The sequence below is a fragment of the Acidovorax sp. GW823-FHT01C06 genome (assembly GCF_058798375.1).
The window spans coordinates 448,665-560,397 of sequence record NZ_JBXAKN010000001.1 but is presented as its reverse complement, the minus strand read 5'-3'; the positions used below and the strand labels follow the sequence as shown (position 1 = coordinate 560,397).

The 111,733-nt window shown below is 68.4% G+C and carries 105 protein-coding genes (1 of these 105 running past the window's edge); 41 read left to right on the top strand and 64 right to left on the bottom strand.

What is annotated here, in order from left to right:
• Positions 1-471: 471 nt before the first annotated feature.
• Positions 472-1,338, bottom strand: a complete 867-nt coding sequence (locus AC1RCS_RS02575; protein ID WP_492246295.1) for a general secretion pathway protein GspB — start codon at positions 1,336-1,338, stop codon at positions 472-474.
• 2 nt (positions 1,339-1,340) lie between these two features.
• Positions 1,341-3,101: an ExeA family protein gene (locus tag AC1RCS_RS02570; RefSeq protein ID WP_492246294.1), complete on the bottom strand. Its 1,761-nt coding sequence runs from the start codon at positions 3,099-3,101 to the stop codon at positions 1,341-1,343.
• A 237-nt stretch (positions 3,102-3,338) separates the two neighbouring features.
• Between AC1RCS_RS02570 and AC1RCS_RS02565 the strand changes: the two genes are divergently transcribed.
• The 9 genes from AC1RCS_RS02565 (at position 3,339) to AC1RCS_RS02525 (ending at position 14,924) form a co-directional block, all read left to right on the top strand.
• Positions 3,339-5,285: an AMP-dependent synthetase/ligase gene (locus AC1RCS_RS02565; protein WP_218341427.1), complete on the top strand. Its 1,947-nt coding sequence runs from the start codon at positions 3,339-3,341 to the stop codon at positions 5,283-5,285.
• A 37-nt stretch (positions 5,286-5,322) separates the two neighbouring features.
• Positions 5,323-6,108 carry an ABC transporter ATP-binding protein gene (locus AC1RCS_RS02560; protein WP_055400027.1) on the top strand — a complete coding sequence of 262 codons (786 nt, stop codon included), beginning with the start codon at positions 5,323-5,325 and terminating at the stop codon, positions 6,106-6,108.
• An 18-nt stretch (positions 6,109-6,126) separates the two neighbouring features.
• Complete coding sequence (locus AC1RCS_RS02555) at positions 6,127-7,056, top strand: branched-chain amino acid ABC transporter permease (protein ID WP_218297233.1); 930 nt, start codon at positions 6,127-6,129, stop codon at positions 7,054-7,056.
• 28 nt (positions 7,057-7,084) lie between these two features.
• Positions 7,085-8,161 (top strand): branched-chain amino acid ABC transporter permease, encoded by a 1,077-nt coding sequence (locus tag AC1RCS_RS02550; protein ID WP_218297234.1) that lies wholly within the window; start codon positions 7,085-7,087, stop codon positions 8,159-8,161.
• Between the two features lie 187 nt (positions 8,162-8,348).
• Positions 8,349-9,677 (top strand): ABC transporter substrate-binding protein, encoded by a 1,329-nt coding sequence (locus AC1RCS_RS02545; protein ID WP_218297235.1) that lies wholly within the window; start codon positions 8,349-8,351, stop codon positions 9,675-9,677.
• A gap of 226 nt (positions 9,678-9,903) precedes the next feature.
• Positions 9,904-10,716 (top strand): ABC transporter ATP-binding protein, encoded by an 813-nt coding sequence (locus tag AC1RCS_RS02540; RefSeq protein WP_218297236.1) that lies wholly within the window; start codon positions 9,904-9,906, stop codon positions 10,714-10,716.
• Positions 10,717-10,923: 207 nt separating this feature from the next.
• Complete coding sequence (locus tag AC1RCS_RS02535) at positions 10,924-12,171, top strand: phenylacetate--CoA ligase family protein (protein WP_492246293.1); 1,248 nt, start codon at positions 10,924-10,926, stop codon at positions 12,169-12,171.
• A gap of 389 nt (positions 12,172-12,560) precedes the next feature.
• Complete coding sequence (locus AC1RCS_RS02530) at positions 12,561-13,550, top strand: tripartite tricarboxylate transporter substrate-binding protein (RefSeq protein WP_218297238.1); 990 nt, start codon at positions 12,561-12,563, stop codon at positions 13,548-13,550.
• 381 nt (positions 13,551-13,931) lie between these two features.
• Positions 13,932-14,924 carry a Bug family tripartite tricarboxylate transporter substrate binding protein gene (locus AC1RCS_RS02525; protein WP_218297390.1) on the top strand — a complete coding sequence of 331 codons (993 nt, stop codon included), beginning with the start codon at positions 13,932-13,934 and terminating at the stop codon, positions 14,922-14,924.
• 48 nt (positions 14,925-14,972) lie between these two features.
• Here AC1RCS_RS02525 and AC1RCS_RS02520 read toward each other — a convergent pair whose 3' ends face one another.
• From AC1RCS_RS02520 to AC1RCS_RS02510, 3 genes are all read right to left on the bottom strand, one after another.
• On the bottom strand, positions 14,973-15,362 hold the full coding sequence (locus tag AC1RCS_RS02520; RefSeq protein ID WP_492246292.1) for a nuclear transport factor 2 family protein: 390 nt from the start codon (positions 15,360-15,362) through the stop codon (positions 14,973-14,975).
• A gap of 133 nt (positions 15,363-15,495) precedes the next feature.
• Positions 15,496-15,813 (bottom strand): DUF1840 domain-containing protein, encoded by a 318-nt coding sequence (locus AC1RCS_RS02515; protein ID WP_218297239.1) that lies wholly within the window; start codon positions 15,811-15,813, stop codon positions 15,496-15,498.
• A gap of 86 nt (positions 15,814-15,899) precedes the next feature.
• On the bottom strand, positions 15,900-17,168 hold the full coding sequence (locus AC1RCS_RS02510; protein ID WP_492246291.1) for a class I SAM-dependent methyltransferase: 1,269 nt from the start codon (positions 17,166-17,168) through the stop codon (positions 15,900-15,902).
• A gap of 107 nt (positions 17,169-17,275) precedes the next feature.
• Between AC1RCS_RS02510 and AC1RCS_RS02505 the strand changes: the two genes are divergently transcribed.
• Genes AC1RCS_RS02505 through AC1RCS_RS02480 form a run of 6 tightly spaced genes read left to right on the top strand, consistent with a single transcriptional unit; the run spans position 17,276 to position 24,261 of the window.
• Positions 17,276-19,636 carry a bifunctional salicylyl-CoA 5-hydroxylase/oxidoreductase gene (locus AC1RCS_RS02505; protein WP_492246290.1) on the top strand — a complete coding sequence of 787 codons (2,361 nt, stop codon included), beginning with the start codon at positions 17,276-17,278 and terminating at the stop codon, positions 19,634-19,636.
• A 2-nt stretch (positions 19,637-19,638) separates the two neighbouring features.
• Positions 19,639-20,130, top strand: coding sequence for a MarR family winged helix-turn-helix transcriptional regulator (locus tag AC1RCS_RS02500; protein WP_218297242.1), 492 nt, complete (start codon positions 19,639-19,641; stop codon positions 20,128-20,130).
• Complete coding sequence (locus AC1RCS_RS02495) at positions 20,127-20,981, top strand: enoyl-CoA hydratase family protein (protein WP_492246289.1); 855 nt, start codon at positions 20,127-20,129, stop codon at positions 20,979-20,981. Before AC1RCS_RS02500 ends, AC1RCS_RS02495 begins: the two co-directional genes overlap by 4 nt.
• Positions 20,982-20,985: 4 nt before the next feature.
• Positions 20,986-22,191, top strand: a complete 1,206-nt coding sequence (locus AC1RCS_RS02490; protein WP_492246288.1) for an acyl-CoA dehydrogenase family protein — start codon at positions 20,986-20,988, stop codon at positions 22,189-22,191.
• A gap of 4 nt (positions 22,192-22,195) precedes the next feature.
• The gene (locus tag AC1RCS_RS02485) at positions 22,196-23,860 is read left to right on the top strand and encodes an AMP-binding protein (RefSeq protein WP_218297245.1); all 1,665 of its coding nucleotides are present in this window, start codon (positions 22,196-22,198) and stop codon (positions 23,858-23,860) included.
• Positions 23,857-24,261, top strand: coding sequence for a RidA family protein (locus AC1RCS_RS02480; protein ID WP_492246287.1), 405 nt, complete (start codon positions 23,857-23,859; stop codon positions 24,259-24,261). Before AC1RCS_RS02485 ends, AC1RCS_RS02480 begins: the two co-directional genes overlap by 4 nt.
• Positions 24,262-25,112: 851 nt before the next feature.
• Here AC1RCS_RS02480 and AC1RCS_RS02475 read toward each other — a convergent pair.
• Positions 25,113-26,060: an EamA family transporter gene (locus AC1RCS_RS02475; protein ID WP_492245645.1), complete on the bottom strand. Its 948-nt coding sequence runs from the start codon at positions 26,058-26,060 to the stop codon at positions 25,113-25,115.
• A gap of 97 nt (positions 26,061-26,157) precedes the next feature.
• Here AC1RCS_RS02475 and AC1RCS_RS02470 point away from each other — a divergent pair, with 97 nt between their 5' ends.
• A complete protein-coding gene (locus tag AC1RCS_RS02470; protein ID WP_218297248.1) occupies positions 26,158-26,622 on the top strand; it encodes an Lrp/AsnC family transcriptional regulator in 465 nt (154 codons plus the stop codon).
• Between the two features lie 30 nt (positions 26,623-26,652).
• Here the strand turns inward: AC1RCS_RS02470 and AC1RCS_RS02465 are convergent, their stop codons facing one another.
• From AC1RCS_RS02465 to phnG, 12 genes are all read right to left on the bottom strand, one after another.
• Positions 26,653-27,249 carry a phosphonate degradation HD-domain oxygenase gene (locus AC1RCS_RS02465; protein WP_492245646.1) on the bottom strand — a complete coding sequence of 199 codons (597 nt, stop codon included), beginning with the start codon at positions 27,247-27,249 and terminating at the stop codon, positions 26,653-26,655.
• Between the two features lie 14 nt (positions 27,250-27,263).
• The gene (gene phnE, locus AC1RCS_RS02460; RefSeq protein ID WP_218341417.1) at positions 27,264-28,070 is read right to left on the bottom strand and encodes a phosphonate ABC transporter, permease protein PhnE; all 807 of its coding nucleotides are present in this window, start codon (positions 28,068-28,070) and stop codon (positions 27,264-27,266) included.
• A gap of 37 nt (positions 28,071-28,107) precedes the next feature.
• Positions 28,108-29,058, bottom strand: a complete 951-nt coding sequence (gene phnD, locus AC1RCS_RS02455) for a phosphonate ABC transporter substrate-binding protein (RefSeq protein WP_492245647.1) — start codon at positions 29,056-29,058, stop codon at positions 28,108-28,110.
• Between the two features lie 80 nt (positions 29,059-29,138).
• Positions 29,139-30,002: a phosphonate ABC transporter ATP-binding protein gene (phnC, locus tag AC1RCS_RS02450; RefSeq protein WP_218341415.1), complete on the bottom strand. Its 864-nt coding sequence runs from the start codon at positions 30,000-30,002 to the stop codon at positions 29,139-29,141.
• A 92-nt stretch (positions 30,003-30,094) separates the two neighbouring features.
• Positions 30,095-31,252, bottom strand: coding sequence for an alpha-D-ribose 1-methylphosphonate 5-triphosphate diphosphatase (locus AC1RCS_RS02445; protein WP_369641266.1), 1,158 nt, complete (start codon positions 31,250-31,252; stop codon positions 30,095-30,097).
• Positions 31,249-31,980, bottom strand: coding sequence for a phosphonate C-P lyase system protein PhnL (gene phnL / locus AC1RCS_RS02440; RefSeq protein WP_492245648.1), 732 nt, complete (start codon positions 31,978-31,980; stop codon positions 31,249-31,251). Before phnL ends, AC1RCS_RS02445 begins: the two co-directional genes overlap by 4 nt.
• Positions 31,977-32,768, bottom strand: coding sequence for a phosphonate C-P lyase system protein PhnK (gene phnK / locus AC1RCS_RS02435; RefSeq protein ID WP_369641264.1), 792 nt, complete (start codon positions 32,766-32,768; stop codon positions 31,977-31,979). The genes phnL and phnK overlap by 4 nt, the downstream gene beginning before the upstream one ends.
• Before the next feature lie 5 nt (positions 32,769-32,773).
• Complete coding sequence (locus AC1RCS_RS02430) at positions 32,774-33,232, bottom strand: GNAT family N-acetyltransferase (RefSeq protein WP_492245649.1); 459 nt, start codon at positions 33,230-33,232, stop codon at positions 32,774-32,776.
• Entirely contained in the window at positions 33,229-34,143 is a 915-nt protein-coding gene (locus AC1RCS_RS02425) for an alpha-D-ribose 1-methylphosphonate 5-phosphate C-P-lyase PhnJ (protein WP_492245650.1), read from the bottom strand. Before AC1RCS_RS02425 ends, AC1RCS_RS02430 begins: the two co-directional genes overlap by 4 nt.
• On the bottom strand, positions 34,140-35,255 hold the full coding sequence (locus AC1RCS_RS02420; RefSeq protein WP_492245651.1) for a carbon-phosphorus lyase complex subunit: 1,116 nt from the start codon (positions 35,253-35,255) through the stop codon (positions 34,140-34,142). Before AC1RCS_RS02420 ends, AC1RCS_RS02425 begins: the two co-directional genes overlap by 4 nt.
• Positions 35,256-35,260: 5 nt before the next feature.
• A complete protein-coding gene (gene phnH / locus AC1RCS_RS02415; RefSeq protein ID WP_492245652.1) occupies positions 35,261-35,902 on the bottom strand; it encodes a phosphonate C-P lyase system protein PhnH in 642 nt (213 codons plus the stop codon).
• On the bottom strand, positions 35,899-36,420 hold the full coding sequence (gene phnG, locus AC1RCS_RS02410; RefSeq protein ID WP_492245653.1) for a phosphonate C-P lyase system protein PhnG: 522 nt from the start codon (positions 36,418-36,420) through the stop codon (positions 35,899-35,901). The genes phnH and phnG overlap by 4 nt, the downstream gene beginning before the upstream one ends.
• 75 nt (positions 36,421-36,495) lie before the next feature.
• Between phnG and phnF the strand changes: the two genes are divergently transcribed.
• From phnF to AC1RCS_RS02385, 5 genes are read left to right on the top strand one after another with little or no spacing between them, the layout of a single operon-like run.
• Positions 36,496-37,263: a phosphonate metabolism transcriptional regulator PhnF gene (phnF, locus tag AC1RCS_RS02405; RefSeq protein WP_492245654.1), complete on the top strand. Its 768-nt coding sequence runs from the start codon at positions 36,496-36,498 to the stop codon at positions 37,261-37,263.
• A complete protein-coding gene (locus AC1RCS_RS02400; RefSeq protein ID WP_492245655.1) occupies positions 37,253-37,987 on the top strand; it encodes a DUF1045 domain-containing protein in 735 nt (244 codons plus the stop codon). Before phnF ends, AC1RCS_RS02400 begins: the two co-directional genes overlap by 11 nt.
• The gene (gene phnN / locus AC1RCS_RS02395; protein ID WP_492245656.1) at positions 37,984-38,610 is read left to right on the top strand and encodes a phosphonate metabolism protein/1,5-bisphosphokinase (PRPP-forming) PhnN; all 627 of its coding nucleotides are present in this window, start codon (positions 37,984-37,986) and stop codon (positions 38,608-38,610) included. Before AC1RCS_RS02400 ends, phnN begins: the two co-directional genes overlap by 4 nt.
• Positions 38,607-39,029 (top strand): arsenate reductase (glutaredoxin), encoded by a 423-nt coding sequence (gene arsC / locus AC1RCS_RS02390; RefSeq protein WP_218297262.1) that lies wholly within the window; start codon positions 38,607-38,609, stop codon positions 39,027-39,029. The genes phnN and arsC overlap by 4 nt, the downstream gene beginning before the upstream one ends.
• 21 nt (positions 39,030-39,050) lie before the next feature.
• Positions 39,051-40,244 (top strand): MFS transporter, encoded by a 1,194-nt coding sequence (locus AC1RCS_RS02385; RefSeq protein ID WP_369641256.1) that lies wholly within the window; start codon positions 39,051-39,053, stop codon positions 40,242-40,244.
• Here AC1RCS_RS02385 and AC1RCS_RS02380 read toward each other — a convergent pair whose 3' ends face one another.
• Entirely contained in the window at positions 40,245-40,901 is a 657-nt protein-coding gene (locus AC1RCS_RS02380) for a DNA-3-methyladenine glycosylase I (protein ID WP_218341405.1), read from the bottom strand. It lies immediately after the preceding gene.
• A gap of 85 nt (positions 40,902-40,986) precedes the next feature.
• Between AC1RCS_RS02380 and AC1RCS_RS02375 the strand changes: the two genes are divergently transcribed.
• From AC1RCS_RS02375 to AC1RCS_RS02365, 3 genes are read left to right on the top strand one after another with little or no spacing between them, the layout of a single operon-like run.
• Positions 40,987-42,141, top strand: coding sequence for an aminopeptidase (locus AC1RCS_RS02375; RefSeq protein ID WP_218297265.1), 1,155 nt, complete (start codon positions 40,987-40,989; stop codon positions 42,139-42,141).
• Between the two features lie 11 nt (positions 42,142-42,152).
• On the top strand, positions 42,153-42,560 hold the full coding sequence (locus AC1RCS_RS02370; protein ID WP_492245657.1) for a polyhydroxyalkanoic acid system family protein: 408 nt from the start codon (positions 42,153-42,155) through the stop codon (positions 42,558-42,560).
• A gap of 16 nt (positions 42,561-42,576) precedes the next feature.
• Entirely contained in the window at positions 42,577-43,281 is a 705-nt protein-coding gene (locus tag AC1RCS_RS02365; protein WP_218297267.1) for a nitroreductase, read from the top strand.
• Positions 43,282-43,297: 16 nt separating this feature from the next.
• On the opposite strand, the gene ocd is transcribed toward AC1RCS_RS02365, so the two are convergent.
• Together ocd and AC1RCS_RS02355 are read right to left on the bottom strand one after the other, a co-directional pair.
• Entirely contained in the window at positions 43,298-44,359 is a 1,062-nt protein-coding gene (gene ocd / locus AC1RCS_RS02360) for an ornithine cyclodeaminase (RefSeq protein WP_218297268.1), read from the bottom strand.
• 159 nt (positions 44,360-44,518) lie between these two features.
• Positions 44,519-45,247, bottom strand: a complete 729-nt coding sequence (locus tag AC1RCS_RS02355) for an IclR family transcriptional regulator (RefSeq protein ID WP_218297269.1) — start codon at positions 45,245-45,247, stop codon at positions 44,519-44,521.
• A 159-nt stretch (positions 45,248-45,406) separates the two neighbouring features.
• On the opposite strand from AC1RCS_RS02355, the gene AC1RCS_RS02350 reads away from it, so the two are divergent.
• Together AC1RCS_RS02350 and AC1RCS_RS02345 are read left to right on the top strand one after the other, a co-directional pair.
• Positions 45,407-46,339, top strand: a complete 933-nt coding sequence (locus tag AC1RCS_RS02350; protein WP_492245658.1) for a hydroxymethylglutaryl-CoA lyase — start codon at positions 45,407-45,409, stop codon at positions 46,337-46,339.
• Positions 46,332-47,558, top strand: a complete 1,227-nt coding sequence (locus tag AC1RCS_RS02345; protein WP_492245659.1) for a CaiB/BaiF CoA transferase family protein — start codon at positions 46,332-46,334, stop codon at positions 47,556-47,558. Before AC1RCS_RS02350 ends, AC1RCS_RS02345 begins: the two co-directional genes overlap by 8 nt.
• Positions 47,559-47,734: 176 nt before the next feature.
• Here AC1RCS_RS02345 and AC1RCS_RS02340 read toward each other — a convergent pair whose 3' ends face one another.
• Positions 47,735-47,989, bottom strand: a complete 255-nt coding sequence (locus AC1RCS_RS02340; RefSeq protein WP_492245660.1) for an acyl-CoA-binding protein — start codon at positions 47,987-47,989, stop codon at positions 47,735-47,737.
• Positions 47,990-48,152: 163 nt separating this feature from the next.
• Between AC1RCS_RS02340 and AC1RCS_RS02335 the strand changes: the two genes are divergently transcribed.
• Both AC1RCS_RS02335 and AC1RCS_RS02330 read left to right on the top strand, forming a co-directional pair.
• A complete protein-coding gene (locus AC1RCS_RS02335) occupies positions 48,153-49,787 on the top strand; it encodes a wax ester/triacylglycerol synthase family O-acyltransferase (protein ID WP_492245661.1) in 1,635 nt (544 codons plus the stop codon).
• The gene (locus AC1RCS_RS02330; RefSeq protein ID WP_492245662.1) at positions 49,784-50,404 is read left to right on the top strand and encodes a DUF922 domain-containing Zn-dependent protease; all 621 of its coding nucleotides are present in this window, start codon (positions 49,784-49,786) and stop codon (positions 50,402-50,404) included. The genes AC1RCS_RS02335 and AC1RCS_RS02330 overlap by 4 nt, the downstream gene beginning before the upstream one ends.
• 27 nt (positions 50,405-50,431) lie before the next feature.
• Here the strand turns inward: AC1RCS_RS02330 and AC1RCS_RS02325 are convergent, their stop codons facing one another.
• On the bottom strand, positions 50,432-51,289 hold the full coding sequence (locus AC1RCS_RS02325) for a LysR family transcriptional regulator (RefSeq protein ID WP_218341398.1): 858 nt from the start codon (positions 51,287-51,289) through the stop codon (positions 50,432-50,434).
• 95 nt (positions 51,290-51,384) lie between these two features.
• Between AC1RCS_RS02325 and AC1RCS_RS02320 the strand changes: the two genes are divergently transcribed.
• A complete protein-coding gene (locus tag AC1RCS_RS02320) occupies positions 51,385-51,765 on the top strand; it encodes a tautomerase family protein (RefSeq protein ID WP_218341397.1) in 381 nt (126 codons plus the stop codon).
• A 113-nt stretch (positions 51,766-51,878) separates the two neighbouring features.
• Here AC1RCS_RS02320 and AC1RCS_RS02315 read toward each other — a convergent pair whose 3' ends face one another.
• The 4 genes from AC1RCS_RS02315 to AC1RCS_RS02300 all read right to left on the bottom strand — a co-directional run bounded on the left by AC1RCS_RS02315 (position 51,879) and on the right by AC1RCS_RS02300 (position 57,341).
• On the bottom strand, positions 51,879-53,516 hold the full coding sequence (locus tag AC1RCS_RS02315) for a tannase/feruloyl esterase family alpha/beta hydrolase (RefSeq protein WP_492245663.1): 1,638 nt from the start codon (positions 53,514-53,516) through the stop codon (positions 51,879-51,881).
• A gap of 170 nt (positions 53,517-53,686) precedes the next feature.
• Positions 53,687-54,688 (bottom strand): LuxR C-terminal-related transcriptional regulator, encoded by a 1,002-nt coding sequence (locus AC1RCS_RS02310; protein WP_492245664.1) that lies wholly within the window; start codon positions 54,686-54,688, stop codon positions 53,687-53,689.
• A 252-nt stretch (positions 54,689-54,940) separates the two neighbouring features.
• Positions 54,941-56,038: a M14 family metallopeptidase gene (locus AC1RCS_RS02305; protein ID WP_492245665.1), complete on the bottom strand. Its 1,098-nt coding sequence runs from the start codon at positions 56,036-56,038 to the stop codon at positions 54,941-54,943.
• Positions 56,039-56,132: 94 nt separating this feature from the next.
• Positions 56,133-57,341, bottom strand: a complete 1,209-nt coding sequence (locus tag AC1RCS_RS02300; protein ID WP_218297278.1) for a M20 aminoacylase family protein — start codon at positions 57,339-57,341, stop codon at positions 56,133-56,135.
• Positions 57,342-57,417: 76 nt separating this feature from the next.
• Here AC1RCS_RS02300 and argE point away from each other — a divergent pair, with 76 nt between their 5' ends.
• Positions 57,418-58,590, top strand: a complete 1,173-nt coding sequence (argE, locus tag AC1RCS_RS02295) for an acetylornithine deacetylase (protein WP_218297279.1) — start codon at positions 57,418-57,420, stop codon at positions 58,588-58,590.
• Between the two features lie 146 nt (positions 58,591-58,736).
• On the opposite strand, the gene AC1RCS_RS02290 is transcribed toward argE, so the two are convergent.
• Complete coding sequence (locus AC1RCS_RS02290; protein WP_492245666.1) at positions 58,737-59,885, bottom strand: ABC transporter substrate-binding protein; 1,149 nt, start codon at positions 59,883-59,885, stop codon at positions 58,737-58,739.
• 152 nt (positions 59,886-60,037) lie between these two features.
• Between AC1RCS_RS02290 and AC1RCS_RS02285 the strand changes: the two genes are divergently transcribed.
• Positions 60,038-62,146: a molybdopterin-containing oxidoreductase family protein gene (locus AC1RCS_RS02285; protein ID WP_492245667.1), complete on the top strand. Its 2,109-nt coding sequence runs from the start codon at positions 60,038-60,040 to the stop codon at positions 62,144-62,146.
• 40 nt (positions 62,147-62,186) lie between these two features.
• Here the strand turns inward: AC1RCS_RS02285 and AC1RCS_RS02280 are convergent, their stop codons facing one another.
• From AC1RCS_RS02280 to AC1RCS_RS02250, 7 genes are all read right to left on the bottom strand, one after another.
• Positions 62,187-63,410, bottom strand: coding sequence for a PDDEXK nuclease domain-containing protein (locus AC1RCS_RS02280; protein WP_492245668.1), 1,224 nt, complete (start codon positions 63,408-63,410; stop codon positions 62,187-62,189).
• 470 nt (positions 63,411-63,880) lie between these two features.
• Positions 63,881-65,533, bottom strand: a complete 1,653-nt coding sequence (locus AC1RCS_RS02275) for an MFS transporter (protein ID WP_492245669.1) — start codon at positions 65,531-65,533, stop codon at positions 63,881-63,883.
• Positions 65,526-65,930, bottom strand: coding sequence for a DoxX family protein (locus AC1RCS_RS02270; RefSeq protein WP_492245750.1), 405 nt, complete (start codon positions 65,928-65,930; stop codon positions 65,526-65,528). The genes AC1RCS_RS02275 and AC1RCS_RS02270 overlap by 8 nt, the downstream gene beginning before the upstream one ends.
• Positions 65,931-65,935: 5 nt before the next feature.
• Positions 65,936-67,846 carry an amidohydrolase gene (locus AC1RCS_RS02265; protein WP_492245670.1) on the bottom strand — a complete coding sequence of 637 codons (1,911 nt, stop codon included), beginning with the start codon at positions 67,844-67,846 and terminating at the stop codon, positions 65,936-65,938.
• A gap of 161 nt (positions 67,847-68,007) precedes the next feature.
• Complete coding sequence (locus AC1RCS_RS02260; protein ID WP_492245671.1) at positions 68,008-68,709, bottom strand: hydrolase; 702 nt, start codon at positions 68,707-68,709, stop codon at positions 68,008-68,010.
• Between the two features lie 135 nt (positions 68,710-68,844).
• Positions 68,845-69,573: a pirin family protein gene (locus tag AC1RCS_RS02255; RefSeq protein ID WP_492245672.1), complete on the bottom strand. Its 729-nt coding sequence runs from the start codon at positions 69,571-69,573 to the stop codon at positions 68,845-68,847.
• A 12-nt stretch (positions 69,574-69,585) separates the two neighbouring features.
• On the bottom strand, positions 69,586-69,714 hold the full coding sequence (locus AC1RCS_RS02250) for a hypothetical protein (protein WP_492245673.1): 129 nt from the start codon (positions 69,712-69,714) through the stop codon (positions 69,586-69,588).
• Positions 69,715-69,758: 44 nt separating this feature from the next.
• On the opposite strand from AC1RCS_RS02250, the gene AC1RCS_RS02245 reads away from it, so the two are divergent.
• Positions 69,759-70,661: a LysR family transcriptional regulator gene (locus AC1RCS_RS02245; RefSeq protein WP_056422664.1), complete on the top strand. Its 903-nt coding sequence runs from the start codon at positions 69,759-69,761 to the stop codon at positions 70,659-70,661.
• Positions 70,662-70,753: 92 nt separating this feature from the next.
• On the opposite strand, the gene AC1RCS_RS02240 is transcribed toward AC1RCS_RS02245, so the two are convergent.
• From AC1RCS_RS02240 to AC1RCS_RS02215, 6 genes are all read right to left on the bottom strand, one after another.
• Positions 70,754-71,818, bottom strand: a complete 1,065-nt coding sequence (locus AC1RCS_RS02240) for an alpha/beta hydrolase family protein (protein ID WP_492245674.1) — start codon at positions 71,816-71,818, stop codon at positions 70,754-70,756.
• Between the two features lie 185 nt (positions 71,819-72,003).
• A complete protein-coding gene (locus AC1RCS_RS02235; protein ID WP_492245675.1) occupies positions 72,004-72,684 on the bottom strand; it encodes a type 1 glutamine amidotransferase domain-containing protein in 681 nt (226 codons plus the stop codon).
• A gap of 101 nt (positions 72,685-72,785) precedes the next feature.
• Complete coding sequence (locus AC1RCS_RS02230) at positions 72,786-73,949, bottom strand: iron-containing alcohol dehydrogenase (RefSeq protein ID WP_492245676.1); 1,164 nt, start codon at positions 73,947-73,949, stop codon at positions 72,786-72,788.
• Positions 73,950-74,070: 121 nt separating this feature from the next.
• Complete coding sequence (locus AC1RCS_RS02225; protein WP_492245677.1) at positions 74,071-74,418, bottom strand: hypothetical protein; 348 nt, start codon at positions 74,416-74,418, stop codon at positions 74,071-74,073.
• A gap of 3 nt (positions 74,419-74,421) precedes the next feature.
• The gene (locus tag AC1RCS_RS02220; protein WP_218297289.1) at positions 74,422-74,763 is read right to left on the bottom strand and encodes a hypothetical protein; all 342 of its coding nucleotides are present in this window, start codon (positions 74,761-74,763) and stop codon (positions 74,422-74,424) included.
• Positions 74,764-74,899: 136 nt separating this feature from the next.
• A complete protein-coding gene (locus AC1RCS_RS02215) occupies positions 74,900-75,859 on the bottom strand; it encodes a LysR family transcriptional regulator (RefSeq protein ID WP_255591693.1) in 960 nt (319 codons plus the stop codon).
• A gap of 137 nt (positions 75,860-75,996) precedes the next feature.
• Between AC1RCS_RS02215 and AC1RCS_RS02210 the strand changes: the two genes are divergently transcribed.
• The 3 genes from AC1RCS_RS02210 (at position 75,997) to AC1RCS_RS02200 (ending at position 78,739) form a co-directional block, all read left to right on the top strand.
• Entirely contained in the window at positions 75,997-77,112 is a 1,116-nt protein-coding gene (locus AC1RCS_RS02210; RefSeq protein ID WP_492245678.1) for an alkene reductase, read from the top strand.
• A 64-nt stretch (positions 77,113-77,176) separates the two neighbouring features.
• Positions 77,177-78,196 (top strand): zinc-binding alcohol dehydrogenase family protein, encoded by a 1,020-nt coding sequence (locus tag AC1RCS_RS02205; protein WP_492245679.1) that lies wholly within the window; start codon positions 77,177-77,179, stop codon positions 78,194-78,196.
• Between the two features lie 129 nt (positions 78,197-78,325).
• On the top strand, positions 78,326-78,739 hold the full coding sequence (locus tag AC1RCS_RS02200; RefSeq protein WP_492245680.1) for a VOC family protein: 414 nt from the start codon (positions 78,326-78,328) through the stop codon (positions 78,737-78,739).
• Positions 78,740-78,859: 120 nt separating this feature from the next.
• Here the strand turns inward: AC1RCS_RS02200 and AC1RCS_RS02195 are convergent, their stop codons facing one another.
• Both AC1RCS_RS02195 and AC1RCS_RS02190 read right to left on the bottom strand, forming a co-directional pair.
• Positions 78,860-79,837, bottom strand: coding sequence for a Bug family tripartite tricarboxylate transporter substrate binding protein (locus AC1RCS_RS02195; RefSeq protein ID WP_492245681.1), 978 nt, complete (start codon positions 79,835-79,837; stop codon positions 78,860-78,862).
• Between the two features lie 206 nt (positions 79,838-80,043).
• Positions 80,044-81,051, bottom strand: a complete 1,008-nt coding sequence (locus tag AC1RCS_RS02190) for a fumarylacetoacetate hydrolase family protein (RefSeq protein ID WP_218297294.1) — start codon at positions 81,049-81,051, stop codon at positions 80,044-80,046.
• A 103-nt stretch (positions 81,052-81,154) separates the two neighbouring features.
• Here AC1RCS_RS02190 and AC1RCS_RS02185 point away from each other — a divergent pair, with 103 nt between their 5' ends.
• Together AC1RCS_RS02185 and AC1RCS_RS02180 are read left to right on the top strand one after the other, a co-directional pair.
• Positions 81,155-81,937 carry an IclR family transcriptional regulator gene (locus AC1RCS_RS02185; protein ID WP_492245682.1) on the top strand — a complete coding sequence of 261 codons (783 nt, stop codon included), beginning with the start codon at positions 81,155-81,157 and terminating at the stop codon, positions 81,935-81,937.
• A 27-nt stretch (positions 81,938-81,964) separates the two neighbouring features.
• A complete protein-coding gene (locus AC1RCS_RS02180) occupies positions 81,965-83,122 on the top strand; it encodes a DUF3108 domain-containing protein (RefSeq protein ID WP_492245683.1) in 1,158 nt (385 codons plus the stop codon).
• 18 nt (positions 83,123-83,140) lie between these two features.
• Here AC1RCS_RS02180 and AC1RCS_RS02175 read toward each other — a convergent pair whose 3' ends face one another.
• On the bottom strand, positions 83,141-83,338 hold the full coding sequence (locus AC1RCS_RS02175; RefSeq protein WP_492245684.1) for a hypothetical protein: 198 nt from the start codon (positions 83,336-83,338) through the stop codon (positions 83,141-83,143).
• On the opposite strand from AC1RCS_RS02175, the gene AC1RCS_RS02170 reads away from it, so the two are divergent.
• Positions 83,337-84,038, top strand: coding sequence for an SGNH/GDSL hydrolase family protein (locus AC1RCS_RS02170; RefSeq protein WP_492245685.1), 702 nt, complete (start codon positions 83,337-83,339; stop codon positions 84,036-84,038). The two genes, AC1RCS_RS02175 and AC1RCS_RS02170, sit on opposite strands and share 2 nt — an antisense overlap.
• A 61-nt stretch (positions 84,039-84,099) precedes the next feature.
• Entirely contained in the window at positions 84,100-84,399 is a 300-nt protein-coding gene (locus AC1RCS_RS02165; protein ID WP_492245686.1) for a BTH_I0359 family protein, read from the top strand.
• 27 nt (positions 84,400-84,426) lie between these two features.
• Here the strand turns inward: AC1RCS_RS02165 and AC1RCS_RS02160 are convergent, their stop codons facing one another.
• From AC1RCS_RS02160 to AC1RCS_RS02085, 16 genes are all read right to left on the bottom strand, one after another.
• Complete coding sequence (locus AC1RCS_RS02160; protein WP_492245687.1) at positions 84,427-85,515, bottom strand: AbrB family transcriptional regulator; 1,089 nt, start codon at positions 85,513-85,515, stop codon at positions 84,427-84,429.
• A gap of 199 nt (positions 85,516-85,714) precedes the next feature.
• Positions 85,715-86,272 carry a hemerythrin domain-containing protein gene (locus tag AC1RCS_RS02155; RefSeq protein WP_492245688.1) on the bottom strand — a complete coding sequence of 186 codons (558 nt, stop codon included), beginning with the start codon at positions 86,270-86,272 and terminating at the stop codon, positions 85,715-85,717.
• Between the two features lie 7 nt (positions 86,273-86,279).
• Positions 86,280-86,693, bottom strand: a complete 414-nt coding sequence (locus AC1RCS_RS02150) for a ribonucleotide reductase subunit alpha (RefSeq protein WP_369641224.1) — start codon at positions 86,691-86,693, stop codon at positions 86,280-86,282.
• Positions 86,694-86,747: 54 nt separating this feature from the next.
• A complete protein-coding gene (locus AC1RCS_RS02145) occupies positions 86,748-87,443 on the bottom strand; it encodes a nitroreductase family protein (protein WP_492245689.1) in 696 nt (231 codons plus the stop codon).
• A gap of 22 nt (positions 87,444-87,465) precedes the next feature.
• Positions 87,466-88,797, bottom strand: coding sequence for an NnrS family protein (locus AC1RCS_RS02140; RefSeq protein WP_492245690.1), 1,332 nt, complete (start codon positions 88,795-88,797; stop codon positions 87,466-87,468).
• Positions 88,794-91,238 carry an adenosylcobalamin-dependent ribonucleoside-diphosphate reductase gene (locus tag AC1RCS_RS02135; protein ID WP_492245691.1) on the bottom strand — a complete coding sequence of 815 codons (2,445 nt, stop codon included), beginning with the start codon at positions 91,236-91,238 and terminating at the stop codon, positions 88,794-88,796. The genes AC1RCS_RS02140 and AC1RCS_RS02135 overlap by 4 nt, the downstream gene beginning before the upstream one ends.
• 96 nt (positions 91,239-91,334) lie before the next feature.
• Complete coding sequence (locus AC1RCS_RS02130; protein ID WP_492245692.1) at positions 91,335-92,015, bottom strand: carbonic anhydrase; 681 nt, start codon at positions 92,013-92,015, stop codon at positions 91,335-91,337.
• Positions 92,016-92,045: 30 nt separating this feature from the next.
• The gene (locus AC1RCS_RS02125) at positions 92,046-92,852 is read right to left on the bottom strand and encodes a peptidylprolyl isomerase (protein WP_255594881.1); all 807 of its coding nucleotides are present in this window, start codon (positions 92,850-92,852) and stop codon (positions 92,046-92,048) included.
• Between the two features lie 157 nt (positions 92,853-93,009).
• Complete coding sequence (narI, locus tag AC1RCS_RS02120; protein WP_218297307.1) at positions 93,010-93,744, bottom strand: respiratory nitrate reductase subunit gamma; 735 nt, start codon at positions 93,742-93,744, stop codon at positions 93,010-93,012.
• Complete coding sequence (gene narJ / locus AC1RCS_RS02115; RefSeq protein WP_492245693.1) at positions 93,741-94,442, bottom strand: nitrate reductase molybdenum cofactor assembly chaperone; 702 nt, start codon at positions 94,440-94,442, stop codon at positions 93,741-93,743. The genes narI and narJ overlap by 4 nt, the downstream gene beginning before the upstream one ends.
• 21 nt (positions 94,443-94,463) lie before the next feature.
• Positions 94,464-95,987 carry a nitrate reductase subunit beta gene (gene narH / locus AC1RCS_RS02110; protein WP_492245694.1) on the bottom strand — a complete coding sequence of 508 codons (1,524 nt, stop codon included), beginning with the start codon at positions 95,985-95,987 and terminating at the stop codon, positions 94,464-94,466.
• 23 nt (positions 95,988-96,010) lie between these two features.
• Positions 96,011-99,814, bottom strand: coding sequence for a nitrate reductase subunit alpha (locus tag AC1RCS_RS02105; RefSeq protein ID WP_492245695.1), 3,804 nt, complete (start codon positions 99,812-99,814; stop codon positions 96,011-96,013).
• A gap of 34 nt (positions 99,815-99,848) precedes the next feature.
• Positions 99,849-101,267, bottom strand: coding sequence for an MFS transporter (locus AC1RCS_RS02100; protein ID WP_218297311.1), 1,419 nt, complete (start codon positions 101,265-101,267; stop codon positions 99,849-99,851).
• 19 nt (positions 101,268-101,286) lie between these two features.
• Positions 101,287-102,579 carry an MFS transporter gene (locus AC1RCS_RS02095; RefSeq protein WP_369641217.1) on the bottom strand — a complete coding sequence of 431 codons (1,293 nt, stop codon included), beginning with the start codon at positions 102,577-102,579 and terminating at the stop codon, positions 101,287-101,289.
• A 341-nt stretch (positions 102,580-102,920) separates the two neighbouring features.
• Positions 102,921-103,685: a response regulator gene (locus tag AC1RCS_RS02090; RefSeq protein WP_492245696.1), complete on the bottom strand. Its 765-nt coding sequence runs from the start codon at positions 103,683-103,685 to the stop codon at positions 102,921-102,923.
• Positions 103,682-105,682 carry a type IV pili methyl-accepting chemotaxis transducer N-terminal domain-containing protein gene (locus AC1RCS_RS02085; RefSeq protein WP_492245697.1) on the bottom strand — a complete coding sequence of 667 codons (2,001 nt, stop codon included), beginning with the start codon at positions 105,680-105,682 and terminating at the stop codon, positions 103,682-103,684. Before AC1RCS_RS02085 ends, AC1RCS_RS02090 begins: the two co-directional genes overlap by 4 nt.
• A gap of 72 nt (positions 105,683-105,754) precedes the next feature.
• On the opposite strand from AC1RCS_RS02085, the gene AC1RCS_RS02080 reads away from it, so the two are divergent.
• Positions 105,755-106,651, top strand: a complete 897-nt coding sequence (locus AC1RCS_RS02080) for a ChaN family lipoprotein (RefSeq protein WP_492245698.1) — start codon at positions 105,755-105,757, stop codon at positions 106,649-106,651.
• Between the two features lie 18 nt (positions 106,652-106,669).
• Here AC1RCS_RS02080 and AC1RCS_RS02075 read toward each other — a convergent pair whose 3' ends face one another.
• On the bottom strand, positions 106,670-108,976 hold the full coding sequence (locus AC1RCS_RS02075) for a putative bifunctional diguanylate cyclase/phosphodiesterase (protein ID WP_218297314.1): 2,307 nt from the start codon (positions 108,974-108,976) through the stop codon (positions 106,670-106,672).
• A gap of 53 nt (positions 108,977-109,029) precedes the next feature.
• Here AC1RCS_RS02075 and purU point away from each other — a divergent pair, with 53 nt between their 5' ends.
• The gene (gene purU, locus AC1RCS_RS02070) at positions 109,030-109,881 is read left to right on the top strand and encodes a formyltetrahydrofolate deformylase (protein WP_492245699.1); all 852 of its coding nucleotides are present in this window, start codon (positions 109,030-109,032) and stop codon (positions 109,879-109,881) included.
• Positions 109,882-109,993: 112 nt separating this feature from the next.
• Here purU and AC1RCS_RS02065 read toward each other — a convergent pair whose 3' ends face one another.
• The 3 genes in view from AC1RCS_RS02065 to AC1RCS_RS02055 are tightly spaced (at most 18 nt apart) and all read right to left on the bottom strand, a layout consistent with a single transcriptional unit that may run on beyond the window.
• Positions 109,994-110,398, bottom strand: coding sequence for a GtrA family protein (locus tag AC1RCS_RS02065; RefSeq protein ID WP_492245700.1), 405 nt, complete (start codon positions 110,396-110,398; stop codon positions 109,994-109,996).
• Positions 110,395-111,366 carry a glycosyltransferase family 2 protein gene (locus tag AC1RCS_RS02060; protein WP_492245701.1) on the bottom strand — a complete coding sequence of 324 codons (972 nt, stop codon included), beginning with the start codon at positions 111,364-111,366 and terminating at the stop codon, positions 110,395-110,397. Before AC1RCS_RS02060 ends, AC1RCS_RS02065 begins: the two co-directional genes overlap by 4 nt.
• An 18-nt stretch (positions 111,367-111,384) precedes the next feature.
• Positions 111,385-111,733, bottom strand: partial view of a hypothetical protein gene (locus tag AC1RCS_RS02055; protein WP_492245702.1) — the 3' end only. It continues 1,364 nt past the right edge of the window; the window shows 349 of its 1,713 coding nt (coding positions 1,365-1,713); the start codon falls outside the window, past its right edge; its stop codon occupies positions 111,385-111,387.

The window sequence follows — 111,733 nt, the reverse complement described above, 5'->3', positions numbered from 1 at the left end:
GCTTGTCCCATATTGATTCTTTGCTATTGGATTCATACCGGCAGCAGGCACGGCGCTTTGGCGGCGGCAGGCAGGAACGCAGGCCTTGCAGGCAGCGCTCCGCCACCGGACCCATTGTCCGAAGGGGTGGGCGGCAAATCCATCCGACTGATGTCCTACGACCTTGTGCGCCGGGTCGTAAGACCCGCTCCACCCACCCACCCCGAACACGGCGCGCGGCAGAAAGGCGTGGCCGCCCCGTGCACCGGCGCGGCCCCCCCGGTGGCGCACCGCGGTCCACCGGCCCGCACGGAACCCAGGCGTTCGCCGCCCTGCGGCGGCGGCCAGCCCCGCAAAAGCGCGCTCAGCGCGGCCCGCGCCAGGAGAGCAAAAGAGTCCACGGCCGCGCCACGGGCGGCCCTGGTGGAGCGGCAGGCGTCATGCAGACGCACCGGCCGGCATCCCAGGGGGTGCCGGCGCCCCGGGGACGCCCTATTGCGCGGCCACCGCGTACCGGTAGCCGCGGAAGGTCCAGACCGTGCGCCCCGGCTCGATCTTCTCCAGCACCAGGCCCGGCGCGGCCTGGTCGCCCTCGTGCAGCACCTGCCCGTTGACGATGGCCATGCGGTACACCGGGTTGCTGGAATGCGTGGCCCCCGTGACCTTGAGCGCGGGCAACTGCGCGCGCAGGGTGTCCGGCAGGTCGGTCTGGGCGAACACCGGGCTCGCGGGCGGCGGCGCGGCGCCGGGGTCCTGCGTGGAGCGCGGGGCAGACCCGTTGGCTGGGAGCGGCGCGCCAAGCGACTCACGCGGGCGCGCCGGATCGGCCACCGGCGCCCGTGCGGCGGGTGGTGCCACCACCACCGCGGCCACAGGCCGCTCGCGCTCACGCGCGGTGCCGCCGCGCTTGTCCGCCGCGCGCTTGCTGTCCGCCGGGCGCGGCTCGGGTGCGGGTGCGGGCGCCGGCGGGGCCGTCCGGGCGAGCGCGGGCTCTGGCGGCGGCGCCGGCGCGGGCACGGAAGAAGCCAAGGGGGGCGGCGGCGCCACTGGAGCTGCCGTTGTGACAGGTGCTGTGGGTGTGGCGGGCGCGGCAGGGGCAGGCGCCACCACGGCGGGCGCGGCCGGGGCCATCGCCGTCGCCACCGGGGCCTGCGGCCGCAGGGCCCACCAGGTACCTCCGGCCGCCAGCACGGCCACGCCCACCACCACCGCCGCCACGGCCCAGAGCGGGGCCGGCGCCGCCCGGTGGACGGCGGGCAATTCCCCGGCCGCGGGCGCGGCCTGGGAGTGCAGGCCCGGCACGGCCCCCCGGCCACGTTCGGCGTCGGCACGCCGCAGCGCATCAAGGATGTAGGACATGGTCAGTCTCCGTTGCGCAGGCGCGGCTCGTTCACGCCCGTGGCGCGGTTGAGCAGCATGAGTGTCAGGGGGCCGGCACGGCCATCGGGCGTCACGCCCTGGGCCAGCTGGAAGCGGTGGATGCGCGACTGGCGCAGCGCGGGCGTCACCGGCCGGCTGCCGGAGCCCGTGCCGCCGGCCGCCTTGCTGGCCAGTTGCTGGTCCAGCCAGGCCGCGCCGGCCGGGGTGTCGCTGATCTCGCCGCGATCGGGCATGCCGGCCGGGGTGCGCCACAGCGTGGCGATGTCGCCGCGCCACGCCTGCGCCAGTTCGGCCACCGGCACCCGCAGCGTGCGGCCGCCGCCTTCCAGCGCGGCGGTCTCGCCGTCCAGGCCGCGCAGTAGCACGGAGACCGGGGCCTCGGCTTCATCCGACGGATACAGCGCGAGCAGCACGGGCCGGTCGATCTGCCGCACCAGGTTCAGGCCCGCGCGGCGGTTGCGGTAGCAGCGCAGCCCCTCGCGCGGCAAGGTGGCGCAAGCGTCCGCCCCCGCGGGCAGCTTCACGCCCCAGGCCGAGGCCAGCGCCTGCCAGGCCGGCGCATCGCTGGCGGGCTGCGCCAGCACGAATTGCTCCAGCGCGGAAGGTTGCGCCCCCGGCGGGATGGCGGCCGCGGCCGCCCCCTGCGCGGCGGACTCGGTGGACGCCGCCGCCAGCACCGCGGGCGCCACCAGGGGCGCGGCTATGGGCGGCGGGGGCGTGGCGGCGGGACGGGAGGCCGCGCGCGATGGAGCGGCGGCTCCGGCGCCCGTGGCCGCCTGCGGCCCCGGCTGCGGCGCGGGCCACAGGCCCAGCGCCCAGCCCGCCGCCGCCACGGCCACGGCACCCGCCACGGCGCCCAGGCCCGTGGACGCCCAGCGCGGCAGCGGTGGCCGCGCGCTGCGCGCCGCGGCGGCCGATGCCGGTGCGTCGAACACTTCGCGCGCGGCGCGGTTGACGATGGCCCTGGTGACCTGGCGCGCCCCCGCCGCGTAGGCGCCGAGCAGCGCCCGGTCGCACAGCAGGTTGATGCGCCGGGGCACGCCGTGGGAGAGCGCATGCACGCGCTGGATGGCGCGCCGCTCGAATGGGATCGGCCCGTTGAGCCCGGCCACGGCGAGGCGGTGCGCGATGTACTGCTGCGTCTCCTGCGGGGTCAGGGCGTCCAGGTGAAAGCGCGCGATCACGCGCTGGGCCAGCTGCTCCATCGAAGGCCGCGCCACCATGGCGCGCAGCTCGGGCTGGCCGATGAGAATGATCTGCAGCAGCTTGCGCTCGCTGGTCTCCAGGTTGGTGAGCAGGCGCAACTGCTCCAGCACGTCGGCCGCGAGGTTCTGTGCCTCGTCGATGATGAGCACGTTGTTGCGCCCCGAGGCGTGCGCGGCCAGCAGCGACGCGTTGAGCGGGTCGATGCAGTCCTTGACCGTCTCCACCCCCGGCACGGCCGGCTTGTGCGGCACGCCGAACTCGTCGCAGATGGAACGCAGCAGCTCGCCCACGGTGAGCTTGGGATTGAAGATGTAGGCCACGTTGCAGTTCGCCGGAATCTGCTCCAGGAAACAGCGGCACACCGTGGTCTTGCCCGTGCCCACCTCGCCGGTGAGCAGCACGAAGCCGCCGCCCGCGTCCAGCCCATACAGGAGGTGCGCCAGCGCCTCGCGGTGCCGCTCGCTCATGAACAGGTAGCGCGGGTCCGGTGCTATGGAAAACGGGGGATGCTGAAGACCGAAAAACGGGGCGTACATGCCGTGAGGATACCGCCCTGCCATGAAACGCCCCCCGGCCGTACCCGGGCACAGCGCGGGGCCTGCCCGGACAGGGAGGCAGGGTTTCACCCACCGAGTAGTTTCCCGTAAATTGTCGTCGGCAAGACAAGATGGCGTCAAAGTGGGTCCTAGCATTGGACCCAACGCGCTGCCACAAGGCACCCAGCCGCGCCCCGGCAGCCCCCGGGCCGACACCTCTTACTTTTAGGAACCGGAATGAAGACCACGTTCCCGCAATTGCTGCTCAAGCATGCCGCCGAGCGCCCCGACGCGCCGGCGCTGCGCGAAAAAGAATACGGCATCTGGCAGACCCACAGCTGGGCCGACCTGGTGCGCCTGGTGGAACAGGTGGCGGCCGGCCTGCACCTGGCGGGCCTGCAGCGCCACGAGCACATGGTGGTGATCGGCGCCAACCGCCCCCGCCTGTATGCCACCATGCTCGCGGCGCAATCGCTGGGCGCCATTCCGGTGCCCCTGTACCAGGACGCCGTGGGCGCCGAATGCATCTTCCCCCTGAACAACGCCGAGGTGCGCTTTTGCCTGGTGGAAGACCAGGAACAGGTCGACAAGCTGCTCGAGATCCGCGCGCAGTGCCCGCAGATCTCGAACATCTTCTTTGACGATCCGCGCGGCCTGCGCAACTACGAGGAAGAAGGCCTCGCGTCGCTGGACTCGCTGATCGAGGCGGGCAAGGCGCATGCCGCCAGGAACCCCCAGTGGTTCCGCGCCGAGGTGGCCAAGGCCCAGCCCGACGATGTGGCGGCGATGTTCTTCACCTCGGGCACCACGGGCAACCCCAAGGGCGTGGTGCACACCCACAGCACGCTGCTGGACCGCGCATCCGCGGGCGCCGAGTTCGACAAGCTCACCAGCAGCGAAGAGGTGCTGGCCTACCTGCCTCCGGCCTGGATCGGCCAGAACATCTTCAGCTACGCGCAGTGGCTGGCCTGCGGCTACGTGGTGAACTGCCCCGAGTCGGCCAGCACCGTGACCATCGACCTGAAGGAAGTGGGCCCCACCTACTACTTCGCGCCACCACGCATCTTCGAAGGCCTGCTCACCAGCGTGATGATCCGCATGGAAGACGCGGGCACCCTCAAGCGCAAGATGTTCCAGGCCTGCATGGCCGTGGCCCAGCGCGTGGGCCCCGCGCTCATGGACGGCCTGCCGGTGGGCACGCTCGACCGCATCAAGTACGCCCTGGGCAACCTGCTGGTGTACGGCCCGCTGCGCAACAACCTGGGTTTCAGCCGCGTGCGCGTGGCCTACACGGCGGGCGAGGCCATCGGGCCCGACCTGTTCACCTTCTACCGCTCCATCGGCATCAACCTCAAGCAGCTGTACGGCTCCACCGAGACCGCCGTGTTCGTGTGCCTGCAGCCCGACAACCAGGCGCGCGCCGACACCGTGGGCGTGCCCATCCGGGGCGTGGAGATCAAGGTCGCCGACAATGGCGAGATCCTGGTCAAGTCCGCCGGCCTGCTCAAGGAGTACTACAAGAACCCCAAGGCCACGGCCGAGGTGCTCACGGCCGACGGCTGGTACCACACGAGCGACGCGGGCTTCCTCGACGCGCACGGCCACCTCAAGATCATCGACCGCGTCAAGGACGTGGGACGCATCAAGGGCGGCGCCAACGACGGCGCCATGTTCGCGCCCAAGTACGTGGAGAACAAGCTCAAGTTCTTCCCGCACATCAAGGAAGTCGTCGCCCTGGGCGACGGCCGCGAGAAGGTGTGCGTGATGGTCAACATCGACTTCGACGCCGTGGGCAACTGGGCCGAGCGCCGCAACCTGCCCTACGCGGGCTACACCGACCTGGCGCAAAAGCCCGACGTGTACGAGCTGATCCGCGAGTGCATCGAGAAGGTCAACGCCGACCTCGCCACCGATTCCATGCTGGCGGGCAGCCAGGTCAGCCGCTTCCTGGTGCTGCACAAGGAGCTCGATGCCGACGACGGCGAGCTCACGCGCACCAACAAGGTCCGCCGCGGCTTCATCGCCGAGAAATACGGCGTGCTCGTGGACGCTCTCTACGCGGGCCGCACCGAGCAGTACATCGAGACCCAGGTCAAGTTCGAGGACGGCCGCACCGGCAGCGTGAGCGCCACCCTGAAGCTGTCGGACACCAAGACCTTCGCGCCGGTGAAAAAGGCCGCATGACCCCGCACCCCACCCATTGAGTCCAGGCATTCAATCCATGACCAAAAAGAAGATCGGTGACGTCATCCTCGACGTCAAGAACATCAGCCTGCGGTTTGGCGGTGTGAAGGCGCTGACGGACATCTCGTTCAACGTCAAGGAGCACGAGATCCGCGCCATCATCGGCCCCAACGGCGCGGGCAAGAGCTCCATGCTCAACTGCATCAACGGCGTGTACACGCCGCAGGACGGCTCCATCACCTTCCGTGGCAAGACCTTCTCGCACATGAACTCGCGCCAGGTGGCCGAGATGGGCGTGGCGCGCACGTTCCAGAACCTGGCGCTGTTCAAGGGCATGAGCGTGATCGACAACATCATGACCGGGCGCAACCTCAAGATCAAGAGCAACCTGCTGATGCAGGCGCTGCGCATCGGCCCCGCCGAGCGCGAGGAGATCCGCCACCGCGAATACGTCGAGCACATCATCGACTTCCTGGAAATCCAGGCCTTCCGCAAGACCCCCGTGGGCCAGCTGCCCTACGGCCTGCAAAAGCGCGTGGACCTGGGCCGGGCCCTGGCCATGGAGCCCCAAGTGCTGCTGCTCGACGAGCCCATGGCCGGCATGAACGTGGAAGAGAAGCAGGACATGTGCCGCTTCATCCTCGACGTGAACGACGAGTTCGGCACCACCATCGTGCTCATCGAGCACGACATGGGCGTGGTGATGGACATCAGCGACCGGGTGGTGGTGCTCGACTACGGCAAGAAGATCGGCGACGGCAGCCCCGACGAAGTGCGCAACAACGAAGACGTGATCAGTGCCTATCTGGGCACGAGCCACTAAGGGCGGGAGAAAAAAACAATGGCATTCTTTCTCGAAACACTGATCGGCGGCCTCATGGCCGGCATGCTGTATTCGCTGGTGGCGCTGGGCTTCGTGCTGATCTACAAGGCATCGGGCGTCTTCAACTTCGCGCAGGGCGCGATGGTGCTGTTCGCCGCGCTGGCCATGGCCCGCTTTGCCGAGTGGATTCCCAAGTGGACGGGCATCAGCAGCCCCATCGTGGCCAACCTCGCGGCCTTCGTGATCGCGGGCGCCATCATGTTCGTGGTGGCCTGGCTGATCGAGAAGCTGGTGCTGCGCCACCTGGTGAACCAGGAAGGCGCCACGCTGCTCATGGCCACGCTGGGCATCACCTACTTCATGGAAGGCCTGGGCCAGACGCTGTTTGGCAGCGACATCTACAAGATCGACGTGGGCATGCCCAAGGACCCGATCTTCATGCTGGACAGCCTCTTCCAGGGCGGCATCCTGGTGAACAAGGAAGACGTGATCGCCGCCGCCATCGCCGCCGCACTGGTGGCGCTGCTGTCGGTGTTCTTCCAGAAGACGTCCACCGGCCGCGCCCTGCGCGCCGTGGCGGACGACCACCAGGCCGCGCAATCCATCGGCATTCCGCTCAACCGCATCTGGGTGATCGTATGGTGCGTGGCCGGCGTCGTGGCCCTGGTGGCCGGGATGATCTGGGGCAGCAAGCTCGGGGTGCAGTTCTCGCTGACCACGGTGGCGCTGCGCGCGCTGCCGGTGGTGATCCTGGGGGGCCTCACGTCCGTGCCCGGCGCCATCATCGGCGGGCTGATCATCGGCGTGGGCGAGAAGCTGTCCGAGGTGTACCTGGGCCCGTTCGTGGGCGGGGGCATCGAGATCTGGTTTGCGTATGTGCTGGCGCTGGTGTTCCTTCTGTTCAGACCGCAAGGTTTGTTCGGGGAGAAGATCATCGACCGCGTGTAACCCATAACAACAAGAACAGGAGACTTCCATGCTCTACCGCGAAAACGGCCAGTTCAAGACCAGCTACCGCGCCGACCAGCAGATCTTCCCCATCGCGCAGGACCGCATCGCCATCGCGCTGCTGCTGGCCGTCGCCTTCCTGGTCGTGCCCATGCTGGCCAGCGACTACATCTTCCGCGCCATCCTGATTCCCTTCGTCATCATGGCGCTGGCGGCCCTGGGGGTGAACATCCTCGTGGGCTACTGCGGCCAGATCTCGCTGGGCTCGGGCGCGTTCATGGCGGTGGGGGCCTATGGCGCCTACAACTTCTTCGTGCGCTTTCCGGGCATGCCGCTGATTCCGGCGCTGATCCTGGGCGGCCTCTGCGCCACGTTCTTCGGCATCCTGTTCGGGCTGCCCAGCCTGCGCGTCAAGGGCCTGTACCTGGCGGTGGCCACCCTGGCCGCGCAGTTCTTCTCCGACTGGATGTTCCTGCGCATCAAGTGGTTCACCAACAACTCGGACTCGGGCTCGGTGTCGGTGAACAACCTGCAGGTCTTCGGCCTGCCCATCGAGAGCGCCACCAGCAAGTACCTGTTCTGCCTGGCCCTGCTGGTCGTCGTGGCCCTGCTGGCCAAGAACCTGGTGCGTGGCGCCATCGGCCGCGAATGGATGGCCATCCGCGACATGGACGTGGCGGCGGCCGTGATCGGCATCCGCCCCATGTACGCCAAGCTCAGCGCCTTCGCCGTGAGTTCCTTCATCGTGGGCATGGCCGGCGCGCTGTGGGCCTTCGTGCACCTGGGCGCGTGGGAGCCCGCGGCCTTCTCGGTGGAAATCTCGTTCCGCCTCCTGTTCATGGTGATCATCGGCGGCCTGGGCTCCATCTCCGGGGGGTTCTTTGGCGCCGCCTTCATCGTGGTGCTGCCCATCGTGCTCAACCAGTTCCTGCCAGCCTTCATGGGCCTGTTCGGCATCGAGGTGTCCACCGCCGGTGTCTCGCACGCCGAGCTGATGATCTTCGGCGCGCTGATCGTGTGGTTCCTGATCGTGGAGCCGCATGGCCTGGCCAAGCTGTGGTCCACCGCCAAGCAGAAGCTGCGCCTGTGGCCCTTCCCGCATTGATTGATATGCACCCCCTGAGTCGCTTCGCGCCTTCCCCCTCTCCTTCGGGAGGGGGACGCCACCGGTGGCCTGGCAAAGCCAGTTCCACAGTGGCGCTGGCCTCGTGCATGCCAGTGCAAAGCTCGCAGCCCTTGAATCCGTCGGTTTCTTCCCCGTGCTTCAACACATTCATCCAAAGGAGACATCCATGAAGCTTTCGAAACTCGTGATCGCCGCTGCCGTGGTCGCCGCCGGTGCGTCGACCATCACCACCAGTGCCTTCGCACAAGCCAAGGAGCAGTTCTTCCCGCTGCTGTCGTACCGCACCGGCCCCTACGCGCCCAACGGCGTGCCATGGGCCAACGGCAAGCAGGACTACATCAAGATGATCAACGCCCGCGACGGCGGCATCAACGGCGTGAAGCTCACCTTTGAAGAATGCGAAACCGGCTACGCCACCGACCGTGGCGTGGAGTGCTACGAGCGCCTGAAGGGGCGTCCCGGCGTGTCGCTGTTCGACCCGCAGGCCACCGGCATCACTTTCGCGCTGACCGAGAAGGCCCCCGTGGACAAGATCCCGCTGATGACGCTGGGCTACGGCCTGTCGGTGGCGCAGGACGGCCAGGCGTTCAAGTGGAACTTCCCCTTCATGGGCAGCTACTGGACCGGCGCCGACATCCTGATCCAGCACATCGGCAAGGCCGCGGGCGGCATGGACAAGCTCAAGGGCAAGAAGATCGCCCTGGTGTACCACGACAGCCCGTTCGGCAAGGAGCCGATCCCGCTGCTGCAGGAACGCTCCAAGATGCATGGCTTCGAGCTGCAGATGCTGCCCGTGACCGCGCCCGGCGTGGAGCAGAAAGCCACCTGGCTGCAGGTGCGCCAGAGCCGCCCCGACTACGTGCTGCTGTGGGGCTGGGGCGTGATGAACTCCACCGCCCTCAAGGAAGCCCAGGCCACCGGCTATCCGCGCGACAAGATGTATGGCGTGTGGTGGGCTGGCGCCGAGCCGGACGTGCGTGACGTGGGCGAAGGCGCCAAGGGCTACAACGCGCTGGCCTTGAACACCTCGGGCCAGCAGCCCAAGGTGATCCAGGACATCCTGAAGAACGTGCACGACAAGGGCCAGGGCACGGGACCCAAGGACGAAGTGGGCTCGGTGCTGTACACCCGCGGCGTGATCATCCAGATGCTGGCCGTGGAATCGGTGCGCCGCGCGCAGGAGCGTTTCGGCAAGGGCAAGGTCATGACCGGCGAGCAGGTGCGCTGGGGCATGGAGAACCTGGCCCTGGACCAGAAGAAGCTCGACGCCATGGGCTTTGGCGGCGTGATGCGCCCCCTGTCCACGAGCTGCGCCGACCACATGGGCTCCACCTGGGCCCGCGTGCACACCTGGGATGGCGCCAAGTGGAACTTCTCGTCCGACTGGTACCAGGCCGATGAGCAGATCCTCAAGCCCATGATCAAGGCGGGCGCCGACAAGTACCTGGCCGACAAGAAGATGACGCGCCGGGATGCGGCGGACTGCCAGTCTTGATTCGGACCATCCCCCTGAGGCGCTGACGCGCCTTCCCCCTTCTCTCTTAGCGCTTCGCGCTGCGGGAAGGGGGACGCCACCAGCGCGGCGGGGCGGCCCTTGCGCGGTGGCCCTGGCCTGGGCAGCGACCGTTTCAAGGGCCAGTGAACAGCGGTTGCCTCTTTGGCAGCCGCCAATCCAAAGGGTTGTGCAGCAGCTTTTTGGATTGGCACAGGAAGGCAAGACCATGGACTCCAACAGCAACATCGTTCTCAACGTCAACGGCATCGAGGTCATCTACAACCACGTGATCCTCGTGCTCAAGGGCGTCTCGCTGCAGGTGCGCGAAGGCAGCATCGTGGCCATCCTGGGGGGCAACGGGGCGGGCAAGACAACCACGCTGCGCGCCATCTCCAATTTGCTCAAGGGCGAACGCGGCGAGGTCACCAAGGGCAGCATCGAGCTGCGTGGCGAGCGCATCGAGAACCTCTCGCCCGCCGACCTGGTGCAGCGCGGCGTGGTGCAGGTGATGGAGGGGCGGCACTGCTTCGCCCACCTGACGATCGAAGAGAACCTGATGACGGGCAGCTACACCCGTACCAGCAAGGCCGAGATCGCGGCCAACCTGGAGAAGGTCTACAACTACTTTCCGCGCCTGAAGACGCGCCGCACCTCGCAGGCGGCGTACACGTCGGGCGGCGAGCAGCAGATGTGCGCCATCGGCCGCGCGCTCATGGCCAACCCCAGCATGGTGCTGCTCGACGAGCCCTCCATGGGCCTGGCACCGCAGATCGTGGAAGAGGTGTTCAACATCGTCAAGGACCTGAACACCAAGGAAAAGGTCACCTTCCTGCTGGCCGAGCAGAACACCAACATGGCGCTCAAGTACTCGGACTACGGCTACATCATGGAAAGCGGCCGCGTGGTGATGGACGGCGCCGCCAGCGACCTGGCCAGCAACGAGGACGTCAAGGAGTTCTACCTGGGCGTGGGCGGTGGCGAGCGCAAGAGCTTCAAGGATGTGAAGAGCTACAAGCGGCGCAAGCGCTGGCTGGCTTGACGTGCCCCCTGAGGCGCTGCGCGCCTTCCCCCTCAGGGGGACGCACCCGGTGGCCTGGCGAAGCCAGTTCCACGGGTGCGCTGACGGGAGCAGCGCACTTTCTGAGACCACGGACGAATCCACTCCCAAATTCATAGCTGATTGCGATTGATGGACAAGCGCTAGAGGCCAATTTCACTTCAAACCACTTCACAAGGAACACCAGGCATGAGCACGTTCTATGACGCCCTGGAAACCCGCAGCCCCGCAGAGCGCGAAGCGGCCCTGATGGCCGCGCTGCCGCGGCAGATCGCCCATGCCCAGAAGGCATCGCCCGCGTTTGCCGGCATCCTGGCGGGCGTGGATGCCGCCGCCGTCACCAGCCGCGCTGCGCTGGCGCAGCTGCCCGTCACGCGCAAGTACGAGCTGCTGGAGCGCCAGCAGGCGGGCCGCGCCGCCAACGTGTTCGGCGGGTTCAGCGCGCTGGGCTTTGGCCCCGGCATGACCCGCGTATTCGCCAGCCCCGGCACCATCTACGAGCCCGAGGGCACGCGCCGCGACTACTGGCGCATGGCGCGGGCCATCCATGCCGTGGGTTTTCGCAGCGGCGAGCTGATCCACAACAGCTTCAGCTACCACTTCGTGCCCGCGGGCTCGATGATGGAAACCGGCGCCCATGCGCTGGGCTGCACCGTGTTTCCGGGCGGCACGGGGCAGACCGAGCAGCAGGTGCAGGCCATGGCCGAACTGCGGCCAGCGGGCTACATCGGCACCCCCAGCTTCCTCAAGATCATTGTCGAGAAGGCCGCGGAAATGGGCATCGCGCTGCCCAGCGTGACCAAGGCGCTGGTCTCGGGCGAGGCGTTCCCCCCCTCGCTGCGCGACTGGTTCGCCGAGCGCGGCATCAGCGGCTACCAGTGCTACGCCACGGCCGACCTGGGGCTGATCGCCTACGAGACCAGCGCGCGCGAGGGCCTGGTGCTCGATGAAGGCGTGATCGTGGAGATCGTGCGCCCCGGCACCGGCGACCCCGTGCCCGAGGGCGAGGTGGGCGAGCTGGTCGTCACCACGCTCAACCCCGACTACCCGCTGATCCGCTTTGGCACCGGCGACCTGTCGGCCGTGCTGCCCGGCGACTGCCCCACGGGCCGGACCAACACCCGCATCAAGGGCTGGATGGGCCGCGCCGACCAGACCACCAAGGTGCGCGGCATGTTCGTGCACCCCGGCCAGGTGGCCACCATCGCGCGGCGCTTTCCGCAGGTGCTGCGCGCGCGGCTGGTGGTCAGCGGCGAGATGGCCAACGACCAGATGGTGCTGCAGGTGGAGACCAGCGAAACCGCCGAGGGCCTGGCGCGCCAGCTGGGCGACGCCATCCGCGAGGTGACCAAGCTGCGCGGCGATGTGCAGATGGTGGCCCCGGGCACCCTGCCCAACGACGGCAAGGTGATCGAGGACGCGCGGAGTTACAAGTAGCCGCCTGCGTCGCCTTCGGCGCCTTCCCCCGAGGGGACGGCCCCCTCGCTGCGGGGCGGCCCTTGCTCGGCGCCTCCCGCCTGGCCTGCGCCGGTATCGAGCGCAGAGGACTGAAGCGGTGCGGTGCAAGCGTGCAGGCAGACAGACAGGCACCCGGTCACTGGACCACCTGCAGTTTGCGGCAACGCAAGAAATGCCCACTTGGCACGGCGGGTCACCGCAGTGTTTACCCTAATCAATACTCCTTTTTTTATAGCATTTAGCGCTTTATTAACGGGCGCTGCAGGCCTTTTTCACTTAAAGCCCCTGCCCCGGGCGGGCTACGTAATATCCGCAATGTTCCCGTAAACCCCCCTCGCTATCATGGCCCGTCATTCACAGGAGAGACCATGAAAAAGATGCTGAAACTCGCACTGATCGCTGCCGCCGCAGCCACCGCTTTCGGCGCCAGCGCCCAGGAGTTCCCCGCCAAGGACAAGACGATCACGATCGTGGTCCCCTACGCCGCGGGCGGCCCCACCGACCGCGTGGCGCGCGACCTGGCCGAAGCCATCCGCAAGCCCCTGGGCGGCATCAGCGTGGTGGTGGACAACTCCGCCGGCGCGGGCAGCACCATCGGCTCCGCCAAGGTGGCGCGGGCCGCACCCGATGGCTACACCCTGCTGCTGAACCACGTGAGCATGGCCACCATGCCCACCATGTACCGCAAGCTGGCCTTCAACGTGGCCAATGACTTCGAGTACCTGGGCATCATCAACGACGTGCCCATGACGCTCATCGCGCGTCCCTCGATGCCCGCGAACAACTACAAGGAACTGGCTGGCTGGCTGCAGCAGAACAAGGGCAAGATCAACCTGGGCAATGCAGGCCAGGGCTCGGCCTCGCACCTGTGCGGCCTGATCTTCCAGAGCGCCGTGCAGGTCGACATGACGGCTGTGCCCTACAAGGGCACCGCGCCCGCCATCACCGACCTGATCGGCGGCCAGATCGACCTGCTGTGCGACCAGACGACCAACACCACCTCGCAGATCGAGGCCAAGAAGGTCAAGGCCTACGCCGTGACCACCTCCAAGCGCCTGACGACGCCCGCCCTCAAGGACCTGCCCACGCTGGCCGAATCCGGCGTGAAGGACTTCAACGTGACCATCTGGCACGGCCTGTACGCGCCCAAGGGCACGCCCGCACCGGTGCTGACCAAGATCAACGAAGCCCTCAAGGTGGCCCTGAAGGACCCTGAGTTCATCAAGAAGCAGGAAGGCCTGGGCGCCGTGGTGGCCACCGACAAGCGCGTCGAACCCGCCGAGCACAAGAAGTTCGTGCTGTCCGAAACCGAGAAATTCGGCGCCGCCATCAAGGCCGCGGGCTCCTACGCGGACTGATCGGCACCTGCGCCCCCAGCCCGCGACCCTGCGGGCTGCGGTGCTCAGGATTGCTTGAAGGATTGAAGGAAGCAGGCAAGCCACCACGCCCCCCGGGGCCTGGTGGCTTTTTTCCTGCCCGCGCCGCCACGGGCCGCCGCACGCCGCCGCGCTCCGGGTAATCCATGTGAACCCCGGCATGCCGGCCCGCGTAAAAAGGGGACCACCGTGGCATTCTCTTGCCGGCAGATCCTCCCTCACAACGAAAGCCCGCCCATGGCGCAACATCGACAAGCCCACCACCACCACCACCTTGCGCGCAGCACCTCCCAGCCCCGCGCACCGGCGCGCAGCCGCCGCGAGGCCCTGGCGTTCGCATTCACCCTGAGCGCGCTGGGCGCCATGGCCATCGCGGCGGCCGCCACCCTGCTCGCGCCGGGCTCCGCCCACGCCCAGGCCACGCCCGCCGCGGGGGGCTGGCCCACCAAGCCCGTGCGCATCGTCGTGCCCTTCGCGCCCGGCGGCACCACCGACATCCTGGCCCGCGCGATGGCCCCCGAACTCTCGCGCGCGTTCGGCCAGCAGTTCATCGTGGACAACCGCGCGGGCGCGGGCGGCAACGTGGGCGCCGAGATCGTGGCGAAATCCCCCGGCGACGGCTACACCCTGCTCATGGGCACCGTGGGCACGCACGGCATCAACCGCGCGCTGTACGCCAAGCTGCCGTACGACCCCATCAAGGACTTCGTGCCCATCACCCTGGTGGCCGCCGTGCCCAACGTGATGGTGATGAATGCCGACAAGGCCAAGGCCCAGGGCATCCACAACGTGCAGGACTTCATCCGCGTGGCCAAGGCCAGCCCCGGCAAGATGAACATGGCCTCCAGCGGCAACGGCACGTCCATCCACCTGGCGGGCGAGCTGTTCAAGAGCATGACGGGCACCTTCATGCTGCACCTGCCCTACCGCGGCTCGGGCCCGGCCCTCATGGACATGGTGGCGGGCAATGCGGACGTGATGTTCGACAACCTGCCTTCGTCCATGGCGCAGATCAAGGCGGGCAAGCTCACCGCGCTGGCCGTGACAAGCTCGGAGCGCTCCAGCGCGCTGCCCGACGTGCCCACGGTGGAGCAGGCGGGCGGCCCCGCGCTCAAGGGCTACGAGGCCAGTTCCTGGTTCGGCCTGCTGGCTCCCGCGGGCACGCCCCCCGACATCGTCCACCGCATCCAGCAGGAAGTCGCCAGGTCGCTGGCCACGCCCGCGATGAAGGAACGGCTCGTGGCGCAGGGCGCGATCCCGGGCGGCAACACGCCGGCGGACTTCGCCAGGCACATCGACAGCGAGCACAAGAAGTGGGCGCAGGTGGTGAAGACCTCGGGAGCGAAGGTCGACTGACCCGCCACGCCGGCGGCAGGCCCCCGGCGCAGCCGCCTGTCGGTCAAGTCACGGTGGCGCCGAGGGGGGCGCGGCCAGCAAGCGCTTCTCGCCCTGGGCGAACGAGGCCCGCTGGATCCGCCCCTGGGCCACCTCGTAGACGCAGAGCATCTCCAGGGTGCCCAGCCCCTCCGGGAAATTGCGCGTGATCAGTTCGAGGTCCACCACCACGCCGCCCATCACCGTGCGCGACAGCAGCCGCGCATGCAGGTCGGGCTCGGCAAAACGCGCCAGAAAGCGCGGCCGCATTTCAGCATGCCCGTGCGCGAGCCGTTCTCCATGGAGCACATGCTGCTGCGCATCGGCGGCGTAGGTGGCCAGCAGGGCCTCGATGTCCCTGGCGTTGTAGGCATCGAGTTGCGCCTGCAAGACGGCCGGCGGCGAAGGGTCGTGGATCATGATGGATGGTGAAACAAGGAAAGCGCAGGAGGGCATGGCACCCGGCCCGCACAGGGGCCCGGCAGGGCGGACAGCGGGAGCCCGCTCTGGCGCGCCGCCACTCCCGCGCGGCCACGCCGCCATTCATGCGGTGCTACACGCCCCAGACCACGTCCACGTCCGCCGCCGCGCTGCGCTTGAGCATCTCGATGAACGGCGCCACCCGCTGGCGCAGGCGCACCGTGTCGGCGCGCTCCTCGGCCACGGCATCGTCGCTGGCGTCCTCGGGCGGGGGCAGCGTTTCCTCCGCCGCCACGGCGGCCTCGAGCGCCGCGATGGCGCCCGGGATCTGCGCCGCCGTCACGATGCCGCTCGCACCGGGTGTCTTGCCCATGATGGTCACGATCTGCCGCCCTTGCGGCTCCAGCATGATCAGATCGGCGGCAGCGCGGGACTTGAATTTGTAGAGCATGGTGAAACGTATTCCTCGGTAGGGCTTGAAGCGGCCGGCAAACCCGGCACGGCGATGGTGGACAGGCGTTTGCGGGCCGCTCCGGTTCAGCGGTTGTACATGTAGTCGCGCGTGAACGGATAGTCCGATTGTGCGCCGGCCAGGGCCCCGGCCGCCATCTGGCCGTCGGGCTTCGTGGCCAGCATCTGGTGCAGCGCCATCCAGCCGCGCTCGAACCCCAGCGCGCTGCCCGCCAGGTACAGGCGGTAGGCACGCAGCACCTTGTCGCCCTGCTCGGCGCCGGACTGCGCGGCCAGCAGCTCGCGCGCCGCGGGCAGGCGGGCCTCCAGCCCGTCGGACCACGCCCACAGGGTGCGCGCGTAGTGGGGGCGCAGGTTCTCGGTGTCCACCATTTCCAGGCCCGCCCGGGCCATGTCGTGCAGCACGGCGCTCACGTGGATCAGCTCCCCCCCGGGGAAGATGTACTGCTCGATGAAGTCGCCCATGCCCGCGCCGAGCTGCGCGTTGTCCACCGCGCCCGCCGTGATGCCGTGGTTCATCAGCAGGCCCCCCGGGCGCAGCAGCCGGGCCACGGTGGCGAAGTAGCGCTCCATCTGCGCGCGGCCCACATGCTCGAACATGCCCACGGACGCCACCTTGTCGAAGGGCCGGTCCGCCTGCAGCTCGCGGTAGTCGCACAGCTGCATCCGCACACGGCCCTGCAGCCCCCGCGCCTCGATGAGCTGCTGCACATGCGCGTGCTGGTTGCGCGACAGCGTGATGCCCGTGGCATCCACGCCGTAGTGCTCCGCGGCCCACAGCAGCAGGCCGCCCCAGCCGGCGCCGATGTCCAGGAACCGCTCGCCGGGCGCCAGGCGCAGCTTGCGGCAGATGTGGTCCAGCTTGGCCTCCTGGGCCTGGGCCAGCGACATGCCCGCATCCCGGAAATAGGCGCACGAATAGACGCGCCGCGGGTCGAGCCAGAGCGCGTAGAAGTCGTCCGAGAGGTCATAGTGGAACTGCACCTGGCGGGCATCGCGGGCCACCGTGTGCGCCGCCATGGACCGTGCCCGCGCCAGCACCCGGCGCCACCAGCCGCTGTGCTGCTCGCGGGCCGGGTCGCGGGTGAGCAGGCCTGCCGCGGCGGCCATCAGGTCGCGCATGCCGCCCTCCAGCGCCACGCGGCCCTCGACGATGGCCGCGCCCACGTTGCCGATCTCGCCCATCGCCAGGGCCACCAGCGCCATGCGGTCGCGAAACCGCAGCGTGACGGCGGGCTCGGACGCGCCCAGCTGCTGCCCGGCGGGCAGCTGGACGGCCATGGGCACTGGCAACGCAGCCAGCCGCCCCTCCAGGGTGTGCAGCAAGTGCTTCATGCCGCCTATTTTTGAATGGGTGCTGCACTGCGTCAACACCTCCCCCGCACGCCCCCGCCGGGAAGGCCCCATTGACAGTATTTTGTTTAGGTCTAAACTATTTTCACATGAACATCCTCTGCATTGGCGGCGGGCCCGCAGGCCTCTATTTCGCACTGCTCATGAAGCAGCAAAACCCTGCCCACCGGGTCACGGTGGTCGAGCGCAACCGGCCGTTCGACACCTTTGGCTGGGGCGTGGTGCTGTCGGACCAGACGCTCGAGAACCTGCGCGCGGCCGACGGGCCGACGGCCGCGCTGATCGGCGATGCGTTCAACCACTGGGACGACATCAAGGTGTTCTTCAAGGGCCGCAGCGTGCGCTCCTCGGGCCACGGCTTTTGCGGCATCGGGCGCAAGCGGCTGCTCAACATCCTGCAGGACCGCTGCCTCGCGGTCGGCGTGGAGCTGGTGTTCGAGACCGACGTGGCCGACGACCAGGCGCTGGCCGCCCAGTACCAGGCCGACCTGGTGATCGCCAGCGACGGCCTCAACAGCCGCATCCGCACGCGCTACGCCACCACCTACCAGCCCGACATCGACCTGCGCGAATGCCGTTTCGTCTGGCTGGGCACTCACAAAAAACTCGATGCTTTTACGTTTGCTTTCGAGCAGACCGAGCACGGCTGGTTCCAGGCGCACGCCTACCAGTTCGACGCCGACACCTCCACCTTCATCATCGAGACGCCCGAGGCCGTGTGGAAGGCCCACGGCCTGGACCAGATGGAGCAGCCCGAGGCGATTGCATTCTGCGAGAAGCTGTTTGCCAAATACCTGGACGGCAACGCGCTCATCAGCAACGCTACGCACCTGCGCGGCTCGGCCAACTGGATCCGCTTTCCGCGCGTGATCTGCAACACCTGGGTGCACCGCGAGACCATCGGCGGCAAGCGCGTGCCCATCGTGCTGATGGGCGACGCGGCGCACACCGCGCATTTCTCCATCGGCAGCGGCACCAAGCTCGCGCTGGAAGACGCGATTGACCTGGCGAACGAATTTTCGACGGGCCTGCCTATCGATGAGGTGCTCACCCACTACGAGGCCCGCCGCAGCGTCGAGGTGCTCAAGATCCAGAACGCCGCGCGCAACTCCACCGAGTGGTTCGAGAACGTGGGCCGCTACGCCGGCATGGAGGTGGAGCAGTTCGCGTACTCGCTCCTCACGCGCAGCCAGCGCATCAGCCACGAGAACCTGCGGCTGCGCGATGCAGCATGGCTGGAGGGCTACGAGGCGTGGTTGGCAGGCGGCAAAGCTGCTATTCCCCCCATGCTCACACCGTTCACGCTCAACGGCCTCACGCTCAAGAACCGCATCGTCGTCTCGCCCATGGCCACCTACAGCGCGGTCGATGGCGTGCCGCAGGACTTCCACCTGGTGCACCTGGGCGCGCGCGCACTCGGCGGCGCGGCGCTGGTGATGGTGGAGATGACCAGCCCCACGCCCGAGGGCCGCATCACCCCCGCCTGCACCGGGCTGTGGAACGACGCGCAGCAGGCCGCGTTCACGCGCATCGTGCACTTCGTGCACGGCAGCAGCACCGCCAAGATCGGCCTGCAGCTGGGCCACAGTGGCCCCAAGGGCTCCACGCGCGTGGGCTGGGAGGGCACGGACGAGCCGCTGCCCCACGGCAACTGGCCGCTGCTGGCGGCCAGCGCGCTGGCCTACGGCGAGCAGAACCAGGCGCCCGCCGCCATGACCCGCGCCGACATGGACCGGATGACCGCCGCGTTCACGGACAGCGCACGGCGCGCGCTGGCCTGCGGCTTCGACTGGCTGGAGCTGCACTGCGCGCACGGCTACCTGCTGGCCAGCTTCATCAGCCCCATCACCAACCAGCGCACGGATGAGTACGGCGGTAGCCTGCAGGGCCGCTGCCGCTACCCGCTCGAAGTGTTCGCCGCCGTGCGCGCCGTGTGGCCGGCCGACAAACCCATGAGCGTGCGCATCTCGGCCCACGACTGGGCGCCGGGCGGCACCACGCCGGACGACGCGGTGGAGATCGCGCGCCTGTTCCAGGCGGCCGGCGCCGACCTGATCGACGTGTCGTCCGGCCAGACCACGCGCGCCGCCAGGCCGGTGTACGGCCGCATGTACCAGACCCCGTTCGCCGACCGCATCCGCAACGAGGTGGGCATCGCCACCATGGCCGTGGGCGCGATCACCGAGGCCGACCACGCCAACAGCATCATTGCCGCAGGCCGTGCGGACCTGTGCGCCATTGCCCGCCCGCACCTGGCCGACCCGGCCTGGACGCTGCACGCGGCCGCGCAGCTGAGCCCCGTGGCCGCCGCGCACACCGACTGGCCCGTGCAGTACGCCAGCGGCCGCGACCAGATGCTGCGCGAGATTTCCAAGCAAAAACAGCTTGCAGCGCTTGCCAATCAAGCGCAGGCAGCTACCAAAAGCAGAGCACCCGAGGAAGAAGGCTAGCCATGGACCTTGAAGCCCGCCTGCACGACGCCGCCCCCAGCGAGCACCCCGAGGCCCTGCGCCTGTGGCTGCGCATGCTCACCTGCACCCAGCTCATCGAAAAACAGGTGCGCAGCCACCTGCGCGCGCAGTTCGACACCACGCTGCCGCGCTTTGACCTGATGGCGCAGCTGGAACGCGCGCCCGAGGGCATGAAGATGAAGGACCTCTCGCGCCGCATGATGGTGACCAGCGGCAACATCACCGGCATCACCGACCAGCTCGTGGCCGAAGGGCTGGTGGAGCGCATGGACGTGGAAGGCGACCGCCGCGCGTACCTCGTGCGCCTCACGCCGCAGGGCCGCCAGCAGTTCATCGACATGGCGCGCCAGCACGAGCAATGGATCGTGGAGGCCTTCGCCACGCTGGGCGAGCGCGACATCAGCACCCTGCACCGCCTGCTGGGCAAGGTCAAGGAACACACCCAGAACAACTCTTTGGAGACCACGGAATGAAGCATTTCATCGGCGCAAGCAACCCCATGCGCGAGCAGTTCAACCCCCAGGCCAGCTACGTGGCCGAGCATTTCGCGTGGAGCTTCGATGCTGGCGTGGGCACTGTCACGCTCAACCGGCCGGACCGTAAGAACCCGCTCACCTTCCAGAGCTACTCGGAGCTGCGCGATTTTTTCTACGCGCTGCGGTTTGCCACCGACGTGAAGGCCATCGTCGTCACCGGCGCGGGTGGCAACTTCTGCTCGGGCGGCGACGTGCACGAGATCATCGGCCCGCTCACCACCATGACCATGCCCGAGCTGCTGGAGTTCACGCGCATGACGGGCGACCTGGTCAAGGCCCTGCGCGCCTGCCCGCAGCCCGTGCTGGGCGCCATCGACGGCATCTGCGCCGGTGCGGGCGCGATGATGGCGCTGGCCTGCGACATGCGCTACGGCACCGAGGCCACCAAGACTGCGTTCCTGTTCACCCGCGTGGGCCTGGCCGGTGCCGACATGGGCGCCTGCGCGCTGCTGCCCCGCATGATCGGCCAGGGCCGCGCCAGCGAGCTGCTGTTCACCGGCCGCGCGATGACGGCGCACGAGGGTCTGGCCTGGGGCTTCTTCAACGACCTGTATGAAAGCGCCGACCTGCTGGCCAACGTGCAGGCCACCGCGCGCACGCTGGCGGGCGGCCCCACCTTCGCCCATGGCATGACCAAGACCATGCTCAGCCAGGAGTGGAGCATGACCATCGAGCAGGCCATCGAGGCCGAGGCGCAGGCCCAGGCCATCTGCATGCAGACCGAAGATTTCCGACGCGCCTACGAGGCGTTTGCCGCCAGGCAGAAACCTGTGTTCCAGGGAGATTGAGCCCATGCACGTCGCCACCCCCCCGGCCCCCCGCCCGCCCTCGACGGCGCACCTGGCCCTGCCCTTCTTCGACGACGCCCACCGCGCGCTGGCCGAGGGCCTGGTGCCCTGGGCCGCCGCCCAGCAGGTCGATGAGACCGACGACCGCGCCGCCTGCCGCGACTGGGTGCGGCGCCTGGGCGCGGACGGCTGGCTGCGCTACTGCGTGCCCGCCGCACAGGGCGGCGCGCTGCCCGCGCTCGACTCGCGCGCGCTGGTGCTGCTGCGCGAGACGCTGGCCTACCACTCGCCGCTGGCGGACTTTGCGTTCGCCATGCAGGGCCTGGGCAGCGGCGCCATCACCCTGGCCGGCAGCCCGGCGCAGCAGGCGCACTACCTGCAGGGCGTGGCGCGCGGCGAGCTGATCGCGGCGTTCGCGCTCAGCGAGCCCGAGGCAGGGTCCGACGTGGGCGCTATGCAAACAGTAGCTACCAGCGCTTATCCATCAAGCGCTAGCGGCCAAAAAGACTCATATTCCCTCACCGGCACCAAGACCTGGATCAGCAACGGCGGCATTGCAGACTTCTACTGCGTGTTCGCCAAGACCGACCCCGCCGGCGGCACGCGCGGCATCAGCGCCTTCATCGTCGATGCGGACACGCCCGGGCTCGACGCCTCGCGCCACATCCACGTGATGGCGCCGCACCCGCTGGCCACGCTGCAGTTCGACAACTGCACCGTGCCCGCCACTGCCCTGCTCGGCGAACTGCACGGCGGCTTCAAGCTGGCCATGCGCACGCTCGACATCTTTCGCGCGTCGGTGGCCGCCGCCGCGCTGGGCATGGCGCGCCGCGCGCTGGCCGAGGCCGTGCACCACGCGCGCCAGCGCCGCATGTTCGGCCAGACGCTGGCGGACTTCCAGCTCACGCAGGCCAGGATCGGCGAGATGGCCGCGCTGGTGGACAGCGCCGCGCTGCTCACCTACCGCGCCGCCTGGCTGCGGGACACCGGCCAGGCACGGGTGACGGCCGAGGCGGCGATGGCCAAGATGACCGCCACCGAAAACGCCCAGCGCGTCATCGACATGGCGCTGCAACTGCACGGCGGGCGCGGAGTGGAAGTGGGCAGCAAGGTCGAATCGCTGTACCGCGACATCCGCTCGCTGCGCATCTACGAAGGCGCCACCGAAGTGCAGCAACTCATCATCGGCAAGGCCGTCCTGCAGGAGTGATCCCATGAAAGCCGCATCCGCCCAGCCCGACCATTTCGTGCACGACCGCCTGCCCCCGCCCGGGGCCTGGCCCACGCTGCGCTACGACCTGCCGGAGCAGCAGATCCCCGAGCAGGTCAATCTCGTGCACGCCCTGTTCGATCAGGCCGAGCGCGCGGGCCACATCGACCGGCCCCTGCTGCGCGGCCCGCACCGCACGTATACCTACCGCGACGCCTGGACCGAAGCCGCGCGCATCGCCGAGGTGCTCACGCAGGACCACGGCCTCGTGCCCGGCAACCGCGTGCTGCTGCGCGGCGGCAACACGGTGGAGATGGCACTGGCCTGGCTGGGCACCGTCTACGCCGGGCTGGTGGCGGTGGCCACCATGCCGCTGCTGCGCGCGGGCGAACTGGCCAGCATCATCGAGCGCGCCCAGCCCACGCTGGCGCTGTGCGACGGCCGCCTGCTGGCCGAGCTGCAGGCGGCGCAGGCGCAGCACCCGGTGCTCGCCACCATCGTGCCCTTCCACACCGCGCCCGACGCGGCCGACCTCATCCAGCGCGCCCAGGACAAACCGGGCACCACACCGCACTGCCCCACGGCGGCGGACGACATCGCGCTCATGGCCTTCACCTCCGGCACCACGGGCGCGCCCAAGGCCGCCGTGCACACCCACCGCGATGTGCTGGCCGCCTGCGAGGCCTGGCCGCGCCACGTGCTGCGCGCCACGCCCGACGACATCGTGGCCGGATCGCCGCCGCTGGCCTTCACCTTCGGCCTGGGCGGCCTGCTCGTGTTCCCGATGTGGGCGGGGGCCAGCGTGTACTTCCCGGACCAGCCCTACACGCCCCAGACCATGGTGACGCTGATGCGCGACGCGGGCGTCACCATCTGCTACACCGCGCCCACCTTCTACCGGCAGATGGCGCCGTTCGCCCAACAGATCGGCCTGCCCCAGCTGCGCATCTGCGTGAGCGCCGGCGAGGGCCTGCCCGACGCCACGCGCCAGCTGTGGAAGAACGCCACCGGCATCGACATGACGGACGGCATCGGCGCCACCGAGATGTTCCACATCTTTGTATCGTCGGCGGGCGGCGAAACGCGCCCCGGCGCCATTGGCAAGGTCGTGCCCGGCTACACCGCCAAGGTGGTGGACGACGATGGCCATGAGGTGCCACGGGGCACCGTGGGCAAGCTCGCCGTCATCGGCCCCACGGGCTGCAAGTACCTCGACGACCCGCGCCAGGCCAAGTACGTGAAGGACGGCTGGAACTATCCCGGCGACGCGTTCACGCAGGACGCCGACGGCTACTTCTTCTACCAGGCGCGCGACGACGACATGATCATCACCGCCGGCTACAACGTGGGCGGCCCCGAGGTGGAAGACGCCCTGCTGCGCCACCCCGCCGTGGCCGAGTGCGGCGTGATCGGCGTGCCCGACGAGGAGCGCGGCATGGTGGTCAAGGCCATCTGCGTGCTCAAACCCGGCCACACGGGCGACGCGGCCATGGTCAAGACGCTGCAGGACCATGTGAAAGCCACCATCGCCCCGTTCAAGTACCCGCGCGTGGTGGAGTTCGTCACGGCCCTGCCCCGCACCGAGACCGGCAAGCTGCAGCGCTTCAAGCTGCGCCAGGGCGCCGTCGCCGCCACGACCACCACACCCTCCTCGACCAAGACACCATGAAGAACACCCTTTTGCAACCCGAAGGCTGGGTGACCCCCAAGGGCTACGCCAACGGCGTGGCCGCGCGCGGCACGATGGTCTTCACCGGCGGCCAGATCGGCTGGAATGCGCAGCAGCAGTTCGAGAGCGATGATTTCATCGACCAGACCCGGCAGACGCTGCTGAACGTGCGTGCGGTGCTGGAGGCCGGCGGCGCGGGGCCCGAGCACCTGGTGCGGCTGACCTGGTACGTGGTGGACCGCACGGAATACAACGCACGGTTGAAGGAGCTGGGCGCGGTGTACCGCGAGGTGCTGGGGAAAAATTTTCCGGCGATGGCGTGTGTGCAGGTGGCGGGGTTGATGGAGGAGCGGGCGAAGGTGGAGATCGAGGCGACGGCGGTGGTGCCGGATGCCGGGTGAGCGATATCTTTGCAACGGGATTGGAAGGCAAATCATCGGTTTGCGCCTGTCCTTCAATGGCTGTTAGCTATTGTTCTTATAGTTCACGCCGTGCCTGAGTGAAGGGCGGAGGCCGGGATGTCGCCCCGGCGGGCGAGGTACTTGTTCTTTGCTTCGCCAAAGAAAAGTACCCAAAAGAAAGGCGACCCACAGTCTGCGACCCCTTCGCGTTGCGAAGGGGCAAACCTGCGTCGGTGCGGTTGCGGGGTGCGCCGTGGAACTCGCTGTGCGCTGGCGCGCGCCGCTCGGACAACCACGGCGAGTCAGAGCACGAGGCATGGGCGCTGCGACGCCCATGCTCACCCCGCAACCGCCCCGCCGCAGGCGCAGCCAGATGGGGGTGGGGAGCGAACAGCCAAACAGCCATACGGGCCATCGCTGCGCTTGGCCACGCCTGCGCAGCGCGTGGCGCTTGCGCCCGCGAGATGGGGCCGAGCGCAGCGATGGCCCGAAGGGATGTCCGATTCGTGGGTTCCCTTCTGGATGCGCCTGGGGCGCGCAGGGCGCGGGGTGGCATGTGTGCCGAAGGACACACATGCTTCGTGAACTGACTCACCGCAGTTGTCCGAGCGGAGCGCTGCAGGCGCGCAGCGAGTTCTGCGGTGCACCCCGTGACCGAGCACCCCAGGTTGCCCCGCAGCGCAGCGAAGGGGTCGCAGACAGCAGGGTCGCCTTTTCTTTGGTGACTTTCTTTTGGCGAAGCAAAAGAAAGTCACTGCGCCGCCGGGCGCACACCCCGGCCTCCGCGCTCAACCGAGGCACACCACCAACTACAAACCAACAGGCAACAACCAACCCCACTACCCAGCCAGCTATCCAGCCCGATACCCCACCCACGACGCCCTCCGCGCCACCCACCACCCCTGCAACGCCTTGCCATACAAAATCAACACCAGCGCCGCCCCAATCAAAGGCAACGCCGCAAACACCCACCCCGTCAGCAACTCACCCCCCAGCGCCACCCCCACCAGCAACGCCACCGCCGGATTCACGAACGAATAGCTCCCCGCCAGCGCGGCCGACGTGTTCTGCAGCAGCCACAGGTATGCATTGAGCGCCACCAGCGTGCCAAAGACCAGCAGGTACACCCACGCCGCCCACGACCGGGCGCTCACATGCCCCAGCGCGCTCACGGGCTCGAAGCACAACGCGGCCACCAGTCCCATCGCGCCGCCCACCAGCCACTGCGCCGCAGCCGCCATGGCCGGCGCGGGCAGCGACAGCTTGCGCGATGCGTACGAGCCCACGCTCCAGCACAGCGGCGCGCCAAAGGCCAGCACGGCCCCCAACCAGGTGGCGGAAAAGTCGCCCTCCATCGCCAGCAGCAGTGCGCCCACCACGCCCAGCGCCAGGCCGATCCAGCTGGTGGCCGGCACGCGTTCGCCGCCCCAGTGCGTCCACAGCGCCAGCCACATGGGCATGGTGGTGACCACGGTGGCCATGAGGCCTGAGCCGATGCCCAGCTTCTGCGCAAAGCCCACGAGGTTCATCGCGAGGAAGACCATGAGGGCGCCGACGATGGCCGAATTGCGCCACTGCGCGGCCGTGGGCAGCGCATGCCCTTGCCACAGGGCCACCAGCAGCATCACGCCGCCCGCGCACAGAAAACGGATGGCGCTCATGAACAGCGGCGGCATGGTCTGCAGCGCGATGCCGATGGCGAAATAGGTGGTGCCCCACACCACATAGACCAGCAGCAGGGCCACGGCCACCGCCCAGGTGCGCTGTGGGCGGGCTTGCGCATTGAAAATCGCCGGCATATTCTTCACCTTACCGAATAATTTATGGAAACCGCGAGGTTTTCGGAATTTTTACCAAAATCAGGCGGCTATGCAAGCAAATATTCAGACAGATGACATGGACGCCAGAATTATTTCGGCATTGGGTGCGGATGGCCGACGTTCTTATGCCGATGTGGGCGCCGAGGTGGGGCTGTCCACCGCCGCGGTGCACGAACGGGTGAAGAAGCTGCTGGACAAGGGCGTCATCCGCCGTTTTTCGATCAGCGTGGACCCCGAGCGCGTGGGCCTGAACTTCACGGCGTTCGTGGCCATCCGCAACGATGGCGGCATCCACTGCCGCGACGTGGCGCCGCGCCTGCGCGCGATGCCGCAGGTGGAAGAACTGCACAGCGTGGCGGGCGAGTACGACTTTCTGGCCAAGGTGCGCACCACCCACGCGCGCGCGCTGGAAGACGTGATCTACGAAATCAAGGCCATCGCGGGGGTGGCGCGCACCACCAGCACCGTGGTGCTCAACACCGAGTTCGAGGACCGGCCGCTGGACCTGGGGTGGATGGGCAGCGGCAAGGCCTCGCCCTGACGCGGGACACGGCCCGGCCCACCCGCCAGGTCAGCGCACCCACGCGGCCGAGCAGCGGTACGGGTAGGCCACAGGCTTTGCCTGGGCAGGCGCGTGGGCCACACGGCCCATCAGCGCCACATAGTGCTCCAGGGCCGGCGTCGGCAGGCCAGGCACCTTGGCATGGTCGTCGTAGCGGCGCAGGCGAATGGCCTCCTGGGCAAAAGGCAGCGCTTCGAAGCGCATCGCCTCCTGCGCCGTGAAAGGCCCCCCCTGCAGGGCCAGGCTGTGCCGCGATGCGGGCGAGAGCGTCTCCCGGTAGCCCGGCTCCAGGGTGCACAGGTAGCGCTTGGCGTCCACGTGCAGGCGGATGGGCTCCAGCACCGCATCGGGCAGCAGGCCGCGCAGGAACGGGAGGGCCATGTACTGGTGCAGGTCGTCCTGTGCGGCCGCATCGCCACCGGGCGCCAGCAGGTGCCCCAGGTCATGCAGCAGGGCGGCCACCACCGTGGCGGGGGCCTCGCCGGATTTCTCTGCCCATTGCGCGCACTGCAGCGCGTGCTCCAGCTGGCTGACGGCCTCGCGGCCGTACTGATGGATGCCCCGGGTGGCCAGCAGGTGGGCGATGTCTTCAAGGCTCAATGCCACGGTGCGCCCCTGTGTCAGACCAGGGCCTTGCGGATGCGCGCCGACACCACGTCGATCGCGCTCACGGTGACCACGATGATGAGCATCACCGCGCAGGTCTCGGCGTACTGGAAGCCGCGGATGATCTCCCACAGCACCACGCCGATGCCGCCGGCCCCCACCATGCCCACCACCGAGGCAGAACGCACGTTGGCCTCGAAACGGTAGAGCGTGTAGGAAATCCACAGCGGGGTCACCTGGGGGATCACGCCGTAGATGATCTCGTGCAGCGCGCTCGCGCCGGTCGAGCGGATGCCCTCCACGGGCTGCGGGTCGATGGCCTCCACGGCCTCGGAGAACAGCTTGGCCAGCGTGCCGGTGGTGTGGATCCACAGCGCCAGCACCCCCGCGAACGGGCCCAGGCCCACGGCCACCACGAAGAGCATGGCGAACACCATCTCGTTGATGGCACGGAAGGCGTCGAGCACGCGGCGCACCGGCTGGTTCACCCACCACGGCGCGATGTTGGACGAGGCCAGCAGCGCCAGCGGCACGGCGGTGACCACCGCGAGCGCCGTGCCCCACAGGGCGATCTGCAGGGTGACCAGCATCTCCTGCACGTAGATCTGCCACTGCGAGAAATTGGGCGGAAAGAACTCGGCCGCGTACTGGGCCATGTTGCCCGAATCCTTGACGAGGTCGAGCGGGCGCATGTCGGCGCCCTTCCAGGAGGCGGCCAGCACCACCAGCAGGATGCCCCAGGAGAGGTACCAGGCGAGGCTGCGCTTGGGCGCGGCGGTGCTCGCCAGGGTCGCGAGCGAAGGGGTCAATGCGGAAGACATGGTGCGGGCTGGCCGGATGCGTTGCGTGCTGACTGGCTTACTTCAGGGACGCCAGCTGCTGGTCGATCTCGGCCAGGCGGGTCTTCTTGTCGGCGTCGGCCAGCGTGGCATCGGCCTCGATCTTGTTGCGCTTGCCGAACAGGTCGAGCTGGCGAATGGGCGTGAGCTGCGCATTGGTGGATGGCTTGAAGCCCGAGAGCTTGGAGATCTTCATGACGATCTCCTTCTCGCGCGCATCGGTCTTGGCGTAGTTGTAGAAGAAGTCCTTGATCTTGGCCTTGAGCGGCTCGGGCAGGTCCTTGCGGATCACCATGGGGTCGAGCGGGATCAGGGGCGAGGTCCAGATGACCTTGATGTCCTTGAACTTCTCGGGCTGGCGCTCCTTGAGCTTCTCGAGGTTTTCGCTGTTGTTGGTGGCCACGTCGACCTGCTTGTTGGCCACGGCCAGGGCGTTGGTCTCATGGTTGGCGCTGCGCGCGATCTTGAAGTGCGTCTTGGCGTCGACCTTGTTCTGCGCGAAGGCGTAGTAGCCGGGCACCAGGAAACCCGAGGTGGAGTTGGGGTCGCCGTTGCCGAAGCTCAGCGACTTGCCGTTCTTGAGCACGTCGTCCAGCGAAGCCAGGGGGCTGTCCTTGTGCACGATGAGGTGCGAGTAGTAGCCCTGCGTGCCATCGGCGTTGACCATCTGCGCGAACACTTCACCATTGGCGCGGTCCACCGCCTCCATGGCCGACTTGTTGCCCAGCCATGCCACCTGCATCTTGTTGAAACGCATGGCTTCGATGAGGCCCGCATAGTCAGACGCGAAGAAGGCGTTGATCTTCAGGCCCGTCTGCTTGGCCATGTCGTCCAGCAGGGGCTGCCAGTCGGCCTTGAGGTTCTGCGAGGCTTCGGTCGAGATCATGCCGAAGTTGATGGCGTCCTGGGCGAGGACGCCCGTGGTCAGGCCCAGGCCAAGGGCCAGGGTTGCGCAGAATTTCTTGATCATGGAAGGCTCCGGAAGGTGAAAGCGGGAGGGGAGAAAGGAAAAAAACGAAGGGCGAAGAGACAGGGGACGGCGGGCAGGCCTCAGGCAGCCTGCGCCAGCGGCTGTGCGGCCCAGCCGGGGGTCGGCGCCTGCGCCGGTGCGGGCACCACGGCCAGGGGCAAGGTGGCGCCCAGGATCTCGTCGGCCTGCACGCCATACAGCTCGCGCAGCAGGGCGGGTGTGAGGGCGGCCGAGGGGCCGTCGTAGACCACACGGCCCTGGTGCAGCGCGACCACGCGCGAGCAGTACTTGATGGCCACGTCCACCTGGTGCAGCGAGACGATGACGGTGCTGCCGTCCTCGCGGTTGATGCGCGCCAGGATGTCCATGACCTTGCGCGAGGATTCGGGGTCCAGCGAAGCGATGGGCTCGTCGGCCAGCACCACCCTCGCGCCCTGCACCAGGGTGCGCGCAATGGCCGCGCGCTGCTGCTGCCCACCCGAGAGAGTGGACGCACGCTGCGCATGGCAGTCAGCGATCCCCACGCGGGCCAGGGCCTCGAGCGCCAGGGCGCGCTCATGCGGGCGGAACACGCGCAGCCAGCCGCGCCATGGGGGCGTGCGGTGCAGCAGGCCCACCAGCACATTCATCATCACCGGCAGGCGGTCCACCAGGTTGAACTGCTGGAACACGAAGCCCACCTGCGAGCGCACCTTGCGGATATCGCGGTGGATGCGCCCGCCCTGCTGCACGCAGCGGCCATCGACCTCGATCAGCGAGCGGCTGTCGCCATCGGCCACCACCAGGCCGGCCACATGGCGCAGCAGCGTGGACTTGCCCGAGCCCGAGGCGCCGATCAGCGCCACCATCTCGCCGGCATGCACCGTGAGGTCGATGTCGCGCAGCGCGTGCTTGCCGTTGGCGAAATGCTTGTTCAGTTGTTCGATGCGCAGGGCGATGGGCATGGCGGATTCCAAGTCGTCTATACAAATGCAGTGTGGAAGGCGGCTGTGACAGTGCCTTGACAGTTGCGGGAAATTTGCATGTCAGGCTACGTTCAGAGCACGCGCTGCCCTTCGCGCCAGACACCGCGCACCACGGCCTGCTGTGAGCCATCGGGCAGCTCGGCCATGTGCACCTGGACCAGGTCGGCGCGCAGGCCCGCAGCCAGCTCGCCCCGGTCCTGCATGCCCGACGCGCGTGCCGGGTTGCGCGTGACGGTGGCCACGGCCTCGGGCAGCGTGAGGATGCCGTCATGGACGAGGCGCATCACCGCGCTCAGCAGGCTGCCCGGCACGTAGTCCGACGAGAGGATGTCCAGCAGGCCCTGGCGTGCCAGGTCGGCCGCCGCCACGTTGCCCGAATGCGAGCCGCCGCGCACCACGTTGGGCCCGCCCATCACGGTGAGCAGGCCGCGCTCGCGCGCTGCCCTTGCCGCCGCCAGCGTGGTCGGGAACTCGGACATGCCCGCGCCTTCGGCATGGGCCTGCTCGACGTGCGCCACCGTGGTGTCGTCGTGGCTGGCCAGGGCGATGCCGTGGGTGCGGCAGTAGTCCACGAAGTAGGCACGGTGCGGCTCGGCGTACTGCGCCTGCAGGGTGGCCGCATGCTGCACCTGGCGCTCGAACTTCTCGCTGCTCCAGCCCTTCTTGCCGGTGTAGTAGGTGCGCGCCTGCTCGATGTTCTCCCACTGGCGCTGGCCCGGGGTGTGGTCCATCAGCGAGATCAGCGACAGGCGCGGATGGCCCTGGAAGGGGCCGAACAGGTCGATGGTGTTGGGCGCGGGCAGCTCGCAGCGCACGTGCAGGTGGTGATCGGCGCGCAGCAGGTTGCGCTCGGTGCAGGTGTCGATGGTGTCGAGCACGCGGTTCCAGGCGCTGCCGCGCAGGCTGTCCACGTCGGCCTCGCCCACGCCCAGGGCGTCGAGCACGGTGGTGATGCCGGCGGCGGCGATCTCGGCATCGTGCGCCAGCAGCGCCGGCATCTCGGCCCACTGCACCTTCGGGCGCGGCATCAGGTGGCGCTCGAAGTTGTCGGTGTGCACCTCCACCAGACCGGGCAGCAGGTAGTCGCCCCCGAGGTCGATGCCCTGCAGCGCGGCGGTGCCGCCCGAGGCCAGGGCGGCTATGCGCCCGCCCTGCACCGAGAGCGAGCCCTGCACCACCTCGCCGGGCAGCACCATGCGAGCGTTGTGAAAGACCGCAGCAGCGCTCATGCGGCCACCCCGCGGAAGTCAGCCACGTTCACGCGGCGCGTGGCGACGGCGGCGCCCACGTGCGCGTCGTGGAAGATGCCGACCAGGGCGGCGCCGCGCGCCACCGCCTCGCCGATCAGGGCGATCACCGTGTCGGTGTTGGCGGCGTCGAGCGATGCCGTGGGCTCGTCGAGCAGCAAGAGGGGCTTGGGCTTGATCATGTTGCGCGCGATGTTGATGCGCTGCTGCTCGCCGCCCGAGAAGGTGGCGGGCGGCAGGTGCCACAGCCGCTCGGGGATGCGCAGGCGGGTGAGCCACTGGCGAGCGGTCTCGCGCGCGGCTTCCAGTGCGTGGATGTCGTCGCCCGCGTCTTCGGCCAGGGGCTCGGCCACCACGTCGAGCGCGCTCACGCGAGGGATCACGCGCAGGAACTGGCTCACGTAGCCCACGGTGTCGCGGCGCAGTTGCACCAGCGCGCGCGGGCTGGCCTGGGTCACGTCCACCGCCGGGCCGCTGGCGGGCTGCACGGTGATGCTGCCTGCGTTGGCGCGGTAGTTGGCGTAGATCATTTTCAGCAGCGTGCTCTTGCCCATGCCCGAGGGGCCGTCGAGCACCACGCATTCGCCCGCGCCAACGGTGAGGTCCACGTTGCCGAGCACGGGCAGCTCGATGCCGTTCTGGTGGTGCAGGGTGAAGCGCTTGGCCACGCCCTTGAGCTCCAGGATGGGTGGGTGGGTGTTCATCATCATGGTTGCAGTACCGAGGAAACGAGGAGCTGGGTGTAGGGGTGCTGCGGGTCGTCGAGCACCTGGTCGGTCAGGCCCGACTCGACCACGCGGCCGCGCTGCATCACCACCATGCGGTGCGCCAGCAGGCGGGCCACGGCCAGGTCATGCGTGACCACGATGGCGGCCAGCTGCATCTGCCGCGTGAGCTGGCGCAACAGGTCCAGCAGGCGCGCCTGCACCGACACGTCCAGGCCCGAGGTGGGTTCGTCCATGAACACCAGGCGCGGCTGGGTGACCAGGTTGCGCGCGATCTGCAGGCGCTGGCGCATGCCGCCCGAGAAGGCGCGCGGCGCGTCGTCGATGCGGCTGGCATCGATCTCCACGCGCTGCAGCCATTCGGTGGCGGTGGCGCGCAGGCGGCCGTAGTGGCGCTCGCCCAGGCCCATGAGGCGCTCGCCCACGTTGGCGCCGGCCGACACGTCCATGCGCAGGCCGTCGGCCGCGTTCTGGTGCACGAAGCCCCAGTCCGTGCGGGCCAGCAGGCGCTGCTGCGCCTCGCTCATGCCGAGCACGTCCTGCAGGCTGCCATCGCGGCCCTGGAACTGCACGCTGCCCGCATCGGGCCGGCTGCGCGCGGCCACGGCGTTGAGCAGGGTGGACTTGCCCGAGCCGGACTCGCCGACCACGGCCAGCACCTCGCCGGGCCACAGGTCGAACGACGCGTCCTGCAGCGCGACGCGCTGGCCGTAGCGCTTGCCGATGCCGCGCACGCTGAGCAGGGGGGTGGGGGATGAAAGGGTGGCGTCCATGGCGATCAGGGTTCGATGGAGAAGCTCAGGCCGTGCTGCGCAAAGCCCAGGGATTCGTAGAAGGCATGCGCATCGCTGCGCTTGCGGTGGGACGACAGGGCCAGCTTGTAGCAACCGGCCTCGCGCGCCTGCTGCACGGCGTGGGCCATCATCTGGCGGCCGATGCCCTGGCCCTTGCGGTCGGCGGCCACCACCACGTCCTCGACCACGGCCGAGGGCGCGCCCCGGTGGGCCAGGTTGTGCATGACCAGCAGGGCGTAGGTGCCGACCACGTCGGCATCTTGCTCGGCGCTCTCGCAGGCCACCCAGAGGCAGTAGCTTGGATAGGCGCGGAACTGCGCAAGCATGGCCTTCGCCTCGGCGAGGCTGAGCACCCGCTCGGGGCTGTCCTCGATGCCCTGGTACAGGGCCAGCACCTCATCCAGATCGGCCTCGGTGGCCTCGCGCAGGGTCACCGTGCTCATACGGTATCTCCTTCGGACGCGGTCGCCGCTGCAGCCTGGCGCTCCTGGCAGTAGTCCGAGTCGGAACAGACGTGCATGCGCGTGCCCTGGTCGTCGGTGATGACCTCGTCGAGGAAACTGTCGGTGGCGCCGCACAGGGCGCAGGCGCAGTCCCAGCGCTGCACCTCGAAGGGGTGGTCCTCGAAGCCCAGACTCTCCACCGGCGTGTAGGGTGGCACGGCGTAGATGCGCTTTTCGCGGCCTGCGCCAAAGAGCTGCAACGCCGGGTTCATGTGCATCTTGGGGTTGTCGAACTTGGGGATGGGCGACGGCGCCATCACATAGCGGCCATTGACCAGCACCGGGTAGTCGTAGGTGGTGGCGATGTGGCCGTAGCGCGCGATGTCCTCGTAGAGCTTGACGTGCATGAGCCCGTACTCGGCCAGGCCGTGCAGGGTGCGTGTCTCGGTCTCGCGCGGCTCCAGGCGCTGCATGGGCTCGGGCACCGGCACTTGGTAGACGAGGACCTGACCCTCCGCCAGCGGCGTCTCGGGGATGCGGTGTCGCGTCTGGATCAGCGTGGCCTCGGTGGTGCGCGTGGTGGTGGCCACGCCCGTGGTGCGCTCGAAGAAGCGGCGGATGTTGACCGCGTTGACCGTGTCGTCCGAACCCTGGTCGATGACCTTGAGGCAATCGTCCGGCCCGATGATGGCGGCCGTGACCTGGATGCCGCCCGTGCCCCAGCCATAGGGCAGCGGCATTTCGCGCGAGCCGAAGGGCACCTGGTAGCCCGGGATGGCCACGGCCTTGAGGATGGCCCGGCGGATCATGCGCTTGGTGCGCTCGTCCAGGTAGGCGAAGTTGAAGTGGCCGTCGGTGGGCGCGGCATCGGCGGGCAGGCCCATCAGCGCGGGCTCGTGGGGCGCGTTCATGCGTCGTCTCCCAGGGTGGTTTCTTCGGAGGGGTGGGACGCCGCAGTGGCGCGCATGCGGCGCACCAGCTCCAGCTCGGACTGGAAGTCCACGTAGTGCGGCAGCTTCAGGTGCTGCACGAAGCCCGAGGCCTCCAGGCTGTCGCTGTGCGAGAGCACGAACTCCTGCATCTGCGCGGGCGACTCCACCGGCTCGCCCAGTTCGTCGGCGCGCAGGGCACGGTCCACCAGGCTCATGGCCATGGCCTTGCGCTCGCTGTGGCCAAAGGCCAGGCCATAGCCGCGCGTGAACTGCGGCGGCTGGTGCTTGCTGCCCGCGAACTGGTTGACCATCTCGCACTCGGTGATTTCCATGTCGCCGATGGAGATGGCAAAGCCCAGCTCCTCGGGCACGATCTCCACAGCCACCGTGCCCAGGCGCAGCTCCCCCACGAAGGGGTGCGAGTGCGCGTAGCCGCGCTGCGTGGAATACGCCATGGCCAGCAGAAAGCCCTCGTCGCCGCGCGCCAGGTTCTGCAGGCGTGTCGCTCGATTGGCCGGAAAGCGCAGCGGCTCGCGCGTCAGGTCGGCGGGGGCCGGATCGCCTTCAGGGATGGGGCGGGTCTCGATCAGCCCCTCCTGGTTGAGCAGGTCCACCACGCGCGGCGTGGTGGCAGGTGCATCGGCCAGCGGCGCAGGAGTTGGCGCTGCGACCGATGCATCGCCCCGGGCCAGCAGCGTGAAGTCGAGCAGGCGCTGGGTGTAGTCGTAGGTGGGGCCCAGCACCTGGCCGCCGGGCAGGTCCTTGAAGGTGGCCGAGATGCGCCGGGTGAGCGCCATGCGCGCGATGTCCAGCGGCACCGTGGTGCCCAGGCGCGGCAGCGTGGCACGGTAGGCACGCAGCAAAAAGATGGCTTCGACCAGGTCGCCCGCGGCCTGCTTGATGGCCAGGGCCGCGAGCTCGGGGTCGTAGACCGAGCCTTCGGTCATCACGCGGTCCACGGCCAGCTTGAGCTGCGCGCGGATCTGCGCCACCGAGAGCTCGGGCTCGGCCGTATCGCCCCGGCGCTGCTCGGCCAGCAGGCGGTAGCTGTTGAGGATGGCGGTTTCCCCGCCCTTGACGGCAACGTACATGCGGCTCAGGCCTCCACGGTGGATGGTGATTCGATGCGGGTGGTGCGCGGCAGGCCGGCGATGTGCGTGGCCGTGGCCAGCACCACGTCCACCCCGCGCGGGAAGGCACTGTGGTTGTCGGCCCACTGCGCGCAGAAGTCCTCTGGCAGCCCCGCGACATGCAGGTGCTGCGCACTGCGGATGCCGGGGCCCGCAAGGCGCCAGGCGCCTGCGCCTTCCCCAGCCGGTGCCAGCACCGCCACGTCGATCACGCAGGTGGCGGACTGGTCCGGGTATTCGTCGCTGCCGCGCTGCAGGCGGGCCAGGGCAGGCATGGCATCGCCCGCAGCCACCCAGGCGAAGCGCGCCTGCTCGGGTGCATCGACCAGCACGCAGCCGGTATGAAACCGCAGCCACACACCGGCCTGGCTGGCGGCCAGTTGGGGGGACAGCCACAGCGTGCATTCGCTGTCGAGCAAAGCCAGCAGCACGGCCGCAGAGGCTGCGTGCCCGGTGGTGGGCACTTCGGCATCGTGCACGATGGCGACCGGGGCGCCCGGCTGCGACAGGGCCCGCAGCACCGCGCGGAACACGCCCTGGCTGCCCAGGGCCTCGCTGGAGAAGCCCGCACCCAGGGCGGACAGGGAAGTGGTAGGGGTCGCGCTCATTCCTGGTCCTCGTCGCTGTCGTCATTGCCACCGCTTTCGCGGGCCACCGTGAAGAAGTCCACCCGCGTGCTGGCCGTGCGGGCTTGGCGCTCGGACTGCACCCGGGCCAGGTGGCGGCGGATGGGGTCGAGCAGGCTGGTGTCGAGCCCGGCCTGGCGCGCGGGGTCCTGCAGCAGCGCATCGGCCAGGGCCGCCAGTTGCACCTGGCGGTGCGAGCGGCCGAGCACGTAGGCCACGCCCACGGTGGGCTCGCCGCCATCGGCGCCGTCCACGTCCACGCGCAGTGCGCAGCGGGTGACCGTGACCTCGCCCAGGTTGAAACGCTCGCCGGTGCCGCCGGCGCGGCCCTGCACCATCATCAGACCGGTTTCGGGAGCGCGCAGCCAGCGGGCGGGCAGTGCGGCGTGGTCGTGCAGCGCGGGCTCCAGAAGGTCGATGGGCGCGCGGGCCAGCAGCGCCATCCAGTGCGCCCGCGAGAGCGGGCGGCCCGGACCCGGGTTGTCAAAGGCTTGAAACATGGAGGTGGTACTCTTTAAGTTGTATAGACAAATTGAACAACTGGCGCCAGCTTAGACAGCGCGCATGTAGGTTTCATGACAGCCACCACCAGCACACAAGTTCTTGCCCACCCCGCCCCTGCCGCACGCCCGGCACGCGACAGCTTCTGGACCCGCATCGCCGCCGAACTGGCCGAGGCCATCGGCAGCGGCATCTACCCCCCGGGCCAGCGCCTGCCCTCGGAGCACGCACTGGCCGAGCAGTTCGGGGTGAACCGCCACACCATCCGCCGCTCGCTGGCCAGCCTGTGCAGCCAGGGGCTGGTGCGCATCACCCAGGGCAGCGGCACCTACGTGGAGGACTTCGCGGTGGACCTGGCGCTGGGCAAGCGCGTGCGCCACCAGCAGGGCCTGGCGCAGGCCGGCCTGCGCGGCAGCCTGGTGGTGCTGCAGGAGCAGACGGTGCGTGCCACCTCCTCGCTGGCCAAGGCACTGCAGGTGCCGACGCGCAGCCCGCTGCTGCAATTGCGTGTGATCGGCCAGGCCGAAGGCCAGCCGCTGCACGTGAGCGAGCGCTACTTTCCCCTGCCCCGCTTCGCGGGCCTGGCGGCCGTGGTGCGCGAGACCGGCTCCATCACCGCCGGCTTCACCGCGCATGGCGTGGCCGACTACACCCGGCGCGAGAGCCGCATCACCGCCGAGCTGCCCGACGCCGCCGTGGCCGCCGAGCTGCGCCAGCCCGCCGCGCGCCCGGTGCTGCTGGTCGAGAGCCTGAACGTGGACCTGGCCGGCACGCCCATCGAGTGGGCGCGCGCCTGGTTCGCGGGCGACCGCGTCAAACTCACCATCACCCATGACGAATAACCACGCCACGGCCCCCACGGCGGCCCACCGCTATGCGGTGTACTTCGCTCCCCACCCCGGCACCCTGGCCTGGCTGGCCGGCAGCCACTGGCTGGGCCGCTGCGCGGCGCTGCTGCGGCCCCTGCCACAACTGGACATCCACGGCGTGGCCAAGGAAGAACTGGAGCGCCTGACCGCCGCGCCGCGCCGCTACGGCTGGCACGCTACGCTCAAGGCGCCGTTCGCGCTGGCACCGGGCGTGGACTGGCTCACGCTGCAGCATGCCGTGCAGACGCTGGCCGACAGCCTGCGCCCCTTCAGCATGCCGCCCCTGCAGGTCCAGCGCATCGACGACTTCCTCGCGCTGGTGCCCATGCCCTCGCACCCGGCCAACGCCGAGATCCAGGCCGCAGCCGCCGCCTGCGTGACGCAGCTGCAGCCGCTGGCGGCGCCCCTGTCCGCCAGCGACCTGGCGCGCCGCCGCGCGGCCGGGCTCACGCCCCGGCAGGATGCGCTGTTGCAGCAGTGGGGCTACCCCTTCGTGCTGGAGGAGTTCCGCTTCCACCTGTCACTGACCGGCTCCCTCGCGGGCGAGCGTGAAGACACCGTGGAACTGGTGCTCGATGCGGCCGAGCAGTTCTTCGCCGACCTGCCCCCGCTGCGCTTCAACAGCCTGGCCCTGTTCGCCGAGCCCGCGCCGGGCGCCGACTTCGTGCTGCTGGACCACCTGGAGCTGGGCGCATGACGGCCCGGCTGGTGTACTTCATGGGCCCTTCCGGCGCGGGCAAGGACAGCCTTCTCGGCTGGCTGCACGCGCACCTGCCCGCCCCCTGCCCCGTGCACTGGGCACGGCGCACCATCAGCCGCCCCGCCGCACCCGGCGGCGAGGCGCACGAGAGCGTGCCGCCCGAGGCCTTCGCGGCGCTGCGCGGTGAGCAGGCGTTTGCCCTGCACTGGGAGGCCAACGGCCTGGGCTATGGCATCCGGGCCGCGCAGCTCGCGCCACTGGCCCACGGCCAATGGGTGCTGCTCAACGGTTCGCGCGCCTACCTGGCCGATGCACTGGCGCGGTTCCCCGACCTGGTGGCCGTGCACATCACCGCCAGCCCGCACGTACTGCGCGAGCGGCTGCTTTCGCGCGGCCGCGAGACCCCCTGGGAGGTGGAGGCCCGCGTGCAGCGTGCGGCGGCGTTCATGCCGCCCCCGGGCGCGGCCAGCCTGGAAGTGCGCAACGACGGAGCGCTGAACGACGCCGGCCAGCAACTGCTGCACGCGCTGAAGCGGTTGCCGGGCTGGCCCGCGCACGGTGGCAAACTTTCAGGTCTTCACACCGCCCCTTCGTCAGCAAACCACCACGCCCCACCATGACCGCCATCACCATCTATCACAACCCGAAATGCGGCACGTCCCGCAACACGCTGGCCATGATCCGCAACAGCGGCGCCGAACCGGAAGTCATCGAATACCTCAAGACCCCGCCCGATCGCGCCACGCTGCTGGCGCTGATCGCCGCCACGGGCGAGCCCGTGATCAACGCCGTGCGCACCAAGGAAGCGGTTTTCACCGAACTGCAACTGGATGCGCCCGGCGTCACCGATGACCAGCTGATCGACGCGATGCTGGCCCACCCCATCCTCATCAACCGCCCCCTCGTCGCAACGCCGCTGGGCACGCGGCTGTGCCGTCCCTCGGAAAAGGTGCTGGACATCCTGCCCTCGCCCCAGCAAGGCGCCTTCACCAAGGAAGATGGCGAGGTCGTCGTCAACGCCCAGGGCCAGCGTGTCTGAGGCCGTGGCGCCTCGCACGGCATGAGCGCCGCGCCACAGCGCTGGACCGTGGCGCGCCTGGGCACGGCCCAGACCCTGGCCTGGGCCTCGTCCTACTACCTGCCCGCTATGCTGGCCGTGCCCATGGCGCGCGACCTGGGCGTGGCCACGCCCACCGTGTTCGCCGCGTTCTCGCTGGCGCTCATCGTGTCGGCCCTGCTGGGGCCGCTGGCGGGCCGGACCATCGACCGCCATGGCGGCCGGCCGGTGCTGGTGGGCACCAACCTGCTGTTTGCCACCAGCCTGGCGGGCATGGCACTGGCACAGGGCCCGGTGGGCCTGTTTGCCGCCTGGGTGCTGATGGGCGTGGCCATGGGGTCGGGCCTGTACGAAGCGGCCTTTGCCACGCTGGTGCGCCTGTATGGGCAGGGCGCGCGCGGCGCCATCACCGGCATCACGCTGATCGCGGGCTTTGCCAGCACGGTGGGCTGGCCGCTGTCGGCCTGGATGGAGGTGCACTGGGGCTGGCGCGGCGCGTGCGCGGGCTGGGCCGCGCTGCACCTGCTGGTGGGCGTGCCGCTGAATGGCTGGCTGCCCCGCACCGCGCCCGGCGAGCATGCCCCGGCCGCACCAGCGGGCACCGACCCCGCCGCCACGCCGGTGGCGCCCGCAGTGCCTGCGCCAGGCCACGCTGTGCGCACCACCGTGCTGCTGTCCTTCGTTTTCGCCGTCACCTGGTTCACCAGCACGGCCATGGCCGCCCACCTGCCGCGCCTGCTGCAGGCCAGCGGCACCTCGCTGCAGGCGGCGGTGGCCCTGGCCGCACTGGTCGGCCCGGCCCAGGTGGCGGCGCGGTTGCTGGAGTTCGGCTTCCTGCGCCGCCTGCACCCCTTGCTGTCTGCGCAGCTGGCGGCCGCGGCCCACCCGGTGGGCGCGGCCTTGCTCATGGTGGTGGGCGGCCCGGCCGCGCTGGTGTTCACCGTGCTGCACGGGGCCGGCAACGGCATCCTGACCATCGCCAAGGGCACGCTGCCGCTGGTGTTGTTCGGGCCCGCCGGCTACGGCGCGCGCCAGGGCCTGATGATGGTGCCCGCCCGCGTGGCGCAGGCCTTCGCGCCGGTGCTGTTCGGCATGCTGCTCGATGGCGTGGGCGCAGCCGCCCTGTGGGCCACCACGCTGCTGGGGCTCGCGGCGCTGGCGGCGCTGTGGGTTCTGCGGCCGGTGGCGCGGCCCTGATCAGCCGCGCGGCGGCACAAACTCCGCGCGCGCCCGCAGCGCCGTGGCACGCGAATGGCAGCCTTCCAGGTGGTCGTTCACGAGCCCCATGGCCTGCATGAAGGCGTACACCGTGGTGGGGCCCACGAAACTCCAGCCGCGTTTTTTCAGGTCCTTGGACAGGGCGATGGACGCGGGCGAAGTGGACAGGGTGCGCGCCACCTCGCGCGTGAGGCGCCCGGGCCGGTCGGCGGAGGAAGGCTCATAGCGCCAAGCGTAGTGCGCCAGCGATCCGAACTCGCGCCGCAGCTCCAGCACGCGCCGCGCGTTGTTGATGGTGGACTCGATCTTGCCCCGGTGGCGCACGATGGCCGCGTCCTGCACCAGGCGCTCGACGTCGGCCGGGCCGAAGGCGGCGACCTGCTCCGCGTCGAAGTGGGCAAACGCCGCGCGAAAGCCCTCGCGCTTGTTCAGGATGGTGAGCCAGCTCAGACCCGACTGAAAACCCTCCAGGCAGATCTTCTCGAACAGCCGCCGGTCGTCCGCCACGGGAAAGCCCCATTCGTGGTCGTGGTAGTGGCGGTAGAAGGGCGTGGCCTGGCACCAGGCGCAGCGCGGGCAACCGGCCTCGTCGGCGAACAGGCCGGCAGGCAGGTCGGGGGTGGGTTCGGCGGTCATGCGCCGCATTCTAGAAACTGCACCGGCCACGCTGCTGACAACCGTTCGCACGCCCGGCGCGATCTTCTGCCCATAAACTGCCCCCATGCGCCAGTTTCTCCCCCGCCTGCGGGCCGTGTCCGCCCCGTTGCTTTGCCTTGCACTGTCCGGGTGTGCCAGCACGACCGGTTCGCTGGGCTACTACTGGCAGTCCATGGTGGGGCACCTGGAACTCATGCAGTCGGCCGAGCCCATCGACCGCTGGGTGGCACGCACCGACATCGCGCCCGCGCTGCGCGAGCGCCTGCGGCTGGCGCAGCGCGCCCGGGCCTTCGCCGTGGCCGAGCTGGGCCTGCCCGACAACGCAAGCTACCGCCGCTACGCCGACCTGAAACGCCCCGCCGCCGTGTGGAACGTGGTGGCCGCGCCGCCCTACGCGCTCACGCTGCACACCTGGTGCTTTCCGGTCACGGGCTGCATCGGCTACCGCGGCTACTTCGCCCAGGCCGACGCCCAGGCCGAGGCCGACCAGCTCGCCGCGCAGGGGCTGGAGGTGGAGGTGTACGGCGTGCCCGCGTACTCCACGCTGGGCTACATGAACTGGGCGGGGGGCGACCCGCTGCTTTCCACCTTCATCGCCTGGCCCGAGGGCGACTTCGTGCGCCTGCTGTTCCACGAACTGGCGCACCAGGTGGTGTATGCCGAAGGGGACACGCTGTTCAACGAGTCCTTTGCCACGGCGGTCGAACGCATTGGCGTGGCGCGGTGGCTGGCCACCCATTCCACCCCCCAGGCGCGCGAGGCCTACGCCACCAGCGAGGCGCGGCGCGGCGCGTTCCGCGCGCTCACGCGCGCCACGCGCGAGCAGTTGGCCGCCATCTATGCACAAAAAGATGCCCTGGCGCTGGAGGATCAAGCGCTGAATGCTATTAAAAATGAAGCAATGCAGGCATTCCGCGGGCGCTACGCCCAACTGCGCGCGCAGTGGCTGGGCACGGCTTCGGGCACCCAGCCTTCGGTCACCACGGCCCAGGTGGCGGGCTACGACCGCTGGGTGGCCAAGGCCAACAACGCGAGCTTTGCCGCCCAGGCGGCCTACGACGAACTCGTGCCCGCGTTCGAGGCCCTGTTCGAACAGCAGGGCCGCGACTGGCCCCGGTTTTATGATGCCGTACGGCAGCTGGCGCAGCAGCCCCAGCCGCAGCGCCGCGAGGCCTTGCGTGCCCTGCTGCCCGCGCAGCCCCCACAAAAATCCTCTTAAGGAGACACCCTGTGCCTGACATCCACATCCATCGCGAACACCACCTGGGCCTGAAAGAGGCCCGCAAGATCGCCTTCTCCTGGGCCGAGAAGGCCGAGGAAAAATTCGACATGGAATGTGTCTATGAAGAGGGCGACACCGAAGACACGCTCACCTTCACGCGCTCGGGCGTCAAGGGCACGCTGCTCGTGGACGCGCGGCAGTTCGAGATGAAGGCCCAGCTGGGGTTTCTGTTCGGCGCGTTCAAGGACCGCATCGAGGCCGAAATTGGTGAACAGCTCGATGCCCTGCTCAATGCGCCCCACCCCGGCACCAAGAAGCCCGCCACCGACAAGAAGAAACACGCGGCAGAGGCGGGCGCCGGCAAGCCGGGTACCAAGGGGGCGGCCAAACCTGCGGCCAAGGCCAAGAAGGCGTAGCCGCCAGGCCCGGACCATGACATCCACCGCCACCGGCACCGCCGCCCACAGCCCGGCGTTCGACACCCTGTCCGCGCTGCTTCACACCCGCTACAGCTGCCGCGCCTTTCTGCCCGAACCCCTGCCGCGCACCACCATGCAAGCCATCCTGGCCACCGCGCAACGCACGGCCTCGTGGTGCAACGCGCAGCCCTGGCAGCTCACCATTGCCAGCGGCGCCACGCTCGAGCGCCTGCGCGGCGCACTGCAATCGCACATGGCCGCGGCAGCCCCTGCGCCCGACCTGCCCTGGCCCCGCGAATACCGGGGCGTGTACCAGGAGCGGCGGCGTGAATGCGGCTGGGGACTGTACGAGGCCCTGGGCATCGCCAAGGGCGACCGCGAGGCCTCGGCGCAACAGGCGGCGCAGAACTTCACGATGTTCGGCGCGCCGCATGTGGCCATCGTCAGCAGCGACGAGGCGCTGGGCGTCTATGGCGCGGTGGACTGCGGCGCGTACGTGTCAAGCTTCATGCTGGCCGCGCACAGCCTGGGCGTGGGCTCCATCGCGCAGGCCGCGCTGGCCTCGTACCCCGGCGTGCTGCGCGAGGTGCTGGGCATCGGCGCGGACCGCACCATCGTCTGCGGCATCTCGTTCGGCCTGGCCGACCCCGCGCACCCCGCCAACCACTTTCGCACCACGCGGGCAGACCCTGCCGACAGCGTGGTGTGGCACGACTGACGGGGCGGGCACGTCCTCAGGCCGCCGCGCGCAGCAAGGGGCCGCGCGCGTGCAGCACGCCAAACAGGTTCTTGGGGTCGGACAGTTCGGGGATGAGTTCGATCGGCTGGCCCACCCCCAGTTCGGCCGCGGCATGGCGCATGAACCGCAGCGCGGAAAAATCCTCCAGCGCGAAGCCCACCGAGTCGAACACGGTCACCTGCGCATCGCTGCCGCGGCCCGGCAGGCGGCCCGCCAGCACCTCCCACAACTCGGTCACCGCGAAGTCGGACGGCAGTTGCTGGATATCGCCCTCGATGCGCGTCTGCGGCGCATATTCGACGAACACCTGCGCCTGGCGCAACACGTCGGCATGCAGCTCCGTCTTGCCGGGGCAGTCGCCGCCCACCGCATTGATGTGCATGCCGGGCGCCAGCATGTCCGGCGTGAGGATGGTGGCGTTGGTCTTGTCGGCCGTCACCGTGGTCACGATGTCGGCGCCGCGCACGGCCTCGGCCGCGCTGGCGCAGGCCACGGTGCGCAGGCCGCCGCCCTGCAGGTTGGCCTGCAGCTTGGCGGTGGCGGCCGGGTCGGTGTCGAACAGCCGCAGCGTGTCGACGCCCAGCAGGTGGTGGAACGCCAGCGCCTGGAACTCGCTTTGCGCACCGTTGCCGATGAGCGCCATGGTGCGCGCGCCGGGGCGTGCCAGGGCACGTGCGGCCACCGCCGACATGGCGGCCGTGCGCAGCGCCGTGGTGAGCGTGAGCTCGCTCAGCAGCAGGGGCGCCCCCGTGGCCACGTCGGCCAGCACGCCGAACGCCATCACGGTCGACAGGCCCAGCCGGGTGTTGCGCGGGTGGCCGTTGACGTACTTGAAGGCATACGTCTCCCCGTCGGCGATGGGCATGAGCTCGATCACGCCGTCCCGCGAATGGCTGGCCACGCGCGCCGACTTGTCGAACGCCTGCCAGCGCAGGAAATCGGCATGGATGTTGTCGGCGATGCCGCGCAGGCAGGCCTCGATGCCCTTGCGGCGCACCAGGTCGATGACATCGGGCGCGCTGAGGTACAGGGTGGTGAAGGTGTTCTGGGAACGCATGGTGCTTGTCTCCGTAAGGGATGGGACAAGTTTCCCGGAGCGCCGCAGCAATGTGAATCGCCAGAACTGCCGCATATTGCAGGCCGGGTTGGCGAAACGGCAGCGCAAACTGCCCTTCTGCCCAATCCCGCGCACCACCTCTGTCTCAGCCTCTTCTGACTACACCTGCCCGTTCAGGCGGCGTGCCGCCTCCAGCACCGGCTTCACGTAGCGCTCGTCATAGCGGTGCGCGGGCATGGTCAGCGTGACCGCCGCCGCCAGGCTGCCATCGGCATGGAACACCGGTGCCGAGATTCCGGCGACCTCGTCGAGCCGGTCGCCCACGCTGGCGGCATAGCCGTCGGCCCGGATGCGCGCATGCAGCGCGCGGTCCCGCGCGCCCGGCACGCGCCCGGGCGCCGGATCGAACGCCACCAGCACCCGCCCGCCCGTGCCGCGCTCGAGCGGCAGCAGATCGCCCGCGCGGATGTGGTCGCGCACGGGGTGTGGCGAATCCACCCGGAACTGGCACAGGCGCACGTCCCCCTGGCGCACGTGGTAGGCCGCGCTTTCGCCCGTGGCGGCCACCAGATCGCGCAGCACCGGCAGCACCACCCGGTCGAGGGAGAACGCGGCGGCGTACAGCGCATACAGCCGCGCCACCTCGGGGCCCAGGGCGTAGCGGCCGTCCGCGAGCCGCTGCACCCATCGTGCATGCTCCAGCGATGCGAGCAGGCGCAGCGCCGTGCTCTTGTGCAGCTGCGTGCGCGCGGCCAGTTCCGCGAGCGGCAGGGCACCATCGCCCTGCCGGAACGCACCCAGCAGCGTGAGCGCGCGGTCCACGGCCGCCACGCCGCCCGGGGCGGCATCGGCATCGGCCAGGGATTCATGGGCGGATTTGCGGGGCATGCGGGCGCGGGGTGGGGACAGGACGCAGGGGCGGGGGCTTGACGCGAAAGCGCAAACCGTCAATCATTTCAATAGAAAGAACTTCGTTTCATCTATTAGAACGACAACCCTCCGCAGCGTCAAGCCCCGGCGCTCGGCCAGCCCCGCAGGAATCCGCCCATGCCCGTCCCCGACATCCTCATCAGCGAAGTAGGCCCGCGCGACGGCCTGCAGTCCGTGAAAGCCACCATGCCCACGCAGCACAAGCTGCGCTGGATCGACGCGCTCGTGGCGGCGGGCCTGCGCGAAATTGAAGTCGGCTCCTTCGTGCCCGCGCGGCTGCTGCCGCAGATGGCCGACGTGGCCGAGGTGGTGCGCCACGCGCTCACCCACCCCGGCATCACCGTGATGGCCCTGGTGCCCAACCTGCGCGGCGCCGAGGCCGCGCTGGCCAGCGGCGTGCACAAGATCACGCTGCCCGTGTCGGCCAGCGCGGCGCATTCACTGGCCAACGTGCGCAAGAGCCCGGAGGCCATGGTGGACGAGCTGCACGCCATCACCCGCCTGCGCGCCGAGACCGCGCCACAGGTGCTGGTGGAAGTGGGCATTTCCACCGCGTTCGGCTGCACGCTGCAGGGCGAGGTGCCCGAGGACGACGTGATCCGCCTGGCCGCCAGTTGCGTGGCGGCGGGCGTGGACGAGGTCGGCCTGTCGGACACCACCGGCATGGCCAACCCCGCGCAGGTGCGCCGCCTGTTCACGCGGCTGCGCAGCGAGATCAGCCCGCACGCGGGCGCGGCCCACATGCACAACACGCGCGGCCTGGGCCTGGCCAACTGCCTGGCCGCATACGACGTGGGCGTGCGCACCTTCGACGCATCGCTGGGCGGCCTGGGCGGCTGCCCCTATGCGCCCGGCGCCTCCGGCAACGTGGTCACCGAAGACCTGGTGTTCATGTTCGAGGCCATGGGCGTGACCACCGGCGTGGACCTGGCCCGGCTGTTCGCCGCGCGCATCCCCCTGCAGGCCGGGCTGCCCGGCGAACCGGTGTACGGCATGACGCCCGAGGCGGGGCTGCCCAAGGGCTGGACCCAGGAGACACCACATGCCTGAAAACAACGAGAGCGCCCCAGGCGGCCGGACCGCCCTGCCCTACGCCGGCATCCGCGTGGTGGAGTTCACCCACATGGTCATGGGCCCCACCTGCGGCCTGGTGCTGGCCGACCTGGGGGCCGAGGTCATCAAGGTCGAGCCCATCGGCCATGGCCGCGAGGGCGATGCCACGCGCAAGCTGCGCGGGTCGGGGGCGGGCTTCTTCCCGCTGTTCAACCGCAACAAGAAGAGCCTGGCGCTGGACCTGGAAACCCCCGAGGGCAAGGAGGCCGTGCTGCGCCTGATCGCGACGGCCGACATCGTGAGCGAGAACTTCAAGCCCGGCACCATGCAGAAGCTGGGACTGGACTACGCGAGCCTGAAGGCCCTGAACCCGCGCCTCATCTACGTGAGCCACAAGGGCTTTCTGCCCGGCCCGTACGACCACCGCACCGCGCTCGACGAGGTGGTGCAGATGATGGGCGGCCTGGCCTACATGACCGGCCGGCCCGGCGACCCGCTGCGCGCGGGCACCAGCGTGAACGACATCATGGGCGGCATGTTCGGCGCGATCGGCGCCATGGCCGCGCTCGCACAGCGCGAGAAGACCGGGCGCGGCCAGGAGGTGCAGAGCGCGCTGTTCGAGAACAACGTGTTCCTCGTCGCGCAGCACATCATGCAGTTCGCCGTCACCGGCCAGCCTGCGGCCCCCATGCCCGCGCGCATCTCGGCCTGGGCGATCTACGACGTGTTCCAGGTGAAGGATGGCGAGCAGATCTTCCTGGCCGTGGTGAGCGACGGCGCCTGGGCGGTGTTCTGCGATGCCTTCGGCTTTGCCGACCTGAAGGCCGACCCGCGCCTGGCCAGCAACAACGACCGCGTGCGCGAACGCGCCTGGATGATGCCGCTGCTGCGCGAGCGGCTCGCGCCCTACAGCGCCGCGCACCTGGCCGACGTGTTCGAGCGCCACGCCCTGCCCTTTGCGCCCATCACGCGGCCAGAGGACCTGCTGGACGACCCCCACCTCAACGCCACCGGCGCCCTGGCCCCCATGACCTTGCCCGACGGCCGCGCCACCCAGACGGTGCTGCTGCCGCTGGCCATGGACGGCCAGCGCCCCGGCGTGCGCCTGTCGCCGCCCCGGGTGGGTGAGCACAATGCGGAGCTGCTGGCCGAGCTGGGTTACGACACTATAAAAATTGAAGCGCTTGGCGCTTACCCAGCAAGCGGTAGCGCCTGATTTTTCTCTGGTTGCTGAGGATCTGCCAAAAAACAAGCGGCCGAGGCCGCTTGTTTTTGACTCCGCCAGCCCGCCCACCAAGGGGCAGGGCCCAGACCAGTGTCACCGTGGAACCGGCTTTGCCGGGCCACCGGTGGCGTCCCCCTGAGGGGGAAGGCGCGCAGCGCCTCAGGGGGCTACTGGAGTGACGTGATCAGGTCGACATATTGCTGCTTGGCGGCATCCGCTTCGGTGCCCTTGAGCTTTTCCCACGCGTCCCATTTGGCACGGCCCACCATGTCGGAGAAGCTGGGCTTCTTCTCGGTGTTGTCGCCGGTGGTGGCCTGCTTGTACAGCGCGTAGATCTTGAGCAGCGTGGCGTTGTCGGGGCGCTCGCTGAGGTTCTTGGAATTGGCTACGGCGGCTTCGAAGGTGGCGTTCAGGTCGGCCATGTCGGTTGCTCCTTGGATGGAAAACGAAAGAAGGGGAAGGGGGAGGGAAAGAACGGTGTCGGCAAGGGTTTGCTGCGTTGTATCTTACGGGCTGCGCACCGCGCCAAGCGGTGCCATCCATAGAGGCAAGCCCCCAAAAACAACCACAACAGGTGTACATCTGATGGTGACCCGCATCCCAGCCCCCCGCGCCCCGGCCATCGAAGGCGCCGCCAGCCCCCTGCGCAAGGTGCGCGCCCAGGCCCCCGACGTCGCCCGCCGCGCGGCCCAGGCCCTTCCGCCCGCCGCGCGCAAGGCCGCCGGCGTGGTGCAAAAGAACGTGCGGCGTGCCGCCACCGGCATGCTGGGCCTCTCGGGCGAACGCATGAGCAAGGTCGACACGGCCTGGCTGCGCATGGACTCGGCCAGCAACCTGATGATGATCAACGGCGTGTGGACGCTCTCGCCCGGCATCGGCTGGGACGCGCTGTGCGAGCGCGTGCAGCAGCGCCTGCTGCAGTACCCGCGCTTTCGCCAGCGCGTGGTGGAGGACGCGGCCGGGGCCACCTGGGTGGAAGACCGCCAGTTCGACATCGCCGCCCATGTGCTGCGCGAGACGCTGCCCCGCACCCCCGGGCAAAGCATGCAGCGCGCCCTGCAGGACCGCGTGGGCGAGCTGGCCATGCAGCCGCTGGACGCGCGCCGCCCGCTGTGGCAGATGCACCTGATCGAGGACTTCGTGGGCGACGACGGCCAGCCCGGCAGCGCCCTCGTGGTGCGCATCCACCACTGCATCGCGGACGGCATCGCGCTGATCTCGGTGACCATGTCGCTGGTCGATGGCGGTGCCGAGCCCCCCAGGCGCAAGTCCCGTGCGGACAAGGAGGCCGCCACGGCGGAGGACTGGATCGCCGACACGCTCATCAAGCCTTTCACCGGCATGACCGTGAAAGCGCTCGATATGGCCGGCGACAGCGCGGCCAGGTCGCTGCAGATGCTGGGCGACCCCGAGAAGGCGATGCAGAACGGCCTGTCGGGCACCCTGGACATGGCGCGCGTGGCCTACCAGCTGGTGAGCGACGCGGCCGCCCTGGCGCTGATGCCCGACGATTCACCCACGCGCCTGAAGGGCCAGCCCGGCCAGGCCAAGCGCGTGGCGTGGTGCCCGCCCATCCCGCTGGAGGAGGTCAAGGCCATCGGCAAGGCGCTCAACTGCTCGATCAACGACGTGCTGCTGTCCTGCGTGGCCGGCGCCATCGGCGGCTACCTGCGCAGCCAGGGCGACGACCCCACGGGGCAGGAAATCCGCGCCATGATCCCCGTGAACCTGCGCCCCATGGAAGAGGCCTGGAAGCTGGGAAACCGCTTCGGCCTGGTGCCGCTGGTGCTGCCCATCGGCATGGCCAACCCGGTGGAGCGCGTGTACGAGGTGCGCAAGCGCATGAATGCGCTCAAGGGCAGCACCCAGCCCATCCTCGCGTTCGCGATGCTCGCCGTGGCGGGCCTGATGATCAAGCCCGCGCAGGACGCGCTGCTCAACCTGTTCGGCCGCAAGACCACGGCGGTCATGACCAATGTGCCGGGGCCCAAGGAGCAGCTCACGCTGTGCGGCGCGCGCGTCACGCAGTGCATGTTCTGGGTGCCGCAGTCGGGGGACATCGGCCTGGGGGTTTCCATCCTGAGCTATGGCGGCGGCGTGCAGTTCGGCGTGATCACCGACACCACGCTGTGCCCCGAGCCGCAGCGCATCATCGACGCGTTCGCGCCCGAGTTCGACCAGCTCTCGCTGCTCACGCTGATGCTGCCCTGGGGCGAATGAAGCGGCACCCTGTGACGCTGCGCGGCCTGGCGGCCCTGGCACGGCGGCCGCGGATGAAGGCAGCCGCACTGCTGGCGGCGCTGTGGGCCGCTGTGCCCCTGGCGCAGGCCGCCGTGCGCGAGGAGCATGCCGAGCGCCCGTACGCCGTGCATGCGGAGCCTGGCGACACGCTGCGCCAGGCGCTGAACGCGGCCACGCCCATCGTCACGGACGGCCAGCGCTTTCACGGCCACACCCGCTGGAACGTGCGCTGGACCTTCCGCTGGGGGCGCGAGGCCTCGTCGGGCGAATGCCGCATCACCGAGGTCACCACACGGCTGCGCACCGAGGTGCAGCTGCCCGAGCTGCGGCGCGCCACGCCGGCGCAGCGGGCGCTGTTCGACCGCTATCTGCCGGCCCTGTCACGCCACGAGCAAGGCCATGTGCAGTTCGGGCGCGACGCCGCCCGCGCCATCGACCAGGGCATTGCGCAGCTGCCCGCCGCGCCGGACTGCGCCACGCTGGAGCGCCAGGCCAACGCGCTGGGCCACCGCCTGCTGCGCGAACACGCCGAGCGCGAGAAGCAATACGACCGCGACACGCGCCACGGCGCATCGCAAGGCGCCAGGCTGGAGTGAGCGGATCATCGCCCGCCCTCGGCCAGGCTAGCCCCGCACCGCGCTGCGGAAAGCCGCGGACAGCGCCGCCAGGGCGTCGCGCGGGCGGCCGTCCCTGATGCGGGTGTGCAGCAGCACGGGCAGGCGGGGCAGTGCGGGCAGCGCAAGGCGCGTGCCGACGTCCACCGCGCCCAGGGGCAGCATGCGCGGGGCCAGCGCCGCCACCCCCAGCCCGGCCATCACGGCCGCGGCCACCGCCGCCACGCCGCCGCCCACAAACACCTCGGCCCAGGCCATGCCGGCGGCATCCAGCGACCGCCCCGCCATCGCGCGCACGCCACAGGGCTCGGCCAGCGTGGCCAGGGGCAGGGGTTCGCCCGCGCGGTGCTGCCAGCCGGGGGCCGCGAGCCAGCCAAACTGCTCTTCGGCCAGCAGCTCGCCGTCGCTGCGGCCCACGTGCATGCGGGCCAGCACCGCATCCAGCTCGCGCCGATCGTAGGCTTGCAGCAGGTCGCCGGACGAGCCGATGCGGATCTCGATCAGGAGCTGCGGGTCCTGCGCGTTCATGCGGGCGATCAGCGCGGGCAGCTCGGGCCCGGCCACGTGGTCGCTGATGCCGATGGTCAGGCGCTGGCGCGCCTGGGCGAACGTGGCGAGCGCGCGGTCGTGCACGGCCAGGAGTTCACGGGCGTGTTCCAGAAAGGCGGCGCCCCGCGCGGACAGCTGCACATGCCGGGGCGTGCGCTCGATGAGCCGGCAGCCCAGGCGGGCCTCCAGCCGCTGGAGCTTGAGGCTCATCGCGGCCTGCGCCGTGCCCATGGCCTCGGCGGCGCGCGTGAAGCTGCCCAGCTCGGCAATGCGCACGAAGGCCTCGACGGCATCGAGGTCCAGGGATCGCTCAACCATTTGAATTTGATATTTCTGAAATAGATATCCATAGCATATTCATATGGATAGCATTTCGCCAGCTTCTTCTTTTGTTGTTCAAAAAGGATCTTGCGATGCCCCTCATCCACATTGCCATGCGCGCCGGGAAGCCCGCGGCCTACCGCCAGGCGATCTTCGACACGCTGTACCGCGCCCTGCGCGAAACCTTCAACGTGCCCGAGGACGACCAGTTCATGACCATCACCGAGCACGAGGCCGCGAACTTCCGCTACAGCCCCACCTACCTGGGCGTGGTGCGCAGCGACGACGTGGTGTTCATCCAGATCACCGCCAACAACACGCGCACTCTGGAGCAGAAGAAGGCGCTGTTTGCGCGCATCGCGCAGCTGCTCGGGGAAAGCCCGGGCCTCAGGCCCGAGGATGTGTTCGTGAACATCGTGGAGGTCGCCAAGGAGAACTGGTCCTTCGGGCATGGCCTGGCGCAGTACGCGTAGCCATCCATTCCACGGCGCTGCGTGCCGTGGGCGGCGGTGAAGGCGGGTCGGCACGGCACCTGCGAACCAGCCGCCGGGCGGGGTGAACGGGCCGCCATGGCGGCCCGCCGCGTTCAGGACGCCGAGCAGGTAAAGCTCTCGGCCTTGGCGGGGTCGCCCATGCCGTTGTAGCGCGGGAACTTGGGGTACTCGCACACCGGGCGCTGGGCCAGGGGGGTGCTGGTGCCGGGGGCAAATTTCGTTGCCACCAGCTTGTCGGGGGCCGCGCCTTTTTCCACCCAGGCGTCCATGGCAGCGAGCAGGTCGATGGAACGCGGCTCGGTGCCCGCCCCGTCCAGGTCATGCCCGTTGGAAGGCGAGGTGACCATGCGCGCAAAGCCCTGCACCTTGCTCGCGCCCAGGCGCTGCTTCACCGCGTCGAAGTATTCCGCCGTGCGGTACACCGACACGCAGGTGTCGCCCAGGCCATACCAGATCAGCAGCTTGCCACCGTTGTCGGCAAAGGCGGAGATGTCCGGGTCGGTACCGTCGATCATCTCCGCCAGCCGCAGATATTTCGCCTGGTACCGGGTCGGGTCGTGCGTCAGGATGCTGGCGTTGGGGTTGCCTTCCACCAGGCGCGCGGCTTCCGTCACGGCCATGTGGTTGAACGAGTCGGGGTTCTCAAAACTGGTACCGAACATGTACGACTGCCAGTCCGAGGTGGACGCGCCGCCCCGGCCGTAGCGCGGATAGCCCACGGCACCGCGCGACAGGGTCACGGGCGTCTTGTGGTCGCTGTAGATGAGGCGGATGGATTCGATCTGGCCGGCCGTCAGGCAGCTGTCGTTGTCGGCGCCCTGGCACAGCAGATCGGTGGGCACGTAGTTGCATGCCTCGACGTTGCCGATGATGCCGTCCTTCAGGCCATCGAGACCATCACACGCGGCCGTCTCGGCCTTGGCATACAGCGCGATCTTGGCCGGGCTCATCCAGTTCTCGCGGCTCTTGAAGATGTGGCGCAGCACCGTGGGGCCCAGGTTGACCTGGTGCGCCTGCTGGCTGATGGCAGGCTCCATGGCCACCACGCCGTCGTAGTCCTTGGGGTACTTCTGCGTGGAGATCAGACCCGAGCGACCGCCGTTGGAGTGGCCCATGTGGTAGCGCCGCACGGGGCGCTTGCCGTAGAACTCCGTGGCGATGGTGGTGCCAATCTCCAGCACGAAGTGGTTGGCATCGAACGCATGGTTGCGCAGCGCCACATCGCTGTTGCCCCAGGCAAAGCCGCGCACCTGGTGGCCAGAGTCGGAACTGATCTTCACATAGGGATTGGCCGATGGACCCACGAGCTGCTGGTACCACGGGTCATCGGTCGGAATGAACCCGTCGAACCCACCGCCGCCAATCGTCAGCGTCTTGCCGTTCCACTGCGCCAGCGTGGGCAGCTCCACCGCCCAGTTGATCGTCGACTCGGGCGAGGACACGATCTGGCCGCGCACGATGCAGGCGTCCGGCAGCGTGCCCTCGGCCTTGCGCAACTCGGTGCGCGTGACCTTGGCGCCATGGGGCAAGGCGGTGGAGGTGTAGGCGGCGCAGGCCTCGGCCAGGGGCCTGCTGGCCAGGGGCGCGGGGGCATCACCGCCGCCGCCGCAGGCCGTCAGCGCCACGGCGGCAAGGGCAGTCAGGGTGCAGGCGGCCCACCGCCCCGGGGAGGCACGGTGGTGGACGCGGCGATGGGGTGCCACGCCGGCAAGGAATGGAATCGGGAACATGCGGGAGTCTCCAGTGATGGTGGTTTTCAGGAGCCCAGGCACTGGCAGCAGCAGGAGCAGGACGGCCGCCACCGCAGCCCTTGTGGCTCCGGTGGGGACGATAGGAAAAGAAGGCACCCTTGCAGCCCCTGCAAATGCAGAGGGCCCGGGAAACTACCGAGCAGGCCTGGCTACCCGTTGCGCAGCGCCGCCACCAGCGCCAGCTTGTTGTTCACCCCCAGCACGGCGTAGGCGGTGCGCAGGTAGGTGCGCACGGTGGCGGGGGTGAGCCCCAGGGTGGCGGCGATGTCCTTGTGGGAACGCCCCTGGGCGTAGAGCATGGCGGCGCTCAGCTCGCGCGGGGCCAGTGGGGACTTCTGGTGGCGCGATGCCATGCTGACAGCCACCAGCGGACCGCAGGGTTCGAGCCGCAAGCGGCAGGACTTGCCCACCAACAGGCTGCAGGGAGCACGTGGCAGGGCCTGCAGAACCTCCAGCGGCACGCGGGTTCCCGTCCAGCCGGGGCACGCCTCGCCCAGCGCCATGCTGATGCGCAGGCCCGCAAACAGCAGCTCTCCCGAGGGCTCCGCCAGCGCAAAGCTGTCCCAGGGACGGCTGGCGGACTCGCTCTGCAGCCGCTGCAGCACGTGGTGCCAGTGCTGCAGCAGATGCACCACAAATTCGCCAAACAGCACGGTCTCTTCGTCGGTGAATTCCGAACGCGCCTGCGGGCGGTACACCGAGACAAAAAACATCAGTCCGCTGTGGGGCAGCTCGGCGGTGAGCGCCATGCAGTGGTACAGGCCATGGCGCTGGCTGAACGCCACCACCTCGGGGTGTTCCACGATATCGCCCACCACATCGCGCTCGCGGATCACCACGCCCAGCCGGGTCATGGACTGGCGCGCGAACTCGTCCACCGCGGACAGTTCGTTCCATTCCTGCGCAAAGCTCTTGCTCAGGCCGATGCTGCCATGCAGCCAGTTGCGCGGACCGGTATGCACATCGCCGGCCGACACCTCGCCCCACCAGGCCGCATCGAAGGGGACCAGCTCCCGCAGCGTCTGCAAGGCCTGGTGCAGCATGTCCTGCGGCGGCGCTTGCTGCGCCCCCCGCGCCAGCGCGAGCAGGCTGCGGCTGAGCGCCCGCAAGGCATCGGAGGGGCCGCGCCCGCCCGTTGCGGAAGGGGGCATGCTCATCGGCATACCGCCGGGGCGTCTTGCGCTGCGCGAAGCGCGTCGTCTGCGTGGGCCATGGCGCCAGTCTCCTGTTTTTTCAGGCGATGGTAGCGGCCACGCACGGGCCGCCACCCCAAGCCCCCCCGAGGCGGCGGCAGGTGCGTGCGCAGCCCGCTACGCGGCTGCAGCCCGCGCCGGCGCAAATGCTATCATTTTTATAGCTTTCTGCGCTTATTCACAAAGCGCCAGCGGCCAATTCCATTCCATTCAGCGGGCCAGCCCATCCACCGCCTGGAACATCGACTGCCGCGCCTGGCTGATGATCTGGCCCTTCCATTCATCGGTGTCGGTGTAGAACGCCGCCAGCATCTGCGCCTTGATCTGCGCGGCCTTGTCGGCGGGGGTGCCGGGGTGCAGGTTGAGCCACTGTTCGGCGCGGATCGCGTTCATCACGTCGAGCACGGGCACGGTACCGTATTCCATGGCGATGCCGGTGTACTCGGCATGCGGGCATTCGTCGTAGATCGAGGTCCACATGAGGCCGGTGAGGAAGGCCGAGGTGGACGAGCCGTCATAGATGGAGGTGACCGGCGTGGCGCCGCCGCCATCCCACCAGGCGCGTGCGCGCGCCACGGCCACATCGTCGTCGTTGCCGGCGTAGATGCGCTCGCCATGGCCGCTGGGGCCCAGGCCCGTGTGCAGGTCGATCCACGCGATGTGCGACGCGCCCGCGCCATGCTGGCGCAGCACCTGGCGCAGCGTGCGGTTGCTCCAGGTGGGCTCGGTGCCGCCAAAGAACAGGCCTTGCGGAAACTCGTGCTGGCCCCGCGAGATGGCGGCCTGCCAGGCCGCCTCGCCCTTGGTGCCGATGTACTGCTGCACGGCGGCGGCATTCTCGGGCAACGGGGGCCACGCCTCGGGCAGCAGCAGCGGCTGGACTTCGCGGTAGGCCTCGTTCACGGGCAGGGGCTTTGAAAAGTCCTGGAAGTTGCGGTTCAGGTCCACGTTCTCGTGGGTGAAGCGGCGCACGTGCGAAAAACCATAGGGGTTGAGCGCGTGGATGTAAAGCGTGGCCACGCCGGCCGCGTGCGCCTTGTCGCGCCACTCCTGATCGTGCAGCGCAAACACCTGCACGCCGCTGCCGCAGTAGCCTTCCACGCCGTGGCAGGCGCTGCTCACGATGAGCAGCCTGGTCGCATCGGCCGGGCCGTCGCGCACCACGTCCATGGCCAGGTCTTCGCCGTCGCGCCCTTTGAGCGGGTGGGCGTGCGATTCGATGGGCAGGCCCGCAGCGGCCGCGGCCTCCAGAAATTTCTTGCGGGCCTGGGCGTAGCTGGGCGAAAAGGCGCGGGCGATGCCGATCATGGGCGGTGGCTTTCGTGGGTGGGTTGGAAACAAGAGAAAAGAAAGCCCGGGCACGCAGGGGGCCCGGGGCGTCAGGACAGCCAAGAAGCCGGCGTCAGGCCGCCGTTGGCTGCGCCAGCCACTCCTCGGCCAGCTTGACCCAGTAGGTGGCGCCCAGCGGGATCAGGTCGTCGTTGAAGTCGTAGCTCGGGTTGTGCAGCGTGCAGGGCCCGCCGCCATGGCCCATCTCGCGGTGCGCGCCGTCGCCATTGGCGATGAAGCAGTAGGCACCGGGCTTGGCCTGCAGCATGAAGGCGAAGTCTTCCGCGCCCATGGTGGGCTCCTGCACCAGCACATTGGCCTCGCCCACGATGCCGGCCATCACCTTGCGCGCAAAGTCGGCCTCGGCCGGCGAGTTCACGGTGGGCGGGTAGTTGCGGTGGAAGTGGAATTCGCAGGTGGCGTCGTGCGCGGCGCAGGTGTGCTCGGCGACCTGCTTCATGCGCTTTTCGATCAGGTCCAGCACCTCGATGGAGAACGTGCGCACCGTGCCCTGCAGCTCGCAGCTGTCGGGCACCACGTTGGTGGCCTCGCCCGCGTGCACCATCGTCACCGAGATCACGCCCGCGTCCACGGGCTTCTTGTTGCGGCTGATGATGGTCTGGAAGGCCTGCACCATCTGGCAGGCGATCGGCACCGGGTCGATGCCGTTGTGCGGCAGCGCCGCATGGCTGCCCTTGCCGCGGATGGTGATCTTGAACTCGTTGCTGGACGCCATCACCGGGCCGGGGCTCACCGCGAACTGGCCCACGGGCATGCCAGGCCAGTTGTGCATGCCGTACACGGCCTGCATGGGGAACTGCTCGAACAGGCCGTCGGTGATCATCTCGCGCGCACCGCCGCCGCCCTCTTCGGCCGGCTGGAAGATCAGGTACACGGTGCCGTCGAAATTGCGGTGCCTGGCGAAATGCTGCGCCGCGGCCAGCAGCATGGCCACATGGCCGTCATGGCCGCAGGCGTGCATCTTGCCCTGGTGCTTGCTGGCGTGGGCAAAGGTGTTGAACTCCTGCATGGGCAGGGCGTCCATGTCGGCGCGCAGGCCGATGGCCCGTCCGCTGGCGCCGCCGTCGCGGCCCTTGACGATGCCGACCACGCCCGTGGTGCCCAGGCCACGGTGGATGGGAATGCCCCATTCGGTGAGCTTTTGCGCCACCACATCGGCGGTGCGCACCTCTTCGAAGCACAGCTCGGGATGCGCGTGAATGTCCCGGCGCACGGCGGCAATACTGGCCGCCTGCGTGACGATGGAATCAATAACGTTCATGATATGTATCCTTACGATCTCACAGTCTAGCCCGCTGGCCTGCCCTGCGCCACCCGGGGTTTATTTGCACTGCAACATGAAGCTCTCGCCACACGCCCTCGAACTCGCGCAAACCCTGGTGCGCATGAACACCGTCAGCCACAACTCCAACCTGGAGCTGATCCATTTCATCCGCGACCACCTCGCCCGGCTGGGCGTGAAAAGCCGGCTGACCTTCAACGAGGACAAGACCAAGGCCAACCTGTTCGCCACCCTGGGCGAAGGCAAGCCGGCCGGCGTGATCCTTTCGGGCCACACGGACACCGTGCCGTGGGATGGGCAGGAATGGACGATGGACCCGCTGAGCGCGCGCGTCCTGGACGGCCCCGAGGGGCCGAGCCTGTATGGCCGGGGCAGCGCCGACATGAAGGCCTTCATCGGCATCGCCGTGTCGCAGGCCGAGCAGTTCCTCCACAGCAACGCGCCCTTCGCCGTGCACCTGGCCTTCAGCTATGAGGAAGAGATCGGCTGCTTCGGCGTCAAGGAATTGATCGCCGACCTGCGCGAAGCGAACATCAAGCCGCTGGCCTGCATCGTGGGCGAACCCACCAGCATGGTGCCCGCCATCGCCCACAAGGGCGTGTACCGCTACAAGTGCTGCGTGCGCGGCAAGGAGGCGCACTCGTCGCTCACGCCCCATTCGGTCAACGCCATCGAGATGGCGGCCCGCGTGGTCGGCCGCCTGCGCGACATGGGCGAGGGTTTCGAGCGCGAGGAGCCCCGCTTCGAGGGCTTCGACGTGCCGTTCTCGACCACCAGCGTGGGCCAGTTCCACGGCGGCATCGCCGACAACGTGGTGCCGCGCGATGCCGAGTTCCGCTATGAATTCCGCGACCTGCCCACGGCCAACGCCGCGCAGATGCAGTCCGAGGTGGTGGCGTATGCGAAATCTCTGGAGCCGCGCATGAAGCAGGTGGCGCCGGCGGCCGGCTTCTCGTTCGAAACCATCTGCGAGATCCCGAGCTTCCTGGGCAGCAAGGACGACCCGGTGACGCGCCTGGCGCAGACCCTGTCGGGCGAGAAGAGCACCACCCTCGTCGCCTTCGGCACCGAGGCCGGCCTGTTCAAGAACGCCGGCATCTCCACCGTGGTCTGCGGCCCCGGCAGCATCCGCCAGGCGCACCAGCCGGACGAGTATGTGAGCCTGGAACAGCTGGCGCGCTGCGAGGCGTTCATGCAGGGGCTGGCGCGCACCACCTCGATCGACTAGCCAAGTCCTGAAAAGCCTCTGGCCAACGCAATCCCCACGCGGGCTGCAACTGGCGCGCCCCAGACCAGTGCCACCGTGGAACTGGCTCCGCCAGGCCACGGGTGGCGTCCCCCTCTGGGGAAGACGCGAAGCGGCTCAGGGGGATATCAAGTCCTCACGCGTCCGTCCCCCGTCAGCATCGACATCTCGACAAACTTCGACGCCGCGTGGCTGGTGGCGCTGAACGACACCGGAAACCCCGAGATCACCTGGTTGCCGATCGCCTCGGTGCCGGCGATGAAGCTCTCGCGCGTGAGCTTGCCACTGCCTTGCGCCTGCCGCAGGCCCTCGGTGAAGATGCGGGCGGCCAGGTAGCCTTCCATGCTGGAATAGTTGGGCTGCACCTTGTCGCCCCCCTTCTTGATGGCCTCCAGGAATTCGCGCGTGATCTGGCGCGAGGGCTGGTAGGGCGAGGGCACGACCTGCGAGACCACCACGCCCGCGCCGTCCTTGCCCAGCTCGTCGGCCAGGGCCTGCGTGCCCACGAAAGACACGTTGTAGAACGTGCCGCCGTACCCCGCCTTGCGCGCCGCGCGCACGAAGGCCGCGCTGCCCGCATAGGCGGCGATCTGCACCACGGCGTCGGGCTGGGCGGACACCAGCTTGTCCACGGCGGCCTTCACATCGGTGGAATTGCGCTCCACCGTGGCCGTGGCCACCGCCGCGAGCTTGAGCTCGGCCAGTGCCCGGTTCACGCCGTCGAGCCCGGCCTTGCCGTAGGCGTCGTTCTGGTAGAACACGGCGATCTTCTTGAGCCCGAGGTTGGTGAGCTGGCGCACGATGAGCGCGGTTTCGTCGTAGTAGGACGCGCGCACATGGAAGATGAGCCGGTTGAATGGCTGGCGCAGCGCCTCGGCCCCGGTGAAGGGGCCGAAGAACGGCACCTTCTCCCGGGTGAACAGGGGCAGCGCGGCCAGGCTGGTGGGGGTGCCGATGTAGCCGAACAGGGCGAACACCTCGTCGGCGATGAGTTTTCTGGTGTTTTCGGCGCAGCGGTCGGGCTCGTAGCCATCGTCCATGGTGCGGATCTCCACCATGCGCCGGCCCACGCCGCCCTGGGCGTTGAGCTGGTCGAAAAAGAGCTTGGCCCCCAGGTTGAACTGCACGCCCAGCTGCGCCGCCGGGCCGGTGAAGGCAGCCGACTGGCCCAGCACGATGCGGCCTTCGCCCTGGGCACCCGCCCTCTGGAAGCCCCCCAGCGCGGCCGCACCCAGGCCGATGGAAAACTGTCTGCGCCCCAATGCCATTTGCTTCATGGTGAAATCCCTCTTCCTGTCAACACAACGAGGCTGACCCCTCGATGCTGCCGGTGAGCAGCCTGCTGGGGAAGCGATGCGCAATTTGATAGATGTTGGTTAGATATGCACGCCGTTTCCAACCCTCTGGCAGTTTAACGACCACCCCACATATGTCCACGCCTTCCGCCACCATTTCTCCGCCAGCTGTCCCCGTCCAGGTGCGTGGCGCCTGCCCGCACGATTGCCCCGACACCTGCGCCCTGATCACCACCGTGGACGACAACGGCGTGGCCACCCGCGTGCAGGGCAATCCCGACCACCGCCACACCGACGGCGCGCTGTGCGCCAAGGTGAGCAAGTACACCGAGCGCAGCTACCACCCCGAGCGCGTGCTCACTCCGCTCAAGCGCACGGGCCCCAAGGGCAGCGGCCAGTTCGCGCCTGTCAGCTGGGACGAGGCCCTGGACGACATCGCCCATCGCCTGCAGTCCATCGCCGCGCGCGACCCCGAGGCCGTGCTGCCCTACAGCTACGCCGGCACCATGGGCATGGTGCAGGGCGAGAGCATGGACCGCCGCTTCTTCCACAAGCTCGGTGCATCGCTGCTCGACCGCACCATCTGCGCATCCGCCGGGGCCGAAGCGCTGACGCAGACCCTGGGCGGCAAGGTGGGCATGAAGGTGGAGTTCTTCGCCGAATCGCAGCTCATCCTGATCTGGGGCAGCAACTCCATCGGCAGCAACCTGCATTTCTGGCGCTACGCGCAGCAGGCCAAGAGGAATGGCGCCCGGCTGGTGTGCATCGACCCGCGCAAGAGCGAGACGGCCGACAAGTGCCACGAGCACATCGCCCTGCGCCCGGGCACCGATGCCGCGCTGGCCCTGGCGCTGATGCACGAGCTGATCGCCCACGACTGGCTGGACCACGACTACATCGCGCGCCACACGCTGGGCTGGGACCCGCTGCGCGAGCGCGCCCTGCAGTGGCCGCCCGAGCGCGCCGCCGAGATCTGCGGCATTCCGGTCGAGCAGATCCGCCAGCTGGCCCGGGACTACGGCACCACGAAGCCCGCCGCCATCCGCCTGAACTACGGCATGCAGCGCGTGCGCGGCGGCGGCAACGCGGTGCGCGCCGTGGCCTGCCTGCCCGCCCTCACCGGCGCCTGGCGCCACCGCGCGGGCGGCGTGCTGCTGTCCAGCTCCGGCCAGTTCCCGGCGCAGCGCGCGGTGCTGCAGCGGCCCGACCTGATGCCCCAGGCGGCCTCAGGGCGCGTGCCCCGCACCATCAACATGACGACCATCGGCGACGACCTGCTGCGCGAGGCATCGCCCGCCTTCGGCCCGAAGGTCGAGGCCGTGGTGGTCTACAACAGCAACCCCGTGGCGGTGGCTCCGGACTCGGGCAAGGTGGTGCGCGGCTTTGCGCGCGAAGACCTGTTCACCGTGGTGCTGGAGCACTTCAAGACCGACACCGCCGACTACGCGGACTACATCCTGCCCGCCACCACGCAGCTCGAACACTGGGACGTGCACCTGTCCTACGGCCACACCGACGTGGTGCTCAACCGCCCCGCCATCAAGCCCTTGGGCGAGGCCCGCAGCAACGCGCAGATCTTCCGCGATCTGGCCGCGCGCATGGGCTTTGCCGAGCCCTGCTTTGCCGACACCGACGAGGCGCTGTGCCGCCAGGCGTTTGGGGATGCCGTGGACTACGCGCTGCTCGAATCCCAGGGCTTTGCCACCGTGGCCATCCCGGATGCACTGTTCGCCGAAGGCAACTTTCCGTCACCGTCGGGCAAGTGCGAGTTCTACAGCGCCCGCCTGGCCGCCCAGGGCCTAGACGGCCTGCCCGACCACCTGCCCAACTACGAACTGCAGGGCACGGATGCACGCTACCCGCTGGCGATGATCTCGCCGCCTGCGCGCAACTTTTTGAACTCCACCTTCGTGAACGTGACGAGCCTGCGCAACATCGAAGGCCGCCCGATCCTGGAGATCCACCCCGACGACGCCGAAGCCCGCGGCATCGGCAACGACGCCGTGGTGCGCGTGTTCAACGACCGTGGCAGCTACCAGTGCCACGCCACCGTCTCCCGCCGCGCACGGCCCGGCGTGGTCAACGGCCTGGGCATCTGGTGGCGCAAGCTGGGGCTTGACGGCACCAATGTGAACGAGGTGACCAGCCAGGCGCTGACCGACCTGGGGCGAGCGCCAACGTTTTATGACTGTTTGGTGGAGGTGGAGGCTTGTGCCGTAGAAGAGCCGGCGATGCCGAGCTGAACCGAGAGCCGCTTCACCGATTTGATGGAGGGGAACTGACTCACGCTTTTCCCTCGCTGTTTTTGCTGGCTTTGGCCTTCGACGAGGCGGCAGCGGTCCTGGGCTTGCGCGCGGTAGCTTGCACGCTTGGTTGTGCCATGGCAGACAGCTGCCGCAGTTCGCGGCGCAGTTCCTGCTGCAGGTCTTCTTCCGTCGGCACATGAAACTGGTAACGGCTCGCAAAAATATTGCGCGCCTGCTGCTCCCCCAAGGTGTACTTCACCACGGCGTCGTTCTTGTCGGGGCAAAGGATCAAGCCTAGCGTGGGGTTGTCCCCCTCGGTCCGCCGCTCCTGATCGAAGTAGTTCACGTAGAACTGCAACTGGCCCAGGTCGCCGTGGGTGAGCTTGCCCACCTTCAGGTCGATCAACACATAGCACTTCAGGACCGTGTGATAGAACACCAGATCGATGTAGAAATGGTCACCATCGAGAGTGATGCGCTCTTGCCGTGAGACAAAGGCGAAGCCCTTGCCCAGCTCCAGCAAAAAGGTCTGCAGGTTGTTGATCAGCGCCTGCTCCAGCTTGGACTCCACCAGACGCGGCGACTCCGGCAGGCTGAGGAACTCCAGCACCATCGGGTCTTTCAGCACGTCAATCGGCTGGCTGACCTCCTGGCCCTCCGTTGCCAAGCGCATCAGCCCTTGCTTGTCGCGGCTTTTGGCCAGGCGGTCAAACAGCAACGTATTGATCTGCCGCTCCAACTCGCGGGCCGACCAGGCATGGCGGATGGCTTCGATCTCGTAGAAGGCACGTGCTTCGGCGCGGTCTACACGCAGCAAGGTGCGGTAGTGCGTCCAGGCCAGGTTGGGGTGCAGCGCACCGGGCGTCCAAGGGGCAGTTTCTCCACGCGGTGCGTGGAGCTTTGCGATCGCACTGGTTTCTCCACGCACTGCGTGGAGAAAGTCGTCCTTCTCCATCAAGCTGGGGTACGCCAGGTAAAACTGCTTCATGTAGAACAGGCTCTGGGCCGACCATCCCTTGCCGTACGCCGCCGTCAGCTGCGCAGACAGCTGGACCACCAACTGCCGCCCATAGTCCGCACGCCGCTTGCCGCGTTGCTCCTCTTCCACCATTTCACGCCCGATAAGCCAGTTGGCCATCACTTGCGTGGTATTCACGGTTCTCGCAACGTGGGCACGGGCAGCGTCAAGAATTTCACAGACCCGTCCGTACAGCGGAGCAGCCACCGCCACCTCTTTGCCTGCTGCAGCCTTGCGGGTCATACGCCATCCTCCCCAGGCACATTGGCACGCGCACCCGTCACATCCCAGCAAGCACTACAGCACATAGTCGCCACCCCTACAGTCGCCAGAGCCGAAGCTGACGGGCGCGAAAATTTCGGTGCTGTCTGCCACGACAACAGCCAGGTGATGTTCTGCTTATGGCACGGGGTTGGGTGTGAAAGCAAGGTGGTTCTCGTTGCAGTTCGGCCTTGGAATTATGGGGTGTTCCGCCCGTCGCGCTTCACGTCCCGTCGTCTTTGAAAACGACGTGCGCGAGACGGACCGCCAGGCACAGGGGCGGCCGGGAAATGCAAAGTTCTGCAACCGCCTGATGAAAACCCTGTGGCAACGGTGTGTCCGAGCCTGACGAGCTCCGCACGCCACGGCAGACCTGATCGCTCACATTTTGATAGCTTATTGCGCCTACTCAATAAGCGGTAGGCAGCTATTTATATTCAAAAATCTGCCGATCAGTGTGCTGGCTGGGCGCCAAAGCGGTCCGCCTCACCCGCATCGTCGGCAGTCAACGCCAAAAAGTGATGCACCACGGGCCGCTCCGCTCCCTGGTGAAACCGCAGAGCCTCCGCCTGCAGATCCGCATCTGCCTTGGACACGCGGTGGTGCTGGCGCAAATGCTCCGCCCAGGACTCGACCAGGAACCACTCAATCACGCGGCCCGGCTCGCCGGTGTGTTCGGCCACGCCCCAGGCATAGGCACCGTCGCGGCGGCGCTCGGCCGACAGGCGGTGCATGGCCTGCAGGAAGGCGGGCAGGTCGGGCTTGGCGATGCGGTATTCGATCTGCACCATCACCGGGCCCCGGTCGTGCGCCACGGGCTCGGCCAGCAGGGGCTCGGGCCAGTGGTTGGAGGGCTGCAGGTCGGCCTCGCCGGTGGGCAGCTTCACGCGGTGAAAGATGAGCGACGCCACCACCAGCCCGGCCGCGCCCATCAGCAGCGTGGCCGGCAAGCCGGCCTGCCCCGCGATGAGGCCCCAGCCCAGGCTGCCGGCGGCCATCGCGCCGTTGAAGACCATGAGGTAGATGGCCAGGCCGCGGCCGCGCACCCAGTTGGGCAGCACGGCCTGGGCCACGCCGTTGAGGGTGGTCAGCGCGATGATCCAGCCCAGGCCCAGCACCAGCATCAGCGCCACGGCGGCCCACTGGGGCGGGGCCACGGTCAGCACGCCCATGACGGCGGCGGTGAGCAGGGATGCCAGCAGCACCAGGCCGTCGGTGTCGAGCCGCTGGCGCAAACGGGGCAGCAGCACGGCGCCCAGGATGGCGCCCGCGCCCACGGCGCCCAGCATCACGCCGTAAAAGCCTGCCGAGCCGCCCAGCATGCGGCGCGCCACCAGCGGCAGCAGCGCCCAGACGGAGCTGGCAAACAGAAAGAACACGGCCGCGCGCAGCAGCACCACGTGCAGTTCGCGGCTGGCGCGGGCGTAGCGCACGCCGGCGCGGAAGGCGCCGAAGAACTGCTCGTTCAGGCCTGACGCCTCGGCCTTCGGGCGCTTCCACCACAGCAGCGCGGCGATCACGAACACATAGCTCAGCACGTCCAGGCCGTAGGCCATCGCCGCGCCGAAGCTGGCCAGCAGCAGGCCGCCCGCCGCCGGGCCGATGGCGCGTGCGATGTTGATGCCCAGCGAGTTGAGCGCCACGGCGCTCTTGAGTTCGCTGCGCGGCACCAGCTCGGGCACGATGGACTGCCAGGTGGGGCCCATGAGCGCAGCGCCGATGCCGCCCACGAAGGTCAGCGCCACCAGCCACTCGACCGTCAGCGTGTGGGTGTTGGCCAGGATGAGCAGCGTACCGCTGACGGCGGCCAGCAGCACCTGCACGCCGATGAGGAAACGGCGTCGGTCCAGGATGTCCGACAGCACACCCGCGGGAATGGCGAGCAGAAAGACCGGCAGCGTGGCGGCCGTCTGGATCAGCGCGACCGCGGTGGGGCTGGACGAGAGCTCGGTCACCATCCAGGCGCTGGCCACGTCGCGCATGAAGCTGCCGATGTTGCCCAGCACCGTGGCGGTCCACAGCACCGCGAAGACGGGAATGGCCAGCGGCGCGAAGCTGCCCGATGCGGTGGTGGTGTCGGGTTTGGTTGGGCGGTGATCAGACATGGCGGCCTCCGAGGTCGTGCCAGGCGACGAGCAGCATGCCGCCCACCAGGCCCCAATGTTCAAAAAATGCGTTGGCGCTGCGCTGCCGATCGGCGGGCGGTGCAGCCCAGAAGCGGTCCGCCAGCAAGGCGGCGAGCACGGTGAAGCCCGCCAGGGCCAGCGCCCCCAGCCAGCGGTACCAGCCCGACAGGATGAGCGCCGAGGCCGAGAGCTGCAGCACCAGCGTGGCGGCAGCGATGGGCGCGGCGGGCGCCAGGCCGAGCGAGCGCACCTCGGCCACGGCACCGGCAAAGTCACGGGCCTTGCCGATGCCGCCCTGCAGGTAGGCGGCGCACAGGCACAGCAGCGCCAGCGTCTGCACCCAGGGAGCGGTGGCGGCGGTGTGCAATGCGTGCAGCACCGTCACACCGCCCAGCAGGCGCAGCCGAGCGCACCCCAAAAGCCCTGCAGGTCGGACACCGGCAGCTTGCTGCTCCAGGCCGTGGCATGGGCGTGGCCGTGCAGGTTGCAGTTGCTGGCGCAACCGCAGTTCGCCGCCGCGTTGCGCAGCACGGCCTGCAGCGGCGCGCCGTCCGGCCCTCCCTGGGCGCCCCAGGCGCCCAAGGCGCCGTAGCCGCCGAAGGTGCGCACAGGCGACCAGTCGGGCATGGCGGGCGGCGGGGCCGCGTCGTCGAAGCGCGCGAAGTCGCCCGCGCCATAGACCACCTTGCCGCCCACCACGGTGAGCAGGGCCGTGGTGTCGGCGATGTCGGACTCGGGGCAGGCCAAGAAGTCGCGGTCGGGCACGACGAGGTCGGCCAGCTGGCCCGCCTCGATGCGGCCCTTCTTGCCCTGCTCGTTGCTGAACCAGGTGACGTTCTCGGTCCACATGCGCAGGGCCTGGTCGCGGGTGAGGCAGTTGCGCTGCGGCGTGAGCTGCAGACCGCCCACCGTCTTGCCGGTGACGAGCCAGGACAGCGACACCCAGGGGTTGTAGCTGGCCACGCGGGTGGCGTCGGTGCCGGCGGACACGTGGACGCCTTTCTCCAGCATGCGCTTGACCGGGGGCGTGGCCTCGGCCGCGGCAGCGCCGTAGCGCTCGACGAAGTACTCGCCCTGGTAGGCCATGCGGTGCTGCACGGCCACGCCGCCGCCCAGGGCGGCGATGCGGTCGATCGACTTTTCCGAGATGGTCTCGGCGTGGTCGAAGAACCAGTTCAGGCCGGCCAGCGGCGTGTCCTGGTTGACCTTTTCGAACACGTTGAGCGCGCGCTCGATGGTCTCGTCGTAGGTGGCGTGCATGCGCCAGGGCCAGCGGTTCTGCGCGAGGATGCGCACCACCTCTTCCAGCTCGCCTTCCATGCCGGGCGCAAGCTCGGGCTGGGGCTGGCGGAAGTCCTCGAAGTCGGCGGCGGAGAACACCAGCATCTCGCCCGCGCCGTTGTGGCGAAAGTAATCCGTGCCCTGCTTGTACTGCGAGGTGGCCGTCCAGCTCAGGAAGTCTTCCTTCTCGTGCTGGGGCTTTTGCGTGAACAGGTTGTAGGCCAGGCGGATGGTGAGCTGGTCGGCATCGGCCAGCTCCTGGATCACGTCGTAGTCATCCGGATAGTTCTGCATACCACCGCCCGCGTCGATGGCGCCGGTCACGCCCAGGCGGTTGAGCTCGCGCATGAAATGGCGCGTGGAGTTGACCTGGTAGTCGTGCGGAAGCTTGGGGCCCTTGGCCAGCGTGGCGTACAGGATGGCCGCATTGGGCTTGGCCAGCAGCAGGCCCGTGGGGTTGCCCGCGCTGTCGCGCACGATCTCGCCGCCGGGTGGCGCGGGCGTGTCCTTGCCATAGCCCACGGCGCGCAGCGCGGCGCCGTTGAGCAATGCGCGGTCGTACAGGTGCAGGATGAACACGGGCGTATCGGGCGCCACGGCGTTCAGCTCGGCGAGCGTGGGCAGGCGCTTTTCCGCAAACTGGTGTTCGGTGAAGCCGCCCACCACGCGCACCCACTGCGGCGCGGGCGTCACGGCCACCTGGCGCTTGAGCATGGCCATGGCGTCGGCCAGGCTCTTCACGCCGTCCCAGCGCAGCTCCATGTTGAAGTTGAGCCCGCCGCGAATGATGTGCAGGTGGTTGTCGATGAGCCCCGGCAGCACGCTGCGCCCGCCCAGGTCGATGACGCGCGTGCCCGCACCGGCCAGCGCCATCACCTCGCGGTCGTCACCCACCTTGGTGAAGCGCCCTTGCGCAATGGCGACCGCACTGGCCGTGGGGTTGGCGCGGTCCAGCGTGGTGAGGCGGCCGTTGCGCAGGATGAGGTCGGGAGTGGTGGCAGGTTGGTTCATGTCTTGGGGCTCAGAGAATTTCAGCAATGGCAGAGCGCAAAAAGGGTACAGTGGCCGTAGCGAGCGGCCCGAGCCTGCATCGAGGACCGCAGCCGTACAAGCGTACGGCGAGAACCGCAGGTGCGGGATCGGGTCGCGCAGTAGGCCAATGCACCCTTTTTTTAGGATTCTTGGGCGTTGAACATGGTCTTGGCGTAGGTGATGCCCAGGCCGTAGCCGCCGCCGAACTTCTTGGCGATGCCCGTCGTCATCTCGTACGTCTCGCCCCGCGCCCAGTCGCGCTGCAGCTCCAGCAGGTACTGCAGGGCCGTGATGGGCCGCGCGCCGGCCTGCACCATGCGATCCATGGCGCGGTTGTGGGCTTCGGCCGAGATGTCGCCGCTGGCGTCGGCGATCACATACACCTCGAAGCCCTGGTCCAAGGCCGACAACGCCGGGCCGACGATGCACACGCTGGTCCACAGGCCGGCCAGCACGATGCGGGGCTTGCCGATGGCGTTGACCCGGGCGATCACGGCCTCGTCTTCCCAGGTGTTCATGGAGGTGCGGTCCAGCAGCGCCTGGCCGGGGAACGGTGCGGTCACTTCCTCGAACATGGGGCCGCTGAAGCTCTTCTCGGCCACGGTGGTGAGGATGGTGTCCACGCCAAACCCGGCGGCCGCGCTGGCCACCAGGCCGGCGTTGGAGCGCAGCGTGATCGCGTCGATGGAATGCGTGGCAAAGGCCATCTGCGACTGGAAGTCGATCATGACCAGGGTGTGGTCGCCGGCGTTCAGCAGCGTGGCGCCGGGCTTGGCGTAGGCGACGGGGCGGGCGGCGTTGGCGCTGGCAGTCGTGGTCGTTGTCGTGTTGGCGTGGGTCATGGTGAGCTCCCTGGAATTGAAGATGAAGTGCGTCGAGAAGAACAGACAAAAAAGCGAGTCAAGGCAATGCGGCGAGCCGGGGCGCAAGGGATGGGCGACATCGCCCACCCCGCTCCTCAGCGGTGCCCCATCCGCTCAGTGCGGCATCGTGGGCAGCTCGTTGGGCCGCAGGTCGAACACCAGCACCTCGGCGCCTTCGCCGTGGGCAAAGCGCAGGGCCCCGGCGTCGCGGATGCGGGCGCCGTCGCCTTCGGACAGCCGCTCGCCGTTCACCTCCAGGCTGCCGCGGGCCACGTGCACATACACGTTGCGGCCCGGGCCCACGTCCAGATCGGCCGACTCTTCGCTGCCGTCGAACAAGCCGGCATAGACCCGGGCGTCCTGGTGCACGGCCAGCGATCCGTCGGCCCCTTCGGGCGAGATGATCTGGCGCAGGCGACCGCGCTTGTCGGCCTCGCTGAAGTGCACCTGCTGGTAGCGGGGTGCGGCGCCGCGGGCACCGGGCACGATCCAGATCTGCAGGAAGTGCACGGGCTCTTCGCCCGAGTGGTTGAACTCGCTGTGGCGCACGCCGGTGCCGGCACTCATCATCTGCACGTCGCCGGGGCGGATGACCGAGCCGGTGCCCATGGAGTCCTTGTGCTCCAGCGCGCCTTCCAGCACGTACGAGAAGATTTCCATGTCGCGGTGCGGGTGGGTGCCGAAGCCCTTACCCGGGGCCACGCGGTCGTCGTTGATGACCAGCAGGTCGGAAAAGCCTTGCTGGTGGGCGTCGTGGTAGTGGCCGAACGAGAAGGTGTGGCGCGAATGGAGCCAGCCGTGGTTGGCGTTGCCGCGGTGTTGGGCTTTGCGGATGTCGAGCATGGTGTCTTCCTTTCAATGTCTGTCGATGAATTTCACACTGAGTGGCGGGTCTGAAATCCACTGGATTTCATTGGCGCTCAGTGCTGCGATGGATGAAGTATCCGGCGCATGCGCAAGCATCAGGTTGAAAGGTTTTGCCATTCATCATCGATAATTTCGATGATTGAAATTCCGGGCCTTTTGCCATGCTCAAACTCTCCCTCGAAGCCATCGAACTGGTGGATGCGATTGCCCGCTACGGCTCGTTCGCGGGCGCCTCGGAGCGGCTGCACAAGGTGCCGTCCACCATCTCCTACGCCGTGGGCAAGCTCGAGGAGCAACTGGGCTTGGCCCTGTTCACCCGCAACGGGCCGCGCGTGGCGCTCACGCCCGCGGGGCACGAGCTGCTCAAGGAGGGCCGCTGGCTGCTGGCCTCGGCGCGGCAGCTCGAATCGCGCCTGCGGCAGATCGCCACCGGGTTCGAGTCCGAGCTGCGGCTGGTGCACGACTCGCTGATACCCACCAGCGCGTTCAACGACGACATCGCGGCCTTTGAGGGGCTGGACTGCGGCACGCGCCTGCGCATCGGCTGCGAGGCGCTGACGGGCACCTGGGAGGCGCTGCGCGATGGGCGCGCCGACATCATCGTGGCGGCGGGCGAAGGCCCCGCCGGCGGCGGCTACAAGGCCGTGGCGGTGGGCAGCCTGGACTTCGTGTTCTGCGTGACCGCGTCGCACCCGCTGGCGCGCCTGGGCCGGCCGCTCACGCGCAGCGACCTGCTGGAGCACACGGCCGTGGTGGTGGGCGACGGGGCGCGCACGCTGTCGGACCGCACGGTGGGCCTGCTGTCGGGCCAGCGGCGCATCACCGTGCCATCGATGCAGGCCAAGATCGCCTGCCAGGCCGCCGGGCTGGGCCACGGCTTCGTGCCGCGCGCCTGCGTGCGGGTGGAGCTGGAAAACGGCATCCTGGTGGAGGTGCCGGTGGAGGAGCCCCGGGCCGATGAGACCTTCTGGCTGGCCTGGAAGCCCGAGCACCGCGGCGAGGCGCTCAAGTGGTGGTGCGAGCGGCTGGCCCGGCCGCTGCTGCCCGGAATCCTGCCGTACTAGCGGGCCCGGCGGAAGCCGGCACTACACTTTTGATAGCTGCTTGCGCTTGCCAGAAAAGCGGTAGGCAGCTTTTTTATCTAAAAAATTCAGACTCAGCGCCACTGCTGCGCGAAGAACTGCACCACCTGCGCCTCCAGCACCGCGTGGTAGGCCACGCGGTCGAAGCCCGCCGGGTTGGCGGCGGCGTCGCCCGCGTCGGACGGCAGGCTCTGGCTGGGCTGGGCCATGAAGGCGAAGTGGCCGGCACCCGGCACGGTGTCCGCCTGCGCGGTGGGCAGATTGGCGGCCACCAGCCCGCCGTGGTACTTGCCCGTCAGCACGGCATCCTGCTCGGCCACGCGCAGCAGCACCGGCACGGTCACGGCTTTGAGGCTCTCGGGGGTAAACACCACGGCCATGGGCGCCAGGGCGACGATGGCGCGGATGCGCGGGTCGGGCACGGAGACCAGGGCGCCGTCCGGCACCACGTTGGCGGGCGTGGCCGTGTTGGCAGCGGCCGGCTGCGGCGCCTTAGGGCCCTGGGCCAGGCCGCAGAAGCCGGGGTCGTCCTGCACGCTGCGGCAGTGCTGGGCGGCGCGGGCGGGCTCGGCCTGGGCGCCGGCCAGGGCCAGCACGGTGTAGCCGCCGGCCGAGTGGCCCAGTGCGCCGATGCGGCCGGCCGGAATGCGGGGGCCCCACTCGGGGCTGGCCAGCAGCGCGTCGAGCACGCGGCTGACCTGGCGCGGGCGCTCGCCGAAGTAGCGGCCCGAGGTGATCATGGAGCGGTCCTGCCAGTTGTCGCCCGGGTGGCGCACGGCGGCCACGAGGTAGCCCTCCGCCGCCAGGCGCGTGGCCAGGTTGTGGTGCGCGAGTTCATTGCCGCCCGTGCCGTGCGACACCAGGATCAGCCCCTGGAGCGGCTCGGCCGACACGGGCGCGCCCAGGCCGACCAACGGGCGCCAGGGGCCCAGCTGCACCACGCCCGCGCTGCGCACGGTGGGGTAGAACAGCGCGACGTTGATCGGCTCGTCGCCTGGCACGACGAGGGTGCGCAGGCCGGCGTGCTGGGCCGATGCGGCGCCGGACAGCATGGTCAGCGCCACGAAGGCGGCGGCCATGAAGGGGCGGATATGCCGCGCGGCAAAGCGCAGGGCCAGGAGGAGGAGGAGGATGGTCACAGTGCGCCTTTCGTCGGGTCTGCCAGAAGCCGCCACCGTGCGGAAGTGTGGTGGCGGCATGGCGGCACTGTAGGCGCGGCCCCCCTGCACGGGGAGAGGCATGCGACGAAATGCCCGTGGGCGGCGCGAAACGGTGGGCGAAAGGCGCAGGCCGTGCAGCTGGCGTCCCGGTCAGGGCCGCAGCATCACGCTAGCGCCTGCAGCAGGGCCTGCGCCGCAGGCTCGGACGACGCGGGGTTCTGCCCAGTGATCAGCAGCCCGTCGGTGACCACGTGCGGCTTCCAGTCGGCCTGCTTGGTGTACAGCCCGCCGTGGGCCATGAGCATGTCTTCCACCAGGAAGGGCACCACATGCGTCAGGCCGGCGGCGGCTTCCTCGCTGTTGGTAAAACCCGTGACGTTCTTGCCGCGCACCAGGGGCGTGCTGTCGGGCGCCTTGGCATCGCGCAGCACGCCGGGGGCATGGCACACGGCCGCCAGGGGTTTGCCGGCGGCCAGCGTGGATTCGATGAGGGCGATGGAGCGCGCGTCCTGTGCCAGGTCCCACAGCGGGCCGTGGCCGCCGGGGTAGAACACCGCATCGAACTGGGCGGCATCCAGCTCGGACAGCTTCAAGGTGCTGGCCAGTTGCGCCTGGGCCGCTGCGTCGTCCTTGAACCGGCGCGTGGCATCGGTCTGCGCATCGGGCGCGTCGCTCTTGGGGTCCAGCGGCGGCTGGCCACCCCGGGGGGACGCGAGGGTGACCGAGGCGCCCGCGTCCTGGAACACGTAGTACGGGGCGGCGAATTCTTCGAGCCAGAAGCCAGTCTTCTTGCCCGTGTCGCCCAGTTGGTCGTGCGACGTGAGAACCATGAGGATGCGGGGCATTAGGCGTCTCTTTCCTGGGTGCGGTTGAAAATATCGAGTCTCCCACCCTACCCGCAATCCCCACCGCCGCGCCCCCACCCGGCGCAGTTCGCGGCGTTGGCTTACAGCGCCGCTTCGAGAATCCGCCGGCTCACGGCGGGCGTGATCTCGCGCTGCTCGCCCAGCGTGACCATGCCGTGCGCCTCCAGCTGCGCCACCACGGCGCCCACGGTGTCGGCGCCCAGGCCGTAGCCCGACAGGCGCGTGGCGATGCCCATGGCCTCGAAGAAAGCGCGCGTTCGCTCGATGGCGGCGGTGATGCGTTCGTCGTCGGTGCCGGTGGTGATGCCCCACACGCGCTCGCCGTACTGCAGCAGCTTGGCGCGCTTGGGGCCACGGCGCTCGTGCAGCAGCGCGGGCAGCACGATGGCCAGCGTGCGCGCGTGGTCGATGCCGTGCAGCGCGGTGAGCTCGTGGCCGATCATGTGCGTGGCCCAGTCCTGCGGCACACCCGCGCCGATCAGGCCGTTGAGCGCCATGGTGGCCGCCCACATGAGGTTGGCGCGGTCGTCGTACACGGGCTCGGGGGCGGTCAAGAGGCGCGGGCCGATCTCGATCAGCGTCTGCAGGATGCCTTCGGCAAAACGGTCCTGCACGGGCGCGTTGACCGGGTAGGTGAGGTACTGCTCCACCGTGTGCACGAAGGCATCGACCACGCCGTTGGCCAGCTGCTGGGGCGGCAGGGTGTAGGTCTTGGTGGGGTCGAGCACCGAGAACACGGGATAGGTGTGCACGCTGCCAAAGGCCAGCTTCGCGCCCTTGGCGCGGTGGGTGATCACGCCGCCGTTGTTCATCTCGGAGCCCGTGGCGGGCAGCGTGAGCACGGCGCCGAAGGGCAGCGCGGCGGTGACGTTGCGGCCGTGCTTTTCCAGAATGGCCCAGGGATCGCCGCCCTCGAACTTCACGGCCGCTGCGATGAACTTGACCGCATCGATCACCGAGCCGCCGCCCACGGCGAGCAGGAAGTCAAACCCGCCTTCGCGGATCTGCGCCACGGCCTTCATCGAGGTTTCATAGCTGGGATTGGGCTCGATGCCGCTGAAGGTGGCGTGCTGGCGGCTGGCGAGCGCCGTGCGCACCTCGGCCAGCGTGCCGGTCTTCTCGGCACTGGCGCCGCCCACGAGGATGAGCACCTTGGCGGCGGCGGGCACGAGCTTGTCCAGGTCGGCGATGCGGCCCTGGCCGAACGCGATGCGGGTGGGGTTGTGGAAGTCGAAATTCAGCATGGCAATCCTTGGGCGGGGTGCGGGCATTGTGTCGTGCCCTGGGCCGGGGCGAGCGTCGCCTGCGCAACACGGCGGGCAGGCACACCGGCCCGCCAGCGCGCCATGCCCCTCCCTGCCCCGCCTACCGCAGCACCACCAGCGCCGCAAACCCGAGCAGCAACACCATCGCCAGCGCCACGATGCCGGCGATGCCCACCGTCAGCACCTTGGCCACGGAGAATCCCCCGCTGCGGCGCAGGGTGCCCAGGCCCCGCAGCAGCAGGACCAGCGCGGCACACAGGGTGCACAGCACCGTGCCAAAGGCCGCGGCGATGCAATCGAGCCCGAACGTACCGCATGCCATGGCCTGCCCGAAGCCGGTGAGCAAGGCCAGCGACACGCCAAGGCCCACGGCGAGCACACCAAGCCCCGCCCAGACCGGCACTGGCAAGCGCGCCGCCGCCGAAGATGTAGTGGTGGTGGTGGCCATCGATCAGCCCTCGGCCTCTTCTCGTGCTGCCTGCCAGGGCAAGGCCGGGTCGGTGAAGGCGGGTTGCCACAGGTCGGCATAGACCGCAAACGCCTGCCGGCGGGTCTCGTCCGACTCCAGCTCGACCGCGGCATCGTCAAGCCCCCGCACGCTCCAGTCGGCCAGCACGGCGTAGCGCCGCTGCGCCGTGTCGATCAGCACCGAATGCAGGGCGTGGGTCGTGCACGCCACATAGCGCCCACCGGGGCTGACCAGGAAGTAACCCACGTCGCCGGGCCGCAGGGCAGCCAGTGGCAGGGCGCGGCGCAAGGCATCGGCCCATTCGGGCGGGGCGGGTACGGGCATGGAAGAAAGAAACTCCTGGTGGGGCGCGGAACGTGCGCGCCGCGGTGGCGCGTCCTGCGTGGACCGACTGTAGCGGCAACGGCCACGGCCACGCTGGCGCCGCCCCTCAGGTGCTGCGGTCCCCGGGAGGCCCCGATCAATCCGGCGCCCCTGCCGCCCCACCCCTGGTTTCGCCCTGGCGACCGGACTCCGCGCCCGCCAACACCTGCAGCCGCTGCGCCATGAAGTCGCGCAGCGCGCGCACCAGCGGCGTGAGCTGGCGGCGGCTGGGCGCCACGAGGAACAGAGGCACGGCCTCGGTGGTCCAGCCCGGGCACAGCGGCACCAGGCGCCCGGCGGCAAGGTCGTCCGCCACATCGAAGTACGACTTGTAGGCGATGCCCCGGCCCCGCACGGCCCAGCGGCGCACGGCGTCGCCGTCGTTGGACACATTGCGGCTGCGCACGCGCACCAGCACCTCCTGGCCCGCCGCATCCCAGAAGCGCCAGCGGTCGTGCACGTCCTCGCCGAGCATGAAACACAGGGCGTCATGGCCGGCCAGCGCATGCGGCGTGGCGGGCGCCCCGCGGGCCTGCAGATAGGCGGGCGCGGCGCACAGCACGCGCCGGTGGTCGGCCGCGAGCGGCAGTGCCACCAGGCTCGAATCCTGCGGCTTGCCGTAGCGAAAGGCCGCGTCCACCGGCTCGCTGTAGACATTGGCCATGCGGTCCGACAGCTGCAGGCGGATGTCGATGCCCGGGTGCTCGGCCTGGAAGGCATCCAGCCACGGCAGCAGCACGTTGCGCCCCAGGTCGGAGGGGGCGGCGAGCAGGAGCGTACCGCGAAATCCGCGGGCCTGGCCGCCTTGCAACTGGCCCCGCACCTGCTGCAGCGCGGCCAGCGCGGGGCGGCAGTGCTCCAGGAACAGCTCGCCCTCCTGCGTGAGCCGCAGGCTGCGCGTGGAGCGCACGAAGAGCGCCACGCCCAGCTCGGCCTCCAGCCGCTTGAGGGCCGCACTGGCCGCCGCCGGCGTGAGGTCCAGCGCCCGCGCGGTGGCCGACAGGCTGCCGCTGTCCACGGTGCGCACGAAGATGTCGAGGTCCTGCAGGCTTTTCATGGGTGGTGTGGGGAGTTTTAGGGCTGTATTTTCAAAATTTCTTTGAATATTGATTCAACCACCATCCTATTTAAAACAAAAGACAACAGGATCACCATCACGGCCATGTTCCACACCGCTTGCCAAGGCACAACGCCATGACCTCCACCGCCACCGCGCCCGCTCTCGCGCGCCCCTTGCAACTCGGCCCGCTCACCTTGCCCAACCGCATGGTGATGGCCCCCATGACCCGCGCCCGCAGCAGCCAGCCGGGCGGCGTGCCCAACGCGCTCATGGCCGACTACTACGCCCAGCGCGCCAGCGCCGGGCTCATCGTGAGCGAGGCGAGCCAGGTCTCGCCCCAGGGCCAGGGCTACAGCTTCACGCCCGGCATCCACAGCGACGCGCAGGTGCAGGGCTGGCGCCGGGTGACCGACGCGGTGCATGCCGCCGGCGGCCGCATGGTGCTGCAGCTGTGGCACGTGGGCCGCATGTCGCACGCCAGTTTCCACGCCGACGGCCTGCCCGTGGCGCCCTCGGCCATTGCCCCCGAGGCCCGGGTGTGGGTGGCGGACGGCGACGGCGTGGGCCACATGCTCGACTGCCCGGTGCCGCGCGCGCTGCAAGCGAGCGAAATCGCCGGCGTGGTGGACGACTTCCGCCGCGCCGCCGCCAACGCCATGCGTGCTGGGTTCGACGGCGTGGAGATCCACGGCGCCAACGGCTACCTCATCGACCAGTTCCTGCGCACCACTTCCAACCACCGCAGCGATGCCTATGGCGGCCCGGTGGCCCACCGCACCCGCTTCGCCCGCGAGGTGGCCGCCGCCGTGGCCAGCGAGGCCGGGGCCGAGCGCACCGGCATGCGCCTGGCGCCGTTCATCACGCAGCGCGGCATGGACTGCCCGGACATCATCCCCACCATCCTGCACCTGGCACGCGAGCTGGACACCCTGGGCCTGGCCTACCTGCACCTGGCCGAAGCCGACTGGGGCGATGCCCCCTCCATTCCCGCCGATTTCCGCCAGGCCCTGCGCGCGGCCTATGGCGGCCGCGTGATCGTGGCGGGCAAGTACACGCCCGAGCGCGCGCAGCAGATCCTGGATTCGGGCATGGCCGACCTGGTGGCCTTTGGCCGGCCGTTCATCGCCAACCCCGACCTGCCCGCGCGCTATGCGGCCGGGCTGCCCCTGGCCGGCTACGACCCGGGCACGCTGTTCGGCGGCGCGGCCCAGGGATATTCCGACTACCGCGCACACGCGGCCGCGGCGTGACGCCTGGCCGCCACCGCATGGACCGCTCTTTTTCCACCTCACTTTTCTGCAAGGACACACCACCATGAAAGCCATTGGCTACCAGGCCCCCCGCGCCATCGACCACCCCGCATCGCTGCTCGACATCACCCAACCCGACCCCGTGGCCACCGGCCGCGATCTGCTCGTGGAAGTGCATGCCGTTTCCGTGAACCCCGTGGACACCAAGGTGCGCAAGGGCAGCGGCCCCGCCGAGGGCCAGGCGTACAAGGTGCTGGGCTGGGACGCCAGCGGCATCGTGCGCGCCGTGGGGCCCGACGTGACGCTCTTCGCGCCCGGCGACCGCGTCTGGTACGCGGGCTCCATCGCACGCCCTGGCACCAACAGCGAACTGCACCTGGTGGACGAGCGCATCGTGGGCCACGCCCCCCAATCGCTGGACTTTGCCGAAGCCGCCGCGCTGCCGTTGACCACCATCACCGCGTGGGAGCTGCTGTTCGACCGCCTGGGCGTGGTGCCCGGCAAGCAGCCCACCAACAAGACATTGCTCATCATCGGCGCGAGCGGGGGCGTGGGCTCCATCCTCACGCAGCTGGCGGCGCGGCTCACCAGCCTCACGATCATCGGCACCGCATCGCGCCCCGAAACGCAGCAATGGGTGCGCGACCTGGGTGCCCACCACGTGATCGACCACAGCAAGCCCCTGACGCAGGAGCTGGCCCGCATCGGCCACCCCTCGGTGGACATCATCGTGAGCCTCACGCAGACCGACGCGCACTTCGACCAGATCGTCGAGGCCATCGCGCCGCAGGGCCAGTTCGCGCTGATCGACGATCCGGTGTCGCTCGACGTGACGAAGTTCAAGCGCAAGTCGGTGTCGGTGCACTGGGAGCTGATGTTCACCCGCGCGCTCTTCGGCACCGCCGACATGATCGGCCAGCATCGGCTGCTGACCGAGGTGGCGCAGCTGGTGGATACGGGGCTGATCCGCACCACGCTGGACCAACGGTTTGGCACCATCAATGCCGAGAATCTGAAGCGCGCGCATGCGCTCATCGAGAGCGGCAAGGCGCGGGGCAAGCTGGTGCTGGAGGGATGGGCCTGAAGAACTGCGGGCCACGCAGGGGGCGCAGCACCACCCGCGCGGCAGATTGTGTGCCGGGTTGAAAAACACTGTATTTACAAACAGTATTTCAGGTATAAAACAGGGCACCACAACCCGAGGAGACCTCCCATGCTGGACCACATGACCTTCCGCGTCACCGACATCGCCCGCACCAAGGCGTTCTACACCGCAGTCCTCACGCCTTTGGGCTACAGCCTGTGTTTTGAAGGCAACTACGGTTCGAACATGCTGGGCTATGCCTACCCGGCTCCGTCCGAGCCCGACGGCAAGAAGGCCGATGTGTGGTTCATCGACGGCCCCTCGCCCTACGGCGGCCCGCCTGCCACCAAGGGCTGCCACCTGGCGTGGCGGGCCGCCACGCGGGCCCAGGTCGATGCCTTCTACCGCGCCGCCATCGAAGCCGGGGGCCAAGACAACGGAGCCCCCGGCCTGCGGCCCGACTACCACCCCCACTACTACGGCGCGTTTGTCATCGACCCCGAGGGCAACAACATCGAGGCGGTGTGCCACCTGCCGGAGTAAGAAACACCGCTGCACCCTCCGCAGAGGGCGCGTCGCCAAGCGAGTGCACCCGTGGAACTGGCTTTGCCAGGCCACCGGGTGCGTCCCCCTGGGGGGAAGCGGCGCAGCCGCTCAGGGGGGTCAGTCGAGTTTCACGCCCGCCGCCTTGATGATCTCGCCCCAGCGCTTGGACTCGGAGCGCGCCATGGCGCGGAACTGCTCGGGCGTGCCGGGCAGGGCTTCCATGCCGAAGTCGTTCATGCGCTTGACCACGGCGGGGTTCAGCAGGGCCTTGTTCAGGTCGCCGTTCAGGCGCGCGGTGATGGCCGCAGGCAGTCCGGCGGGCGCCAGGATGCCCTGGAACGCGAACACCTCGGTGTTGGGCACACCGGCTTCGGCCAGCGTGGGCACGTCGGGCAATGCGGCCACGCGCTTGGCCGAGCCGATGGCCAGCGCGCGCACCTTGCCCGAGGCGATCACGGGCAGGCCGGCGGCCAGGTCCAGGAACATGCAGGGCACCTGCCCGCCCATCACGTCCTGCAGCGCGGGCGCCGCGCCCCGGTAGGGGATGTGCGTGAGGAAGGTCTTGGTGCGGTTCTTGAACATCTCCATCGCCAGGTGGTGCGGCGAGCCGTTGCCGGGCGATGCGTAGTTGAGCTTGCCGGGGTTGGCGCGCGCGTAGGCCAGGAATTCCTTCAACGTCTTCGCTTCGAACGCCGGGTGCACCACCAGCGCCAGCGGAAAGCGGCTGATGCCGCCCACGTAGGTGAAGTCCTTCTCGGGATTGAACGGCAGCTTGGTGAACAGGTGCTCGTTGTAGGCCAGCACGGCGTTGTCGGCCGACATGAAGGTGTTGCCGTCGGGCTTGGCCGTGGCCACCAGCTGCGCGCCGATGTTGGTGGACGCGCCGGGACGGTTGTCCACGATGATCTGCTGGCCCAGGGTCTGGCGCATGGCCTCGGCCACGGTGCGCGCCAGCACGTCGGTGCCGCCGCCGGCCGGGTACGGCACCACCCAGCGCAAGGGCTGGTCGGGCCACGCGGACTGGGCGGCGGCCCAGGCGGCGGCGGAGGTGGCGCCTGCGGCGGCCAGGGCGGTCAAGAGGGTTCTGCGGTGCATGGGGCTGTCTCCTTTTACTATTCAATTGATAGCTGCTTGCGCTTATATATCAGGCGCTAGAGGCCATTTTGGCTTAAAAATCTCTATGCCACACGTTCAGCGCACGGCGCATGAAACGGGCACATCCTCAGGCCAGTGCCACCGTGGAACTGGCTCCGCCAGGCCACTGGTGGCGTCCCCCTGAGGGGGAAGGCGCCGAAGGCGACTCAGGGGGCTGCAATGGTCTGGTCGATCGCGCCGAAGATGCTGGCGCCGTCCTTGCCCTTGACCTCGATGCGGATGGTGTCGCCGAACTTCATGAACTCGGTGCTGGGTTTGCCGTCCTGGATGGTCTCGATGCAGCGCTTTTCGGCGATGCAACTGTAGCCCTTGGGCCATTCGGTGCGGCCGCTGGCGTCGGTCACGCCCTTGTTGCTCACGGTGCCGCTGCCGATGATGGAGCCGGCGCGCAGGTTGCGCGTCTTGGCCACGTGGGCGATCAGCTGGCCGAAGTGGAAGGTCATCTCGGGGCCCGCATCGCACATGCCGACCTTGCGGCCGTTCCAGGTGGACTGCACCGTGAGGTTCACGCGGCCGTGGTCCCAGGCGTCGCCCAGCTCGTCCAGCGTCACGGCCACGGGGCCGAACGCGGTGGCGGGCTTGCTCTGGAAGAAACCAAAACCCTTGGCCAGCTCGGCCGGGATCAGGTTGCGCAGGCTCACGTCGTTGGCGATCATCACCAGGCGGATGCCGTCCAGCGCCTGGTCGGCGGTGGCGCCCATCTTCACGTCGCCGGTCACCACGGCGATCTCGGCCTCGAAGTCGATGCCCATGGCCTCGCTGGGCACCACCACCTCATCGCAGGGGCCGATGAAGTCGTCGCTGCCGCCCTGGTACATCAGCGGGTCGGTGTAGAAGCTTTCTGGCACCTCGGAGTTGCGCGCTTTTCGCACCAGTTCGACGTGGTTGATGTAGGCCGAACCGTCCGCCCACTGGTAGGCGCGGGGCAGCGGGGCCATGCACTGGGCGGGGTCGAAGGGGAAGGCGTGGCGCGCGCGGCCGCTGTTGAGCTGGTCGTACAGGTCCTGCAGCTGGGGCGACAGGAAGCCCCAGTCATCCAGCACCTGCTGGAGCTTGCTGGCGATGCCGGTCGCATAATGGGCTGTGCCCAGGTCGCGGGAGACGACAACCAGTTGGCCGTCGCGCGAGCCGTCTTTGTAGGTAGCGAGTTTCATGGTGGCAGGACCTTTGTCTCAAGGGGTTGAAAGTCTTCACCCAGCACGAATTACGCTTGGGTAAATTGATTTAACTAAACAAAACTCGCAAATTTTAGTGCACATGGACAAAGAACGTGCAGGAATTCAATCGGTCGAGGTGGGTTTTGCCCTGCTGGAGGGGCTGACACGCTCGCGCGGACCGCTGATGCTCAAGGATGTGGCGGCCTCGGCCGGCATGAGCGCGGCCAAGGCGCACCGGTATCTGGTGAGCTTTCAGCGCCTGGGCCTGGTCACACAAGACCCGCGCAACGCCCGCTACGACCTGGGCCCCGCCGCCCTCAAGCTGGGGCTGGCCTCGCTGGCCCGGCTCGATGCCGTGCGCCTGGCGCGCGAGCGCATGCCGGAGCTCATGGAAGCCATCGGTCACACGCTGGCGCTGGCCGTGTGGGGCAACCACGGCCCCACCATCGTGCACTGGGAAGAGTCGCCCCAGGCTGTCACTGCCAACCTGCGCCTGGGTGACGTGATGCCACTGCTCTCGTCCGCCACCGGCCGCTGTTTTGCGGCGCACATGGCGCCTGATGTGGTGGCGCCGCTGCTCAAGGAGGAGCTGGCCCGCGCCGTGAAGATGCGCCGCACCGACCTGCCCTCCACCATGGCCGAGGTGAACGCACTGCTGGCGGAGGTGCGCACGCGCGGCGCGGCCCGCGTGGTGGACACCCTTCTGCCCGGCATCGTGGCGTTCTGCGCACCGGTGTTCGACGCGGACGGCCACCTGGAGCTGGGCATCACCACGCTGGGCTCCATCGCCACCTTCGACCCGGAATGGGACGGCGCCATCGACGTTCCGCTGCGCGCGGCCGCCGCCCAGCTGTCGAGCGACCTGGGCGCCGGCAGCGCCTGACGCCCCCTCCTGCACGCATCGCTGTAGATGCCACGGCGCGCCCTGGTTCTCATCACCGCCCTGGTACTGGCCCTGCACTGGCTGGTGCTGACAGGGGTGCCCCTGGCGTGGGACAGCCCCCAGCAGCCAGCGGCGGGCCGCGTCTTCAGCACGCGCAGCGTGGCAGCCCCGCCGCCCGCGCCCGTCCCCACCGCGGCTCCAGTGGCCGCGCCCACGCCAACGCCGCCTGCGGCCAAGCCCGTGGTGCGCAGGAAACCTGCGCCGCCCGTCCCCTCCCCGGCCGCGGCAGATCCGCCGGTTGCGGCGCCCGGGGCCTCCGTGCAGGTGGCGGGTGCAGAGGCCAGCGCAAACGCCACCACCGCCGCGCCAGCCGCCGACGTTGCCACGCCAGACGCGGCCACCCCGGCATCAGCCCCCCAGGCCGAGGCACCGGCACCAGCGGCTTCGGCACCGCCTGCGGAAGAAACCACCACCACCACCGCCGGAATCGACATCGCGCCCCCGGGCTCCGGCACAGCGCGCAGCGCGGGTGCCCCGCCGCCGCCCGTGCGCATTCCGGCCCCCACGCGGCTGGCGTTCGACGTGAGCGGGCAGGCCAAGAAGTTCGCGTACAACGCCCGCGCCGAGCTGCTCTGGCAGCACGACGGCAGCCGCTACGAAGCACGCCAGGAGGTCAGCGCCTTCCTGGTGGGCAGCCGCACACAGCGCAGCGTGGGCGCCATCACGGCCCAGGGCCTGCTGCCCGAGAAGTTTTCCGACAAATCCCGCAGCGAGCAGGCTGCGCATTTCGACCATGCCAAGGGCCGGGTGACCTTCAGCGCCAACACGCCGGACGCCACCGTGGGCCCGGGGGTGCAGGACCGGTTGAGTGTGTTCATCCAACTCGGCGCCCTGCTCGCCGCCGATCCCGCCCGGTTTGTGACCGGCACACAGATCACGCTCACCACCGTGAGCGCGCGCAGCGCCGACCGCTGGACCTTCACCATCGAAGGTGCAGAAACACTGGACCTGCCCACCGGCGCCACGCCCACCCTCAAGCTGCAGCGCCTGCCCCGCAAGGACTACGACCAGAAGGCCGAACTGTGGGTGGCCCCCGCACTGGGTTATCTGCCGGTACGCATCAAGCTCACCCAAGCCAACGGCGACTTCGCCGACCTGCAATTGAGCCGCAGCGGCCCGCCTTGATGGTCTGGAGGGGTCTTGTTAAAAAGTGTTGCGCAGGAGCGCCATCCCACCAAAATAGACCCGCGAAACCGGAAGCACCGGGTTTTCATGAAATACTGCATCGGCAAGGGGACAAAAGCCACGGGCTTTGCCTGTGCCACTTGAACTCTGCGCACCCGCTGTCATCTGGCATCTATATTCAGTCATCGATTCACTAACCAACAGGAGGAACAGCATGAAAACTTCATTCGCTTTTATCTTTGCTTTGTTCGCTGCACTGCAGCCAGCCCTTGTCTTTTCGCAGGAAAAGAACTACCCGCAAGGACTCCAGAATTGCACTGTAGAGCTTAACGGGGACTCTATCCTTTTTGGCTACCATGCTGGCGTGCCCGGATGGAAACTCGGCACTACCCCTAAGCAATGGCTGCAATCAAAGGGGTTTAATCAAATTATTGATCGAACTGCGGTGGGTTTGAACACGTATGATTTAGTACGCGGTTATGCTACTCCATTCCCTGGAGCTTTGCCTGCATTCTACCCTAACGGGGCACAGAGTGCATTTAATGAAATGTCACATGACAGCCGAATTGTGGTTATTGAAACCGGGATTAATGACTTCCCTACAAATAACCCCTATCAGGTTTATCTAGATTACGTGTCTATGGTGCAGCATATTCGTGCACTTGGAAAAATTCCGGTTATCACTGGTATCATTCATGTAGACTCCCAGATAACCCCAGCCGATACAATCAACCGACTAAATACCATCCGTTTTATTGTAAAGCAAGTAGCTATTGATTATGGCGTGCACTATGCAAGCTGGGATCAAGTCCCAGTTGCGTGGACGGATGGAACGCATTTAAACCAAGATAGCTCTAACGGTGTAACGGAAAATTTGAGATATGTCCTGAGCTGGATTTGTGGAGTTCAGTTCTAATCTAGGCCCTTCGTGGCCTTTTTCTTAGTCTTACCTGTTGTAAATCGACAAGGGGAACACGATGCACATGCTCTACGACTCTGAATCCTTCGTGGTGGTCCACATGCTGCCCGACGCCGGGGAGAAAAAGAGCACCCAGGCGCTCAATGACACCGCCCCCGCCGTTCCCCAGCTCGCGCGCCACGGCTTTGAAATCGTGGACAAGCGTTCGGGCAAAGAGGTGTACCTGGACGGCTCCTGGGCCGAGATGTTCCAGGAGCAGATCCTGGCCTGGCAGCGCGACACCCCCACGCAGGAAGAAGTGGAAGACGCGCTGGACCGCTATGCGGGGCTGGCGCAGAACCCCGTGGTCGTGCATTGAAGCGAGAAGAGTGCGGTCGGCCGGAGATCAGCGCCAGGTACCGCCGGCCACTTCGGAAGGGTAGATCCGCCGGTACAGCGGATCGACCAGCATCAACACCGCGATCAGCCGGCACACCTGGAACGCCGTGACCACCGGCACGCCCAGCTGCAGCACCTTGGCGGTGATGGCCATCTCGGTGATGCCTCCGGGCGAGGTCCCCAGCAGCAGGGTGACCCAGGGCAGACCTGTCGCCCTGGCCAGCGAGGCCGCGAACAACGCGCACACCCCCATGAGCACCAGGGTGCCCACCGCCACCGACACGAGCCAGCGCGGCGCCGTGTGCAGAAAATCCGCACGAAAGCGGACCCCCAGGCTCACGCCGATGACCAGTTGCGCCGCATTCACCATCGCCTGGGGCACGGCGGACAGGGTGATGCCTGCCATGGTGAGCCCCATGGACACCAGCATCGCGCCCATGAACCACGGGTTCGCCCGGCCCAGCCTGTCCATCAGCAGGGCCCCGGCCCCCGTCAGCAGCGCCATCAGCGCCAGACCGGGTGCGCTCACCACCCGGGCCGTGGGCGGCAGGATGTCCAGGCCATGCAGTCCGCTCCATTGCAGCGCGAAAGGGATCGTGACCGTGACGATCAGCAACCGCAGGCTGTGGCTGGCCGCCACGAGGTCGGTGCGGGCGTTCTCGCGTTCGGACAGCAGGGTCATTTCGGATGCCGCACCGATGGCCCCCGAGAAGTAGCTCGTGGCCCGCAGCATCGGCGCAGGCACCCCGTGCATGCGCGGCGCATGCACCCGGTACAGCCAGGCGCCGAACAGCCAGCCCAGGAACAGCGCCCACACGATGCCCAGCGCGATGGCCCACCAGAGCCCGCCAATCAGTCCCACGACCTGGGGCGTGAAGTACAGGCCCAAGGCGGCGCCAATGGTCCACTGCCCCGCATTGCGCAAGGGCCCCCAGCTTTCCGTGGGCCCGCCAGCGATGGACACCACCGAAGTGGCCAGCAGCGGGCCGATCATCCAGGGCAGCGGGGTGTGAAGGGCTGCGCAGACTGCGGCGGCGGCCCAGGCCAGCAACACGGTGGCCAGGGCACGAAAAACAAAACTCAGACGGAGAGGCATGCAGGAAAAAAGCGCGGGCAACGCCGCAGTATCGCGCCCAGGCCCCGCGCCGCTGGTGCAACAGCCTTGCCCGCATGGAATGGCAGGCATCGCCGAAGGCTGGGGCTCCTGATGTGAACGCGCAGTGGATTCACCAGCGCTCCGGTACCTTGCCCCGGCTCAGAATCGCAGCAGGCGCCTCTTCACACCAAGCAGCAAATCATCGAGCTCCCCGCCGGGCGGCCATCTCGCGCCCCATCGCATCCAGCGCCTCATCCGCCAGAAAGGCGGTCGCGGCCGGGTAGGCGATGCGCTCTTCAGCCTCTATGTGCGCCCCATACCGGCCGGCAAATCGATCGAACGCAGCCTCTGCCTCCGCGTCGAAGGCCAGGCTGCCGGACTCTGCCAGCGCCTGCAGCGCAACCCGTGCTGCAGCCCAGTCCGCCACCATGCGGACATGGTCGTCCTGCAGGCTGCGCACCAGCGCCTGGACCCCAGGCGCGGCCTGGGCGAGCAGCAGCGGGAAGACGTGGAGTTCCTCGTCTTCATGGTGCAGCGGTGCGGCGATGTCGAAATACCGCAGCACGTCGCGCGCCGCCTGGCGGGCGCTCTCGTCGGCACCCTGCAGGCGCACATGGGCGCGCAGGCGGCCCAGCAAGGCCAGCGAACGCTGCACGCGCTCATGGCAGGCCTCCAGCATGGCGAAGGGTTGCTCGAACCCGACGGCCGGCGCGCTGAAACCGGGGATATGGCGGGCGGATGGGGCGGGCGAGGCCATCTGCGCCTCAACCGAACCGGACGGGCTGTCCCTGCCGGTCGAAGGGTATATACGCCCCATGGGACCCGCCCTTGATCGCATCGACCATGCGTTGCAAGGGCGCCTGGGCATCCGCACTGGTGGGTGCCTTGTCCAGCGTGCCCGACAGGGCTGCTGCGAACACCATGGCCCAGTCATGGCCCGGGGCGCTGAACTGGCTGGCCTCTTCCACCAGCGCACTGAACGAAAGCAGCTCCTGGGGCGCCTTGTCCACGCACATCAGCGGCACCAGGGCTCCGCCCTGCCCCGCTTCGAAGCGGGCACGCTGGGCCGGGCTGGCGTCGTCCGGCAGCTCCACCGCGGCAAACACGAACAGGAGGCGCTGGGGCTCGGGCTGCAGGCGCGCAGCCTGCAGCAGGTCGTCAAAACTGGAAATGTCCATGAAGGTTTCTATGAAATGAAATGAAAGGAAAGGAATCGCCGGGCGCGCCCCGCTTCAGAAGCCGGGCAGCACCACGCCCTGCTGTGCGTCGAGCGTGCTCACATAGCTGTCCGCCGCGGGCCGGGCACGCGCGGCCTTGCGCGACTGCACGGTCCCGATGCTGACAAAACACAGCGCCTGCTCCCAGGCAGCCAGCTGGAACAGCCCCCGCAGCCCGCCCGACGTGAGGGCCTTGCCGCTCGTGAGCGCCGACCCATACCCCTGCGCTGTGGCCATGAGCAGCATGTTCTGCACCGCGCATCCCGCGGAAACCAGGCGCTCGGACAGGTCGATGCCGGGGTCGCCGCATTGCCCGTTCACCACCACCAGCATCAGCACCGGTGCCCGGTAGGCCTTCTCGCGCGCCTGCTCGGCCTGCGCCAGCGTGGCTGCGGGATCGCGCTCGCGCAGGGCCTGGGCAAACACATCGGCCAGCGCCGGGCGCGCTGCCTCGGGCACCAGCACGAAGCGCCACGGCACCAGCTGGCCGTGGTCCGGTGCGTGGGACGCGGCGTTGAGGATCTGCGCCAGTTCCAGGGCACTCGGCCCCGGGGCGGCCAGCCGCTTGGGCAGGATGGTCTGGCGCGACTGGATCAGCGCCGCGGCCATGGCGGCGACATCCTCCGGCGCGGCGGCCGCGCGTGCAGCGCCATGCGCCACAGGGGGCGCGGGTCGGGGCGTGTGGTTCAAAGGCCAGGGAATGACAGCCATGGAATATCCTTGAAAAGGTGCTTCAGCCCGGACGGCCATCGGCCCGCACCCGGCCATACCACCGGCCCAGCCGGACGCCCCACACGCCCATGGTGACGGCCCACAGGCACGCTGCCAGCGGCAGCAGCCAGGCCCACGCGATACCGAAAACACCCGGCACCGCCGACGCGATGCGCAGCACCGTGGCCGCCTGCAGCAGCCAGAACAGCGACCACGCGATGCGGTCGGCGACCAGCGCCCGGCCACTGTGCCCGCACGACACCCGCGTCACCATGGCCAGCATCAGCGACGCCAGGCAGCCCATGGTCAGCGCGTGCAGCGCGCCCAGGCCCAGCGTTCCCAGGCCAAAGCCCCAGGCCAGCCACTGCGACAGGCCTCCGAGCACGAAAGCCAGCCCCAGCCACAGAAATCCGATGTGCAGCATCGCCAGCAGCCGGTTCCTGAGGCTTTGCACCAGGCCCCACACGCAGGCCAGCCAGACCAGCACGCCCCCCACCACCAGCTGCAGCGTGCCATGCACCAGCATCCAGGCGGGCCCCGCCCGGGTGGCGGGCAGCCCGGCCCACTCCAGCCAGGCGGCGAGCACCTGCAGCAGCGCGGCGGCGAGCATGAGCCACAGCACCCAGAAGGGCCGCCACGCCTGCACCATGGGCATGGCGCTGGAGGTGAAGAAGGGGATCATGCGGTGCGCCACCGTGACGTAGACCACGACGACAAACCCCCACAGGCCGGTGAACACCCAGGCGCGGGCGAGCGCATGTGTTCCCACGGCAAGGCTCAGCCACAGGCCCGCGAGGCTGAGGCAGCCCAGCGCGCAGGCGCCCGCGACGACACGCGCATGCAATTGGTCCTGCGCCTGGCTCTGGCGCACACGGCCCCAGAACAGCGCCGACATCCACACCAGGCCAACGGCCGCCAGCGCCAGCCCCGCGAGGGCCGCGCCAATGCGCCAATGCGCGCCCGCCAGCCACAGCAGCCAGCCTGCGGCCTGCGCCACCAGGGGTGCGCGCAGCGCCTGCGCCGGCAGGGGCGCCACCCCGAGCCATTTGGGGCCGGCCGTGAACAGGAAACCCGCAAAGAACAGCGGGATGAAGCCGAATGCCATCACGACCGAATGCACGAGCGTGGGGGACAGCGCATAGTAAAGGCCCCACCAGCCGGTGGACCTGGCCACCTGCACCAGCGCCCACCATCCCCCCGACGCCACCAGCACCACCATGGCCAGGAAGAAACCCAGCCGGTGCGGTGCCAGCATGAGGTAGCGCCAGCGCCACCGCGTGTCCAGCGCGGCCAGCACCTCAGGCGACGGTTTTCCCGCCGCGGGGCGCACGGGAATGACCGGCCGGGAGGTCACCCACAGGTCCCCAGGTGTCCACACTGCGTGCAGTAGTCGCAGCCGTCCTTGCGGATCACGGCGTGGGCGCCGCATTCGCTGCACTTCTTGCCCGCCATGGCCTGCGGCACGGCCACCGGCGGCGGCGCGGGTTCGTCCAGGGGCAGCTGCTGCTGCACGGGGTCGGCCACGCGGCGCGCCAGGATGTTCTGGATGGCATAGGCCATGGCCGCCACTTCGGAGTCGTGCCACATGGGCACCAGGGTGCCATCGTCCTTGCGGTGCTGCCCCAGGCGCACCGGGCCCCGGTCCCAGGCCACCTTGCGCATGTCGGACAGCGCCCGCTCCAGGAAGCCGCCGCGCGCCGCCAGCGACAGCATGCGCATGCTGGAGGTGATCCACTGCTGCGATTCACCGCTCTGGCCCACGGGCATGAAGAACTCGATGGCGCGGTCCACCGTACCGTTGCCAACCCCCGTGGGCACGGGCAGGAACGACACGATGAGGTACAGCGTCTTGTGGCCTTCCTGCGTCCAGTATTCGAGCTTTTCGGCCACCGCCGAGAGGCCGCCTTGGGGGCGGCTTTCAATCACGGTACGCATGGGGTCCACCGGAGGTGCGGGGGGTACTACAGATGCTGCAACGGCTGCGGGTTCAGGCGCTGCATGGGTTTCCAGCACCGATCCCAGGATGGCATTGGGCCGGTAGGTGGCCAGGCCCTTGAGCCTGGCGCGCCAGGCCTGCAGGTACAGGTCCTTGAAACCTTCGTAGGGATAGTCGGCGGGGATGTTCACCGTCTTTGAAATGGCCGTGTCCACAAAGGGCTGCACCGCTTCCATCATGGCGATGTGGCCTTCGGCGGGCATGGCGAGGGCCGAGACGAAATAGTCCGGCAAGGCCTCCACATCGCCGCCCAGCTCGCGGTACAGCCGCCAGGCGTGGTCCTCGACAGCGTACTCCGAGGTGCTGCCGTCGGACTCGCGCTTCTTGCGCTTGTACATCCACGAGAAAGGAGGCTCGATGCCGTTGGAGGCGTTGTCTGCGAAGGCCAGGCTCACGGTGCCCGTGGGGGCGATGGACAGCAGGTGGCTGTTGCGGATGCCGTGCTGGCGGATGGCGGCCTTGAGCGAATCGGGCAGGCGGCTGGCGAACGTGCCCTCCGACAGGTAGGGCTCGGCCTGGAACTTGGGGAACACCCCTTTCTCGCGCGCCAGGTCCACCGAGGCGGCATAGGCGGCATCGCGCATGCACTCGGCGATGCGCGCGGCCATGGTGCGGCCCTCGGGCAGGTCGTAGCGCAGGCACAGCATGGCCAGCGTGTTGCCCATGCCGGTGAAGCCCACGCCGATGCGCCGCTTGTCCATGGCCTCGTCGCGCTGCTGCGGCAGCGGCCAGTAGGTCACATCGAGCACGTTGTCCAGCGCGCGCACCTGCAGCGCCACGGCCTTCGTGAACGCATCGAAATCAAACGCGGCCACGCCCCCAAAACCGAAAGGATGGCGCACAAAGCGGGTCAGGATGATGGGGCCGAGGTCGCAGCACCCGTACGACGGCAGCGGCTGCTCGCCACAGGGGTTGGTGGCCGCGATGTCTTCGCAATAGTGCAGGTTGTTGTCTTCGTTGATGCGGCCCAGGAACAGGATGCCGGGCTCGGCGAAGTCATAGGCCGACTTCATGATCGTGTCCCACAGCTCGCGCGCGGGCACCGTGGCGTAGACCCACTGGCCATCGGCGCGCTGGCGGGCTCCCTGGGCCAGCAGGGCAGTGCCGGGGCGTGCCTTGTGCACCAGCTCCCACGGCGCGCTGTTCTGCACGGCATGGATGAACTCGTCGGACACCCCCACCGACACATTGAAGTTGTTCCAGCGCCCCGGCGTGCGCTTGGCCGTGATGAATTCGTGCACATCGGGATGGTCGATGCGCAGAACGCCCATCTGCGCGCCCCGGCGCGCGCCCGCGCTCTCCACGGTGGAGCACGACTGGTCGAACACGTTCATGTAGCTGCACGGCCCCGAGGCCATGGACGCGGTGCCCTTGACCTGCGCGCCCTTGGGCCGGATGCGCGAGAAGTCGTAGCCCACGCCTCCGCCCCGGCGCATGGTTTCCGCTGCCTCGCGCAGCGCCTCGTAGATGCCCGGGAAACCCTCGTCGTCCACACCCTGGATGCAATCGCCCACGGGCTGCACGAAGCAGTTGATGAGCGTCGCCTGGATGTCGGTGCCCGCCGCGCTCATGATGCGGCCCGCCCCGATGGCGCCCGCCTTCAGGTTGGCCAGGAACAGGGTTTCGTACTTTTCGCGGAGTTCTGGTTTTTCGACCGAGGCCAGGGCCCGCGCCACGCGCTGGTACAGCTCGTCGGCGGTGGTTTCCCCGGGTTTGAGGTATTTCTCGCGCAGCACATCCAGGCTGATGGGCTGCAGGGACGAGGTGGGCTTGAGGGGGGGCTGGGGTTCGCGTTTCATGGGGGCCGATGATTTGGGTTTCACGCCAGTGAGGTCTTGCGTTCCATCAAGAGGGACTCATTCCTCGCGGATCTGCCACGAGCATGCCCGACAAGGTCAAAGCTCGTCCAGAAGAACCTGCCCATCATGCTCCACGTACGGATGGTAAGGACCGGTTCCGCTGTTGTCCGCCCGCGAGGCCGGCACAAAACCGCCCGTCTTGACATCAAACACATGGACTTCTCCTTCCTCGATCACATAGTGCCAGCCGTGCAGGCTGATCTGGCCCGACTGCACGCGGCTGCGCACCATGGGGTACTCCATGAGGCGTTCGAGCTGCAGCACCACCGCGCGCTGCTCGGTGCGGCGCAGCACCTCGGGGCCAGCCTGCATCGGCAGCAGGGCCTCGCGCCCCAGGTCCAGCCAGCGGCTCAGGTTGGGCGCTTCGGGCGAAACCTCACCATACATCGCCTTGATAGCCCCACAGTGACTGTGGCCGCACACCACGATGCGGCGCACCTGCAGGTTGAGCACCGCGAACTCGATGGCCGCCGTGGTGCCATGGTGGCCATGAGATCCGTCATACGGCGGGATGAAGGCACCCACGTTGCGCACCAGGAAAAGCTCCCCCGGGCCCGCGCCCGTGAGCAGGTAGGGCACCAGGCGCGAGTCGGAGCAGCCGATGAACAGGGTGGTCGGGTGCTGCCCTTCGTCCACCAGCGCCTGGAACTGCTCGCGGTACTGGGGAAAGGCGTCGTTGTGGAAACGGCGCAGGCGATCAAGCAGCTCGTCGGGCATGGGCAGGCAATCGGGTGGCGTGCGGTGCAACTACTGTACAAGCGGCGAGTCGGCCGCGTCCAGCGACACGCCGTCCACCACGGCCGCGCCCGCCAGCACCTGCAGGTACTGGCGAAGGGCGTTCACCCAGGCCTGCTGGCGCAACGTGAGGGCGATGGCCCGGCGCACTTCCTCGAACGACGGCTGCTGCCCCGGGTCGCGGGCCACCACCTCCACCACATGCAGGCCAAACCGGCTGTGCACAAGGCGTGCGAGCACACCGATCTCGGCGCTGCCAAACACCTCGCGGGCGAACTCTGGGGCGCAGTCGGCGCGGGTCAGCCAGCCCAGGTCGCCGCCTTGCTGGCCGCTGGGGCAGTTGGACCACTGCGCAGCCGCCTCGGCAAACTTCGCGCCCCCATCGTCCGCGCAGCGCAGGTCGATCAACATGGCCTCGGCACGCAGGCGCAGCTGCTTCACGTCCACACCCGGCGTCACGGCGAACAGCACGTGGCGCAGCTGGGCCCGCTCGCCATGGGCGTGTGCCGCAGGGTGGGCGTCGTGGTAGCGGCGGCAGGCCTCTTCCGACGGGTCGGGGATGGGCAGCTCGCGCTCCAGCAGCTGCTCGATGGCATTCGAGGCCTCGGTGCTGATGGCGCCTTCGACACCCGGCACGTCGTCCTGCGCCAGCAGGCCGCCTTGCTGGGCCGCCTGTCGCAGCAGCTCGGTGCAGGCACGCTGGCGCAGGGCCTCCTCATCCAGCCACTCGGCCGTTGAATTCAATGCCACGCCGTTGATGCGCGCCACCGGGGCCTGCCCCATGGACTGAGGGGTTGCCATGGCGGGCGAGTCTGCCATGGCAGTCGCTCCTACCGTGGCGGAGAGCGCCTCGTAGGCGGCCGTCTGCTCCGGGGAGAGCATGCTTTGGGGGGCGCTCTGGCTGGTTGCGCTGGTGCCGCAACCGCAGCTACCGGTTCCACATCCGCTCATGGTGTGCTCCTTTTGTGATGCGAAATCAAGCGCCACGGCGGTCTTGCGACTGCATGTGGCCGGGTGGCAGATTCAGGCGGCGCGCACGCACTACCTGATAGGGGCGCAGCACATAGGCCAGCGTGCCAAAGCCGCTCCACACATGCACCAGGCGGGTGAAGGGGAAGATCAGGAAGATACTCATGCCCAAGAACATGTGCGTCTTGAAGATCCAACCCGCACCGGCCAGCAGATCGACCGCGCCACTGCGGAAAGTGACGATGCGTTGCCCCCACTCAGCCAGGCGCATCATCATGGAGCCGTCCAGATGTTGTGCCGACAGCGGAATGGTGGCCAGGCCCAGCGCCAGTTGCACCCACAGCAGCACCAGGATCAGGATGTCGCTGGTCTTGGAGGTGGCGCGGATGCGCGCATCCGACAGGCGGCGGTGCAGCAGGAGGGACAGGCCCACGAAACCCATCAGGCCTGCAATGCCCCCCGACACCATGGCCATGAGCTGCTTGGCGCCTGCGCCGATGAAGTGCTCATACAAGAAGTGCGGCGTGAGCATGCCCACGGTATGGCCAAAGAACAGGAACAACACACCCACATGGAACAGATTGCTGCCCCAGCGCAGGCTGCCGGTGCGCAGCAGCTGGGAGGAATCGCTTTTCCAGGTGTACTGGTCGCGGTCGAACCGCGCCCAGCTGCCGATGAAAAAGACAGCGAGGCAAATATAGGGATAGATGCCAAACAACAGGGTGTCAAGCCAGGCGGTCATACGGAGACTCCTTCTGGTGCCCGCTCGGCGCGGGGGGTACGAACAAAATGCAGAGGCTGCGGCTGGTCGGGCTTGGACTGGCCCTGGGTGCTGCAACCGCCAAACGCTTCGGGCTCGGCCCAGGCCTCGTCCATGGGCGGCTCGGGCGTGAGCGCCACCGACTGCACGCGCTGGCCCGACACTTCGAGCACCGCAGCAATCACGCTGGCATAGGGGCTGTTGCGCGCCACCAGCGCGCTGAACAGCGCGTTCAGGATGTGGGCCATTTCGCCCAGGAACTCCCTGGCCACTTCCACCGGCTGGGTGGAGGCGAACTCCAGCACCACCGGCAGGTGATCGGGCAGCTCTTCGGCTTCGAACTTCAGGCCCGCCTTGTCGTAGGTCTGCAGCAGGTCGATGAGCGCCGGACCCCGGTCGCGCGAGTCGCCGTGCACATGCTCGAACAGGTGCAGCGAGGTCTGGCGGCCCCGGTCGAAGTTGTCCACGTAGCGGGCTTCGGCTTCCAGCGGGTCGATTGCCGCAAGGTGCTGGCACACGGCTTCGAGTTCGGCCATGCGCTCGGGGGTCAGCGCCTGCTCCACCTGCAGCGCGTCGATGAGCTGCGGCATCACGCTGCGCAGTTGCGCATCGGGGTAGCTCAGCAGGTAGCCCAGGGCGCGCAGGGTCAGGCGCACGGAGGTCGGGTTCTTCTTGAACATGGTGATTCCTTTGCCTGTGCTTCAGACCGTGGCTTTGATCGGGATCGTGCGGGGCTTCTTTCCGCCGAACATGCTGGTCTCGGTGGCGCCATCGGAACAGCCGTTGCCAAACGAGAAGCCGCAACCGCCCCGGATGTCGAACGCGTTCTCGGCGTACTCGCGGTGGGCCGATGGGATGACGAAGCGGTCCTCGTAGTTGGCAATCGCCATCACGTGGTACATCTCCTCGACCTCGGCCATCGACAGGCCCGCCTGCTTGAGCACGGCCAGGTTCTGGCGCTGCTCCACATGCTTGTCGCGCTGGTAGGTGCGCATGGCCAGCATGCGCTCGAGCGCCCGCACCACGGGCCCCGTGTCGCCTGCGGTCAGCAGGTTGGCCAGGTACTGCACGGGAATGCGCAGCTGCGACACATCGGGAATGTCGCCATTCACGCCCACATGGCCCGCGTTGGCGGCAGCCGTGATGGGCGAGAGCGGCGGCACATACCAGACCATGGGCAGCGTGCGGTATTCGGGGTGCAGCGGCAGGGCCACCTTCCATTGCACGGCCATCTTGTAGACCGGGCTGTTGCGGGCGGCGTCCATCCAGCTGTCCGGAATGCCGTCGATGCGGGCCTGGCGGATCACATCGGGGTCGTTCGGGTCCAGGAAGATGTCGAGCTGCGCCTGGTACAGGTCGCGGTCGCGCTCCACGCTGGCGGCTTCCTGGATGCGGTCTGCGTCGTACAGCAACACGCCGAGATACCGGATACGGCCCACGCAGGTTTCCGAGCACACGGTAGGCTGGCCCGCTTCGATGCGCGGGTAGCAGAAGATGCACTTCTCGGCCTTGCCCGACTGCCAGTTGTAGTAAATCTTCTTGTAGGGGCAGCCTGAGACGCACATGCGCCAGCCGCGGCACTTGTCCTGGTCGATCAGCACGATGCCATCTTCCTCGCGCTTGTAGATCGAGCCGCTGGGGCACGATGCCACACACGCCGGATTCAGGCAGTGCTCGCACAGGCGGGGCAGGTACATCATGAAGGTGTTTTCGAACTGGCCGTAGATGTCCTTTTGCACATCGTCGAAGTTCTTGTCCTTGCTGCGTTTGCTGAACTCGCCGCCCAGAATTTCTTCCCAGTTCGGGCCCCACTCGATCTTCTCCATGCGCTTGCCGGTGATCAGGCTGCGCGGGCGGGCCGTGGGCGCGGCCTTGCTCTCGGGCGCGGACTGCAGGTGGTCGTAGTCGAACGTGAAAGGTTCGTAGTAGTCGTCGATCTGCGGCAGGTTGGGGTTGGCGAAGATGCGCATGAGCAGCTTCCACTTGCCGCCCTGGCGGGGCGCGATGGAGCCGTCGGGGCTGCGCACCCAGCCACCATTCCACTTGTCCTGGTTTTCCCATTCCTTGGGGTAGCCGATGCCGGGCTTGGTTTCTACGTTGTTGAACCAGGCATATTCCACCCCGGGGCGGCTGGTCCAGACGTTCTTGCAGGTGACGGAACAGGTGTGGCAACCGATGCACTTGTCCAGGTTCAGCACCATGCCGATTTGTGCGCGAATTTTCATCGTGTTTCTCCTTGTCTTCGGCTTCAGGCGTGGGCTGCCGTGCTGGACACGGGCTCATCGTCGAGCCAGTCCACGCGGTCCATCTTGCGCACCAGCACGAACTCGTCGCGGTTGGTGCCGATGGTTCCGTAGTAGTTGAAGCCGTAGCTGTACTGCGCGTAGCCACCAATCATGTGGGTGGGTTTGAGCACGATGCGGGTGACCGAGTTGTGGATGCCGCCACGGGTGCCGGTGATCTCGGAGCCGGGGGTGTTGATGATCTTCTCTTGCGAGTGGTACATCATCACCATGCCGGGGTTCACACGCTGGCTCACCACCGCGCGGGCCGCAATGGCGCCGTTGGCGTTGAAGAGTTCGACCCAGTCGTTGTCCACGATGCCGGCGACCTTGGCGTCGTCTTCGCTCAGCCACACCACCGAGCCGCCCCGGTTCAGCGTGAGCATCATCAGGTTGTCGCTGTACGTGCTGTGGATGCCCCACTTCTGGTGCGGCGTGATGAAGTTCAGCTGGATCTCTTTGTTGCCGTTGGGCTTCTTGCCTTCGACTTCGTGCAGCGTCTTCAGGTGCACCGGCGGACGGTAGCTCACAAAGCCTTCGCCGAAGTCACGCATCCACGGATGGTCCTGGTAGAACTGCTGGCGGCCCGTGAGGGTGCGCCATGGGATGTACTCATGCACATTGGTGTAGCCCGCGTTGTAGCTGACCTTCTCGCTTTCCAGTCCGGACCAGGTGGGTGAGCTGATGATCTTGCGCGGCTGCGCCTGGATGTCGCGGAAGCGGATCTTTTCGTCCTCGCGGTGCAGCGCCAGGTGCACGTGGTCGCGGCCGGTCTGCTTGCCCAAGGCCTCCCAGGCCTTGCAGGCCACATGGCCGTTGGTCTCAGGCGCCAGCATCATCACCACTTCGGTGGCATCGATGTCGGTCACGATGCGGGGCATGCCCTGCGTCACGCCCTCTTCCTTCACGCGGCCGTTCAGGTCGCCCAGCTGGCCGACTTCGGTCTGCGTGTTCCAGCCGATGCCCTTGCCGCCGTTGCCCGCCTTGTCCATCAAGGGGCCCAGGGCGGTGAAGCGCTTGTACAGGTTGGGGTAGTCGCGCTCAACCACCGTGACCTGGGGCGCCGTCTTGCCGGGGATGAGTTCGCACTCGCCTTTCTTCCAGTCGCGCACGCCATAGGGCTGGGCCATTTCACCGGGGGTGTCGTGCATGATGGGCGTGAGCACCACGTCCTTTTCGACGCCCAGGTGGCCCACGCTGACCTCGCTCACGGCCTTGGCGAAACCCTTGTAGATCTCCCAGTCGCTCTTGGCCTGCCAGGCAGGGTCCACCGCGGTGGACAGCGGATGGATGAAGGGGTGCATGTCGCTGGTGTTGAGGTCGTTCTTCTCATACCAGGTGGCCGTGGGCAGCACGATGTCGGAGTACAGGCAGGTGGTGCTCATGCGGAAATCGAGCGTGACCAGCAGGTCCAGCTTGCCTTCGGGCGCGTGGGTGTGCCACTGCACTTCCTCGGGCTTGGCTTCGTCCTTGCCCAGGTCCTTGCCCTGCACGCCGTGGGTGGTGCCCAGCAGGTGCTTGAGGAAGTATTCGTGCCCCTTGCCCGACGAGCCCAGGATGTTGGAGCGCCACACGAACATGTTGCGCGGCCAGTTGGACGGATGGTCCGGGTCCTCGCAGCTCATCGTGAGCGTGCCGTCCTTCAGAGACTTGACGACGTAATCCTTCGCGTCCATACCCGCGGCAGCGGCATCCTTGGCCACCTGCATGGGATTGGTCTTGAGCTGGGGAGCCGATGGCAGCCAGCCCATGCGCTCGGCGCGCACGTTGTAGTCGATCTGCGCACCGTGGTAGGCCTTCTTGTCGGCCAGGGGCGAGAGGATTTCCTCCATGCCCAGCTTCTCGTAGCGCCACTGGTCGGTGTGGGCGTAGAAGAAGCTCGTGCTGTTCATCTGGCGGGGTGGGCGGATCCAATCCAGCGCAAACGCCAGCGCCGTCCAGCCGGTCTGGGGCCGCAGCTTTTCCTGGCCCACGTAGTGCGCCCAGCCGCCACCGCTCTGGCCGATGCAGCCGCACAGCATCAGCATGTTGATGATGCCGCGGTAGTTCATGTCGCAGTGGTACCAGTGGTTCATCGCCGCGCCGATGATCACCATGGACTTGCCATGCGTCTTGTCGGCGTTGTCGGCGAACTGGCGCGCCACGGTGATGATCTGCTCGCGCGGCACGCCGGTGATGGCCTCTTGCCAGGCAGGGGTGTAGGGGCGGTCGGCGTCGTAACCGCCACCGGGCTCTTCGCCGGGCAGGCCTCGGTCGATGCCGTAGTTGCCCGCCAGCAGGTCGAACACCGTGGCCACCATCACGCGGCCCTGGGCTTCGTGCCCGGCCAGCTCCAGGTGGGACACCGGCACGCGGCGCACCATCACGTCGCCACCTTGTTCGTTGGCCGTGAAGTTGGGCGTTGCCACACCGCCAAAGTACGGGAAGGCGACGTCGGCCACGTCATGGGCCTGCGCGCCGTCCTCGATCACCGACAGCTTGAGCTTGACGGTGTTGCCGGTGCGTGCCTCTTTGTTCTCCAGGTTCCACAGGCCCTGGTCGGGGCGGCCGTCGGCCCCCCAGCGAAAGCCGATGGAACCATTGGGCAGCGTGACCTGGCCCAGCTCGTCGTAGCCCACCGTCTTCCAGTCGGGATTGTTGGACTGGTCGAGCTGGCCGGGGAAGTCGCTGGCGCGCACATAGCGGTCGGGCACCATCACCGTGCGGCCATCGGGCAGCGTCTTTTCCTTGAGCACCACCAAGAGCGGCAGGTCGGTGTAGCGGCGGGCGTAGTCGTCAAAGTACGCCGAGCGGCCCTTGCCGCCGTCCTTGAAGTAGAACTCCTTCAGGATCACATGGCCCATGGCCATGGCCACGGCGGCGTCGGTGCCCTGCTTGGGGTGCATCCAGAGGTCGCCGAGCTTGGCGACTTCGGAATAGTCGGGCGTGATGGACACCACCTTGGTGCCCTTGTAGCGCACCTCGGTCAAGAAGTGGGCATCGGGCGTGCGCGTCTGGGGCACGTTGGAGCCCCAGGCAATGATGTACGAACTGTTGTACCAGTCGGCCGATTCGGGCACGTCGGTCTGCTCGCCCCAGGTCTGCGGGCTGCTGGGTGGCAGGTCGCAGTACCAGTCGTAAAAACTCATGCACACGCCGCCGATCAGGCTCAGGTAGCGTGAGCCAGCGGCGTACGAAATCATCGACATCGCGGGGATGGGCGAGAAGCCGATGATGCGGTCCGGCCCGTGCTTCTTGATCGTGTACACGTTGGCCGCGGCGATCATCTGGTTGACTTCGTCCCAGGTGCTGCGCACGAAGCCGCCCAGGCCCCGCTGCTTTTGCCATTCGCGCTTGGAGGCGTCGTTCTCGACGATGCTGGCCCAGGCGTCCACCGGGCTCTTGGCCAGGGCGATGGCGGCGCGCCAGTGCTTGAGCAGGCGGCCACGCACCATGGGGTATTTCACGCGGTTGGCGCTGTACAGGTACCAGCTGTAGCTGGCGCCGCGCGCGCAGCCACGGGGCTCGTGGTTGGGCAGGTCGGGCCGGGTGCGGGGGTAGTCGGTCTGCTGGGTTTCCCAGGTGACGATGCCGCCCTTGACATAGATCTTCCAGCTGCAGCTGCCCGTGCAGTTCACGCCGTGCGTGCTGCGCACGATCTTGTCGTGCGCCCAGCGGTCGCGGTAGGCGTCTTCCCAGGTGCGGTCTTCACCGTTGGTTTCGCCGTGGCCCTGGGCAAAGGTCTCGCGGGGCTGCGAGAAGTACGAAAGGCGATCGAGGAAATGGCTCATCGGGGGCTCCTTGTTCTGTCTTGTTCAGGTGTGCTCAGCAAGGCATGGCGGCGTTCTTGCGCGCGTAGTGCCACCAGGTGATGACGATGCAGACGATGTAGAACGCGAAGAACGTCCACAGCGCGGCATGGGGGCTGCCGGTCAGGGCAATCGAGCTGCCATAGCTCTTGGGAATGAAGAACCCGCCGTAGGCGGCCATGGCGGCGGTGAAGCCCAGCGTGGCCGCGCCCAGGGTGTTGCCTTCCTTGTTGGCATGCGCGATGGCGGCCGGGTCGTTGCGGTCCACGCCGCGCATGGCTTCGGTCAGGAAGATCACGGGGATCATGCGGAAGGTGGAGCCGTTGCCGATGCCGGTGGTGAGGAACAGCACCAGGAAACACACGAAGAAACCCGCGAACTGGCCTTCGTTGCCGCCGGGGCCGCCGGAGGGCAGGAAGAACGTGACGCCCACCACCGCGATGGCCATGACGATGAAGTTCCACAGCGTGACGCGTGCGCCGCCGAGCTTGTCGGCCAGCCAGCCGCCAAAGGGGCGGATCACGGCGCCCACCAGCGGGCCCAGCCAGGCGTAGGCCAGGGGGTTCACGCCGGGGAACTGGCTCTTGATGAGCAGCGGAAAGCCCGCCGCATAGCCGATGAACGAGCCGAAGGTGCCCAGGTACAGCACGCACATCAGCCAGTTGTGCTTGCGCCTGAAGATCGCGGCCTGCGCGGCGAACGAGGCGCGCGCGTCGGCGATGTCGTTCATGCCGAACCAGGCGGCCAGCGCCGTCAGCGCGATCCATGGCACCCAGATGAAGGCGGCGTTCTGCGTCCACACCTGCACGGTCTGGCCGTTCTTCACGATGGTCTGGCCTTCGCCGCCAAAGATGCCGAAGATGCCGGCCGTGACCACGAGCGGGCTCAGGAACTGCACCACCGACACGCCCAGGTTACCGAGGCCCGCGTTCACCCCCAGCGCCGAGCCCTTGCGCTCCTTCGGAAAGAAGAAGCTGATGTTCGCCATGCTGGAGCTGAAGTTGCCGCCGCCCAGGCCGCACAGCAGCGCCAGGATGAGCATGGTGGGGTAGGCCGTGGTGTTGTCCTGCACGGCAAAGCCGATGCCGATGGCGGGGATCAGCAACGAGGCGGTGGAGATCGCCGTCCAGCGGCGTCCACCCACGAGCGGCACCATGAATGAATAGAAGATGCGCAGCGTGGCACCCGAGAGCGCGGGCGCCGCCGCCAGCCAGAACAGCTGGTTGGTCGAATACTTGAATCCGAGGCCCGGCAGGCTCACGGCGACCACGCTCCAGACCTGCCAGATGGCGAAGGCCAGGAACAGCGCGGGCACCGAGATCCACAGGTTGAGCTTGGCGACGGCCTCGCCTTCGCGCTCCCAGAACGACTTGTCCTCCGGAGCCCAGAGGGTGAGCAGGCGCCCCTGGCGCCCGCTGGTGGTGGTGGCAGACATGGTGAGGTTCCTTGAAAAATCAGCGGGCGCCAGCCGGTGCGGCGGCGTTCGGCGAGCCCATGAGACGGGTGTTGCGCACTTCGGTGAAGTACATCCAGATCAGCGAGACCCACACCACGCCGTACATCAGCATGAAAGCGCTGGAGCGGATGCCGGTGAGGTCCATCAGCGCGCCGAACAGGATGGGCAGGATGAAGCCGCCCAGGCCGCCGGCCAGGCCCACGATGCCGCTGATGGCGCCGATGTTGTGGGGGTAGTCGTCGCTGATGTACTTGAAGACACTGGCTTTGCCGAAGGCCCAGGCAATGCCCAGCAGGAACATCAGGCCGGTGAACAGGTAGACGTTCAGGCCGATGTGGAAGGTCTTCGGGCCGTTGACGGTGGCGATGGTGAAGTCGGTCTGCGGGTAGCTCAGCAGGAACAGGCAGATCCAGCTCACCCACATCACCCACCAGGTCACGCTGTGGGCGCCGTACTTGTCAGACAGCATCCCGCCGATGGCGCGCAGCACGCCGCCGGGCAGCGAGAAGCAGGCCGCCAGCAACGCCGCCACGCGGATGTCCAGGCCGAACTCGCCCACGTAGTACTGCACCATCCACAGCGACAGCGCCACGTAGCCGCCGAACACGATGCTGTAGTACTGGCAGTACTTGAGCACCTTGGGGTCCTTGAGCGCCTTGAGCTGGTCGGTGAACTTGACGTTGCTCCCCACCAGGTGGGCCGGGTCGCTGTAGCTGAACAGCCAGAACAGCACCAGCGTGCCGAGCATGATGGCCGCGTACACCTGCGGCACCATGGTCCAGCCAAAGGCCACCAGCAGCACCGGGGCCACGAACTTGTTCACCGCCGCGCCCGAGTTGCCCGCGCCGTACACGCCCATGGCCGTGCCCTGGCGGTGCTTGGGGAACCAGCGCGCCACGTAGGGCGTGCCCACCGAGAACGAGCCCCCCGCCAGCCCCACGAACAGGCCGATGGTGAGGAAGTGCCAGTACTCCGTGGCGTAGCCCATCATCCAGATGGCGGGCACGGTGGTCGCCATCACGGCGGCCATCACGATGCGGCCGCCGAAGCGGTCGGTCCAGATGCCCAGCGGCACGCGCACCAGCGAGCCCGTGAGCACGGGCATGGACATGAGCAGCCCGAACTGCGTGGAGTTCAGGTTGAGCATCTTCTTGATGGGGATGCCGATGACGCCGAACATCATCCAGACCATGAAGCAGACGGTGAATGCGAAGGTGCTGACGATCAGCACCGACCAGGCCTGGCGGGTGCGCTGTGGGCTTTCGCCCGGGGGCAAGGTGGTGTGTGCCATTGCGCGGTTCCTCTTCCTTCTTCTCTTTGGGGTATGGCTGTATGGTCCGTTTTCAGGGCCGCCCTGAACATCCTTCGCAAGCACACCCGCGCCACGGCAGAAGGACTAGGCCGGAGGGCGCCGCGAGGCCCGCGCATCGTCCGAAGGAACTATGGACACCGGGGCCGTCTGGGTGCAGCAAAGTCCCCGGCGCGCGCGCACGGGCCGCCAATGCCGGGCCCACCGGGGTTGGATATCGAAAGAAAACAGGCTTTCGCGCTGGATGGACAAGCGCCAGAAGCTACCAATTCAGTAGCAAATCACCGCATGCGGCCACCGGGGATGGCGGCCGTGGGCACCCTCTACTCCGTGCGCTGGCGGTCCGAGGCGTAGACCGCCGCCTGCACGCGCGAGGTGAGGCCCAGCTTGCGCAGGATGTGCTGCACGTGGATCTTCACCGTGGTCTCGGCGATGTCCAGGGTGCGCGCGATTTCCTTGTTGCTCGCGCCGCGCGCGATCTCGCGCAGCACGTCCTCCTCGCGCGGCGAGAGCGGCGCCACACCGCCCGCGGGATCGGCCTGCAGCGGCGCGGGCGCGGACGCCAGGGCGTGGGCTGGCGGCGCCTCGGGCGCGCCTTGCGACTGGAACGCCGCCACCAGCTTGCCCATGAGCTCGGGGCTGACCACCGGCTCGCCGCGTGCCGCGCGGCGGATGGCCTGGGCGAGCAGGTCGCCGTCGATGGTCTTGAGCAGGTAGCCCTGCGCGCCATTGCGCAGCGCGGCGGCCAGGTCCTGCGAATCCTCGCTCACGGTGAGCATGAGCACGCGCGATGCGGGCGCCACTTCGCGCAGCCCCCGGATGGCGTCCACGCCCATCACGCCGGGCAGGTGGTTGTCCAGCAGGATCACCTGGGGCCGCAGCTGCGGCGCCAGGCGCAGCGCCTCGGCGGCGTCGCCCGCCTCGCCCAGCACCAGGAGGCCCGCGTCCTGCCCCAGCAGGGCGATCAGCCCCCGGCGGAACAGCGTGTGGTCGTCCACCACGAGCAGGGTCACCGGCGGCTGCACCGGGGCGTCCGGGTGCGCAGCGACAGGTGCCGGGAAAGGGGCGGTGGTGGTGGTGTTGTTCATGGTGCGTGCGCCGCCACCGGGCTGGTGGCGGCGGCAGAGGGGGTGTCCGCGCCGGGCGGCGTGCCGCGCGAGGCGCGGGACACGGATGGCGGGGTGGCGGGCGGGTGCGCCGGCGGCGCAGGCATGGGGGCGGCGGCCGTCACCGTGGGCAGCTCGATGCACACGCGCGTGCCCTGGCCCGGCGCGGATTCGACCTGCAGGGCCGCCCCCACGCGCTGGGCCCGCTCGCGCATGATGCCCAGGCCCACGTGCAGCGAGTCGGGCGGCACGCTGGCCACGTCGAAGCCCTTGCCGTTGTCCTGCACCTCGAAGCGCCAGCGCGGGTGCCGGTGCACCAGCAGTTCCACGCGCGTGGCGCCCGAATGCTTGCGCACGTTCGACAGCGCTTCCTGCACCATGTGCAGCACCTGGATCTGCAGGTCCGGCGGCAGCGGCAGCCCATGGCCCACCATGCTGAGCACGGTGGCCATGCCGGTCTGGTGCTCGAACTTGGACAGCGTGGCGCGCAGGGCGGACTCGATGTCCTCCTCGCTGGTGCGCGTGCGAAAGTGCACCAGCAGCTCGCGCACGTCGGCATAACACTCGCGCACGCCCACGTCCAGCTCGCCGATGCTGCGGTCGCGCTTGGCCTCGTCGCCGCGCGCCACCGCGTCGCGCAGCAGCTGGGTCTGGATCTTGAGGAAGGCCAGCGACTGCGCGATGGAGTCGTGCAGCTCGCGCGCCAGCAGGCTGCGCTCCTCGGCCACCGCCGCCTCGCGCTCGAGCGCCGTCGCGCGCAGGCCCTCCATGGCGCTGGCCAGGTGGCGCGTCATGGCTTCGAGCAGGTCGCGCAGCTCGTCGGTCAGCTCGACCTGGGAGCGGAAGAACAGGTCCACCTCGCCCAGCAGGCGCTGCTGCATCTGCACGGGGATGGTCACCATGGTTTCAAAGCCCGCTTCGCGGCAGTGGGGCAGCGCGACGTGGGTGGACGGCGTGATGGGAATGACCCGCGTGCGCGCCTGGGCCTGAGGCTGGCCGCACAGGCAGCTGCCGGTGTGCAGGCAGTGCTCACCGTCGGCCATGGAGCGCGGCAGGCCGTCACCGGCCAGCAGCACATAGCGTTCGTTGGCCTCGTTGGACCAGCGCACGGCCGCCGCGTCGGCCCCGGCCACGCGGCGGATCTGCTGCACGAAGCCCTGGGCCAGCAGCTCCAGGCTGCCCGCGGTGGACGCCAGCGCGCTCACCTCGTACAGCGCGGCCAGGCGCTGGTTCTTCACGGCGATGCTGGCGGTCTTGTCGCGCACCTTGTGCTCCAGCTCGTCGTGCGAGGCCTGCAGCGCGTGCGCCATGAGGTTGAAGCCCGCCGAGAGCTGGCCGAACTCGTCATCGGTATCGACCGGCAGGCGCGTGCCCAGCTCGCCCTGGCGCAGCCGGGCCTGGGCCTGCTGCAGGCGCGCCACGGGGTTGATGACGAGCAGGTAGCTCACGGCCATGAAGGTCACGGCCGCCACGATGGCCAGCGCCATCATGAACAGCTGGAACAGGTGCAGCGCGGCCGTCCAGCCCGCGATCTGCAGCTCGATCGCGTCGACGAAGCCGTCCACCTGCTGCACGAACGCGTCGGCCTGCGCCAGCGTGCGCGCGCGGTCGGGTGGCTGCGTGGCCACCCAGCCGCTGCGCGCCTGCGCCCACTGCGCGCGGATCGCGTCGAAGCGCGTGCGCGTCTCGGCGCTCCAGGGCACGAACAGCGGCCGCGAAGGATCGCCCGTGCGCAGCAGCTCCAGGCTCGCATCGAACAGGCGGGCGCGCTCCTGCACCGCCTCGGGCGGCTCGGTCTGCAGCACCAGCACCATGCGCAGCATGTTCATGCGCAGCCGACCCGCCTCATTGACGGCGGCCGCGCCGCCCTCCAGCTTCCAGGTCACCCACAGCGTGAGGCTGATGGAGGCCAGGGCCACGAGCAGAAAGCCTCCACCCATCGCCAGGAGCTTGGTGGTCAGGGTGGGCTTGGAGCGCATCGGCCCAGTGTAGGCAGGGGGTTCGCCCGAAGTCTTGACCTGCGTCAAGTCGCGGCCGCGTAGCATCGCCCCATGCACACACAGCACCCGAGCACCTTTGCACCGTCTTCGGCCCCGGCCCGTGGCCGCTGGCGGGTTTGTACGCTGGCCTGGGCCGCCGCCACGGCGGCGGCGCTGAGCGCCTGCGCCAGCCCTGAATCCAGCGCCCCGGTGTCGCCCGCCGCCTGGCCCGCGCGCCTTGAGGCCCTGCTGCCCGCCGACGTGCTGCTGCTGGGCGAAAAACACGATGCCCCCGAGCACCAGCGCCTGCAGCGCGAGGCCGTGCAGTGGCTGGCGGCGCGCGGACAGCTGGCGGCCCTGGTGCTGGAGATGGCCGAGCGCGGGAACGGCACCACCGGCCTGCCCCGTGACGCCACCCCGGACCAGGTGCAGGCCGCCCTGCAATGGAAGGACGCCGCCTGGCCCTGGGAGGCCTATGGCCCCGTGGTGATGGCCGCCGTGGCCGCCGGCGTGCCGGTGCTGGGCGGCAACCTGCCGCGCGCGGATATGCGCGCGGCGATGGGCGAATCCGCGTGGGACCGGCACTTGCCCGCCGCCGCGCTGCAGCGCCAGCACGAGGCGCTGCGCGAGGGCCACTGCGGCCTGCTGCCCGAGGCGCAGATCGCCCCCATGGCCCGCATCCAGATCGCGCGCGACGCCAGCATGGCCCGCACCGCGCGGGAGGCCCTGCGGCCCGGCCAGACCGTGCTGCTGGTGGCCGGCGGCGGCCATGTGCTGCGCAGCCTGGGCGTGCCCACGCACTGGCCCTCGGATCTCAGGTCAAAGGTGGCCCTGGCCCAAGCAGGAAAAGCGCAGGAAGCTATCAAAAACGAAGCAGATGCGGTGATCGAGACCCCCGCCCCGCCGCCCCGAGACCATTGCGCGGAACTGCGCCAGCAATGGGGCCAGGGCGCGCGCACGGGCGGCTGACGGCGGCGGGGCGGGCGTTCAGCGCGGCTCGCCACGCTCCCGCAGCAGCGCGGCGAACCCGTCGGCGGGCAGCGGGCGGCTGCACAGGTAGCCCTGGTAGGCGTCGCATCCGCGCGCCTTCAGGAAGGCCAGCTGGCCCTCGTCCTCCACCCCCTCGGCCAGCACCGACAGCCCCATGCTGTGCCCCATGGCGATGATGGCCGCGCTGATGGCCATGTCGTCCGCGCTTTGGGGGATGTCGCGGATGAAGCCCTGGTCGATCTTGAGCACGTCGATGGGAAAGCGCTTGAGCTGCGCGAGCGATGAGTATCCCGTGCCGAAGTCATCCACCGCGATCCGCACGCCCACGCTGCGCAGCCGCATCAGCACCTGGCGCGCCTCCTCGGTGCGCTCGGCCAGCGCGGACTCGGTGATCTCCAGCTCCAGCAATTCGCTGGGAAAGCCCGAGTCGGCCAGCGCCGCCGAGGTGCACCCCGCCAGGTCGGTCAGGTGGAACTGGCGCGGCGATACGTTGACGGCCAGCGTCAGGTCGGGCAGGCCCTCGGCGCGCCACTGCTGGCCCTGGCGGCAGACCTCGCGCAGCACCCATTCGCCCAGCGGGCCGATCACGCCCGAGGTCTCGGCCACGGGGATGAAGCGCGCGGGCGAGATCAGCCCCTCCTCGGGGTCGTTCCAGCGCACCAGCGCCTCGGCCCCCAGGATGCGCCCGCTGGCGATGTCCACCTGCGGCTGGTAGTGCATCTGCAGATGGCCCTGGGCCAGCGCCAGGCGCAGGCGCGATTCGAGCGCGAGCCGCTCGCGCGCGGCCTGGGTCATGGCTTCGTGGAAGAAGCACCACGCGCCACGGCCCCGGGCCTTGGCGCCGTACACCGCAGCGTGCGCGCCCTGCAGCAGCAGTTCGGTGGTGGCGGCGTGTTCGGGGAACATGCAGATGCCCACGCTCACGCCGGCCACCACCTCGAAGCCGTCGGGCGAGCGCCAGGGCTCGGCCACGGCGGTGATGAGGTGGCGCGCCACGGCCGCAGCGCCGTCCGCATGGCGCAGGTGGCGCGCCACCACGGCCAGCTCGTCGCCGGCCAGCCGCCCCAGCACGTCGCCGGGCCGCAGGGCCGACTGCACCTGCCGCGCGATGTGCTTGAGCACCTCGTCGCCCGTGGTGTGGCCGTAGCTGTCGTTCACGTCCTTGAAACGGTCCAGGTTGAGCAGCAGCACGGCGATGTGCTCGCCGCTGGCGCGCGCCTCCTGCACCACCTGCTCCAGCTGGTGGCCGAACCAGGCGCGGTTGGACAGCCCCGTGAGCGCGTCGTTGTGCGCCAGGAATTCCAGCTGCCGCTGGTGCGCCTTCTCCTCGGAGATGTCGGTGAACATGCACACGTAGTGCGTGACCTCGCCCGCCGGGTCGCGCACGGCCGACAGCGACATGTGCTCGGGGAAGACCTCGCCGCTCTTGCGCCGGTTCCAGATCTCGCCCTGCCAGTGGCCCGTGCGCCGCAGCGTGCTCCACAGGGCCTCGTAGAACGCCTTGTCGTGCCGGCCGGACTTGAACACGCGCGGCGTCTTGCCCAGCAGTTCCTCCTCGGTATAGCCCAGGAGCCGCGTCACGGCCGCGTTGGCGGACAGGATGCGGCTGTGCGCATCGGTGACCACCACGCCCTCGATGGTGTTGTCCACCACCGTGGCGGCCAGCCGCTGGCGGGCCTCGCTGGTCTGCAGCGCGGCGCGCGCGGCCTTGATCTCGTCCAGGTCCTGCACCACGCAGACCAGGTGGGCGGGCTCGTCGCCCGCTTCGGGGATCTGCGTCACGGTGCACAGCACCGGCACCCCGCGCGTCCCGCCGGGCCGCCGGCACTCGCGCTCGTCCACGCAGTGGTCGATCTCTCCCGCCAGCAGACGCACCAGCTGGGCGGTGGCCCCCTCGGGGTCGGGGGACTGCATCACATCGTGGAAATTGAGGTGGCGCACCTGCGCCAGGGACACGCCCAACAGCTCGCACAGCCGCTCATTGGCCCAGAGGAAGCGGCCGTCCGGCGCCACGCGCGCGAAGCCCGCGGGTGCATGGCGCACCACCTGGGCCAGCTCCCGGGCCATGGCCCAGCGCACCTTCTCGGCGTAGCGCATGCGCCGCAGCATGCACCAGGCGAGCACGCTGGTGGCCAGCACATAGCCCCAGCCTTTCCAGGTCTGCCAGTGCGTGAGCTGGGCCGGGTCGGTCACCCAGCGGGCCAGCAGCGCGTCGCCCGCGAACACCCAGGCCACCCCGAGCACCAGGTACAGCAGCATCCCCCGCCAGGGGGCAAGACGCGGGGCATCGCCCGGATTGACCATCGATTCCCTCGTTCCTTGGGCGCCTGTAGCCATGCTGCGACAATTGGGCAGCTATGACGACCAACGCCTACATCCTTACTCTGTCCTGCCCCGACCGCCTCGGGCTGGTGCACGCAGTCTCCGGCTTCCTGCTGGAGCACGGCGGCAACATCGAAGAAGCCGCCCAGTACAACGACCACGCCACCGGCCTGTTCTTCATGCGGGTGCAGTTCGCCTGCGACCAGCATGACCACGCCACGCTCAAGACCCGCCTGGCCAGCTTCGCGGAGCCCCACACCATGCGCTGGAGCCTGCACGCCACGGCCGCCCCCATGAAGACGGTGCTCATGGTCAGCAAGGAAGGCCATTGCCTCAATGACCTGCTGTTCCGCTGGAAAAGCGGCCTGCTGCCCATCGACATCCGCGCCATTGTCAGCAACCACCGCGACTTCTACCAGCTCGCGGCCAGCTACAACGTGCCGTTCCACCACATCCCGGTGACTGCCGCCAGCAAGCCGCAGGCCGAAGCGAAACAGTTGGAGATTATCGAGGCCGAAGGGGCCGAGCTGGTGGTGCTGGCGCGCTACATGCAGGTTCTTTCTCTTGATCTGTGTCAAGCTTTGGCCGGACGGGCGATCAACATCCACCACAGCTTCCTGCCCAGCTTCAAGGGCGCCAAGCCCTATTACCAGGCGCACGACCGGGGCGTGAAGCTCATCGGCGCCACCGCGCACTACGTGACGGCCGACCTGGACGAAGGCCCGATCATCGAGCAGGACGTGGCCCGCGCCGACCACACCGACACGGTGGAAGACCTCACGGCCCGGGGCCGCGACACCGAAAGCCAGGTGCTGGCCCGCGCCGTGAAGTGGCACAGCGAGCACCGCGTGCTGCTCAACGGCCACAAAACGGTCGTCTTCAAGTAGGGCTGGGCAACGGGGCCCCCATCAGGGTGACCGCCGGATTCTCAAATTATTTCCAACCGGAGCCAGGCTGCGATCAACCGGCAGCCGCTTCATCTTCCCCTTGCGCGACAGGTCAGCGAGGACGTTTCGTGGGCCGGTAGAGCCAACGGCTGGCGCCCAGATAGTTCACAGCGAGCCCGGCGATACTGCCAATGGCCACATAGAGAAACAACCAGTTCGCGCCCTGTTCGAAACGCCAGGCCAAACAGGAGTACACGAGGTAGTTGACAGCGCCCCCGCCGGCCATCAACCCCATGTAGCGCACATACTCACGCCAAAGGTCAACGGCGGCGGGACTGCGCCCGAAGGTCAGGTGCCGGTTCAGCAGCCATGTGGCTGTCGCAGCCACCAGAAATGAAAGAAGCCTTGCGCCATAGACTCCCAACACGTTGTGCGTGAGGGCGAGCGTTGCCACGTCGATCCCAAAGCCCACCGCCCCTACCACGCAGAAAAGAACAAACTGCCGGTCGATCCTCATCGAGCTGCCGACGCCACGCCGCTCACCGCGAGGTAGGCGAATCGCTTGAGTTCACGGCGCATCTGTGTCACGGTCTGAAGAATCAATCCGCAGACGCAGGAAACGGCACCGCTCACCACCATGGCCGTGACCAGGCTGAGCGTGGGGAAGCGCCGGACAAGCCCTGTGTGTTGAAACTCCCAGACAATCGGTGCGGCAATTGCCACCGCTCCCAGCATCAGGCTCGCACCGATCAGCCCAAAGAATTGAAGCGGCTTCTCGCTGATGACCAGTTGTCCAATCGTCATCAGGATCCGCCATCCATCGCGGTAAGTCGACAATTTGCTGGTCGATCCCTCAGGCCTGGAGCCATAGGGAGTCTCCACCTCGGCACAGGGCATGCGCAACTCCAGCGCATGCACCGTCAATTCGGTCTCGATCTCGAAGCCACGCGATTGCGCGGGAAAAGACTTGGCGTAACGGCGTGAAAACACGCGATAGCCCGAGAGCATGTCGGTGAAAGCACCGCCAAAAATCATCTGCACACTGCCCGTGAGCAACCGATTCCCAAGCCGATGACCGGGCCGGTAGGCTTGCCCTTGATCCACGCCAGACTCCACACGCGAGCCCACGACCATGTCCAGGCCGTTGTCCACCAGCGTGTCGATCATCTGCCGTACGGAAGGCGCATGGTAGGTGGCGTCACCATCGACCATCACATAGACGTCCGCATCCACGTCCGCAAACATCCGCCGCACGACATTGCCTTTGCCTTTCAGATTCACGCGAAAGAGCTGCGCCGATGACTCCAGGGCGACCGAGGCAGTCCTGTCCGTTGAAAGGTTGTCGAAGATATAGATCTGGGCTTCGGGCAATGCCTGGCGAAAACCGTCGACCACCGTTTTCACGGTCAACTCCTCGTTGTGACAAGGCACCACTACAGCCACGCGCAAATTGCGATAGAGAGTCACAGTCCGTTGATCTTTCATTGCCAATGCAAGCCAATCTCAATTCAAGTTAGGCACGGGCCCACGCAAGGGGACCTTCGTCCGAAAAAAACACAAGCACCCCCATAGCGCCACGGGGATCATTGCCAGGGAAATGGGTGCCAACGGGAACAGATACAGCATGTTGTTGCTGGGAATAGACGTAGCTTCCAGGAAAGCCAGCAACACCACCCGGGTGGCGACGGCGGCAGCCAGAGCCGTGGTGACGACCAATGCAGCGTCGATGGTCCGGCGCACAAACAATGCCACCGCCAGCCACAAAGACCAGACAAGGAACGCCAATGGCAGGCCTACCGAGGAGATCTTGCTCTCCCATTTCGACAGCCATATTGCCAAGGAATAGCGAACC

Coding starts and splice junctions, on each gene's coding strand:
- AC1RCS_RS02160 (WP_492245687.1), bottom strand. CDS start 85,515: ATGCCTCTCCGTCTGAGTTTTGTTTTTCGTGCCCTGGCCACCGTGTTG.
- AC1RCS_RS02420 (WP_492245651.1), bottom strand. CDS start 35,255: ATGTACGTTGCCGTCAAGGGCGGGGAAACCGCCATCCTCAACAGCTAC.
- AC1RCS_RS02085 (WP_492245697.1), bottom strand. CDS start 105,682: ATGCGCTCCAAGCCCACCCTGACCACCAAGCTCCTGGCGATGGGTGGA.
- phnE (WP_218341417.1), bottom strand. CDS start 28,070: ATGTCTTCCGCATTGACCCCTTCGCTCGCGACCCTGGCGAGCACCGCC.
- AC1RCS_RS02480 (WP_492246287.1), top strand. CDS start 23,857: ATGAAGAACACCCTTTTGCAACCCGAAGGCTGGGTGACCCCCAAGGGC.
- AC1RCS_RS02090 (WP_492245696.1), bottom strand. CDS start 103,685: ATGAACAACACCACCACCACCGCCCCTTTCCCGGCACCTGTCGCTGCG.
- AC1RCS_RS02275 (WP_492245669.1), bottom strand. CDS start 65,533: ATGTCTGATCACCGCCCAACCAAACCCGACACCACCACCGCATCGGGC.
- AC1RCS_RS02135 (WP_492245691.1), bottom strand. CDS start 91,238: ATGAAACGCGAACCCCAGCCCCCCCTCAAGCCCACCTCGTCCCTGCAG.
- AC1RCS_RS02380 (WP_218341405.1), bottom strand. CDS start 40,901: ATGACCGCCGAACCCACCCCCGACCTGCCTGCCGGCCTGTTCGCCGAC.
- AC1RCS_RS02245 (WP_056422664.1), top strand. CDS start 69,759: ATGCTCAAACTCTCCCTCGAAGCCATCGAACTGGTGGATGCGATTGCC.
- AC1RCS_RS02215 (WP_255591693.1), bottom strand. CDS start 75,859: ATGAAAAGCCTGCAGGACCTCGACATCTTCGTGCGCACCGTGGACAGC.
- AC1RCS_RS02445 (WP_369641266.1), bottom strand. CDS start 31,252: ATGAGCGCTGCTGCGGTCTTTCACAACGCTCGCATGGTGCTGCCCGGC.
- phnC (WP_218341415.1), bottom strand. CDS start 30,002: ATGCCCATCGCCCTGCGCATCGAACAACTGAACAAGCATTTCGCCAAC.
- AC1RCS_RS02210 (WP_492245678.1), top strand. CDS start 75,997: ATGACCTCCACCGCCACCGCGCCCGCTCTCGCGCGCCCCTTGCAACTC.
- AC1RCS_RS02335 (WP_492245661.1), top strand. CDS start 48,153: ATGGTGACCCGCATCCCAGCCCCCCGCGCCCCGGCCATCGAAGGCGCC.
- AC1RCS_RS02100 (WP_218297311.1), bottom strand. CDS start 101,267: ATGTCTGCCACCACCACCAGCGGGCGCCAGGGGCGCCTGCTCACCCTC.
- ocd (WP_218297268.1), bottom strand. CDS start 44,359: ATGCGTTCCCAGAACACCTTCACCACCCTGTACCTCAGCGCGCCCGAT.
- AC1RCS_RS02080 (WP_492245698.1), top strand. CDS start 105,755: ATGCACACACAGCACCCGAGCACCTTTGCACCGTCTTCGGCCCCGGCC.
- phnN (WP_492245656.1), top strand. CDS start 37,984: ATGACGGCCCGGCTGGTGTACTTCATGGGCCCTTCCGGCGCGGGCAAG.
- AC1RCS_RS02525 (WP_218297390.1), top strand. CDS start 13,932: ATGGCCATCGCGGCGGCCGCCACCCTGCTCGCGCCGGGCTCCGCCCAC.
- AC1RCS_RS02315 (WP_492245663.1), bottom strand. CDS start 53,516: ATGTTCCCGATTCCATTCCTTGCCGGCGTGGCACCCCATCGCCGCGTC.
- arsC (WP_218297262.1), top strand. CDS start 38,607: ATGACCGCCATCACCATCTATCACAACCCGAAATGCGGCACGTCCCGC.
- AC1RCS_RS02290 (WP_492245666.1), bottom strand. CDS start 59,885: ATGAAGCAAATGGCATTGGGGCGCAGACAGTTTTCCATCGGCCTGGGT.
- AC1RCS_RS02190 (WP_218297294.1), bottom strand. CDS start 81,051: ATGAAACTCGCTACCTACAAAGACGGCTCGCGCGACGGCCAACTGGTT.
- AC1RCS_RS02330 (WP_492245662.1), top strand. CDS start 49,784: ATGAAGCGGCACCCTGTGACGCTGCGCGGCCTGGCGGCCCTGGCACGG.
- AC1RCS_RS02075 (WP_218297314.1), bottom strand. CDS start 108,976: ATGGTCAATCCGGGCGATGCCCCGCGTCTTGCCCCCTGGCGGGGGATG.
- AC1RCS_RS02545 (WP_218297235.1), top strand. CDS start 8,349: ATGAAGCTTTCGAAACTCGTGATCGCCGCTGCCGTGGTCGCCGCCGGT.
- AC1RCS_RS02250 (WP_492245673.1), bottom strand. CDS start 69,714: ATGGCAAAACCTTTCAACCTGATGCTTGCGCATGCGCCGGATACTTCA.
- AC1RCS_RS02310 (WP_492245664.1), bottom strand. CDS start 54,688: ATGCCCCCTTCCGCAACGGGCGGGCGCGGCCCCTCCGATGCCTTGCGG.
- AC1RCS_RS02540 (WP_218297236.1), top strand. CDS start 9,904: ATGGACTCCAACAGCAACATCGTTCTCAACGTCAACGGCATCGAGGTC.
- AC1RCS_RS02095 (WP_369641217.1), bottom strand. CDS start 102,579: ATGGCACACACCACCTTGCCCCCGGGCGAAAGCCCACAGCGCACCCGC.
- AC1RCS_RS02170 (WP_492245685.1), top strand. CDS start 83,337: ATGAAAACTTCATTCGCTTTTATCTTTGCTTTGTTCGCTGCACTGCAG.
- AC1RCS_RS02185 (WP_492245682.1), top strand. CDS start 81,155: ATGGACAAAGAACGTGCAGGAATTCAATCGGTCGAGGTGGGTTTTGCC.
- AC1RCS_RS02535 (WP_492246293.1), top strand. CDS start 10,924: ATGAGCACGTTCTATGACGCCCTGGAAACCCGCAGCCCCGCAGAGCGC.
- AC1RCS_RS02065 (WP_492245700.1), bottom strand. CDS start 110,398: ATGAGGATCGACCGGCAGTTTGTTCTTTTCTGCGTGGTAGGGGCGGTG.
- AC1RCS_RS02145 (WP_492245689.1), bottom strand. CDS start 87,443: ATGGCTGTCATTCCCTGGCCTTTGAACCACACGCCCCGACCCGCGCCC.
- AC1RCS_RS02060 (WP_492245701.1), bottom strand. CDS start 111,366: ATGAAAGATCAACGGACTGTGACTCTCTATCGCAATTTGCGCGTGGCT.
- AC1RCS_RS02385 (WP_369641256.1), top strand. CDS start 39,051: ATGAGCGCCGCGCCACAGCGCTGGACCGTGGCGCGCCTGGGCACGGCC.
- AC1RCS_RS02355 (WP_218297269.1), bottom strand. CDS start 45,247: ATGCCCCGCAAATCCGCCCATGAATCCCTGGCCGATGCCGATGCCGCC.
- AC1RCS_RS02280 (WP_492245668.1), bottom strand. CDS start 63,410: ATGACCCGCAAGGCTGCAGCAGGCAAAGAGGTGGCGGTGGCTGCTCCG.
- AC1RCS_RS02365 (WP_218297267.1), top strand. CDS start 42,577: ATGACATCCACCGCCACCGGCACCGCCGCCCACAGCCCGGCGTTCGAC.
- AC1RCS_RS02575 (WP_492246295.1), bottom strand. CDS start 1,338: ATGTCCTACATCCTTGATGCGCTGCGGCGTGCCGACGCCGAACGTGGC.
- AC1RCS_RS02130 (WP_492245692.1), bottom strand. CDS start 92,015: ATGCCCGACGAGCTGCTTGATCGCCTGCGCCGTTTCCACAACGACGCC.
- argE (WP_218297279.1), top strand. CDS start 57,418: ATGAAGCTCTCGCCACACGCCCTCGAACTCGCGCAAACCCTGGTGCGC.
- AC1RCS_RS02470 (WP_218297248.1), top strand. CDS start 26,158: ATGGACGCCAGAATTATTTCGGCATTGGGTGCGGATGGCCGACGTTCT.
- AC1RCS_RS02565 (WP_218341427.1), top strand. CDS start 3,339: ATGAAGACCACGTTCCCGCAATTGCTGCTCAAGCATGCCGCCGAGCGC.
- AC1RCS_RS02375 (WP_218297265.1), top strand. CDS start 40,987: ATGCGCCAGTTTCTCCCCCGCCTGCGGGCCGTGTCCGCCCCGTTGCTT.
- AC1RCS_RS02205 (WP_492245679.1), top strand. CDS start 77,177: ATGAAAGCCATTGGCTACCAGGCCCCCCGCGCCATCGACCACCCCGCA.
- narI (WP_218297307.1), bottom strand. CDS start 93,744: ATGACCGCCTGGCTTGACACCCTGTTGTTTGGCATCTATCCCTATATT.
- AC1RCS_RS02300 (WP_218297278.1), bottom strand. CDS start 57,341: ATGAACGTTATTGATTCCATCGTCACGCAGGCGGCCAGTATTGCCGCC.
- AC1RCS_RS02125 (WP_255594881.1), bottom strand. CDS start 92,852: ATGGCAGACTCGCCCGCCATGGCAACCCCTCAGTCCATGGGGCAGGCC.
- AC1RCS_RS02265 (WP_492245670.1), bottom strand. CDS start 67,846: ATGAACCAACCTGCCACCACTCCCGACCTCATCCTGCGCAACGGCCGC.
- AC1RCS_RS02490 (WP_492246288.1), top strand. CDS start 20,986: ATGCACGTCGCCACCCCCCCGGCCCCCCGCCCGCCCTCGACGGCGCAC.
- phnL (WP_492245648.1), bottom strand. CDS start 31,980: ATGATGATGAACACCCACCCACCCATCCTGGAGCTCAAGGGCGTGGCC.
- AC1RCS_RS02255 (WP_492245672.1), bottom strand. CDS start 69,573: ATGCTCGACATCCGCAAAGCCCAACACCGCGGCAACGCCAACCACGGC.
- AC1RCS_RS02165 (WP_492245686.1), top strand. CDS start 84,100: ATGCACATGCTCTACGACTCTGAATCCTTCGTGGTGGTCCACATGCTG.
- AC1RCS_RS02570 (WP_492246294.1), bottom strand. CDS start 3,101: ATGTACGCCCCGTTTTTCGGTCTTCAGCATCCCCCGTTTTCCATAGCA.
- AC1RCS_RS02520 (WP_492246292.1), bottom strand. CDS start 15,362: ATGATCCACGACCCTTCGCCGCCGGCCGTCTTGCAGGCGCAACTCGAT.
- AC1RCS_RS02500 (WP_218297242.1), top strand. CDS start 19,639: ATGGACCTTGAAGCCCGCCTGCACGACGCCGCCCCCAGCGAGCACCCC.
- phnK (WP_369641264.1), bottom strand. CDS start 32,768: ATGGACGCCACCCTTTCATCCCCCACCCCCCTGCTCAGCGTGCGCGGC.
- AC1RCS_RS02150 (WP_369641224.1), bottom strand. CDS start 86,693: ATGGACATTTCCAGTTTTGACGACCTGCTGCAGGCTGCGCGCCTGCAG.
- AC1RCS_RS02350 (WP_492245658.1), top strand. CDS start 45,407: ATGCCCGTCCCCGACATCCTCATCAGCGAAGTAGGCCCGCGCGACGGC.
- AC1RCS_RS02230 (WP_492245676.1), bottom strand. CDS start 73,949: ATGCTGAATTTCGACTTCCACAACCCCACCCGCATCGCGTTCGGCCAG.
- phnG (WP_492245653.1), bottom strand. CDS start 36,420: ATGTTTCAAGCCTTTGACAACCCGGGTCCGGGCCGCCCGCTCTCGCGG.
- AC1RCS_RS02345 (WP_492245659.1), top strand. CDS start 46,332: ATGCCTGAAAACAACGAGAGCGCCCCAGGCGGCCGGACCGCCCTGCCC.
- AC1RCS_RS02340 (WP_492245660.1), bottom strand. CDS start 47,989: ATGGCCGACCTGAACGCCACCTTCGAAGCCGCCGTAGCCAATTCCAAG.
- AC1RCS_RS02175 (WP_492245684.1), bottom strand. CDS start 83,338: ATGCTGTTCCTCCTGTTGGTTAGTGAATCGATGACTGAATATAGATGC.
- AC1RCS_RS02105 (WP_492245695.1), bottom strand. CDS start 99,814: ATGAGCCATTTCCTCGATCGCCTTTCGTACTTCTCGCAGCCCCGCGAG.
- AC1RCS_RS02320 (WP_218341397.1), top strand. CDS start 51,385: ATGCCCCTCATCCACATTGCCATGCGCGCCGGGAAGCCCGCGGCCTAC.
- narH (WP_492245694.1), bottom strand. CDS start 95,987: ATGAAAATTCGCGCACAAATCGGCATGGTGCTGAACCTGGACAAGTGC.
- purU (WP_492245699.1), top strand. CDS start 109,030: ATGACGACCAACGCCTACATCCTTACTCTGTCCTGCCCCGACCGCCTC.
- AC1RCS_RS02180 (WP_492245683.1), top strand. CDS start 81,965: ATGCCACGGCGCGCCCTGGTTCTCATCACCGCCCTGGTACTGGCCCTG.
- AC1RCS_RS02425 (WP_492245650.1), bottom strand. CDS start 34,143: ATGAACGCGCCCCACGAGCCCGCGCTGATGGGCCTGCCCGCCGATGCC.
- AC1RCS_RS02510 (WP_492246291.1), bottom strand. CDS start 17,168: ATGAAGCACTTGCTGCACACCCTGGAGGGGCGGCTGGCTGCGTTGCCA.
- AC1RCS_RS02325 (WP_218341398.1), bottom strand. CDS start 51,289: ATGGTTGAGCGATCCCTGGACCTCGATGCCGTCGAGGCCTTCGTGCGC.
- narJ (WP_492245693.1), bottom strand. CDS start 94,442: ATGTTCAAGAAGAACCCGACCTCCGTGCGCCTGACCCTGCGCGCCCTG.
- AC1RCS_RS02430 (WP_492245649.1), bottom strand. CDS start 33,232: ATGAGCACGGTGACCCTGCGCGAGGCCACCGAGGCCGATCTGGATGAG.
- AC1RCS_RS02260 (WP_492245671.1), bottom strand. CDS start 68,709: ATGACCCACGCCAACACGACAACGACCACGACTGCCAGCGCCAACGCC.
- phnF (WP_492245654.1), top strand. CDS start 36,496: ATGACAGCCACCACCAGCACACAAGTTCTTGCCCACCCCGCCCCTGCC.
- AC1RCS_RS02285 (WP_492245667.1), top strand. CDS start 60,038: ATGTCCACGCCTTCCGCCACCATTTCTCCGCCAGCTGTCCCCGTCCAG.
- AC1RCS_RS02400 (WP_492245655.1), top strand. CDS start 37,253: ATGACGAATAACCACGCCACGGCCCCCACGGCGGCCCACCGCTATGCG.
- AC1RCS_RS02200 (WP_492245680.1), top strand. CDS start 78,326: ATGCTGGACCACATGACCTTCCGCGTCACCGACATCGCCCGCACCAAG.
- phnH (WP_492245652.1), bottom strand. CDS start 35,902: ATGAGCGCGACCCCTACCACTTCCCTGTCCGCCCTGGGTGCGGGCTTC.
- AC1RCS_RS02515 (WP_218297239.1), bottom strand. CDS start 15,813: ATGCTCTACAAATTCAAGTCCCGCGCTGCCGCCGATCTGATCATGCTG.
- AC1RCS_RS02495 (WP_492246289.1), top strand. CDS start 20,127: ATGAAGCATTTCATCGGCGCAAGCAACCCCATGCGCGAGCAGTTCAAC.
- AC1RCS_RS02220 (WP_218297289.1), bottom strand. CDS start 74,763: ATGCCCGTACCCGCCCCGCCCGAATGGGCCGATGCCTTGCGCCGCGCC.
- phnD (WP_492245647.1), bottom strand. CDS start 29,058: ATGATCAAGAAATTCTGCGCAACCCTGGCCCTTGGCCTGGGCCTGACC.
- AC1RCS_RS02475 (WP_492245645.1), bottom strand. CDS start 26,060: ATGCCGGCGATTTTCAATGCGCAAGCCCGCCCACAGCGCACCTGGGCG.
- AC1RCS_RS02555 (WP_218297233.1), top strand. CDS start 6,127: ATGGCATTCTTTCTCGAAACACTGATCGGCGGCCTCATGGCCGGCATG.
- AC1RCS_RS02235 (WP_492245675.1), bottom strand. CDS start 72,684: ATGCCCCGCATCCTCATGGTTCTCACGTCGCACGACCAACTGGGCGAC.
- AC1RCS_RS02550 (WP_218297234.1), top strand. CDS start 7,085: ATGCTCTACCGCGAAAACGGCCAGTTCAAGACCAGCTACCGCGCCGAC.
- AC1RCS_RS02560 (WP_055400027.1), top strand. CDS start 5,323: ATGACCAAAAAGAAGATCGGTGACGTCATCCTCGACGTCAAGAACATC.
- AC1RCS_RS02195 (WP_492245681.1), bottom strand. CDS start 79,837: ATGCACCGCAGAACCCTCTTGACCGCCCTGGCCGCCGCAGGCGCCACC.
- AC1RCS_RS02505 (WP_492246290.1), top strand. CDS start 17,276: ATGAACATCCTCTGCATTGGCGGCGGGCCCGCAGGCCTCTATTTCGCA.
- AC1RCS_RS02485 (WP_218297245.1), top strand. CDS start 22,196: ATGAAAGCCGCATCCGCCCAGCCCGACCATTTCGTGCACGACCGCCTG.
- AC1RCS_RS02530 (WP_218297238.1), top strand. CDS start 12,561: ATGAAAAAGATGCTGAAACTCGCACTGATCGCTGCCGCCGCAGCCACC.
- AC1RCS_RS02225 (WP_492245677.1), bottom strand. CDS start 74,418: ATGGCCACCACCACCACTACATCTTCGGCGGCGGCGCGCTTGCCAGTG.
- AC1RCS_RS02155 (WP_492245688.1), bottom strand. CDS start 86,272: ATGGCCTCGCCCGCCCCATCCGCCCGCCATATCCCCGGTTTCAGCGCG.
- AC1RCS_RS02305 (WP_492245665.1), bottom strand. CDS start 56,038: ATGATCGGCATCGCCCGCGCCTTTTCGCCCAGCTACGCCCAGGCCCGC.